The organism is Pseudomonas sp. AB6 (assembly GCF_034314105.1).
GTDB lineage: Bacteria > Pseudomonadota > Gammaproteobacteria > Pseudomonadales > Pseudomonadaceae > Aquipseudomonas.
In genome coordinates, this window is sequence record NZ_JAVIWJ010000001.1 from 4,694,204 (window position 1) to 4,807,074 (window position 112,871).

Consider the following 112,871-nt stretch of genomic DNA (forward strand, 5'->3'; position numbering starts at 1 on the left):
CGCCGAAGCCGTGCGTTTGAACAACGCCGTGCCACAGGGCCTGTCGTCGTGCATTTTCACCACCGACGTGCGTGAGGCTGAGCAGTTCATTTCAGCGCTGGGCAGTGATTGCGGGATCGCCAACGTCAACATCGGTCCAAGCGGTGCTGAAATCGGAGGCGCGTTCGGCGGTGAGAAAGAAACCGGCGGCGGCCGTGAATCAGGTTCTGATTCGTGGCGCGGCTACATGCGTCGCCAAACCGCGACCGTGAACTACTCTCTGGAGCTGCCGCTGGCGCAAGGGATTACCTTCGACTGATAGGTCAAATTGGCCAATACCGGTGGGAGCGAACTAGTTCGCTCCCACCGGATCTCGGCACGACGCCGGATCTGGCAACGCACTATTTAGGCTATGTATCTTTCCGGGGTTTTGCGATGCCGCTACGCGAAGAATGTCTGTGGGAAAAATTGACACCGCAACGGCCTGAGGCTGAGGCGCTTAATGGAGAGGTAACGGTTGATGTGTGCGTGATTGGCGCAGGCATTACCGGCTTGTCAGCGGCGATCCACCTGCTGGAACACAGCAAGACCGTCGCCGTGCTGGAAGCCCAACGCGTCGGTCAAGGTGGATCCGGGCGCAACGTCGGGCTGGTCAACGCCGGGTTGTGGATCCCGCCCGACGACATCGAAGCGGGCTTCGGCAAAGAAGTCGGTAGCCAACTGAATCAAATGCTCGGTGCCGCGCCTTCATTGGTATTTAGCCTGATCGATAAGTACGGTATCGATTGCCAACTGCGTCGCGAAGGCACGTTGCACATGGCGCACAACGCCCGTGGCGGCGCTGATCTGCGCAGCCGCGAAGAACAATGGAAGCGCCGAGGCGCGCCAGTGGAGTTGCTGACCGGCAAGGCGTGTCAAGAAGCCACCGGCACCCAGAAAATATCCTCTGCGTTGCTGGACCGTCGTGCGGGTACTTTCAATCCCATGGCTTACACCAGTGGCCTTGCCCAAGCAGTTGTTGGTCTCGGTGGTCGGGTTTTTGATCACTCGCCGGTGACACGTCTCGAACGTCAAGGCGATCGTTGGTGCGTAATCACTGAGCACGGTGCCGTACTTGCGGAGAAAGTCGTTATCGCGTCAAACGCCTACACCCTAGGTGAATGGACCGAACTGCGGCGTAATTTCTTCCCCGGTTATTACTATCAAGTCGCTTCGGCGCCGCTGACGGAAGACGCTGCGCGGCAGATTCTGCCTGGCGGCCAAGGTTCATGGGACACGCGCCAAGTGCTCAGTAGTATCCGTCGCGATGCCGATGGGCGTCTGCTGCTTGGCAGTTTGGGCAACGGCAATCAAAAACCTGCCTGGTTCCTCAAGGCGTGGGCCGACCGGGTTCAACAGCACTATTTTCCTTATTTGAAGCCGGTTGAGTGGGAGTGCACTTGGACGGGCACCATTGCCTTTACGCCAGATCACTTATTGCGTTTATTTGAACCTGCACCGGGCCTGGTTGCGGTCACGGGTTATAACGGTCGCGGCAACACGACTGGAACAGTCGTAGGCAAGGCCTTCGCGGATTACCTATGCCACGGCGATCCCAAAGCGCTACCTGTGCCTTTCGCTTCGATGAAACCTTTGGCTGGCGTTGGACTTCGCAGTGCGTTATATGAAGCAGGCTTTTCGCTGTATCACGCGGGCCAGTGCTTGCGCATAGTGATTTAATGCAATCTTTTTGTTCTTCATCAAGCGCTTTTATCGCGCACCCATTACCCTGTGATGGTGCGTCCTGTAGCGGTCGCGCACCTTAGGTGTGCAGTTCGGTGACGCATACTGTTACAGTCCGGTTGCACGCAGTCATGGAGGTGGGTTGCAATTATTATTGGTGCAGGTTGCTCTATTTTTTGAGAAGGTTGCACCTGCTGCGTTTTAGACGGTTGCACGCCCCGTAAAGTGGGACTGAGAACGTCGTGATCGAACAAAATTGCGACTTTTTTAAGAATAAAAACCCTATGGCACGCCACTTGCTCTGAGCTTGTAGCTGAATGAAAGCTTGTGCTGAAGTCGCTGTGCTAACTAAAAACCTCAGGAGCACCATCACCATGTCACAGACGTTTTACAGGAAAGGTTTTCTAGCACTCGCAGTTGCTACTGCATTGGGTGTTTCTTCGTTTGTTCAGGCCGCGGATATCAAAATTGGCGTCGCCGGTCCGATGACAGGTGCTAACGCTTCGTTCGGTCTTCAATACATGAAGGGCGCTCAGGCCGCGGCCGATGCGATCAACGCAGCTGGCGGCGTAAATGGGGATAAAATCGTTTTGGTCCAAGGCGATGATGCCTGCGAGCCGAAACAAGCGGTCGCGGTGGCCAATAAACTGGTTGACCAGGACAAAGTTGCGGGCGTCGTGGGCCACTTCTGCTCGTCATCGACTATTCCAGCTTCTGAGGTCTACGCCGACGCTGGCGTGATCGCGATCACGCCGGGTTCCACCAACCCAACTGTGACCGAGCGTGGTTTGACCGCCATGTTCCGTATGTGCGGCCGTGATGATCAACAAGGCATTGTCGCCGGTGATTACATCGTTGACGTCCTCAAAGGCAAGAAAGTTGCCGTCATCAACGACAAAGACACCTACGGTAAAGGCCTGGCTGACGCGACTGCGATGCAGTTGACCAAGCGTGGCGTGAAGCCGGTTCTTGAAGAAGGCTTGACCCGTGGCGAGAAAGATTTCAGCGCCCTGGTGACCAAGATCCGTTCGGTTGGTGCTGACGTGGTCTACTTTGGTGGCCTACACCCAGAAGCCGGTCCACTGGTGCGTCAACTGCGTGAGCAAGGTCTTAAAGACGTCAAGTTCATGTCGGATGATGGCATCGTGACTGACGAATTGGTCACCACCGCTGGCGGCGCACAGTTCGTCGACGGCGTGTACATGACCTTCGGCGCTGACCCACGCATGCTGCCAGACAGCAAGGCGGTTGTTGATCAGTTCCGCAAAGCCGGTTATGAGCCAGAAGGCTACACCCTATACGCTTACGCTTCGATTCAGGCACTGGCCGCTGGCTTCAATGGCGCCAAGTCGAACAAAGGCGAAGACGCTGCTAAATGGCTGAAAGCTCACCCGGTAAAAACTGTAATGGGCGAAAAAAACTGGGACGCTAAAGGCGACCTGAAAGTGTCCGATTACGTGGTCTACCAGTGGGACAAAAACGGCAAATACCACCAGCTTGAAAAGCAGAAGTAAGTTAAACGCATAGTCGGGCCTGTTGCTTGTAAAAGCTCCAGGCCCTTCTTGTAAGTGGGTACCTGCAATCCTGCAGCCCCGGATTTCTTCTGAGCCACATGCTTGCGGCTCGAAGCGCCTCACGAGGGCGTTTCGGTGTCGTGTCAGGGTGGCCTCTCAAGTTCGAGAGAGTGCGTGATGGACGGTATTTTCCTGCAACAAATGGTCAACGGTCTGACCCTCGGGTCAGTCTACGGTTTGATCGCCATTGGCTACACGATGGTTTACGGCATCATTGGTATGATCAATTTCGCCCATGGCGACGTATATATGATCTCGGCTTACCTGGCTGCTATCGGCCTGGCCGTCCTTTCTTTCTTCGGCGTGGAATCCTTTCCCTTCCTGATTCTGGGCACATTGGTGTTCACCATCGTGGTCACGGGCGTTTATGGATTCGTCATCGAGCGGGTCGCTTACAAACCGCTGCGCAACTCGACGCGACTTGCGCCGCTGATCAGCGCCATTGGTATATCGCTGATCCTGCAAAACTATGCGCAGATCGCTCAGGGCGCGCGGCAACAAGGCGTCCCCACCTTGCTCGAAGGCGCGTGGCGATTTAACGTCGGCACGGGCTTCGTGCAAATCACCTATACCAAGATCTTCATTCTCATTGCCGCGTTCGTCGGCATGGGCGTGCTGACCTACATCATCAAGTACACCCGGCTTGGCAGGATGTGCCGCGCGACCCAACAGGATCGCAAGATGGCCTCAATTCTCGGCATCAACACCGATCGGGTCATTTCCTACGTGTTCATCATCGGTGCCGCCATGGCCGCATTGGCGGGCGTGTTGATTACCATGAATTACGGCACGTTCGACTTCTACGCAGGCTTCATCATCGGCATCAAAGCGTTCACCGCCGCAGTACTGGGCGGTATTGGTTCATTGCCGGGTGCGATGCTGGGCGGTTTGATCCTGGGGGTTGCCGAGTCGCAGTTCTCCGGTTTGATCAACTCCGACTACAAAGACGTGTTCAGTTTCGGCCTGTTGGTATTGATCCTGATTTTCCGTCCTCAAGGCCTGCTGGGTCGCCCACTCGTGGCGAAGGTATAAGCGTATGTCCTCAACTAGTTCAGCTCCTCCTGTCAAACCAATGGATATCAAACGTAGCCTGATCGACGCGGTGGTTGCCGGGTTACTGGCTCTGATTGTGTTCGGTCCTATCGTCGGCATCGTGCTCGACGGCTACAGCTTCAACCTGCAACCCACCCGCGTGGCGTGGCTGGTCGCGGCAGTGATGCTGGGGCGTTTTGTGATCAGCCTGTTTCTGCAAACCCCCAAGGGCATAGCGGTTTCCCAAAGCTTTGAAACCAGTGGCTCCGGTGTGCATGTACTGCCCCCGGATCACAAATCCAAGCTGTATTGGATCCTGCCTATCGTGATTGCGGTGGTCATCATCTTCCCGATCTTCGCCAACAAGTACCTGCTGACGGTGGTCATCCTCGGGATGATTTACGTGCTGCTGGGCTTGGGCTTGAACATCGTGGTCGGCCTGGCTGGCTTGCTCGATTTGGGTTATGTCGCGTTCTACGCCATTGGTGCCTATGGCTTGGCGCTGGGTTATCAATACCTCGGGCTTGGCTTTTGGTCGGCGTTGCCATTGGCGGCCATCGCTGCGGCGTTAGCGGGCTGTATTCTCGGATTTCCGGTATTACGAATGCACGGCGATTACCTCGCCATCGTGACCTTGGGCTTCGGTGAAATCATCCGTTTGGTACTGACCAACTGGATAGGTTTTACCGGCGGACCAAACGGCGTACCGGTTCCTTCGCCGACGATCTTCGGCCTGGAATTTGGCCGCAAGGCTAAAGACGGCGGCATTCCAATTCACGAGTTTTTCCACTTCGATTACAACCCGAACCTTAAATACCTGTTCATCTACATCGTCCTGTTTCTGGTCGTGATGGCGGTGCTGTACATCAAACACCGTCTGACCCGCATGCCGATTGGCCGTGCGTGGGAAGCCTTGCGCGAAGATGAGATTGCCTGCCGCTCCATGGGCCTGAACCACGTGCTGGTCAAGCTCTCGGCGTTCACTATCGGGGCATCGACTGCCGGTTTAGCCGGGGTGTTTTTCGCCAGCTACCAGGGCTTCGTTAACCCGACATCGTTCAGCTTCTTTGAGTCCGCGCTGATCCTGGCCATCGTTGTACTGGGCGGCATGGGCTCTACCGTCGGTGTGGTCATCGCGGCCTTCGTACTGACGGTCGCGCCGGAGCTGTTGCGTAGCTTCTCCGAATACCGCGTGTTGCTGTTCGGTATCTTGATGGTGCTGATGATGATCTGGCGTCCACGGGGTTTGATCCGCATCAGCCGTACCGGGGTGACACCGCGTAAAGGCGTTTTGATCAATAAGAGGACGGCGCCATGAGTGACGAAATCGTTCTCTCGGTCGAGAACCTGATGATGCACTTTGGTGGCATCAAAGCACTCAGTGATGTCAGCCTTAAGGTGCGTCGTAACTCAATCTTTGCTCTGATCGGCCCTAACGGCGCTGGCAAGACTACGGTTTTCAACTGCCTGACCGGGTTTTATAAAGCCACTGGCGGCAAGATCGAACTCAATGTCCGCGGCGAACGTACCAACGTCATTAAGCTGTTGGGCGAATCGTTCAAAGCGATTGATTTTGTTTCCCCGAAAAGCTTTCTCAGCCGCGTCTACTACAAAATGTTCGGCGGCACGCACTTGGTAAACCGCTCTGGTCTGGCTCGAACCTTTCAGAACATTCGTCTGTTCAGGGAAATGTCGGTCATCGAAAACCTGTTGGTGGCCCAGCACATGTGGGTCAACCGCAACCTGCTGGCCGGTATCCTCAACACCAAGAGCTATCGAAAGGCCGAAGATGATGCCATGAGCACCGCCTTCTATTGGCTGGAAGTGGTGAATCTGGTGGACTGCGCCAACCGTTTGGCCGGCGAATTGTCGTACGGTCAACAACGCCGCCTGGAGATCGCCCGGGCCATGTGTACCAGGCCACAGGTGATTTGCCTGGATGAACCGGCTGCAGGCCTCAACCCACAGGAAACCGAAGCGCTGAGCGGCATGATCCGTCTGCTGCGCGACGAACACGACATGACCATCGTGCTGATCGAACACGATATGGGCATGGTCATGGGCATCTCGGACGATATCGTCGTGCTTGACCACGGCAACGTGATTGCCGTTGGCGGGCCGGAACAGATTCGCAATGATCCAAAAGTAATTGCGGCTTACTTGGGCGCTGATGAAGAGGAGTTGGTATGAGCGTACCCATCCTCGAATTGAAAAATATCGATGTGTTTTACGGGCCGATCCAGGCGCTGAAGAAAGTCTCGTTGCACATCGATGAGGGCGAGACCGTCAGCCTGATTGGCTCAAACGGCGCCGGTAAATCCACGTTGCTGATGTCGATTTTCGGCCAGCCACGGGCTGCCAGTGGACAGATTATTTACCAAGGCGTCGACATCACCCAGAAGTCCTCGCACTACATCGCTTCCCACGGCATTGCACAGTCGCCGGAAGGACGGCGCGTGTTTCCAGATATGAGCGTCGAGGAAAACTTGCTGATGGGCACCATCCCCATCGGTGACAAGTTCGCTTCGCAAGACATGCAGCGCATGTTTGAGCTGTTTCCCCGACTTAAAGAACGCCGCAATCAACGGGCGATGACCATGTCTGGAGGCGAGCAGCAGATGCTCGCCATTGCCCGCGCATTGATGAGCCGCCCCAAGCTGCTGTTGCTGGACGAGCCGTCGCTGGGCTTGGCGCCGATTGTGGTCAAACAGATCTTCTCAACGCTGCGCGAGCTGGCGAAGTCGGGCATGACCATCTTCCTTGTTGAACAGAACGCCAACCACGCGTTGCGGCTCTCGGATCGGGCCTATGTGATGGTCAACGGCGAGATTCGTCTGACCGGCACCGGACAAGAATTGTTGAGCAATGACGAGGTCAGAAACGCCTACCTTGGCGGTCACTGATCAGGTTTGTTTGCACCGCGAATATAACTACGCGCTTTGGGAATTTCACCCAAGGCGCGTTTTTTTTGAATTGTGGAAAACATTTTTAGCAAGCTCTTAAATTGCGGCATAAAGACGCTGCAAATAGTTGTTTTGTCACGTTTTTGACTTGTCCAAGATTGCTGTGGAGGTAACTGTGGGTAACATGGGAGTAGCTGGCTGCAACCCTTGTAATACGTGGCTTACAACGGTCTGGTTGTTTTTTGATCAGTGGCTTTTCCGTTAGCTCCGCTGCGTTCTGTCAATGATTTTTTGTCTGTTTGTTCATACAGTCTTTCGATCGGTGAAGCCTGTGGATAAGTCAGTGGACAAGCACTGGAAAGGTGGTTCCGGAGGCCGTCGTTACTGGCATGGCGCCTTCATTGTTTTTTTTGCGAGACAGATGCTTTTTTAAGGCGTCATGTGTGATGCGCAGGGTCAAGTAAAAAAACCTCCCAGGAACCGGCGCGGCTCCGATATTTTAGAATCGGCGGTCGTTTGCGGTTGCCCCCAAATATTGTGGGTTGTGCTGTGGATAAGGTGGGTAAAACTCAGTGCAGCCCATATGGAATAAGGCTCTGCACAAATAGGGTGTTTTTCGTACAGCAGCTGGGCATGTCGATGACGCATCCGGCGCTTGCTGGTCATACGCCCGTGCGGGCATTCTGCCGGTCTGTTGTCCTTATCGTAATCATGGCTGTGCTGCTTTAGCGCCGCATCAGGAGAAAGAAATGACGTCTACTGTATTCATTACCGGTGCCACTTCCGGCTTCGGCGAAGCCTGCGCCCGTAAATTTGCCGAAGCAGGCTGGTCGCTTGTGCTGACGGGTCGCCGTGAAGAGCGTCTGAATGTGTTGTGCGCTGAATTGTCGAAACAGACCAAGGTCCACGGCCTGGTAGTGGATGTGCGCGACCGTGCGGCCATGGAGAACGCTATCGCCGGTTTGCCGGCAGAGTTCTCGACCATTCGCGGATTAATCAACAATGCTGGTCTGGCCTTGGGTGTTGATCCTGCGCCGAAATGCGATCTGGACGACTGGGACACCATGGTCGATACCAACGTTAAAGGCCTGATGTACACCACCCGCTTGCTGCTGCCGCGCTTGATTGCTCACGGTCGCGGTGCGGCGATTATCAATTTGGGTTCAATCGCCGGTAACTACGCGTATCCGGGCAGCCACGTCTATGGCGCGACCAAAGCGTTCGTTAAGCAGTTCTCGTTGAACCTGCGCTGCGATTTGATTGGTACAGGCGTGCGGGTGACCAACCTTGAGCCGGGCCTGTGCGAAAGCGAGTTCTCGCTGGTGCGTTTTGCGGGCGACAAAGAGCGTTATGACGCGACGTACGCGGGTGCCGAAGCCATCCAGCCGCAAGACATCGCCGACACGATTTTCTGGCTGATGAACACCCCGGCGCACGTCAACGTCAACAGCCTGGAATTGATGCCGGTCAGCCAGACTTGGGCCGGCTTTGCGATTGACCGCACGCGCGGCTGAGTCAGCGACACCGAGTCGCCCGCTTCCCGAATAAATTCGGTCCTACAGAGTTTTGTATCCGTAAACAGCCCCCCTGTGGGAGCGAATTCATTCGCGAAGGTTTTCAGCGGTTGAAATACCCAGCCAACCCGCTATAGCAGGTCGCCAGATGGTAGGGCGTGGTCGATGGCATATCGCTGCGGCTGACGTTGCCTTGGGCGTCCAGACATTCGTTCCAGCCCGTCGCGTGCAGAAAGCGCTGTTGCAACGCGTTCAACTGCCGAGCCACTGCCGCACCACTGTCAGGGCGCAACGCCAATGCTCGCAGGTATTCCGCCTGTGCCCAAATACGTTGGGTGCCGTCGCGCACAGTGCCTTCCACATCCAGCATTGCTTTAACCGCGCCAGTCATTGGGTCGATGCCGCGTTGCTCGGTGTAGTCAAACGCTCGGGTCAATGACCTATGCAACAGACTGTCCTGCAGAAGTGGCGACGACTCCAACAAAAAGAACCATTCAAATTGATGACCGGGTTCGAACCAGTTATCCACAGCACCCAGCGGCTTTTCCAGCATCACGCCGTGTAGCGGATCAACGAAACGAATTTGCATGGCATTCACCAACTGCGTCAGGGCGGCTTGCGTGGCTGCGTCTTCACGGACCGACACGGTCGCCAGAAAGGCTTCGGCCAAGTGCATCAGTGGATTTTGCAACGGGCCGCTGTCTAGCGAGGACCAGTCCTGACCAAGACTCGCTTCATACAAGCCTGTGCCATCGGCAAAACGTTCGGCTACTACCGTCAGTGCAGCGTTGAGTACCGACTCCACCAATGGCTCGCGTACTTTGGCCCAATAGTGGGCGCAGGCAAAGATGATGAAGGCGTGGGTGTACAGGTCTTTGCGCTGATCCAGCGGCTTGCCTTGTGGGTCGATGCTGTAAAACCAGCCGCCGTGTTCGGCGTCGTGGAAATGCTGTTGCAAGGACCGAAACAGCGCGGCCGCACGCAGTTTGGCTTCGGGCACAGAAGGTTGATCAATCAGGCTGGAAAACAAATACAGCTGGCGTGCACAGGCCATCGCGCGATAGCGCTGAGGCGCCAACGGCTGATGATTAGCGTCGACCGCCTCATACGGCAACGCCAGTTGCGGATTCCAGCCAGGGCCCAGCCAAAGCGGCACGATGACCTGCTTGAAATGCAGCTGGATGGCGGCGAAAACGGCAGTCAGTTCAGACTGGGAGGCGGAGCTGGAAACATCGGGCATCGGCTGGCGTCACGGCAAGGGCGTTTGCGCGACATGGTAACGCAATGGTGAAACGGCTCGCTAACAAGTTGCTGCGGGGCCGCAGATACTTCTGTAGGACCGAATTTATTCGGGAAGCGGGCGACGCGGTTTGTCAGCAATACCGCGTCGTGGCCTTCGCGAATGAATTCGCTCCCACAGAGTGAACTGCGCCCCAAATGTTGGACAGTGATTGAATAAGCTACGCGGCCTGAGTTCTGTATGCCACTGGACTCAAGCCGTTGAGCTTCATTTTGATACGTTCGTGGTTGTAGTAATGGATGTATTCATCCAGTCCAGCCTCTAACTGAGCAACGCTGTCGAAGCGCTCCCGGTAGAAAAACTCTGATTTCAGTGTGCCGAAAAAGCTCTCCATCGTGGCATTGTCATGGCAGTTACCCTTGCGCGACATACTCTGTTCCAAGCTCATTTCTTCCAGACGATTTCGGTAGATGTGGTAGCGGTACTGCCAGCCCTGATCCGAGTGCACCATCGGTTTGGCGCCCTCTGGCAAGCGCTTCAACGCCTTTTCCAGCATGTTGCCCACCAAGGCGTAGCGAGGGCTGGTGTCTGTCTGGTACGCCACGATCTCTCCGTTGTACAAGTCCAGTATCGGCGACAGGTAGAGCTTTTCACCGGCTACCTTGAACTCGGTAACGTCGGTCACCCATTTCTCATTCGGCTGGTCGGCCTCGAATTGCCGAGCCAACGTGTTAGGTGCTACCTGCCCCTCAGGGCCTTTGTACGATTTATACTTCTTGGCTCGCACCGTGCACTTGAGGTTTAGTTCGGCCATCAGCCTGCGTACCGTTTTGCTGTTCACTATCCACCCGCCCTTGAGCAGCGTGGCGGTCATCCGGCGATAGCCATAGCGGCCCTTATGCTGGTCCTGGATAGTCTGAATAGAGGCTTTCAGCGGAGCAAATTTATCCCCGGCAGCCAGTACCTTGACCTGATAGTAGTAAGTACTGCGTGCCAAGCCGACCAGCTTGAGCAGGGCGTCGATTGGAAAATCGCTCCTCAGCTCAGTGACTACCCAGGCTTTTTCTTCGCTTCTTTGTCCCGCCTCATCGCCTCCTCGCCTAACACCTTTAACTTTTTTAGGTAGGCGTTCTCCATGCGCAGGTACTGAAGTTCGTCGAGCAACTCTTTGTGGGCGCGCTCTTCGTCGGTGAGCACTGCCGGTTTGCGGGGCTTGGCGGGGGGCTTTGGCATAACGTTACGTGGGCCTTTTTTCCCTGACGTCAGGGCTTCGATGCCGCCACTGTAATATTGCTGCTGCCATCTGCCTATCTGCGTTGAATTGCCCAGATTGAAAATCGCAGCCGTTTGCCGAAATGACAACTTCTCACGCTCCATGTGCTGGACAACGGACAGTTTGAACTCGGGACCATGTTCCTTCATACGCCCCTGCAGGCTGGCTTCCCCGTGCAGCTCGTAGGCCGCCACCCAACGACGGAGCAACGTAGGGTCCATCTGAAATTGAGCGGCTATGTGACGAAAACCTTGACCGCGCTCAAGGAAAGCATTGATGGCGGACCGCTTGAACTGCGTTGAATATTTACCCATGAAAAACACCCCGGTAGTTGGATGGGTGTCCAACATTTGGGGCGCAGTTCAGAGGCAATCAAGCCGCTTCAGTCAGCAAGCCTTGGCGCTCAATGAACGCGATGATTTGTTCCAGCCCAAGACCGGTTTTTTGATTGCTGAACACGAACGGCTTTTCACCGCGCATCTTCTTGGTGTCGCGGTCCATCATTTCCAGCGAGGCACCCACCAGGGGTGCCAAGTCGACTTTATTGATCACCAGCAAATCGGATTTACAAATGCCTGGCCCACCCTTGCGCGGTAGCTTGTCACCGGCAGACACATCGATCACATAGATCGTCAGGTCCGACAGTTCAGGGCTAAACGTCGCGGATAAGTTGTCACCGCCCGATTCAACAATGATCACATCCAGCCCCGGAAAGCGCCGGTTCAATTGGTCTACCGCTTCGAGATTGATCGAGGCGTCCTCGCGAATCGCCGTGTGCGGGCAGCCACCGGTTTCAACGCCGATAATCCGTTCCGGCGCCAAGGCTTCGTTGCGCACCAGAAAATCAGCGTCTTCACGGGTGTAGATGTCGTTGGTGACCACGGCCAGGTTGTAGCGGTCACGCAGGGCCAGGCACAGCGCGAGGGTCAGGGCTGTCTTGCCGGACCCGACCGGGCCACCGATGCCAATACGCAGAGGTTGGCTGTTCATAACGTTCTCCAGTGAGCGGTAACGGCTCTCAAGTAATTGTTGAGCAAGGCGCTGTATAAAAAAGATCAGGATCTAAACAGGCGACTGTATTGACGTTCATGGGCCATGCTCGCCAATGACAAACCAAATGCAGCGCTGCCGTAGTGTTCGGGGTCTATGTTCGTAGCCTGCTGCTGCGCCTGTTGCAGCAGCGGCAGTAACTCGCTGGTCAAGCGTTGCGCGGCTTGCTGGCCCAGCGGCAAGGTCTTCATCAACACCGCCAATTGGTTTTCCAGCCAGCTCCACAACCAGGCGGCCAAGGCGTCCTGCGGGCTAATTCCCCACGCACGGGCAGCCAGCGCCCAGCCCAAAGCGAAATGCGGCTCAGGCAATTGCTCGAAAAAGGTTCGTGCGGGGGCGTCCAGTTCTGGTAAGCCGCTGAGCAATTGGTGCAGGGAGTAACCCATCTGCCGGCTTTCCTGAAACAACTCACGGGTTTCCCGGCTGGCGCGGTGTTCCTGGCTCAGTTGCAGCAGTTGCGGCCAGTCTTCCTCGGCCGCCGCTGTGCAATGCGCTAGTAACAACGGTGCTTCAAAACGGGCCAGATTTAACAGCAGTTGATCGCCGATCCAGCGTCCGGCGCTGCGGGTGTCATTGACCAGTGCGTTCTCGACTGCCATTTCCAGACCTTGCGAGTAGCTGTAACCACCAATCGGCAATTGCGGACTGGCCAAGCGCAGCAGCGCCCACGCGTTGTTCACGTGCGCACGCCGAATTGATGCAGGCGCGGTGGGTAATTGAAATCTTCTTCACCGGGCCGAGAGTGATGATGGCCACCACCATACGCACCGTGTTCAGGGTGAAAGGGCGCTTCGATGGCTTCGGTGGTGGCACCCAGTTGATCAAGCATGGCTTTGAGCACGTAATCGTCCAGCAAGCGCAGCCAACCGTCGCCCACTTGCAACGCGACGTGTCGGTTGCCCAAGTGATACGCCGCACGGGTTAGTTCATAGGCATTCGTACAGGTGACGTGCATCAACTGTTCGGGGCGTGCGCAAACGCGAACGATACGGCCGTCCTCCGCTTGCAGGTATTCGCCATCACGCAATGGTGGTTGACCACGCTCCAGGAACAGCCCGACGTCTTCGCCTTCGGCACTGACGCAACGCAGGCGGCTTTTGCTGCGCGCCTCGAAGTTCAAATGCAGTTCGGCAGCCCAGTCAGCTTGAGAATCGATTCTTCGGTGAATCACCAGCATCAGCATGCTTCCAGCTAGATTTCGATGGAGTAGTTAGAGCAAGGGTCTTGCCAATATAGGAATGCGCCTACACACGGCGATGGCGCTTAAACACAGAGTAATGGAATGCATCAAGTGGGGGCTTTGATTATTGGGGTGCACCGGTAGGGGTCACTCGGTGCTGCCAAGCCCTTGCCAGTGGTTGGCGCCGATAAAGATAAAGCGCAATTGCTGAGTGATTTTGGCGCGAGGGGTGAGGTGATCGGCGAGGGTTTCTGCGGGAGGGTCTATCAATTCCGGGAGCATGGCAAACACGCTTTTCACCACCAGGTCAGCCATTACCGATAAATCGTCAGCGTCCAGGTGCTGTAATTTGGGCATCAATGCCAAGTCGGCGGCCAAATCAGCGCTGATACCTTCGCGCAAGGCACCCAAGGCTTGGCGCACTTGCAGCGAGCCACCATATTGTTCGCGGGCCAGAAACAGAAATTGCGAACGGTTGGCGGCCACCACCTCCAAAAATATTTTCACCGAGCCTTCGATGATGCCGCCCACAACGGATTTGTTGTGACGCACCAAACGAATGGTTTTACGAAAGGTCTGGCCCACTTCACAGACCAGCGCCAAGCCCAGTTGGTCCATGTCTTCGAAGTGACGGTAGAACCCGGTCGGTACGATACCGGCGGTTTTCGCGACTTCACGCAGGCTCAGGCTGCCAAATCCCCGGCCGCTCGCCATCAAACTATGAGCCGCGTCGAGCAAGGCATGACGGGTTTGTTGTTTCTGTTCGGCACGCGGCAGCATGGGCGGGTGATATCTGAGAGGGGACTGCGCGGCACTTTAACAAATGCGCTGTAGTTGCGTGAAGCAAAGGCTGAAAAGCACAAACCCGGCAATTAGCCGGGTTTGTGGACATGCCGTCAAATCAGCTCTGGCGGCGATGCTGTTCGAGCAAACGATCAGAACCACCTTCAGCCACACGCTGGTATTGCTGAATCAAACGACCTGTGCCGGTATCGGCGATGCGGCCACTCTGTTTGTTGGCGTGATCTGAATCGCCTTCAGCCAGTGTATTAAAGGTAGCTGCCAAGACCGGTTTGGCCTGAGCGGAGACTGCCTGTTCGCTGACGGGCATCGCAAAAGCGCAGGACGCAATCAACGAAAGGGTCAGGCTCAGCAGCAGTGGGTGTTTCATAAGAGTGCTCCACGCGAGGGCATTAAAACTTTGAGGCGCGCATCTTACTCCCGAGATGTCGATATGAAAGTTCGTAAAAATGATTCTAATAATCGATGAAATTGATTCGTCGTCACAGCCCTTGGGCGCTGAGGCCTGTGCTAATTTTTTCGCTCTGTTTTGGGGATTTTCGATTTTTTTGCCCGTACCGAGAGCGTCTATCTAATAGGTTACCGGCTCATTTCAGCTTATTTTCATCCGGGTCAAAACCTGCGGCGCTTTTTCCAGTCGAAGGACAAAGCTCTAAATAGTCGAACCGTCTACGCTTAGGGCAGATGCGCCATCGCTGGCAGGAAGTAGAAGACATCTGGAGAGTCATGTAATGACGCGTCGCCGTAAAATTGTGAACTGGACGGGCATTATCCTTGTGCTGCTGGTGGCCATTCTGGCCATTGTGATCGTCACGTTTGACTGGAATCGAATCAAACCCACGCTTAACGAGAAAGTCTCTGACGCCCTGCATCGGCCCTTTGCGATCAACGGTAACCTCGCAGTGCTGTGGCAGCGTGAACCTGATCAGGGCGGCTGGCGGGGTTGGTTGCCATGGCCGCACTTCGTCGCCGAAGACCTGACCTTGGGTAATCCCGACTGGTCGAAAAATCCGCAGATGGTCACCCTTAAACGGGTCGAATTCCGCCTGGCGCCGTTGCCACTGCTGCTACACCAAGTGGTTATCCCCAGGATTGACCTGACCGCGCCGGACGCGAAGCTTGAGCGTTTGGCCGATGGCCGCGCCAATTGGACGTTTGATTTACCTAAGGCCGACCCTAACGCCGAACCGTCGAAATGGGTGCTGGACATCGGCGCGATTAAATTCGACAAAGGGTTGGTCAGCCTCAATGACCAAAGCCTGAAAACACAGCTGGACCTAGTGATCGATCCATTAGGCAAACCCATCCCGTTTAGCGACATTGTCGGCACTAGCGAAGCGAAGAAAGCGCAGGACAAAGGCACCGCGCCGCAGGACTACGCCTTCGCCTTGACCGTTAAAGGCCAATACCACGATCAAAAACTCAGCGGCAACGGCAAAGTCGGCGGCTTGCTGGCGCTCAAAGATGCCGCACAGCCGTTTCCGGTTCAGGCTGATGTGCAAATCGCCGACACCCGAATTGTGTTGGCTGGCACGTTGACTGACCCTGAAAACCTCGGCGCGCTGGATTTACGCCTGAAGCTGGCGGGCAGCAGTTTGGGCAATCTGTACCCATTGACGGGGGTTAACTTGCCGGACTCACCGGCGTATTCAACCGACGGTCACCTGATCGCGAAGTTGCACGATGCCGCTGGAGCGTCGTTCCGCTATGAGGGCTTCAATGGCAAGATCGGCAGCAGTGATATCCACGGCGATCTTGGCTACGTTGCCAGCCAACCGCGCCCGAAGTTGACAGGTGCGCTGGTGTCCGAGCAGTTGCTGTTCACTGACCTGGCGCCCTTGATTGGTGCTGACTCCAACGCCGCGCAGAAAAAACGCGGTGGAGACAGCAAACAGCCAGAGGGCAAAGTGCTACCGGTCGAAGAGTTCCACACCGATCGTTGGCGGGTCATGGATGCCGACGTTGAGTTCACAGGCAAGAAAATCGTCCAGAGCACCAGCTTGCCATTCACCGATCTGTACACCCACGTCGTACTCGACGACGGCCGACTCAACCTGCAACCTCTGCGCTTTGGCGTAGCAGGTGGCAAGCTGGATGCCGACATCCGGCTGGACGGCCGCTCTACACCCCTTCAGGGGCGGGCAAAAATCACTGCCCGCAACTTCAAACTCAAGCAGCTATTCCCGACCTTTGAGCCAATGAAAACCAGCTTTGGTGAGTTGAATGGCGATGCGGACATTAGTGGCAAAGGCAATTCGGTCTCGGCGCTGCTAGGCGCGTCCAATGGCGAAGTGAAGATGCTGGTCAACGACGGCGCCATCAGCCGCAGCTTGATGGAAATCGCCGGACTCAACGTCGGCAACTATGTGGTCGGCAAAATGTTTGGCGATAAGGAAGTGAAGATCAATTGCGCCGCTGCTGATATGGGCATCAAGGACGGCTTGGCAACCACCAAACTGTTTGTCTTCGACACTGAAAACGCCATCGTCTACATCAACGGCACCGCAAACTTCAGCAGCGAGCAACTGGACCTCAAGATCAATCCAGAATCCAAAGGCTTCCGCGTGTTCTCCCTGCGCTCGCCGCTATACGTGCGCGGCACCTTCGGCAAACCCGACGCGGGCGTACAGTCCGGCCCATTGATCCTGCGTGGCGCGGGCATGGTGCTGCTCGGCGCGGTCATTGGACCTGCTGCCGGGTTGTTGGCTCTGGTGGCTCCGAGTGGCGGAGAACCCAACCAATGCGCACCGTTGTTGGAGCAGATGAAAGCCGGCAAAGCGCCGAAAACGGTGAAGTAGGTCAAAGCGATTCGGTCCCACGAATTTTGGCGCTGCACATTTATATTTGTTCAATGGGTTATACCTTATTTGATAAGACCGATTGATTATTAGTTGAACGACAGATTCTGACTCGTCCTAAAGATTATTCACCGCGAAAACATTAACGTCGCACCTTGATTTCAGGGAGCTTCGTCAGTGAGTGAAAGGAAATGGGTGCTGGGCATTCCCGCCCTGGAGGGCTCCCCGCAGTTAGGGGGCGTGTACGTCTTTCCAGTGGCCGAAGATGCCGAGAAAATGTACTCGCACCCGGCGCACCCACCCGATTATCAAGACGCGATTATTTGGTTCCCAAGCAGGCCGGAATTTTCGCCGATTTACCTATCATTGAATCTGCGTGGTGCGCCGGGTGTAGCCACTGGAATAGGCGAAGATGTGACTGGCATTTGGCTTGCCGGAGCAAGTGTAGGGCTGGGCGTTCCCGTACCCACCCGAATTGCAGACAAACTCAGGGATCGCGAGTTCTCCAGCTTCGATATGTTCAGGAAGGCGTTTTGGATTGAAGTGGGGAATGATTTGGAGTTGAGTGAGCAGTTCAACCCAGACAACATTAAAAGGCTTACGAGAGGCTTGGCGCCAGCAGCCCGCATTAGGGATCAGGCAGGAAAAAGATTCTCTTTCGAGCTTCACCACCAAGTGCGAGTTACTGATGGTGGTGCGGTCTATGACGCTGATAATCTACGAATCAACACTCCTAAAAACCACATAAGCATTCATAAGAAGACACAGTGATGGATCTCAAAAGCGCACTTTCTGAATACACCGAATACCAGTTCGCGAAGGTGATTCAAGCAATAAAGGACTGTGAGGGGTCCGAGGACTTTCAAGCTCAGTTGATCGTCCATCTCAACAGCTTGGCAGCAGACGCTGGAGGCTCCGACTTGATTTACTACCCTGAAGAGGGTGCAGATAGCTCCGCTGAAGGGGTCGTCCGGAGTATCCAAACGTGGTGCTTATCCAATGGGTTGCCAGGTTTTAAACCGCCTTTTTGACACCATATGAATGTTAAAAACGGACTGTCTGACTACACCGAATATCAGTTTAAAGAGCTGATAAAAGCGATTGAGGATGTTGAAACAGAAAGTTGACATGCCGAGTTGTTATTCCATTTCAACAAAATTGCTCCCTCACCCTGCCGGGTCAGACCTTTTGTATTACCCGCAGCCAGGTGCAGATGAGTCGCCGGAAGGTGTCGTTCAAGAGATTCAGACGTGGTGCCTGGCCAATGGCGTACCAGGTCTCAAGTCGGCTTTCTGATGAAAAATAGCCTCTCGGATTACACCGAGTTTCAGTTTATGAAGTTCGTGGAAACAATTTTCGAAGAGAATAATGCGGACAGAAATGACGTTCGTTTAAATGAGTTACTGCGCCAATTTGAACAACTGACCGGGCACCCCGCCGGTATGGATTTGATTTACTACCCGGAGTCTGACGAAGAATGCACACCAGTGGGTATCACTGAGACCGTAAAAAAATGGCGCGAGGAAAACGGTCTGCCCGGATTCAAACCGGCCTTTTAATCTCTTTTCGGAGGTGTGGGTGGAACTCAAGAACGTGCTTTCTGAGTATCCATACGTGGTGCTCAGCTCACGGATTACCAAGTTTTAAATCGTCTTTCTGAGTCGGCCGAAGGCACTATCCCAAACACAAAAAACGCCCAGTTATTTTCTATCAGCGAAAACCAACTGGGCGTCGCTTCAAACGACTTACATATCTTTCAAAAGATCGGCCATGTCATCGGCGTGTTCTTCTTCTTGCGCCAATATAGTTTCGAAGATCCGTCGTGATGTCGGATCTTGATCGCCGATGTATTGGATGATTTCGCGGTAGCTGTCGATGGCGATTCGCTCGGCGACCAAGTCTTCGTAGACCATCTCTTTCAGCGTGCTTCCAGCAACGTATTGCGCGTGGGAGTTTTTCGACAGCAGGTCCGGGTTAAATTCTGGTTCGCCGCCCAGTTGTACGATGCGCTCGGCGAGCAGGTCGGCGTGTTCGTTTTCTTGCCCCGCATGTTCCAGAAACTCTTCGGCGGCCACGTGCGCTTTCAGGCCGGTGGCCATGTAGTAGTGGCGTTTGTAACGCAGGACGCAGACCAGCTCAGTGGCCAACGATGCGTTGAGCAAACGAACCACTTCTTCGCGGTTAGCGCTGTAGCCCTCGGTCACGGCACCGTTTTCCACGTTCTGACGCGCGCGTTGGCGCAGGGTATTTACATCGGTTAATTGCTGCACATCGCTCATCATTCATCTCCAGGGCTGATCCGGTTTCCGTCTCGCTCTATAAGCCGCCCGTCAAGGATCAACGGTCGCTCCGGCATGATCGGTACCTAGTTGTGAGTGATGAGGCGCGAGAAAGTTTTATCGCAGGCCCGACAGAAAAACACAAAAGCCCGAGGCGCGCGGCGTCAGGCTTTTTGTTTGGAGCACCGCAGGCGCGGGTCTTACATGGCGCGTTCGTTTGCCTCGCGCTGGTCGCAGGTCATGAAGCCTTTGCTGTCGACCTTGCCATTGCCGTCGAACGCCACGTAATAGGTTTGTTTGCTGCCTTCGTGGTTAAGCACGTAATTGTTGCAGCTACCGGGATGGGCTTTGCGGTGCTGTCGGGAAGACGGTTCACCGCCAATCGTCAGAACCTGTTGTTCGTTCATGCCTTTTTCAACTTGCTTGACCAACGGCTCGTTGCGATAAGTGACGAAATCCACCGGGTTTTGGGTGGTGGTCGAACAACCCGCCAGAACGGCAAGAACGCTTAAGGTTGCCAAGGTTTGTTTGTACATGGGAAGGCTCCTGATGACTGGGCCATGGTCGGCCCGATGAAGCTTTGAGCGACGGAAGGTAGAGAGAGTTCGATTTAAAGATGGCGTTCAGGCATCAGCCGATATTGTTGGCTAAGGTTGAATCGCCACCCTCATGCAAAAGGACCGTGCCATGACGCAAAAATTTGCTACGCGCTATCCGTTGATCATGGTTCCAGGGTTGCTGGGGTTCGTTCGTTTGGTGCTGTACCCCTACTGGTACGGCATCGTGACGACCTTGCGTCGCGGCGGCGCAAAGGTGTTCCCGGTCTTGGTGTCCTCGATCAACTCCAGCGAGGTGCGCGGCGAACAATTATTGCAGCAGATCGAAAAGATTCTGCTGGAAACAGGGGCGGCCAAGGTCAATTTGATCGGCCACAGCCAGGGCGCCTTGACCATTCGTTACGCCGCCGCTAAGCGCCCGGATCTTGTGGCGTCCGTCACCAGTGTGGCGGGGCCCAATCATGGATCGGAGTTAGCCGACTATCTGGAGCGAAGTTTCCCCGCCGGTACTCCCAGGGGGCGTTTGCTCAACATTGCGCTGCGGCTGTTGGCGTGGTTGATGGCGTTGTTGGAAACCGGCTATCACGGCCCCAGGTTTCCAGTAGACATCGACGCATCGCATCAATCGCTGACCACTACCGGCGTGGCGTTGTTTAACAGCCGCTACCCACAAGGATTACCGCAAACGTGGGGCGGGCAGGGGCCGGAGTTGGTCAATGGCGTGCGTTATTACTCTTGGTCCGGCACGTTGCAACCGGGGCTCACCGACGGTGGGTTCAATCGGATCGACGGGACAAATCGCAGTTGCCGTCTGTTTGCCCGTACTTTTACCCGCGAAGTCGGGCAGTGCGACGGCATGGTCGGGCGCTTCAGCTCGCACTTGGGCACCGTCGTTGGCGACGATTACCCCCTCGACCACTTTGACATCGTCAATCAGTCGTTGGGCCTGGTGGGTAAGGGCGCAGAACCAGTGCGCCTGTTTACCGAACATGCCGAGCGCCTTAAAGCAGCGGGCCTATAACGCTTTTTGTGCCAGGCCCAGCGGTGTAGTCCAGCGTTCCGCCAGCACCACGCCGAACAAGGTTAATGCGCCGCCGATCAAGTGATAGGAGGCCAGATGCTCGCCCAGCACGGCCGAGGCGATCAGCGCCGTCGTGAGTGGCATCAGGTTGAGAAACATGGAGGTGCGACTTGGGCCCAGGCGATGAATAGAATGCATCCACAGCAGCGGAGCGAGCATTGAGGTCGGGATGCACGCGTACAAAATCAGCGGAATATTACTTGGGTTAAGCCCGGCCTTAGGCGACAACATAAACATGGGAAACAAAACCGCCACGGCGACCCAAATCTGCAAATACAACAATTGCAGAGGTGGCAGACGCATCTGCCATTTTTTCAAGAGCGTGCTGTAAACCGCGTAAGCGAACGTGGCGATCAGGATCATTGCGTCGCCCAGGTTCAGGCCCCGTTCCATCAAGGCGGTAAGGCTGCCGGCCGATACCACCACTGTTACTCCACTGAACGACAGCACTGCGCCTACCAAGGCGCCGGTTGTTAGGCGAGTGCCCAGGGTTGTAATTGACAACCCCAGAGCGATCATCGGCATCAACGACAAAATGATGCCCATGTTGGTGGCGGTGGTCATCGACGCGGCGAAGTACGCCAGGCTTTGGTAAACCGCCATGCCCAGCACGCCCAGCACGAAGATTTTTTTCAGGTTGAGTTTGATCAAGTCCCAATTCTTGATAACCGGCCTTAGCAAAAATGGGGTAAACAAAATACCCGCCAGCAACCAGCGGTAAAAGCCGATCTCGGCTGGAAAGATCACCCCCACTGTGAGTTTGTTGACCACATTGTTGGCTGACCAGATAACGATTGTCAGCAATGGAAATAGGTATTGGATGGGAGTCTCCCACGTAAATGAGGCTGAATTATCCGTCTGTCTGTCTCGATGGCTATACTCCGTTTCGGACAATTTTCACCCAGCGGCAGACAGTATGAAACCCAAACTCCTGAGCATTCCCGATTTTTCCGGCCTGCCTTGCCCTGTTTACCTAAGGCACGACGAGTTCGGGGCCGACACCCACAGCGCGCCCCATAGCCATGCTTGGGGGCAGCTCAACTTTGTAAAGCACGGGGTGATGGAAATCGAGATCGCTGGGCAGCGCTTTATGTCGCCGCCGCAATATGCTGTGTGGATTGCGCCGCGGGCTGAGCACAGCTGTTACAACCGCGAGGCCGTTACTTACCGCTCGGTCTATCTTTCCCTCGAACACAGCGCCCACATGCCGGACGAACCCTGCACCTTGGTGATCAGCGACGTTCTCAAGGCGATCCTCAACGACTTTGCTGATCGTGACGTGAAGATCCCCCAAAGCGAAGCCGACCAGCGGCTGGCGCAGGTTATCGTGGATCAGTTGCGTGTAGCGCCGGTGCAAACGCGTTACCTGCCTTATGCGCATAGCCCTGGTTTGGCGTCGGTACTTCAAGCTTTACAGGCTGAGCCGGGCAATAACCGACCCTTGGTCGAGTGGGCCAATCAAGTGCATGTCAGCGAGCGAACGCTGGCGCGGCAATGCGTGCGTGAGTTAGGCATGAGCTTTGGTGACTGGCGCCAGCGCTTGAGATTTCTGAAAGCTATTGAAGCGCTGGAGGGCCGTCGCAGCGTGCAGGAAATCGGTTATGACATGGGCTACAGCAGCGCTTCGGCGTTTATCTCGATGTTTCAGCGCCAGGCCGGTTGCTCGCCTGAACAGTATCGGCGGCAAGCCAAAAAAGCCTGAGAGCAGCCAATTACATCCCGTAACGTATCTCTCAGCCTTGGCTACACTTGAGCGAAGCCACGCTGATCGGCGTGGGTCATCAGGATATAACTCCATGAAAATGCTACGTGTTCCTTTATTGGTGATGGGTTTGTTGATGTGCGCACAAGGATTTGCCGAGACCGCGCAGCAGAGCAAAATGACTACCTGCAATGCCGATCCTCAGGCAAAAACTCTCACCGGCGATGCACGAAAAGCGTTTATGAGTAATTGCCTCAAAGCCGCGCCAGCGGCGGCCGTCAAGCCTGTAACGGCGCAGCAGCAGAAGATGAAAGACTGCAACGCCGACCCCCAGGCAAAAACCTTGAAAGGAGATGCGCGCAAAGCGTTCATGAGCACCTGCCTGAAGAAGTGATCGGTTGATCGTCGGCAGCGCCCTTTTGAGCACTGGTCCTCAACTCGGAACGCTGGCAGACTGCCCACCTTTTCGCGCCGTTCGTTTTTGAGGCTGTCATGCCAACGTTTTCCCCGCGTCATGTGTTGTTGGCCAGTTTGATCATTGTGTGTGTCGGGTTACTGGCGGCTATACCGCTCAAACTTCTGCCGAGTCTGCTGGCTGGGCTGCTGGTTTTTCAGCTGGTCAACATGCTCACCCCGAAGCTGCAATTGCTGATTGCCGGCGAGCGTGCACGTTGGTTAGCCGTGGCGCTGTTGGGTACGTTGGTGGTCAGTGTGCTGACGTTGCTGTTTGCCAGTGCCATCAGCTTTTTCCTGCATGAAGCCGAAAATCCAGGCGCGTCATTGGGTAAATTCATGACGGTAGTTGATCGCGCCCGCGGTCAGTTGCCACCCTTCATCGACAGCTATCTACCTGCTAGCGCTGACGAGTTCCGCATCTCGCTAGGCGCCTGGATGACCAAGCATGTGGGCGATTTGCAGTTGTTGGGCAAAGGCGCTGCGCATACCTTTGTCACGCTGCTGATCGGTATGGTGCTGGGTGCAATCGTCGCGTTGCAGCGAGTGGTTGTCGGACATAAACGCAAGCCCTTGTCGGCCGCGCTGTTCGAACGTCTGGACCTGCTCAACGAAGCGTTTCGCAATATTGTGTTTGCCCAGATCAAGATTGCTCTGCTCAATACTGCATTCACCTCGGTCTTCCTCGCTATCGTGTTGCCGCTGTGCGGGATTCACCTACCGCTCACCAAAACCTTGATCATCCTGACCTTCCTGCTTGGCTTGTTGCCGGTGGTGGGCAATCTGATGTCCAACACGCTGATCTTCATCGTCGGCTTGTCGTTGTCGATTTGGGTTGCCATCGCGGCGTTGGGTTATCTGATTGTCATCCACAAGTTTGAGTATTTTCTTAACGCACGGATCGTTGGCGGCCAAATCAGCGCCAAGTCATGGGAATTGTTGCTGGCGATGCTGATCTTCGAAGCAGCCTTCGGCTTGCCAGGCGTGGTGGCGGGGCCGATTTACTATGCATATTTGAAAAGTGAGTTGCGTCGGGCAGGGTTGGTTTAACACGGCCACACACACGTCACCCTGTGGGACCGAATTCATTCGGGAAGGCGTCATATCAGACGCTGATGAGTTGGATGTGAAATCCATTCCCGAATAAATTCGGTCCCACGGATCTCCAGGCAATCCACATCCAGTCTGTCACTGTGGGACCGAATCAACTTAGCCGTAACGCTTTTTGGCTTCAATCGCCAAGCCGCTGCCGATGCTGCCAAAGATGTTGCCTTCTACATGGCGGGCATGGGGCAGCATCGCCGAGACGCTGTTGCGCAACGCTGGAATCCCGCTTGAACCCCCGGTAAAAAACACCGTGTCCACCAAGTCGACACTTACGCCGGCATCGTTCAGCAACTTCGATACGCTGTTGCGTACGCGGGTCAGCAGCGCCTCAATGGCCGACTCAAACAATGCGCGGCTCAGTTCGACGCTCAAGCCCGGTTGTATGCGGTCCAGCGGTACATGGCGGCTTTCTTCATGGGTCAACTGGATCTTGGTTTCTTCCACTTCCATCGCCAACCAATGTCCGGCGCGCTGCTCGATCAGCTTGAACAGGCGATCAATACCGCCCGTGTCGACGATGTCGTAGCGCATGCTGGCCAAGGCGATTTGCGATTTCTGGGAATACACCGCGTTGATCGTGTGCCAGGTCGCCAGGTTCATGTGGTGGCTGGTCGGCATGTACGCCTGACTTTTCATCCGGCTGCCGTAGCCGAACAGGGGCATTACGCCCTGAAGGCTGAGTTGCTTGTCGAAGTCGGTCCCGCCGATGTGAACACCGCCGGTGGCGAGAATGTCGTCATGCCGATCAGCGACAAAGCGACGCTCCGGCGCCAAGCGCACCAGGGAGAAGTCCGATGTACCGCCGCCTATATCGACGATCAGCACCAGCTCTTCACGTTCGATGGTCGACTCATAGTCGAACGCCGCTGCAATAGGCTCGTACTGAAACGACACTTCCTTGAAGCCAATTTTGTGCGCGACTTCCACCAGAGTGTCTTCGGCTTCCTGATCGGCAGCGGCGTCGTCATCGACAAAGTGCACCGGGCGACCCAGCACCACTTCGTCGAAGGGACGGTCGGCGGTGATTTCTGCACGTTGTTTCAGTTGGCCAATGAACAACCCCAGCAAGTCCTTGAACGGCATGGCTGTGCCCAGCACGCTGGTGTCGTGTTTGATCAGCTTGGAACCGAGCAGGCTTTTCAGCGAGCGCATCAGGCGGCCTTCGTAGCCTTCCAAATACTCGTGCAACGCCAGGCGGCCATACACGGGACGACGCTCTTCCATATTGAAGAACACCACCGACGGCAGGGTGATTTTGCCGTCCTCCAGCGCGATGAGCGATTCCATGCCCGGCCGTAGCCAGCCAACAGTGGAATTGGACGTGCCGAAGTCGATACCGCAGGCACGGGCTGGAGATTCGTTTTTCATGTGCTTCATGTTCCAGTCAAAAAAACGGCCGCGCAGTGTATGTCAGCCCACCACAGATGCGTAGGGTGAAACGTCGTTTAGGTGCAGTTAAATCCGAAAAAGAGCATGCTACGCGCTGAGCATGGGCCTTTTGAGGCTGCGCTGGATAATTGGGGATGGTGACCGTTACATGGACTTCAAAGACTACTACAAGATTCTTGGGGTGGAACCGACTGCGGACGACAAAGCGATCAAGGTCGCGTACCGCAAGTTGGCACGCAAGTATCACCCTGACGTCAGTAAAGAAAAGGGTGCAGAGGAAAAATTCAAAGAAGCTTCCGAGGCTTATGAGGTACTCAAAAGCCCGGAGAAGCGCGCCGAATATGAAGAGCTGCGCAAGTATGGCCAGCAGGGTCGGCCGTTTCAGGGGCCGCCGGGCTGGCAGAACCGTAGCGGTGCGCCCAGTGGCGGCTACGGTGAGGACGCTGGCGATTTCTCGGATTTTTTCAGTTCGATCTTTGGTGGTCGGGCACAGCAAGGTCGCCCGCGTAGCGCGGGTCGTCGTGGACAGGATGTAGAAATGGAATTACCGATCTTTCTCGAAGAGACCCTGTCTAACGAGTCCAAACAAGTCAGTTTCAAGGTGGCCCAACATGGCGCTGATGGTCAGCGAATGGCAGATATCACCAAAACCCTGAACGTGAAAATCCCCGCCGGTGTTGCTGACGGCGAGCGTATTCGCCTCAAAGGACAGGGCGCACCGGGTGTTGGCGGCGGCGAAAATGGCGATTTATACCTGATCATCCGTTTTGCGCCGCACCCGATGTTCGATGTTGAAGGACATGACTTGATCATCACCGTGCCATTGGCACCGTGGGAAGCCGCGCTGGGTACTAAAGTGGCGGTGCCGACCCTCACCGGGAAGATCAATCTGACCATTCGTCCCGACAGCCAGAGCGGCCAACGCCTGCGCGTCAAAGGCAATGGCTTGCTCGACAAGCAAGGTCAGCGCGGCGATTTGTATGCGCAGTTAAAGGTCGTGATGCCGAAAACCACCGACGAGGCCGCCAAAGCACTTTGGCAGAGCCTGGCCGATACCGCCGCATTCGATCCGAGAGCCCAATGGAGTAACTGATCATGAGCAGCACCCTGATCGTAGAGCTGGATATGAAGGAATTCTGTCAGGTGACCGAGATGCCGGCCGCCTTCGTGATCGAAATTGTCGAACACGGCATCCTCGAACCTCAGGGGCAGCGCCCCGATGATTGGTTGTTCGACGCCCATGCCCTGGCCGTCGCCCGACAGGCCATCAAGTTGCAGCATGATCTGGAGCTTGAATGGGACGGCGTGGCCTTGGCGCTTGACCTGTTGAGTCAAGTTGAACGCTTACGGGCTGAAAACTTCATGCTCAAACAAAGGCTGGGGCGGTTTTTGCTGGATTGATTTTTAGTCCAGACATCATGCGATGTGCCGAAATCCTGTGGGAGCAGGCTTGCGTGCGAAGCCGCCAGTGTACTCACCGCTGAACCTGTGCTGTCTGTACTCACGCCTTCGTCGGCAAATCGACGCCCACAGGTTTTGGTTCTACGCGACCTAACTCTTGGGCAATACCACGGTAAACGTCGTCCCGTCATCCCGGTTCGACGTCACCGTAATACAGCCGTTGTGCGCACTGACCACTTCCTTGACGATGAACAACCCCAATCCAAGGCTGGTTGATGGATGTCCCAGCTCTTCGCTGGCGCTGCGTACCAGCGGATCGAAGAGGGTGCCCATCGCGTCCTCTGCAATCGGCTCGCCGAAATTTTGCATCACCAGCGTCACGCTGGTTTCGTCTGCGCTCAATGTCAGCCGGATCTTATGATTGTTAGAACCGTGCTGAAGTGCATTGCCGATCAGATTCTGCAACAGCTGATCGATGCGTCCACGATCCCATTCGCCATGGGTGTCACCACTGACGTCAAACGTAGGGTCGCACTCGGGCTGCCCGGCACAAGCTTCCTCAATGGCCTCGCGGCAGGCACTGGCCAACTCCATGGGTTTACGCTGAATCGGCAGGCTTGCACCCAAGCGACTGCGAACGAACTCGAGCAAATCCTTGACCATCGCTCCCATGTGTCGCGTGCCACCTTTAATGCGCGCTATGTAGGACAGTGCAGCATCGTCCAGGCCAACCTTACGGATCAGCAGCTCGGTGGACATACTGACTGCCTGCAATGGCGCGCGAAGGTCATGGCCCAGGATTGCCAGAAAGATATCCCTTGATCGTCCCACTTGCTCGGCATAGGCGGCAGTCGATTCGGCCAGCGCCTCGTCGATGGCTTCGTTAAAACGAATCATGTCCTGAAAATATGTCAGGTCCGGCGACTTCAAGCTGCTAACCCACAGGCGAATGACGCTGGCACGCAAATGACGAAACTCGGAGGTCATTTGCACCAAATCGAAGCCCACGGTATGCCGCAACTCACCGTGGCTGGCGGCGGCCTGGTCCAGCGTTGGGGATTTTTCCGGCCCTTCACCTCTGGATTTTGCCGTCTGCTCAAGGTTGGTTTGGGTGGTGTTCATGTCTCTGGCAGACGCCAGAAGGATCGCTTTGGCGTGATCACGTAGGGATTCACGGCCCATGTTGTCTGCCGCCGGTTGGATAGTTTTCGCGAATTTTTCCCACTCGTCGACTATTCGGTCCACGTTCAGGACGATGAACTGAGAAAGGCGCATGAAAGGTTACCTGCTGGCAGATACGATGAACGGGGTCGCATAGTAGCTCTTTTGCCGAGTGTGAAAAAATCTGCGTTTAGGAGCCAACCCTTGGCGAGAGGGTCGGTGGGGTGTATCAGACACGGCCCATCTCTGACTCGTTGGCTCCTTGGTCATCCGCCGATCAGAACAAAAAGTAGCGTTGCGCCATCGGTAAAACTTCAGCGGGTTCACACCACAACAATACGCCGTCGGCCTTGACCTGATAGGTCTGCGGGTCCACATCAATAGTGGGCAGGTAATGATTATGGATCAGGTCTGACTTCCGCACATTTCGACATCCCTTAACCACGCTAATGGTTTTTTTCAAACCCAGGGATTCCGGAATACCGGCATCCATTGCGGCCTGGCTGATGAATGTCAGGCTGGTGGCGTGCAGCGAGCCGCCGTAGCTGGCGAACATTGGGCGGTAGTGGACTGGTTGCGGGGTGGGGATGGACGCGTTGGCATCGCCCATCAAGCTGGCGGCGATGGCACCCCCCTTGAGTATCAAGCTCGGCTTTACTCCGAAAAACGCCGGGCGCCACAGCACCAGGTCTGCCCACTTGCCCACTTCAATGGAGCCCACTTCATGGCTAATGCCGTGAGTAATTGCAGGGTTGATGGTGTATTTGGCGATGTAGCGTTTGGCGCGGAAGTTGTCGTTGCCGGGGCCGTCTTCTGGCAATTGGCCGCGCTGCTTCTTCATTTTGTCGGCGGTCTGCCAGGTGCGCATGATCACTTCGCCGACCCGGCCCATAGCCTGACTGTCGGAACTGATCATGGAAAACGCGCCCAGATCGTGCAGGATGTCTTCGGCGGCGATGGTTTCGCGGCGGATACGACTTTCAGCGAAGGCCACGTCTTCGGCAATGCTCGGGTCCAGATGATGGCAAACCATCAACATGTCCAGGTGTTCGTCGATGGTGTTGCGGGTGAACGGTCGCGTGGGGTTGGTTGAGCTGGGAAGCACGTTCGGCAAACCGCAGGCCTTGATGATGTCTGGGGCATGCCCGCCGCCCGCACCTTCGGTGTGGTAGGTGTGAATCGTACGGCCCTTGAACGCGGCTAACGTGGTTTCGACGAAACCGGACTCGTTTAGCGTGTCGGTGTGGATCGCCACCTGCACATCGTATTGATCGGCCACGTTCAGGCAGTTGTCGATGGCGGCGGGGGTGGTGCCCCAATCTTCGTGCAACTTCAAACCAATGGCGCCGGCCTTGACCTGTTCAATCAGCGGTCCCGGCAGGCTGACGTTGCCTTTGCCGGTGAAGCCGATGTTCATGGGGAACGCATCGGCGGATTGAAGCATGCGCGCCAAATGCCAAGGGCCCGGTGTCACGGTGGTGGCGTTAGTGCCAGTGGCTGGACCGGTGCCGCCGCCGATCATGGTGGTAACGCCGCTCATCAGCGCTTCTTCGATTTGCTGCGGGCAGATGAAGTGGATGTGGGTGTCGACGCCGCCAGCGGTCAGGATCATGCCTTCCCCCGCAATGACTTCGGTGGCCGCGCCGATGGCGATGGTCACACCGGGCTGGATGTCTGGATTTCCGGCCTTGCCGATGGCGGCGATGCGGCCATTCTTCAGGCCGACATCGGCCTTGACGATACCCCAGTGATCGATGATCAACGCGTTGGTGATCAGCGTGTCGACTACCTCTGCGGCCATCATTTGGCCTTGGCCCATGCCGTCACGAATAACCTTGCCGCCGCCGAACTTCACTTCTTCGCCATAGACGGTGAAGTCTTGCTCGACCTCAATCCATAGCTCGGTGTCGGCCAACCGCACGCGGTCGCCGACGGTAGGACCGAACATGTCGGCGTAGGCGTGTCGGCTGATCTTCATTTCTCGTTCCTCGAATAGCGGGCAGAGCGGCGAGCTGTAAGCTACGAGCCGCAGGTAAAATCAAATTCAAAATCAGGCTGCTTTTGAATCTCACCACTCATAGAGCCCCCATCACCCGCCCAGCAAACCCAAATACCCGGCGATGCCCGGCCAAATCAACCAACTCCACGTCCCGCGATTGACCTGGCTCGAAGCGCACGGCGGTCCCCGCGGGAATGTTCAGGCGCATGCCGCGACTGGCGGTGCGGTCGAAGGTCAGTGCGTCGTTGGTTTCGAAAAAATGAAAATGCGAGCCGACCTGGATCGGCCGGTCACCGCTGTTGGCAACGTTCAGACGGAGCGTGCGGCGTCCGACATTGAGCTCGATGTCGCCAGGCTGGATCTGATATTCACCAGGGATCATTCGGTTTTCCTCAACAGAGTTTTGAAATAGATAGCAGTCGGCTTGTACTCCCCGTCTGGGTTGCAGGCGTAGTCAGGTAGTTTTCCGATGTTGATGTAGCCTGCTGAGCGGTAGAAGGTCTCGGCAGGTGACCCTGCCTCGGTGTCCAGGTACAGCAATCCACGTTTATGCTGTTGCGCGGCCTGTTCCAGCGCGCTGATCAGTTGCCCGCCCAAGCCCCGCCGCTGCGCCGGTTTGAGTACCAAGAGCTTTTGCACCTCGGCACGGTTCGAGCCGTTGGGCTTTTGGCACAAAGACAACTGCACGCTGGCCAGAACCTGTTCCTCCTGAACCACCACCCACAATAGTCGCTCGCCTTTTTCCAGCTCTGCCCGCACGCCATCGAAATAAACCGCCGCTTCTGTAGCGCTTAGGCTGGCCAAGAAGCCCACGGATGCGCCTTGCTTCACGGCGTCCAGCAACAGATCAACTAGACCTTGGCGATAGTGGGGGAAACTTTCGGCGTTAACACGACGTAACTGGGCGGCGTTCATGGAGTGGATCTCCTTTTTATAAGGGCGTTGAACGAGGCGCTGAAGGCGCAGCGCCGGGTGTCAGGTTCAGTTGCATGAAGGTCAGGTCCAGCCAGCGACCGAACTTGGTGCCGACTTGGGCCATTTGACCGGTGATCGAAAAACCGAGGCGTTCATGCAGGGCCACGGATGCAGCGTTACCACTTTCTATGGCCGCAACCATGATGTGCTTATCGCAGCGCCGGGCGCGTTCGATCAGTGCGTGCATCAGTTGCGGCCCCAAGCCACTGCCTCGCTGATCGGCGCGCACATACACCGAATGTTCGACGGTGTGGCGAAAACCATCGAATGGGCGCCAGTCGCCAAATGAAGCGTAGCCGAGCACTTCATTTTGAGCGTCGACGATCACTAGAATCGGATACCCCTGAACCCGCCGAGCGTCAAACCAGGCTTTACGGTTAGCCAGGTCGATGGCTTGTTCATTCCAAATGGCCGTGGTGTTGAGCACAGCGTCGTTGTAGATATCAAGAATGCCTAAAAGATCGGCTTCCAGTGCGTCACGAATGGGGTATGTCATTGAAAAACTCGCATCTTGAATTCAGGCAATCGGTTGATGGACGGTGACCAGTTTGGTCCCGTCTGGAAATGTGGCTTCAACCTGAATATCCGGGATCATTTCCGGGATACCTTCCATCACCTGCTCACGGGTCAGCAAGGTGGTTCCCAAGTGCATCAGTTCGGCAACCGTCCGGCCATCGCGGGCGCCTTCCAATAACGCGGCTGCAATGTAAGCCATGGCTTCTGGGTAGTTCAGCTTCACGCCTCGGGCCAAGCGCCGTTCGGCCACCAGCCCGGCAGTGAATATCAGCAGCTTGTCTTTTTCGCGGGGGGTCAGGTCCATGTTCGGTTCCGTGTCATATCAATTGAGAGGCGCGATTCCCCTGTGCAGGCTGTGTGGGAGCGAATTCATTCGCGAATATCGCGACGCAGTGCATCAGGTACTCCATATTCTCGGTGCAACCGCTGCACGCCCCAGCAACTCGGGGCGCAACAGCTTCCATAGTTCTATCAGCCAGGCGCGGGCGTGCAGGGCTTCGTCGGCCAGGCAGCGGGCGACCAACAGGCCGGGTAGTTGGGTCAGGTCGCCGCGAACCGGCAGGTTATCCGCCAGATTCCGGCAGGCTTCCAGCAACTCGCTGCTGGCTTCGCCCGTCACTAACAATGTGGCCAAGACCGATTTGCCATCTAAACCAATGGGTGAGTCCAACAGGCCATCGTTACCCTTGATCCTCTGACGTTCATGCCACAACAAACGTCCGTCGCGGCGGATCTCGACCCGTGATTGAAAATACCCCAGATCAAAACGCTCGCCACTGGCTGGGCGACCCAAGGCAACCACGTCCCAATACAACGCGCGGGCATCGCCTTGTAGCTCAATGTGTGTGGAGAGTTCTGCCTGGGCGGCGCTGAAGACGATGGTTTCTTGCGGCAGCCATTCCAGCGTGGCGCCCGTTTCGACGCTCAGTTCCAGTTGCTGAAATGCCGGGCCGGCTGCGCTATACCATTTGGCCGCGCCGGGGCTGGTTAATTGCGCCCAGGCATCGGCGCCGACATGCACCGAAATATCGAGCCGATCACCGCCCGCGATCCCGCCCGGCGGATGCACGATGATGTGCTGACACACCTCAGGGCCTTCGGCATACAGATGCTTTTGCACCCGCAGCGGGCCTTGATGGCGGCGCAAGGTCGGGCGCGTGCTTTCACCAAAACGGCCATAGCCCAACTCCAGCTCGGCATGCCAACTGGGGGTAAACAGCGCGGTGTGGGCAGGAAGGTTCATGGTCGTGTCATGTTAGAGAAGTCGCACCTTAGCGGATTAGCGCATCAAATTGTAACCAGACCACGCACCCCTTGCGCTTCCATGTCTTCGCCACGGCCTTGCTGAACGATCTCGCCACGGGACATCACCAGGTAATGATCGGCCAGCTCAGCGGCAAAATCATAAAACTGCTCGACCAACAGAATGGCCATGTCCCCTTGTGCCGCGAGCTTCTTGATCACCGCGCCGATTTCCTTGATCACCGAGGGTTGGATGCCTTCAGTGGGTTCATCGAGAATCAGCAGGCGAGGGCGGCTCGCCAGCGCGCGTCCGATGGCCAATTGTTGTTGCTGACCGCCAGACAAATCGCCGCCGCGTCGCTGCTTCATTTGCAGCAACACCGGGAACAGCTCGTAGATAAACGCCGGGACTTCTTTCGCTTCACAGCCAGGGAAGCGCGACAGGCCCATCAACAGGTTTTCTTCCACCGTCAGGCGGCCGAAGATTTCACGGCCTTGTGGCACGTAGGCAATCCCGGCCTGCACACGCTGGTGCGGCTTGAACCCGGTAATGGTTTGGCCTTCCCACTGCACCGCGCCTTCTTTGGACGGCAGCAGGCCCATCAAAACTTTGAGCAACGTGGTTTTACCCACGCCGTTACGCCCGAGCAGGCACGTCACTTCGCCGATGTTCACCTCAAAGGACAAACCGCGAAGAATGTGACTGCCGCCGTAATACTGATGGAGCTTGTCGACTTGGAGCATGTTCGTTCCTCACTGGCTCAAGAGCGGCAAGCTGTTAGCTGCAAGCCGCAAGTGAGATCAAAATCGGGCCGCATTCTCTTGCAGCTTGAATCTGCGTTACCTTCCCAGATAAACCTCAATAACCCGTTCATCGGCCTGCACATCTTCCAGCGAGCCTTCGGCCAATACGCTGCCTTGGTGCAAAACGGTGACGTGGTCGGCGATGGAACCAACGAAGCCCATGTCGTGTTCCACCACCATCAACGAGTGCTTGCCCGCCAGGCTTTTGAACAGCTCGGCGGTGAATTCGGTTTCGGCGTCGGTCATGCCCGCCACGGGTTCGTCGAGCAGTAGCAGTTGCGGGTCTTGAACCAGCAACATGCCGATTTCCAGAAACTGTTTTTGCCCGTGGGACAACAACCCCGCAGGCCGGTGCATCGAGCCGGTCAAACGAATGGTTTCCAGCACCTGATGAATGCTGTCTTGCTGCTCGCCAGTCAACCGTGCGCGCAGGCTGGCCCAGACGGACTTGTCAGTTTTCTGCGCCAGTTCAAGGTTCTCGAACACGCTCAAGGCTTCGAACACGGTGGGCTTCTGAAACTTGCGACCAATACCGGCTTGGGCGATATGTACTTCGCTCATTATCGTCAGGTCCAGGGTTTCACCGAACCAGGCTTTGCCGTGGCTGGGCCGCGTCTTGCCGGTGATCACGTCCATCAGCGTGGTTTTACCCGCGCCGTTAGGGCCGATGATGCAGCGCAATTCGCCCACGCCGATGTACAGGTTCAGGTTGTTCAGGGCTTTGAAGCCATCAAAACTGACGCTGATGTCTTCCAGGGTAAGAATGGTGCCGTGCCGGGTGTTTAGACCCTCGCCGGTCATTTGCCCGAAGCCAATGGCATCGCGGCTGGTGCCGGCGTCTGAATTGGGGGCCAGGATCGGTTCGAGCATGAAGACTGGGGTCGGAGTGGTTTTCATTGCTCCCCCTTTTTTTTCAACAGGCCAATCACGCCTTTAGGCAGGTACAAGGTCACGATGATGAACAGCGCGCCGAGGAAAAACAGCCAATATTCCGGGAATGCCACGGTGAACCAGCTCTTCATGCCGTTGACCACTCCAGCGCCCAGTAACGGGCCAATTAAGGTGCCCCGTCCGCCGAGCGCTACCCATACCGCCGCTTCGATGGAGTTGGTCGGCGACATTTCGCTGGGGTTGATGATGCCGACTTGCGGTACATACAACGCTCCAGCCAAACCACACATGACGGCGCTCAATACCCAGACAAACAGCTTGAAACCGCGAGGATCGTAGCCACAGAACATCAAGCGGTTTTCCGCGTCACGCAACGCAGTCAATACCCGACCGAACTTGCTCAGCGCCAGGCGCCAACCGATAAACAAACACCCGAGCAGTAACACCACGGTTAGCAGAAACAGTGTCGCCCGAGTGCCCTGCGACGTAATGCTGAAACCAAGAATGCTGCGAAAATTAGTGAAGCCGTTGTTGCCCCCGAAACCGGTTTCGTTGCGAAAGAACAGCAGCATTGCGGCGAAGGTCAGGGCTTGCGTCATGATCGAAAAGTACACACCCTTGATCCGTGAACGGAAGGCAAAGAACCCGAAGAACAACGCCAGCAATCCCGGCGCCAATACCACCAGGCACATCGCCCAGAGAAAGTGATTGGTTCCGGTCCAGTACCACGGCAGCTCGGTCCACGACAGGAAAGTCATGAATGCAGGCAACTGATCGCCCGAGGTTTCACGCATCAGGTACATGCCCATGGCATAACCGCCGAGGGCGAAGAACAAACCGTGGCCCAGCGACAGCAATCCGGCGTAACCCCAGACAAGGTCTAGTGCCAACGCAACGATGGCGTAACAGAGGATTTTGCCGACCAGCGTCAAGGTGTAGGCCGACACTTGCAGACTGTTTTCTGGCGGCAGCAACGACAGCAGCGCCAGTGCGATTAACAGCATCACAATCACGGCACCGATCGCCAGGGTGATTTTTGCGCCGGCTTTGCCTGCAGCGGTGACTAAAAGAGGCTGGTTCATCAGTCAATTACCCGCCCTTTGAGTGCGAAGAGCCCTTGCGGACGTTTTTGGATAAACAGAATGATCAGCGCTAGAATCAGGATTTTGCCGAGCACGGCGCCGATCTGGGGTTCGAGGATCTTGTTCGCAATGCCGAGGCCGAAAGCCGCCATCACGCTGCCCGCCAATTGCCCGACGCCGCCGAGTACCACCACCAGGAACGAATCAATGATGTAGCTCTGGCCCAGGTCCGGGCCGACGTTGCCGATTTGGCTCAGCGCAACTCCGCCCAATCCTGCGATGCCTGAGCCCAACCCGAAGGCCATCATGTCGATTCGACCGGTGGGCACGCCGCAGCAGGCGGCCATGTTGCGATTCTGAGTCACCGCCCGCACGTTAAGGCCCAGGCGAGTCTTGTTCAGCAGTAGCCAGGTCAGCACCACCACGAACAAGGCGAAGGCGATGATCACGATGCGGTTGTACGGCAGCACCAGATTCGGCAGCACTTGAATGCCGCCAGACAGCCATTCAGGGTTGGCGACTTCGACGTTCTGCGCCCCGAACACCAGGCGCACCAGTTGGATCAGCATTAGGCTGATACCCCAGGTGGCGAGCAGGGTTTCCAGCGGGCGGCCATACAAATGGCGAATCACCGTGCGTTCCAGCAGCATGCCGATCAACGCCGTGACAAAAAACGCCACCGGCAGAGCGAGCAATGGATAAAGCTCAATGGCACCGGGGGCGTAGCGCTGAAACATCAACTGCACGACGTAGGTGCAATAGGCGCCCAGCATCAGCATTTCGCCGTGGGCCATGTTGATCACGCCCAGCAAGCCAAAGGTGATCGCCAAGCCCAACGCTGCCAGTAATAAAATTGATCCCAAAGACAGACCGCTGAAAGCCTCGCCGAGGACTTCGCCTACCAGCAGCTTGCGTTTGACCTGCGCCAGGCTGGTTTCGGCGGCAGTGCGCACACCAGCGTCGGTCTCAACCGCAGGTTCGAGCAGGCTTTCCAGGCGCGTCTTGGCCAGCGGGTCACCGGTTTCACCGAGTAGGCGAACGGCGGCAAGTCTCACGGTGGGGTTGGTGTCCACCAACTGTAAATTGGCCAGGGCCAAGGTCAACGCGGTGCGCACCTCGGCATTGGTTTCGGCGGTGAGTTGATGGTTGAGGAAATCGAGTTGCGCCGGTTTGGCGTTTTTTTGTAGCTGTTGCGCAGCGCCCAGACGCAGTTTGGCGTCGGCAGCCAGCAGTTGATGACTGGCCAACGCGGTATCAATCAAACCCCGCAGGCGGTTGTTCAGGTGCAGCACTTGGGGTTGGCCGTTGATCGTTAGCTGGCCTTGCTCCAAGGCATTGATCAGCTCGACGCGTGCGGGGTCAGGTTGGGCAGCCCAGGCTTCCAGCAGTTTGGCTTGTTGCACCGGGCTTGCCGCAACGAAGTCAGTGGCATCGCTGGCGTGGGCTGTAAACGGCAGCAGCACGGCCAAGGCGAAGATGAAGCGGTACAGGGCATTTGGCATATCTTTGGCCTTGCGTGGACTGAAGGTCCATTCGCAGGCAAGCCTGCTCCCGCCGTTACATTGCATATCCTGCGGGAGAGGCCTGCCTGCGAAGGCAATGGATCAGGCACACACACAGCCTGATCGGTACGACTTAGTTGCTCTTCACCGCATAGTCCGGCTTCTTGTCGTTGCCAGGAATGTACGGGCTCCACGGCTGAGCGCGGATCGGCTCTTTGGTCTGCCATACAACGCTGAACTGACCGTCGGCCTGGATTTCGCCGATCATTACTGGCTTGTGCAGGTGATGATTGGTTTTATCCATGGTCAGCACAAAGCCTGATGGTGCATTAAAGGTTTGACCGGCCATGGCTTCGCGAACTTTGTCGACATTTGTAGACTTGGCTTTTTCAGCAGCCTGGGCCCACATATGGATGCCGACGTAGGTGGCTTCCATTGGGTCGTTGGTGACGGCTTTGTCAGCGCCCGGCAAGTTGTGCTTCTTGGCATAGGCTTTCCAGTCCGCGACGAACTGGGTGTTGACCGGGTTCTGTACCGACTCGAAGTAGTTCCAGGCAGCGAGGTTACCGACCAATGGCTTGGTGTCGATACCGCGCAGTTCTTCTTCGCCGACCGAGAAGGCTATAACCGGTACGTCGGTGGCTTTCAGGCCCTGATTGGCGAGTTCTTTGTAGAACGGCACGTTGGAGTCGCCGTTGACGGTGGAGATAACAGCGGTCTTGCCACCGGCAGAGAATTTTTTGATATTCGAGACGATGGTCTGGTAATCGCTGTGACCGAACGGGGTGTAAACCTCTTGGATGTCCTTGTCAGCAACCCCTTTGGATTTGAGGAACGAACGCAGGATTTTGTTAGTGGTGCGCGGGTAAACGTAGTCAGTGCCCAACAAGAAGAATCGCTTGGCGCTGCCGCCTTCTTCACTCATCAAGTACTCAACCGCAGGAATGGCCTGCTGATTAGGCGCAGCGCCGGTGTAGAAAACATTCGGCGACATCTCTTCGCCCTCGTACTGCACAGGGTAAAACAGCAAGCCGTTGAGCTCTTCAAACACGGGCAATACTGATTTACGCGACACCGAGGTCCAGCAACCGAACACCACGGCTACTTTGTCTTGGGTTAGCAGCTGTCGGCTTTTTTCAGCAAACAGCGGCCAGTTAGAGGCTGGGTCGACGACCACAGCTTCGAGCAGCTTGCCGTTCACGCCGCCTTTAGCATTGATTTCGTCGATGGTCATCAATGCCATATCTTTGAGGGACGTTTCAGAGATCGCCATGGTTCCGGACAACGAATGCAGAATGCCGACCTTGATGGTCTCTGCGGCCTGGAGTGTCCAACTCATGCCCAGTGCAGCAACAGAGGCAGACAGCGTGAACGCTTTGATCAGACTGCGACGCTTCATTTGGCGATCTCCATTCTTGGATTTTTCAGAGGGCAGGTTCGATGGGTGGAACCGAGTGTCTGAAAGATCTTTAGCAAAGGCTGGGCCAAATCTGAAAACGTCGCAAAATGGTACGAAATGGTCGTACTTTCCAATCGTCGCGCACCGCCATGGACCTCAAATAAGTGGGTGGTGCGCGACGCTGCGCCGATATGGTGCGGTCAACTGTTTAGTTAAAAAAACGCAGCCCGTCGACCGGTGAATATATTTACATAGTCCGTGGGGATCTGTTCTGGTGCAGAGAAGTAAGCGTAATTGATGTTGTTGATTTTCTTGAATGCCATTAGTTGGAGCGGTGTATTCGGGGCTATGCCTACATGGTCTCCCAAGAAGTTGGTGAACATGTTTTTCTTCGACACCGAGTCATCGAAAATCAGGAAAATCGCGTGGGTATCCGGGCCTGCGCTTTGGCGGACAAACTCATCGTTCGCCCATTGGAGGGCATTTAGCGGGCTGACAGACGCGGACTGAATTCCTGTGTCGGCAAAAATAGTCCCCACTTGGCCTTGGAGCTTCTCAAGGCTAAAAGTGGACACATAAGCCGCTCGGTAAGCCAGGCCGTGATACTCATCCAACTGATAAAACTCTCGGCTAAAGGCAATGGATTCCTCGGTTTCGATGCCCGTTCTTAATGCGCTATTTATTTCGGCAGAGCCACCTTCGCAATAGGCTGCCACCTCTGGGAATGACTCAGCATTCGATTTCGCCATCGACAGGTAATCAGTTTCAAAGCGCAGACGTTGTGCTGGCGTCAATGCCTCTGCTGAGGCAGGCCACTGAGCGATTAACTGTCCCAGCTCGTGGCTGGCTTCCTCATATATTTTCGGGCTGGTGCCTTGGCCTTGATACGGTGCTTTAGTCCAATTGCCGCTTTGGTCGGGCACCGCAAATTCCCCACGCTGCGTCTGCAACTGTGTGTTCTCGCGCAGCCGACGGTAGAGGTTCATTTCGCCGAACAGGTTGGCGTGGGGGCCGATGTAAAACGCTTCATCATGGATTTCAATACGGCGGTATTTGAGCGCATCGAACACAATGTCCGCTCCTGCGTCGCTCGATGTTGCCATTGTGCGGTTCTTTGACAGAACGCCGATGTGCACCTCGCCGTCAGCACCGGTGTAGCGGGTGAGCGGTCGAGGGGCGGGTCTGAACAGTTTGAGCGGTAGTGCCGCGCTCCGAGTAAGTTCAAGCTTGCTGATCCCACTCGACACCAGGTAGTCGAGGGCGATGAGAAGCTCCTTCGCCGCACCTTCGTAGTTGTTTTCTTCGATGTACCTGAACCCGTTCCAGGCTGTGTACATGGCCAGGCCTAACGTTATGGGGATAGAAATGGGCGGCGGTAAAAACAGCAGCATCACGTTGGTTGCCAAGTGCATGGCGGTATGGTGTTCGTCGGTCACGATTTCACGTGCATTACACAGGTTTGCTGTCCCATCCACGATCAGGTGTTTGATTTTAATACCGTGGCTTTCATCTATAAAATCCCGGGTTTGCTCAATCAGACTCAAGGGGTTCCAGATCAACTTGGGCACCGGAAGCGTCGTAGGTATCAGCTTGAACACATTTGGAAGGTGGTAGTGTTTTTGCCATTGATCCAGTTTGATGGCTCTCATTGCCAGCGGTCGCTTGGCGATTGGAAGTTGAAGCAAAAGGTAGCGGGTAAATGTGGGGTTCTCCAGGAAGCGAGTCTTTACGCTTTCCATGTCAGCGAACCAGCGAAAGACAATGCCATCTGGCGCATTAAGGGTGCACAGCACTACACCTTCCTCGCCGTCGGCTTGCGGTCCAATCTTTAGCACGTTCGACAATGGCACATCGGTAATAGCCAGAAACTGCACCAGGATTTTTTTACGACCTACCTGCCGGTCAGCTATTGCCTCGGGGGCATCTACGACGGCTTTGATCCAGCGCTGGCAGAGTTGAGGTATGTCTTGCGTAGCGCCGAACAAGCCTAAGTTAAGCTGTATTTGGCCAAGTCTTAACGCCAAATCATGCAGTGATTTTGCATACGCCGAGGTCTGAAGTCGCGTAATCAGAAATTGATCAATCGTGGAGCCGCTGTCGATTCGCGACACCAGCGCGCGTACAAATAATGCGTCGAGGCCATTGATGGACCCCCCGTTGCCGTCAGTCACAACAATGCTTTGGGCACTCGAGAGCTTGAGCATGCCGGGCTTTTCAGCGGCTAATGAACTGAGCGTATAGCGTTTAAAAATGCTGTCTTCATCCGACGGCGGTAGTGCCAAGCCTGGGGCATAGGGGGGCAGCAGAGGAGGGCGATAGGTGACGTCAATGTTGATGTCGTCAGGGTTGAGCAATACATGCTTGTCGGCCAGGGCGTCTTTGATCACGGTGGCCGTGTAATAGCCTTCGAGCGTCTGGTCCGAGAGTTGCGGGTTGACCAGGTTATCCTCCGTCAACTGATTCAGTTTGATAATCGACTGACCCAATTTTTTAGCGGCGATAAGCCAAAGGTCTTTTTTCTCGGCGCTCATTGCCCTCCACCATTTAGGCATCGAGCTGTAAAGAATGTACCTGTCGTTCCAGTTCAAGTTTAGAAAGTTGTTGAATTGATAGCCTGGGTCAAGTGAGCGCGACAGGACTTTCAGAAAGGCGTTCGATTTAAGCCTCTGCACTTTCGCCGTTTTGACGCAGTGTTCAAAATCCGTTTGCTGCTTGGCAATCTGAGCCAGAAACTGGACGTTTAAAAAATCCCCTTCGATGGGTGAGAACGTCCAGGCTTGAGCGGTGATGGTTGTCGCTTCGAGCGATGCAATGGTGTCGGGATCTTCCATTGACACATTTTTCAGCAGCCATTGTTTTTGCGCCGTATCGGTCATTCGTTTCGATAGCGACTGGATGAGTAGCGGAAACGAATCGAACCCCTCTAAACCGCTATTAGGTGAATACATCAGTACCGGCCCCAGCCGCCCGTCTCCAACAGTGGGCTTGTTGAGCGTGCAGGCGTGGCTAAGAATAAAAACCCCGGCGAAGTTCAAAGGGGGGATGTCGCCAAGCGCCAGCGCCAAGCTGAAAACGCCGTGTTTTTTTACCGAAGTCGAGCTATAGCTTTGGCGGTATTGGAGCATGGTCTCCAGCATGGAAACCTGTTGACTGGTCAAGTGCTTCTGATCCATGCCTGCCCGCGCTTCCATCCGCAACGCCAATACACGTTCTTCTATGAATAACGCCATGCGGGTTGTTTTAGCTGCCTCAATCACGCCCCAGTAACTGAGCAGAGAGTGTTGATAGAGGGTGCTCAGCGTTTCGGACAGCTCAGTGTAAATAGCATGAAGCTGCCGATAATTGAGCGCCGTAATTTGATGGGTGACGGCAACTGAATCCGCCGCGATAAACCAGCCGGTGCGGTCTTCTTTCAGCTCCAGGGCCCCTAGAAAAAAATCGATCAGGCTGTCGCGCACGGTGATTGAGTGCGTGATCTTGCGAATCCACTGTATGGGCGGCGTAGGGCGCTGTGTCGGGAATTTAGTGAATGGCGGAATGTTGCCCTGTTTATGTTCGTACGAACTCAACCACGTTGTGTGGATGTCAATCAACAGATTGGGATGATTACGGTTGAGAATTTTATGAAACTCAATTTCCACCGTGTCGAGGAGGCTGGGTGGAAATAGCTTTGGGGCAGTGGCAGTTGGCGTGTGAGTCCCCTGTAAGGTGACAGGTGAGGCGGGTTGCTGGATCGTCATGGTCTGGTCATTTTCATGGGTAATAAAAAGAGATGCCTCGGTGCAGTTGCACGCGAGTACCTGACCATGAAGTCACTGCAAACAGTTCGTGTCTGTCAGTCGGTAGACATCCGAGAGACCGAGTTTGGCGTTTTGTAGGTAGGAGCTGTCTGACGGGCTTAGCGCTTACGCATCAGCCCGATGAAAAACAAACCGCCGATGGCTGCCGTCGCGACTCCGATGGGCAGATCTTCCGGGGCGATCAAGGTGCGCGCCGCCACATCGACCCAGACCAGAAAAATGCTGCCCATCAACACGCAGACCGGAAGCAGTCGACGGTGCTCGGCACCCACCAGACGGCGGGCGACGTGAGGCACCATCAGGCCCACAAACCCGATTGAGCCGCTGATTGAAACCATCACGCCAGTCATCAGTGATGCAATCAAAAAAACCCTGATCCGCACGTTGCGTGCGTTCAGTCCTAATGTGACTGCGGTTTGCTCGCCTGCCATCAGGGCGTTGAGCGCACGCGCCATGCTCAACAGCAAGGCCAGCCCGATCAACATGCTCAACGCTGGAATCCCGAGCAGTTCCCAACGCGCCAGACCCAAACCGCCTAGCATCCAGAACATCACCGCTGAACTGGCGCGATGATCACCCATGAACAGCAGTAAATTGGCCAGCGCCATCATCACGAACGACACCGCAATGCCGCACAGCAGCAGTCGGTCACTGTCCAGTCGACCATGGCGATTGGCGATGGCAAGCACCATCAACATGCTGCACAGCGCGCCAATGAAAGCGGCGAGGGGTAGGGTCATCAGGCCGATGACCTCGCCGACGTGCACCACCACGATCACCGCGCCCAGTGTCGCGCCGGAGGTCACGCCGAGTAGATGCGGGTCGGCCAGTGGATTACGGGTCGCGGCCTGCAGCACGGCACCGGTCAGCGCCAAGCCCGCGCCAACCAACGCACCGAGCAACATCCTCGGCACGCGGATCAGCCACACAATGTGTTCCTGGCCAGCACTCCAGGTCGGCATGTCGGGGCCCCCTCCGAACAGCTTGTGCAGAAGGATCTGCCAGACGATTTGCGCAGGCACCGGTGCGGCACCAAAACCCAGCGACAACACGCAGGAGATTAACAGCGCCAAGCCCAGACCCAGCATCAGCAGGTTATAGGCGCGCGTTCCATTCATAGCGGCTTGCCGTGAAAGCCTGCGGCCAAGGTTTCGATGGCCTCGATATTGTCGATTCCCGGCGTGGCTGCTACGTATGGGATCACGATGAAGCGCTTATTGCGGATCGCGTCCATGGATTGCAACGCCGGGTTGTTCAGCAGGAAGCGTTCTTTCTGTTCGGCGGTGACTTCGCCGTAATCAACGATGACGATCACTTCGGGGTTGCGTTCCACCACGCTCTCCCAATTGACCCGCGTCCAGCTGGCGTCGATGTCGTCCAATATGTTGCGCCCGCCTGCCGCTTCGATCAGCGCTTGGGGCATTGCCAGTCGGCCCGAGGTCATGGCCCGGTCCTCGCCACTGTCGTAGAGAAATACCCGTGGGCGGTCAGCGGGCAGGCTCGCTTTGATCGTCGCGACCCGCATCTGCATCTGCCCAATCAACTGATTGGCGCGATCCTGCACGTCGAAAATTCTGCCGAGATTTCGCAGGTCGTTGTACATGTCTTCAAGGCTCGCCATCGGGCGCTTCATCACAAACGCGCAGGATTCGCTCAGCTCATACACCTTGATCCCCAGTGGGGCGAGGGTCCGCGGGGTGAGGTCACCGCCAACGCGCATGCCGTAATCCCAACCGGCAAAAAAGAAATCGACGTTGGCATTGAGCAGGGTTTCCACCGACGGGTACTTGCTCGCCAGCTCCGGCAGACCGTCGAGTATTGTCGCCATCTGCGGCGTGACTGATTTCCAGCCAGTGATTCCGCTGTAGCCGACCATGCTCGATTTCAAACCGAGGGCGATCATCATCTGCGTCATGTTGATGTCGTGGCTAAGGGCATGCTGCGGCGCTTTATCGAAGGTCACCTCACGGTTGCAGCTTTGAATGGTCAGCGGGTAGTGGGTGGTTTCGGCCCACGCGTGGGCGTTGGTCGAGAGCAGGGCGACAGCCAGGCTGATAGGCCGCAGAAAAAACAACTTCATGGGTGGGTGATCCAGGTAATTCGTGGGTAATCGCAAAGTGGGTGAGTATCGACCAGTGCTTGGACGCCAAATACTTCGCGCAATAGCGCTGTGGTGATCACTTCAGTAGGCGTGCCACTGGTGACGATGCGCCCGCGATCAATGACGTACAGCCGGTCACAAAACGCGGCGGCGAGATTGAGGTCGTGGAGGCTGGCCAGCACCCCGATGTTCAAGCGTTTGATCAATTGCAACAGCTCGATTTGAAAGCGCGGATCAAGGTGGTTGGTCGGTTCATCGAGCATCATTACGGTGGGTTGCTGCGCCAAGGCCCTAGCGAGAATCACACGCTGCTTCTCGCCGCCGGACAGCGTGGCAAATGTGTGGTTTTCGAAGCCGTGCATGCCCACCGCCAGTAGCGCTTGTTGGGTGATATGCCGGTCCAGCACGGTATCGGTCTCGAACATGCTTTTGTGCGGCGTGCGGCCCATGGCAACCACTTCATCGACGGTCAGGCCAAAGGCGTCGGGAAACTCCTGCAACACCACTGCTATTCGCTGAGCGCACCAGCGGGGTGACTGCTGCCAGACATTGCCCTGGTCCAGCAGCACCTCACCTGTGGTCGGTCGACTGAAGCGATAGGCGCAGCGCAACAAGCTGGTTTTGCCGCTGCCGTTAGGCCCGATCAAGCCCACGAATTCGCCTGCCGCCACACTCAACTGGACCTCACGCAGAAGGAATGGTTGATGGCCATGGGACGACCAAGCGATGTTTTTCAGCGTGAGAGCGGTCATGGGGTTTAGATCAGCCGAGTTTTGCTATGGGGCGCTGGAACCGTGAGAGCACCAGCCAATCCAGCGCCCAAACAGTCACCAGCGAAATGCCAACCAACGGAAACGCCAGCCCCAGAACAATCATGATCACGATGGCGGTTTTCCAACGCGGCAGGTCGTGGCGTAACGGCGGAGCACCCAGGCCACCCTGTGGGCGACGCTTCCACCAGATCACCAGTGCGCTAATCGAACTGAGCAGCACCATCAGGCAAATCAACAAAATCAGCAGTTGATTGACCCAGCCGAAGAACTTCCCTTCGTGCAGCATCACGCCCAATTCCGTGGCGCGAGAGACGTTGCTGTAATCCTTCCAGCCAACGTCGGCCAGCACCTTGCCGCTGTATTGATCGACATGCAGCGTGGCGTCGTTACGAGGGTCGTCGGCGAACACGGCGATGGTGAATACCCCGTCGGCCTTGGTGGGCGCGGTGATGCTATAGCCCGGTTCGATGTGCCGCTCGGTAGCAATGTTTACCACCTGTTGCAGCGACAGCGTCGGGTTCGCAGGCATTGACACCCCGCCCCCCTGGTTCATGTGTTCGGCATGCTCGCCGGACACCGGCATTGGCGTGTTTTCCAGCGCCCACGGCACGGTTTGGCGCGTAGGCGTATTGAGGGCACCGGCCAGTTGGTCCGATTTAGGAACGTCGTTCCACATGACCGCCGGGAAGGTGTTCCAGACATCAGCGAATTGCTTGCCCCACACACCGGTCCATGTCATGCCGCTCAATAGCATAAACAGCAGAAACACTGCGCCCCAGAAACCGGTCACCGCATGCACATCACGCCATAACAGGCGTCCCCGCTTGCTCAAGCGTGGCCATAGCACCCCGGCCATCGAGGCGCCGCGTGGCCACCACAAGTACAACCCCGAAACCACCAGCACAATCGCCCAGCCGGCGGCTAACTCAACGATCCGGTCACCGACTTTGCCCAGCAGTAATTTGCCGTGCAGTGAACGGGCGAGGGCTTGCAGGTTGTTTTTGCCCTCTTGAGTACCCAGGATCTCGCCGCGATAGGGGTCGATAAACACATTCAGCTCTCGGCCCCCCTGCAGGATCACGAACTGCGCACTGCCTTGCGCGTTCAGCGGTGGCAGGTATTTGCTGACAGGCGCCTGTGGAAAAGCGGCTTGCACCCGCTGTTGTTGCGCGTCGGCACTGAGCAATTGTTGGCCCGGCGTGACGTATAGCAAGTCGCTGTACATCACGTTGTCCAACTGGGGTTTGAACAGGTAAATAATCCCGGTCAACGACAGCAGAATCATGAACGGCGCAACGAACAGCCCGGCATAGAAGTGCCAGCGCCAGGCGAGGTTGTAGAAAGAAACCTTTGTTTGAGTCATGTGCAACGCTCCCGGCAGGGATAAACACGTATCGACCGGTACGGTCACCTTTGCGGTGAGGACCGGTTCGTTTTATTGAGGGTTTACCGTGTGGTCGAGAGCGGCGGAGCGCGGCTGCGGGCATTGGGGAAGGTGGTCTGCCGTGCATGGCCTTGTTGCGATGCCACGTTGAAAAAGCCGGTCGGCTTGGGAGGATTGGACGCAACGAACGCCAACGCTTGAGGTAGCGCGGGGCAACTGAACAGTAGCGTGCAATACCCACATTTGGCCCAGATCACATGATCGGTCGCCACCGACGCGTGTTCGGCACTGTGGCATGAAGGCGCCTCAATTGCCTTGTCCACTGATGCAGGCATCGACATGGAGGCCGACATCGACATTCCGGCGTGCTGGTCCATCGGCATCGCTTGAGAAATCAGCGGACCGATAAAGATCATCAACATGGCGAACAGACTCAGCCATGCGCCTCGGGGTTTACCGGGGCGCAGGACGAAGCTGGCGTGGGGCGAAGCGCGGTTCACTTCAATCGCTCAGGGTATTTAATGGTCGTGCATGGCGTCTGCGTCGGGCGCCTGCTTTTGGACGGCAACCTCAACGGTGACAGCGCCTGATTGCTCGAAGTGCAGCGTCAGCGGGAAATGCTGGCCGTCGATCAGCTTCGATTTGTCCTTCAGGTCCATCAGCATGACGTGATAGCCCATGGGTTGAAATTTCACTTCGCCACCGGCCGGGACGTCAACGGTTTGCACCTGTTGCATCTTCATCAAACCGTCTTGCATCAGGTGTTGATGCAGATCGGCCATACCGGCGATAGGGCTGTCGACACTGAGCAGGCGATCGGCGGTTTTACCAGTGTTGTGAATCACAAAATACGCCGCAACGGTGGGTGCATTGGGCGGTAACTCCAAGGACCACGGGTGGGCGATGTGCAACTCGCCGACCATGGAATCATGGGCATTGGCAAAGCAGGCCGGCAGACATAAAGCGGCCAGGATGAGGATCTTCTTGATCATGGTGATTCTCCAGCGTGAACGATTCCGGTGCGCCGGACTTTGCGGTCAGCAGCGCTTTTTTTTGCTTCGGATCAGGCGCGGGGAGACGCTCGGGGGTTGAGGCTCGGCCATTGCTGGCGTGGGGACAATGCGGTTGGGGATTGGACGTCGCGCGCTAGCTTCGTTTCGACTTGCACCGCATACCACGGGGTGAAGCCGGATGGCACAGACACCAGCGGCGCCGAACCTGCGCAGCACCAGCAATGCTGCATGGCGGCATGATCGTCTTTCTGCGCAGGGCTTTGTTCAGTTTTGCCCAGTGAAATCGCCACCAGTCGAGTGCCGCTTGCCGAACAAAAACTGCCCCACAACAACGCTTCATCAACGGTTTTCGGTGCGGCGCTGGTCATCGGCATGGCGAGCATGTTGAACAGCACTGCAAAGCAGGCAATCCAGGCAAATGCCAACCGGCGTCGAGACATGGGGTGCTTTCCGTTTCATTAAGCCGTCAAAGGCGCTATTTAGCCTGAATGGCCGGAATAAGTAAAAAAAGTGCCCGTGGCGAGATGCCGCGGCACGTTGGCGCAGATCCCCAGTAAAGCCCGCTTGTAGGCGAAGAATTCCCTGTGTCGTATCAGGGCCCGCCACTTCGCGACAGGTTTAGGTAGAAAAGCAGCCAGTAAAAGTGAATCCACTGAGCACAACGTCTGGTGGTGGGTCGCTCTATTGTCTCCAATGAGCCCCCACACCTACCCGCCATCAACTCAAAAACCGCCGCGTTCTCGAAGGCGGTTTTTTTATAAATAGCGTTTGGGAAATTTCCTAGGGCGGTCGCGGATGCATCCTACATACGACGTGGGTCGGCCTGCGTGAGCATGTGTGCCAAAGAATTTTGGCACTACAAAAAGAGGGTCCATCCATGCCGATCTTAAACATTCAGAACGCATTTACCCTGACAGTCGCCTACCCAAAAAGGCGGCGAAACCTAGGGGTGTTCAACTTTTCCGAAATCGTAGCGGCTCCAGATCACGTCAACGAACCCTTTAACGTTCCGTCCCAAATAGAAGTGCCCTCTGTATGTCTAGCTTCTTGAACCCCGGCTCGGCTCACCGCGTATTGGTGATATTGGTCGCTGCGGTACTCGCTTGCATCGCCCTGCAAGCGTGCAGCAAAGCACCGCCCGACCGACTCGGCATTCCCATCGAGGGCTACAACCACACCTCGGCGGCGATCAATCATTTCGACGTCAACGGCAACGGCGGTCCGAACATCGGCCCGTTTGGCGGTGGCGGCAGCCAGATGTGCTGCGTGGCCATGCCGCGCAAATGGCATCCCGGCCTGACCGTGGTGGTGGAGTGGGAGAAGGACCCAACACCACACGACTACGCAGATTGGCCAGAGCGCAGATTTTCTGATGCCTGGAATGCTCGGATGAAGAAAGCAAAAACCAACAACACCCGCCACCGCGCCGTCGTGGAGGTCGCGCCCTATGAAGAACTCGGGGTCATTGACGTCCATTTTTTGCCCTGCGACCAAATCGCGGTCTCCGCCGTTGCCGAGCTGCCGGGTAAACCCGGCTACCCCTTCTCTTATCCCCGCAAAATGGAAGTACCTCCCGTATGCCCAGCTTCATGAACACCGGTTTAGTTCGTCGCGTGCCGGTGTTTTTAGCCGCTGCGGTGCTTGCCTGCGTTGCGCTGCAAGCGTGCAGCAAAGCGCCGCCAGACCGACTCGGCATTCCCATCGAGGGCTACAACCACACCTCGGCGGCGATCAATCATTTCGACGTCAACGGCAACGGCGGTCCGAACATCGGCCCGTTTGGCGGTGGCGGCAGCCAGATGTGCTGCGTGTCCATGCCGCGCAAATGGCATCCCGGCCTGACCGTGGTGGTGGAGTGGGAGAAGGATCCAAACACCGGTGATTCGGTGAACTGGCCGAAGCCTCGCTATTCAGACGCGTGGAGTGAAGCAGCAAGAGTGCATCAGTCCAAATACACCCGCCATCGCGTGGTCGTTGAAGTCGCGCCTTACGAGCGATTGGGCGCAATCACCCTGCATTTCCTTCCCTGCGACCAAGTAAAGGTCTCTGCCGATCAGACCTACCCCGGCATCGCAAATCACCCCTATGACTACCCGCGCAAAATGGAAGAGCCCTCTGTATGTCCAGCTTCTTGAACCCCGGCTCGGCTCGTCGCGTGCCCGTATTTTTAGCCGCTGCGGTACTTGCTTGCATCGCCCTGCAAGCGTGCAGCAAAGCGCCGCCCGACCGACTGGGCGCGCCCATTGAGGGTTACAACCACACCTCGGCGGCGATCAATCATTTCGACGTCAACGGCAACGGCGGTCCGAATATCGGCCCGTTCGGTGGCGGCGGCAGCCAGATGTGCTGCGTGTCCATGCCGCGCAAATGGCATCCCGGCCTGACCATGGTGGTGGAGTGGGAGAAGGACCCAACACCACACGACTACGCAGATTGGCCAGAGCGCAGATTTTCTGATGCCTGGAATGCTCGGATGAAGAAAGCAAAAACCAACAACACCCGCCATCGCGCCGTCGTTGAAGTCGCGCCTTACGAGCGATTGGGCGCGATCACCCTGCATTTCCTTCCCTGCGACCAAGTAAAGGTCTCTGCCGATCAGACCTACCCCGGCATCGCAAATCATCCTTATAACTACCCACGCAAAATGGAAGTACCTCCCGTATGTCCAGCTTCATGAACCCCGGTTTGGTTCGTCGCGTGCCCGTGTTTTTAGGCGCTGCGGTGCTCGCCGGTATCGCCCTGCAAGCGTGCAGCAAAGCGCCGCCCGACCGGCTTGGCGCGCCTATCGAGGGTTACAACCACACCTCGGCGGCGATCAATCATTTCGACGTCAACGGCAATGGCGGTCCGAACATCGGCCCGTTTGGCGGTGGCGGAAGCCAGATGTGCTGCGTGTCCATGCCGCGCAAATCGCATCCCGGCCTGACCGTGGTGGTGGAGTGGGAGAAGGATCCTAATGTTGGAGCCTCACGATATTGGCCTGAACCCCGTTATTCAGATGCATGGTTCAGAGCCGGAAGAGAGCATCAGTCCAAATATACCCGCCACCGCGCCGTCGTGGAGGTCGCGCCCTATGAAGAACTCGGGGTGATTGACGTCCATTTTTTGCCCTGCGACCAAATCGCCGTTGCAGCCGTTGCCGAGCTGCCGGGTAAACCCGGCTACCCCTTTTCCTACCCGCGCAAAATGGAAGTGCCCCCCGTATGTCCAGCTCCTTGAATTCCAAATCGCAACGCCCCCAGCCGTCGCCGTTAACACCTACGCCACGGTTCAAGAAAGAAGGCCTGCTGCCTCTTAATTCCGACGACGTCGGGCTCAATTACCGTAAGCAATATCGCCCCAAACTTATGTTTTCCGATGCGGTTGAGCGGGCTACCCGAGCCAGAGGCCATACCTATTTAGTTTCCTCATGCATGGACGTGTTGAACATCACTCTGTGTTTTGACGGCACCAATAACCACGAGCCCTCGGACAAGCGGGCTCAACCGCCGACCACCACCAACGTGGCGCGGCTGTTCCATGCCAGTTTGGGCGGGGAAGATAACGGCGCCAAGAACCGGGACAACCAAGAAGGTTTTTACCGCTACTACATCCAGGGCGTCGGCACCGAATTCAAGGAAATTGGTGAGTTCGAGCCTCGATTGCTGGGCTTGACCGGGGCTGCGGGAGGCGAGAATCGGATCGATTGGGCGTTCACCCGCTTGCTGGATACTCTCCACAGAGCCTGCGGTGAAAAGCGTCTAGAGCCCGTAGAGGCTTACGCACTGGTTCAGCAGATGAGCGCTTCATTAACCGGCGGGCTGTTTAGTAACGGAAACGCCTTGCGCCGCCAAGTGCTGCAAGCGCCGATGCTGGCGCTGCAAAAAAAGATCGAGAACCTGCACGCCCGCAGTGCGATCCCCCGGATCATCGGCATGCGCCTGTGGATCTACGGTTTCTCTCGAGGGGCTGCCGAGGCTCGGGCGTTTGCCAACTGGCTGGAAGCGCTGACCAAGATCGAGGTGGACGGTGAGACCTGTTATTTGTTTGCCGGAATCCCCATCAGTATTGCTTTCATGGGCCTGTTCGACACCGTGGCCTCCACCGGCATGGCCTATGCAATGCCCTTCGCCGACGGCCACATGGGCTGGGCGGATGACACCCTGCGGCTGCCGGAATCAGAGAAGTTTCTTGAGCGTTGCGTGCACTTGGTGGCGGCTCATGAACAACGCAACTGCTTCCCGGTGGATTCTATCCGGCGCAAAACCAACCCTAAGGATCCCAACTGCCCCTCGACTTACCGCGCCGGAACCTTTGAATACCTCTACCCCGGCATGCACTCTGACGTCGGCGGGGGGTATCCGCCGGGTGAGCAGGGTAAATCGCTGGCCGGACCTCAGGATGTGCTGTCGCAAATACCGCTGCAGCATATGTATGCGGAGGCCTATGCCGTCGGTGCGCCATTACAAGCACCAAAAGATGCGTTAAATGAAGAGCAAAAAGGAATGTGGCCATGGCTGGAAATGGACAGAGCAACTTTTGAGGCCTTCTCAGTCTCCGACACCCTAACCCACCGCTTCAACACCTGGCTCGACGCCCACCAAACCGGCCCGCTAGAAGATGCCATGGAGCATCAAGCCGCCCTGATCACTGCCTGGCGAATCAATCGGTACGCGTCCTTCCGCCTGCGGGAGACGTCGGCTTATCACCACGTTCAGGGCAAGGACATGACGGACGAAGAAAAAAACGCCTTCGAAGCGCTGTACGCCCGGCAGTCCGAAGAAAATCTGGCGCAGCACAACGGGACAGAGCCGTCGGCCCTGTCAGACAAGGAACAGGCAAAACGCGACAGCCATCTAGCGATCAAGCAGGCCTACGAACAGCGCACCGGGGCTACACAGCCCATGACCTTCAATACGCACAAGTCCTTTGAACCCATCCTCGACCAGAATCAGCTGGAAATGGCGATGAGCGAGTTTCGCCGTGACTATACGGGGAAGTGGGCGTTCGCCGACTCCAACGAGGCGACGTCGGCTGGCACGGTGATCAACACGCTGTTCGGAGGGCTGGTGTACCTCATCAACGAACAAGACGAAGCCGAGGAATACGTCAAAATGCGCCGAACGGCCAATATAGCTTTCAACAAGCTCTACGCCCCCGGCAGGTTTGAACCCCTCAGTGATAAAGCGCAGACCCTTACCGATTTTTTTGACGAGCAAGTCCACGACTCACGCGCCTGGTTCATGAACGCGATGCTCAATGAGCGTGAAGTGTTCGGCGATTATTTCCGTTTTCGCGCAGTGTTCTTCGATGATCAATCCAACAAGTCGTTATCGCTGATCGCCAGGTCCGGGCAGGTGATCGGGGTCGGCATCGCGCTTGCCAGCGTTGGCCTGAGCATCAAGCGCAACGACCCGCGTTACCTGATTGGGCTGATTATTCCGTCGCTGGGGATTCCGGCGTTTCGCGGCAAGCTCAACGCGCTGGCCATGCCGCAAGTGCGCGCCTTTGACCCGGTTACGAACATCGACCTGCCGATGCAAGACGTCGGCGCCCTCAGGACCTTTACCAAAAACACCGGCGACGTGCTGAAACTGGCCAAGGCCTTGCCTCTGCCTGAAGCCCTCAGCGACGAAACCGCCACCACGCCTGAGCTTAAAGCCCTGCTCAAAGCCCAAAAAACGGCGAGGGTCGCAGAAATGGCCAAAGAGCTGTTCGACAGCCTGCCCGCCGAAGAAAAATCGGGATGGCTGGACCAAATCAAAGGCGTGGTGGGTAAATCCACCCGAGTCTGTAGTAGCCAACGTGTTGGTGCAGGGGTTTGAAGCGTATGCCTGACACGCCGCCTCGTGAGCACGTTGGCTTCTAAAGAAATCCAACCTGAGCTAACCGTTCCAGCAGCTCACTGACTTCCGTAAATTCCAGGTCCACGTTCGGCAACACCGGCCGACGCAAAATCAACACCGGCACCCCACGCTCTCGCGCCACCTCAAGCTTTGCCTCGGTTGCGCTGCCGCCGCTGTTTTTGCTGATCAGCACGTCGATGTCTCGACTCGCAAACAACTCACGTTCGCCCTCCAGCAAAAACGGCCCGCGTGCGGCGATGACGTCGCAGCGATCATTGCCGGGGGTATCGGTGACGGTGTTCTCCAATGCGCGCAAGGTCCAGAACTGCTGGGCGGGTATTTCATGAAGGTGCTGCAAGGGCTCGCGGCCAAGGGTGAACAGCGGTCGCTTGAACCGGGCGAGGGCGGTGATCAGTTCGGGCCAATCAGCGACTTCACGCCAGTCATCGGTGACTTGCGCTTGCCACCCCGGTCGGCGCAAGGCCCAACACGCGGTAGCGCTGAGCTGCGCGGCTCGCGCAGCGTTGTGGCTGATCTGGGCGGCGTAAGGGTGGGTGGCGTCCAGCAGCAAATCGATGCCTTGATCGCGAATAAACTGCGCTAATCCTTCGGCACCGCCGTAGCCGCCGACACGCACCTGGCAGGTCAAGTCAGTCGGCACCCGGCCTACACCGGCCAGGCTGTAGATATGCTGCGGCCCCAATCGACGGGCGATGGCCAGTGCGTCGGTCACGCCGCCCAGTAATAACAGGCGCTTCATGCCGAGACCCCGGCATGCCCGACAATGCCGCCTTGGCGGTCGATGGCGAACACTTCCACTTCCACTTCTCTGGGCACCACGCTTTGGGCAAACCGCAGCGCGTGACGACACACTTCATCACCCAGCGCGATGCCGACGGCGCTGGCCATGGCCAACGCTTGCTGGCTGGTGTTGGCGCCACGGATAGCCTGTTGCAGCGCGTCGTTGGCACCGAGGGAGGCGGCCCAATGGGCCAGTTGCGGCGGGTCGATGCTGGAGTGGCGGCTGTGCAAGTCCATATGGCCCGCCGCCAGTTTGCTGATTTTGCCGAAGCCGCCGCAGATGCTGAGTTTGGCCACCGGCACTTTGCGCAGGTGCTTGAGCACGGCGCCGATAAAGTCGCCCATTTCGATCAAGGCAATTTCCGGCAGGTCGTAGACCCGGCGCATGGTGTCTTCGCTGGCGTTGCCGGTACAGGCGGCAATGTGCAGATAACCGTTGGTTTTTGCGACGTCGATGCCTTGATGAATCGACGCGATGTACGCCGCGCAGGAAAACGGTCGAACGATGCCGCTGGTGCCGAGGATCGACAGCCCACCGAGAATGCCCAAGCGCGGGTTCATGGTTTTCAAGGCCAGGGTCTCGCCGCCCTCGACACACAGGGTCACCTCGAAACCACCGGTGTAGTTCGATGCCTGGGCCAGTTGCAGCAAATGCTCGGTGATCATTTTGCGCGGCACCGGGTTGATCGCCGGCTCGCCCACGGCAAGTACCAGACCCGGACGCGTCACCGTGCCCACGCCTGGACCCGCTTTGAACCGCACGCCGGGTTCCGCGATCAGCCGCACCCGAGAAAATACCAGGGCGCCATGAGTGACGTCAGGGTCGTCGCCTGCATCCTTGATCGTCCCGGCTTCGGCACCGTCGGCAAACGCCCGGCAAAACTCCAGGCGCATGTGCACCTGCTTGCCCTTGGGCAGCACGATTTCTACCGCGTCGTTGATTTCGCCATTTAACAGTAATCGCGCCGCCGCCAGACAGGTCGCCGTCGCGCAACTGCCGGTGGTGTAACCGGAGCGCAGGGGCGCGGGTTGTTCGGCGGTCTCGGCGCGCATCAGGGTTTGATCGCTTCGAGCAGGGTGATGGGCAAGGCTTGGCGCCAGGTGTCGAACTCACCCAGGGGCTTGGCCTGGGCCACATGCAGGCGGGTCAGTTCGCCGCCGAACTGCTCGCGCCAGACCACCAGCGTGGCTTCGCTTTGCAGGGTGACGGCGTTCGCGACCAGACGCCCGCCTGAGCGCAGCTTTTGCCAGCACACGTCGAGTACGCCGGGGCGAGTGACGCCGCCGCCGATGAAAATCGCATCTGGGGTTTCCAGATCAAACAACACCTTGGGAGCTTGACCGCGAATCAATTGCAAGCCGGGCACGCCTAGCGCATCGCGGTTGTGTTCGATCAATAGCTGACGGCCTTCATCGGCTTCGATAGCCAGCGTGCGGCAGCTTGGGTGCGCGCGCATCCATTCAATGCCTATAGAACCGCAGCCCGCGCCGACGTCCCAGAGCAATTCACCCGGCGTAGGTGCAAGGCGCGCCAAGGTGATGGCCCTTATATCGCGCTTGGTCAGTTGGCCGTCGTGTTTGAAGGCGCTGTCGGGTAGGCCGGCCAGCATCGACAAACGCGGTGTGTCGACGTCGGCGCGGCATTCGATGGCAACCACATTCAGCGCGGCAATGGGCAGGTTTCTCCATTGGCTGGCGATCTCTTCGACTCGACGCTCATCCGTGCCGCCTAAATGCTCCAGCACCGTCATGCGGCTGGGGCCGTAACCTCGGGCACGTAATAGCTCCGCGATCGCCGCCGGACTGCTGCCGTCGTTGCTCAAAACCAACAGGCGCACACCGTTATGAAATTGAGCATTCAACGCCGCCAATGGCCGGGCGACCACCGATAACGTGACCACATCTTGCAGCGGCCAACCCAAGCGGGCAGCTGCCAGGGAATAGGACGACGGCGAGGCCAGCACGCGCATTTCCTCGGCATCGACCTGCCGTGCAAGGCTGGCGCCGACCCCAAACAGCATCGGATCGCCACTCGCCAACACGCAAATCGGCGTGCCGCGTTGGTCTAGAACCGGGATTAGAGAAAACGGGCTGGGCCAGAGCGTGCGTTCGGCACGAATACAGGCAGGCAGTAAATCCAGCTGACGCTGACCGCCAAACACCTGAGTAGCGCCCAGCAGCGCGTGGCGAGCCGTCTTGCCCAGGCCTTTGAAGCCCTCTTCACCGATTCCCACGACTGTCAGCCAGGGCGCCATGTATGTTCCTCAACCGACTTAAATAAGCAGTTCCGACAGAGCGGCTTTTCATGCCTGCGGACAAAGCAGGCATAATACCGCGCCCACAGGGCTGTAGCGTTTTTCAAATTCAGTTTGGGTGACCCTTTGAACCAGCCGACGTCCGCATCGCCTTTACGCCCCTCGGCTTGCCCGGGGTTGTTGCGTATCGTCCCGGCGCTGGACGGCGGTATCTGCCGTATCAAGTTGGCCGGCGGTTCTATCACTTCGATTCAGGCCGCCGCCGTGGCTGAAGCGGCGCAGCGTTACGCTGGGGGGGTGATTGAGGCGACAAATCGGGCCAACCTGCAGATTCGCGGCATTGGTGCCGAACAGGACGCTTTGATTGCGATTCTGTTGAGCGCCGGTCTTGGGCCGAATAACCCGGCGAGCGACGACGTGCGTAACCTGATGCTGAGCCCGACGGCCGGAATTGACCCGCAGCAGTTGTTCGACAGCCGACCGTTGGCTGCGCAGATTCTCGGTACCTTGGAGAACGAGCCTCGTTTTCATGACCTGTCGCCCAAATTCGCCCTCTCCCTGGACGCAGGCGAAGCGCTGGTGATGCGTGAACACCCCCATGATCTGTGGTTGTCGGCGCTGGAAGTCGACGGGGAAGTCCTGTTGGCGTTCGGGTTGGCGGGGTGTCCTGGGCATGATGCACCGCTTGCTGCGGTGGCGTTAGCCGAGGGGCATGCGCTGGTGATTGCGGTGCTGGACGCGTTTCTTGAATCGGCGCGGCCGGAGCAAACACGGATGCGCCATCTGCTGGCAGCGATGCCGATTGAGGAATTTCTTCAAGCCGTAGGGCGGCGGTTAATCGGTCCTCTTCGCAGGCAAGCCTGCTCCCACAGAGCCTTGGAACTCCCAAACCCTGTGGGACCAGGTTTGCCTGCGAACGCGTTGGGTGTGTATCAGCAATCGGTGGCTGGGCGTGTTGCGGTCGGCGCCGCTGTGCCATTGGGACGGCTCGATGCCTCGATGCTGCGCGCCGTTGCCCAATTGGCCGCGCAATGGGGCGACGGGACGTTGCGTCTGACGCCGTGGCAAAGCGTTTTGCTGCCCAATGTGTGCGGCGAACACGCTTCAACGGTCATGGCCGGCCTGCACGCGGCGGGCTTGATCTGCAACCGCGAACAGCCGTTGGCAAACATCATCGCCTGCACCGGCTCAGCTGGCTGCGTCAAAGGCTTGGCCGACACCAAAACCGACGCCTTTAAGCTGGCGGTTTTGTTGGAGCATCATGGCTTGAACCTGCCGGTACACCTGACGGCCTGCTCACGCAGCTGCGCCGCCGCGCATATCGCCCCGATGACCTTGCTGGCGACCCGCGCCGGACATTACGACCTTTATTTTCGCGACACGCAGCAGCCGGGTTTCGGCGCATTGCGGGCGCGTGACCTCACTATAGAAGCAGTCGGCGCGTTATTCGCTGCCGACTCACGGAGCAGTACTGATGATTGATTACATCCGCGACGGCCAGGAGATTTATCGCAACTCCTTCGCGATCATTCGTGCCGAGGCCCGGCTCGACAAGATCCCGGCCGACCTGGAAAAACTCGCCGTGCGGGTGATTCATGCCTGTGGAATGGTTGAGGTTATCGAAGACCTGCGCTATTCCCCCGGCGCCGGTACTGCTGGCCGCAATGCCTTGGCCGCTGGCGCGCCGATTCTCTGTGACGCCCGTATGGTGTCCGAAGGCGTAACCCGCACGCGCCTGCCTGCCAACAATCAGGTGATCTGCACCCTCAAGGACGACGGCGTCCCGGAGCTGGCTCGCGAATTGGGTAATACCCGCTCTGCCGCCGCACTGGAGCTGTGGCGTCCGTATCTGGAAGGCGCGGTGGTGGTGATTGGCAACGCACCGACTGCGTTGTTCTACCTGCTGGAAATGCTCGATGCCGGTGCGCCAAAACCGGCGTTGATCCTCGGTTTTCCGGTAGGTTTCGTTGGCGCGGCCGAGTCCAAGGCGATGCTCGCGGCCAACAGCCGGGGCGTGCCGTTTGTGATCATGCAGGGTCGTCGCGGAGGTAGCGCGATGGCGGCCGCTGCGGTCAACGCCTTGGCCACGGAGATCGAATGATGCAGCAACCCGGTCGTTTGATTGGTCTGGGAGTCGGCCCAGGTGATCCCGAGCTGATAACCGTTAAGGCCCTGCGTCTGCTTCGCGAATCCCCTGTGGTTGCCTACTTCGTCGCCAAGGGTAAGAAAGGCAACGCGTTCGGCATCATCGAGGCGCACCTGCAACACGCGCAAACCTTGATGCCGTTGGTCTACCCAGTCACCACCGAAGCATTGCCAGCGCCGTTGTCCTATGAGCAAGTCATCAGCGACTTCTACGACGAGGCCAGCGAAGCCTTGGCGGCGCATCTGGATGCCGGACGCGATGTGGCGGTGATCTGCGAAGGCGATCCGTTTTTCTATGGTTCTTATATGTACCTGCACGACCGTCTTGCTGAACGCTATGAAGCCGAAGTGGTGCCCGGTGTTTGCTCGATGCTGGGCGGCGCTTCGGTGCTGGGCGCGCCGCTGGTCTATCGCAACCAAAGCTTGTCGGTGTTATCCGGCGTGCTGCCCCACGATGAACTCAAGCGGCGTCTGGCGGATGCCGATGCGGCGGTGATCATGAAGCTGGGCCGCAACTTCACTAAGGTCCGCCAGGTTTTGGAAGAGCTGGGCATGGCCGAGCGCGCTTTGTATGTTGAGCGCGCGACCATGTCCAACCAGAAAATCGTTCCGTTGGATCAGGTCGAACCCATGTCGTCGCCGTACTTTTCGCTGATTATTGTTCCCGGCGAACGGTGGCAAGGCTGATGACTGCTCATGCACCGGCCATTGTGATTCTGGGCAACGGCAGCCTCGACACCGCGCGCCGCATTCAACGGCTGTACCCGAATTCGTTGATTCATGGTCTTGCAAGCCGGGTCGATGGCGCGGACCTCACCTACATCGAATTTGGCAGCACCCTGCGCCAGCTCTATCAACAGGGCACGCCGATCATTGCTTTGTGCGCCGCCGGGATCGTGATTCGTACCTTGGCGCCGCTGTTGCTGGAAAAGGGCGCCGAGCCGCCGGTGTTGGCCGTGGCCGAAGACGGCAGCGCGGTCGTGCCTTTATTGGGCGGTCTGGGCGGCGTGAACATCATGGCTCGGGAGATTGCAAAAGGGCTGAACGTGGCTGCGGCGATTACTACCAGCGGCGAACTGCGTTTTGGCACCTGCCTGCTGAATCCGCCCAGTGGCTATGCCTTGGCTGATCTTGAGTTGGGTAAGCGCTTTGTCTCGGATTTGCTTTGCGGCGAACGCGTGCGTATCGAGGGTTCTGCACCGTGGTTGGCTGACGCGCAGTTGCCCGAAGACGCCCAAGCGCGACTGGCTATTCATGTGAGTAGCGCTGAGCGTGAACCGTCGGCCAATGAATTATTGATTTACCCACGCAGCGTGTTGGTGGCGGTAAGTGCATCGCTGCCCGAATTAGCGTCCAGCGTTCGCGCTGCCTTGCATCAGGCTGGCCTCGCCCTTCAGTCGTTGGCCTGTTTGCTGGCTAGCGATACGGAGATGGCCAATCCTCAATTACATCAAGCCGCGACTGAGCTGAATGTGCCGTTGCGATTTGTCGCTGCGCAGGCATCGGTTTGCGCGTTGGCAGAACACGCGGTGCCGCAGGTGTTGGCGCCGATTTGCGTCGGTGACAGCATCGCTATCGCGGCGGCTGCGAAGCCGTTAGGCGTGCTAAACATCGGTCGTGGGCGCGGTCGTTTGGCGGTGATCGGCCTCGGTCCCGGTGCGGCAGAATTGATGGTGCCAGCGGTTAAGGCTGAACTGGCGCGGGCCACCGATATTCTCGGTTATGAAACTTACGTGCGCATGGCCGGGCCATTTCGCGCCGATCAGGTGCAGCACTGCACGGACAACCGCGAAGAAATGCAACGCGCCCGGCATGCTTTTGAACTGGCCGCGCAAGGGCGTTCGGTTGTCGTGGTGTCGTCCGGCGATCCAGGCGTATTTGCCATGGCGTCAGCGGTGCTTGAAGCGCTGCATGAGTCAACCAACCCCGAGTGGCACAGGGTTGATCTGGAAATTTTGCCGGGGGTTTCCGCATCCTTGGCGACCGCCGCGCAAGCCGGTGCGCCGCTGGGGCATGACTTCTGCGTGATGTCGCTGTCGGACAACCTCAAACCGTGGGACGTGATTGAAAAACGTCTGGAGCTGGCTTCCCAAGCTGACTTGGCTTTGGCGTTCTACAACCCGATATCTCGATCCCGACCTTGGCAACTCGGCCGCGCACTGGAAATCGTCCGCCAACATCGCACGCCGGACACCCCCGTGACCTTGGGCCGCGACATTGGGCGGCCAGGGCAAACGCTGCGGGTGATTGCATTGGGTGAGCTGACGCCAGATCAGGTAGACATGCGCACCATGGTGTTGATCGGCTCATCCACAACCTGCATCTTTCCCCGCGCAGATGGCGGTAAGTGGGTGTACACGCCGCGCTGGTATGGGAAAAAGCCGGTGGCATGAGTTGCTGGTAGAAGTTATGTGCGCAGTACAAATGAGTTGTGCAAGCGCGCTCCTACAGTAAGTCGGTGTGGGTGCCTGTTATTTCGGGTATTTTTCTTGTAAGAAAAATCTTTGGTTTGATGGGAAAACTCAGGCAGATGTTAGGTGGATATCTTCAAGACGGTGCTGAATAGTCGCCAGTCTTTGTATTTAGGTGCTCTGCGACGGCAGAGTGGATTTAACTAAATGTGTATTCAGTTATGGGGAATGAAAAAGATCAGCAAGATGCGCTAGTTTATTGGCTGCCCAAGAAGGGTAACTCTTAAATTAAAAGGAAGTTGCGCATGAATGAGTACGATAAAGTCCCGAGCAGTGTTGAAGATCGTCTGAATTATATTGCAAGTTGTCAGTTGCCTGAGGGTGATTCACGCGTGGCGGAGGTCATTAACCCCACCCATCGCCGGTCCCGCCGTTCGTTGGCGGTGGATGAAAAAGCCGAAGGTGCCGCGGTTGTTGCCAATAGCATTGTTTCGTTCGTGGCGGGTATGTCGAAGCAGAGCAAGGAAGATATCAAGAACGCGGTATTGTTCGCGACCTTGGTGGCCAACAAGGCGCACCCGAACATGAGCGGGCCGCTATGGTACGAGCAGTTCGTGAACGTCATGATCCGCGCGTGTGGATGGGTGCCCACTCGCCGGGAATATTCCAAATACACGGCTTCCGAACACATGTTCACCATGGATCAGGTAGGCCTTAAAATTCTTGCGTCGGCGGTTGCGGCGGTAACGGTCCCAGGTGCTACCGCTGCGGTACTGGTGGGCGTTGCGCAGCAAGCGCTTGAAGCACTTCAGGCCAGTGATAAACCGCTCAAGCTCTTTGAAGGAAAAAGTCGCCGTCACAACGGCGGAGCCTTCAGTATCGCTTCTTGTGTTGAATCAGCGGATGGTGAAGTCGCGATGGCCATGGGGTCAGTAGATTTTTCATCCGTCTTAAGCGCCAAAAATGTACTGTTCTGGGACTGGAACAGTAACTCAGTCAGTATTTCTCGGGCGGAGTCGTGTCTGGTATTGAATCAGAATATCTACGCTGAAGTCCGAGACAGCATTCTTCGCAAGCTCGGAACTAACGCCAAACAGGCTATTGAAGAGTACGAAATTTAAAAAGCTTTCTCCCGCCGCAGGTTCCTGCGGCGGACTTCCCGTGTAGAGACACTAAGGAGAGCGTGATGCGCAATGGAATGCCAACAAACTATATCAATGCCGGCGCGTTGATGTTTTTTGATGAGTCGGTAGGAGAGTTGAATAAGCGAGATATTCTCGACGCCAGCTTATATATCCAACTGGCTGCTTCGAAAAAAAAACCTAAGTTCTCCGAGTTTGACGCTTGGTATCAAACCTATTTGAGGGCAATGGCGACGTTTGGTTGGGTCGTGTCTGCGCGCGAATACGACAGTGATCCGATACAGAACCATGGGCAATTCGATGTGTGGTCGCTCTTTAAACATGAGCTTGAGAGACGAGTGCCGGGTTCACTTATTCAAACCGCTGAGTGCCTGGTAATGGATTCACCCCAACGCTTCTTCAGCCCTGCCGCACATTCTCTGCTTGGAGAATACGCGTTCCGGTGTGAAGGAGCCGAAGGCGGTGATCCACTCTCCAGGGTGGTACTTCAGCTAAGTTTTGTGCATGGGGCCTCTTCGATGACCTCAATGTTTGTCGCGTTCAAAACGTTGGCGTCAGGGGTGGAGCATGCGTTTTTCAAGCCGTTAGATCGTAATCAAATTGTGGGCAATCTTGAGCTTGCGTCGTTTTCGGCGCAACTGTCTGATTTGCGCTATGCGCAGTTTAGAGATCAATTCATTGCCGCTCTCGGTGCCAGAAGGTCGACATTGATTCTGGCGCTTGAGGAGCATCAATAATGATCAAGGAGCACACTCGCATCGCGATAGCAGGCAATAACTTGGTCTCGTTCGTGGCGGGTATGTCTACGCAGGAAAAGGAGGACGTGTTGGACATGTTGTTGTACGCGGACTTTTTTGCCAGCCAGGCATATGACCGACGGGTGCACTGGAAAAGTTGGCTGGATTACTATCGCAACAGATTGGTCAGACACGGCTGTGCGTTGAAAAGTCTCATCGTGAGGGATCCTGTGGTAATCACCGATCCCTACGAATTGGACCGCCTGACTTTTAAAGTCGTGGGCGCCGAGGGCTCGGCCGAGCTTGCCGGTTTGGTTCAAGCATCGTTTAGCGCCATACGAGTCAACGACTACGCCCGAGCGTTTTTTCAACGGGGCACAGGGGCGGGCCGCATCGGAAGTTTTCAAATCGTACCGTGCGATAGAACCCGCGATGGTCAGATCAGAATTTTCCTGTGCGCCTTGCAGATCAACGCACTTGAAATAGTCGATGAAGGATGGTTCTGGAATAACAATACGCGGGATTTGGTGTTGCGCTTGGTGGGCGGTGTATATGAGTTTAGTCGTGATAATTACGCCTCATCTCGCGATCAAATACGCACCAAGCTGATTCAGAATTCAACGCGCTTTATTCAAGACATTGAGCTCTAAGGGCCCTAAGGCAATAAATATCCTCTGACCCCGGTAAAGATAATTTGCGCTGCCAACGCACACACAAACAATCCCATCAGCCGACTGACGATCTGCAGGCCCTGATCGCCCAGAATGTTCTCGATGCGATTCGATAGATACAGCACGATGCCGACGGTCAAACTGGCGAGGGCAATGCTGAGGATGGCCGTGAGTTTGTCATCCCAGTGGGGTTGGCTGACGCCCATGACCAACAATGCGCCGATGGTGCCCGGTCCGACGGTCAGCGGAATGGTCAGCGGGACAATAGTGACGTCCTGCTGAACATTGTCAGTTTGCACAGCAGATTTACCTTGAGCCATTCCGAGCGCCGAAATGAACAAGACACTGCCTGCACCGATGCGGAAGGCATCGACGGTGATACCGAATACCGAGAAAATCAATCGTCCGAACAGGTACAGCAGCACGCTTGACATCAAGGTGGCCAGCGCGACTTTCCACGCAAGGCGACGACGCTCCTTGCTGGAGTAACCACGCGTGAGGCTGATGAAGCACGACAGAACGAAGAACGGGCTATAGAGCACTAACATCTTCAGATAAACGCTGAACAACACGTGAAGCATGGCTTGAGCTCGCGCGACTGGGAAAGGACGACAGGAAGTCTATCAGGCGGGGCGGCTTATCTCGCTGAGGAATATGAGCTTAAGGGGAGTAAAGGAACAATGAGCGTCTGATGGCGGTCAATGTGTCTTGGAATACCGCTGACTCTGTACGCGCTTCGCAACCCAGTGCTCAATAAGCTCGCGCAGCTGCGATAGCTCTACGGGCTTGGCCATGTGCCCATCCATGCCTGCCTGACGCGCCCGTTCCTTGTGCTCCGTCAGGATATGCGCGGTCAATGCAACCACGGGTGTACGAACTCGTTGATTGGCGACCTCCCAGATACGTAATTGTTGGGTGGCAGAAAAACCGTCAAGGATTGGCATTTCACAGTCCATCAGCACAAGGTCATAGCGCTGGGTTTTCATGGCAAGCAGAGCTTCTTCGCCATTGCTGGCGGTATCCGGTTGCAGGTTGAGCTTGCCGAGCATGCCGCGAATGACTTTAGTCGAGATGCTGTTGTCTTCGGCGACCAGTATGCGGAAATCACTCGGTACGTTAATTGGGCTGATCAGAGGATTGCTGGAAGCGTATGGCGTACCCGTCAGGGCACCCCGGCTACGTTGATTGAGTTCGTCCGCCAACGTGGTCTTGAGTGTGTAGCCTGCGACCGGTTTTGCCAAAATGCGTTTGATCCCTGCATTACGCGCAATGATTTTGCTCGGTGCATTGCTGATGCCGGTGAGCATGATCAGCAAGATGTCGTGATTCAGGCTCGGGTCTTCCTTGATCTTCGCTGCAAGCTGCATGCCTGTCATACCTGGCATGTTCTGGTCGAGCAACACCACATCGAAATAGTCGCGCAGGTGGGCTTTGGTCCGCAGCAGCGCCAGCGCTTCCTTTCCCGACGGCACGGCGCTGACATTCAAGCCCCAAGCGCTGCATTGCTGCACCAACACTTTGCGGCACGTGTCGTTGTCGTCCACCACCAATACCCGAGCGCCCTGGAGGGGGCCATCGAGATCGGTAGTCGGTTGCTCCAGCCGATCCGGGTCCAGGGGCAATGTCAGCCAAAGGGTGCTGCCATGGGTATTGCTGGTCTGAATGCCAAACTCGCCATGCATCAGCATGATCAATTGGCGCGCGATCACTAGCCCCAGATGACCGCCTAATTTGGTTGTGGCGAGGAAATTCTTGCTATGCAGTTCGGCGTGTAGAAGGGTGTCGCGTTCATGGGGAGCCAAGGGTTCGCCACTGTCCTGAACGGCTATACGTAAACGTGGCTTGCCGCTACGCGAATCCAGAGCAACCACGAGCAGGATCTCGCCTTCGTCGGCCTTTTTCATCGCGTTTTCGAGCAGGCTGAGCAGGGCCTGACGCAAACGTGTTGGATCGCCGCTGATGACCCGTGGGACTTGGGGCTGAATGAAGCTGATCAGCTCGACATTCTGCTGCTCGGCTTTGGCTCGGAAGATATTCAGGCAGTCTTCGATCAATGCGTTGAGATCGAATTGCACGTCGTCGAGTTCGATCTGTCCAGATTCGAGTTTGGTGATGTCTAGAATTTCATTGATCAGTGTCAGCAGCTCGTTGCCTGCGCTATGGATAGTTTGAACATAGTCACGTTGTTTGACCGAGAGCGGCGTACCCAGAAGTAACTCGGTCATGCCCAACACACCGTTCATCGGGGTGCGAATTTCGTGGCTGATTTTAGCCAGAAACTCAGCCTTGGCTTTAATTTCAGCCGTGCTAGCGGCGAGATCGCGGCTAGCACTGAACTCATCTTCGGTGATGCTGCGATGGCGCTCACTCAGGGCCACGCTCATCAATAGGCCCGAAGCACAGAACACACCCAGCAGAGTAATGATTAGCCATTGTGGCGCGATCATTGTCAGGCCCAGCAAGGCCGGCAGAATCACCAGGCAGCCCAGGTTGAAGATGACCATTCCCAATACAAAAAGGCGGGCCGGGTTGTAGCCCTTTTGCCAGTGATATACCGCGACAAACAGGATGCTCAGGCTGGCTAACGCCACTAAACCATAGGTAATTAGGTTCAGCGGCAAGCTGTTGACGAATAACTCCAAAAGGCCCGCTAATGCAATGATTAGCATGTCGGCTAATAGCAGTCGATTCAAAACAACCGAGCCACAGGGTGCGAAAAAGCGATAGGCAAACATTAAGCCGCTGAGTGCTGCCATAACCAACGCCCAATATGCGTTGGGGGTCTGGGCCACGTGCCAGTTCGGCACCCAGGATGCCAGAAGATTAAACAATAACATCGCGCTTAGCGTCAGCATCGCTTCGCACGCTGCCAGCCACAAGCTGGCGTGGGAGCGGGTATGGGTGAACCGGGTAATGTTCTGCAGGATCAGCATCGCCAGACAACCTAAAAATAGGCCGAGCAACAAAGGTTGACGCTCATCCGCCGCGATTGAAATGGCTGACTGCAGGGTAATGTTTGGTCGCAGTTGTTGTTCTGAAACCAAGCGCAGATAAATGTCCAGCATGCCAATGCTCTGCGGCATCGGCATCAGAAAATCAGTGGAATGCAATGACTGGATATCGCGAGGAATGTTGTTGCCGGTGCGCGAATGAGTAATCACCTTGTCGCCATCAAGCACGTAAAGGTCAAGACTGGCCAAGTCGGGAGCAAAAACTCTAAGCAATTGCTCGTGCTCATTGGGAAGCAGCCGATAGTGCAACCAGACAGCGCTATTACGGTCTCCTGCGGAGACTTGATCAAGGTTAATAGGGCTAAATTGATTAACGTACCGAGGCGAACGTACGTCGCTCAATTGCAGGCTGGCCTGATCATCGACCAGCGTCGACCATCCACCACGTTGCTCGGCATAGCCGGGAAGCATGCAGAGAAGTGTCAGCAGACCAATGGTGAAACCTATGGCAATCCTGAGCCAGCGCACGGCGAAATCCCTTCGTAGGTGAATGCCAGATAACTATGCGCGGGGCTGGAATTGACAGGCAGTCCCCTTTGAGAGTTCTGCCTGAGAGGCTGCATGCCTTATTCCAGATCTTCACCACGCTCGCGAGCAATGGCCCGATAGCCAATGTCCTTGCGATAGAAACAACCGTCCCAACTAATTTCAGCCGCCAGTCTGTAAGCCTGTTCCTGCGCGGCGCCCACGGTGTCGCCCAGTGCTGTCGCACACAGGACACGCCCGCCTGACGTTACTACCTGGCCATCCTGCAACGTTGTTCCGGCATGGAATACTTTGCCGGTCATACCCGCTACGACATCCAAGCCTTTGATCGCAGCGCCTTTAACGTAATCACCTGGATAACCGCCAGCGGCCAGCACGACGCCCAGACTTGGACGAGGATCCCACTGCGCTTCAACTTTATCCAAAGCCTTGGCTAGCGCGGCTTCGATCAACAACACCAGGCTAGACTGCAAGCGCAACATCACTGGCTGGGTTTCTGGATCGCCGAAACGGCAGTTGAATTCAATGACCTTCGGATTTCCAGCCTTATCGATCATCAAACCAGCATAGAGGAAGCCGGTGTAAATGTTCCCTTCCTCGGCCATCCCGCGGACAGTCGGCCATATCACCGAATCCATGACGCGCTGGTGAACGTCGGCGGTCACTACCGGAGCTGGGGAGTAGGCGCCCATGCCTCCGGTATTGGGGCCAGTGTCGGCGTCGCCGACACGTTTGTGGTCTTGGCTGGTGGCCATAGGCAAAACGTTCTTACCGTCGACCATGACAATGAAGCTGGCTTCTTCGCCATCAAGAAACTCTTCAATCACCACCCGCGAACCTGCTTCGCCAAACGCGTTGCCTGCGAGCATATCGCGTACAGCGTCTTCAGCTTCAGCCAGGGTCATGGCGACAATCACGCCTTTGCCCGCAGCGAGGCCGTCGGCTTTGATCACGATAGGAGCGCCGACTTTCTGCAAGTACGCCAATGCGGGCTCGACTTCGGTGAAGTTCTGGTAATCAGCTGTCGGAATCTTGTGGCGCGCCAGGAAGTCTTTGGTAAAAGCTTTCGAACCTTCCAGCTGCGCAGCAGCAGCGGTGGGGCCAAAGCAATCCAGGCCACGAGAGCGGAATAGATCGACCACGCCTGCCACTAGTGGCACTTCAGGGCCGACGATAGTCAGGGATACATTTTTTTCTGCAAAATTTGCCAGCTCAGCGAGGGCAAGTACGTCGATATCGACGTTTTCGCATTTGGCCTCTGTCGCGGTCCCGGCATTGCCCGGTGCGACGAAAACTTTCACAACACGTGGGTCCTGCGCGACTTTCCACGCCAGCGCGTGTTCACGTCCACCGGCGCCAATGATTAGAACGTTCAAATAAAAGCTCCTTCGGAAAGCTGCAAGCTACAAGCGGCAAGTAAAGGCAGGTTGCACGTGCTCTACCACCTGTTGCTTTGAATAAGTGAGGCTGCAAACTACAGGCAAGAGCGAACAAGTTGGCTCTTATAGGATAGAAATCAGTGCCTGAAGTGACGCATGCCGGTGAAGACCATGGCGATGCCTGCTTCATCGGCTGCAGCGATCACTTCGTTGTCACGCATCGAGCCGCCTGGTTGGATGACAGCGGTAATTCCAACCTTGGCTGCATTGTCGATACCGTCGCGGAACGGGAAGAACGCGTCCGATGCCATAACAGCGCCTTGCACTGACAAACCTGCGTGCTCAGCTTTGATTGCGGCGATGCGCGCGGAGTTGACGCGGCTCATCTGGCCCGCGCCGACGCCGATAGTCTGGCGATTTTTTGCGTAGACGATGGCGTTGGACTTCACATACTTGGCGACTTTCCACGCGAAGATCAGGTCATGAATTTCCTGTTCGCTCGGGGCACGTTGGGTGACGACTTTCAGGTCGTCGCTGCCAATCATGCCGATGTCACGGCTCTGAACCAGCAAGCCGCCGTTAACGCGCTTGAAATCCCAGGCTGGGCTGCGCTCGGTCGCCCATTGACCGCTAATCAGCAAGCGAACATTGATCTTCGTGGCAATAATGGCTTGGGCTTCAGCAGTAACGCTCGGCGCGATAATCACTTCAACAAACTGGCGCTCGACGATGGCCTGAGCGGTCTTGGCGTCAAGTTCACGGTTGAAGGCTATGATGCCGCCAAATGCTGACTCGCTATCGGTAGCGTAGGCCAACTCGTAGGCCTGACGAATGCCGCCTTCGTCATCCGGGCTCACTGCCACGCCACAAGGGTTGGCATGTTTGACAATGACGCAGGCCGGCTTGACGAAGCTTTTTACGCATTCCAGTGCCGCATCGGTGTCCGCCACGTTGTTGTACGACAATTCTTTGCCTTGCAACTGGGTGGCGGTGGCAATGCCGACCTCGGCAGGATGGGCTTCTACATAGAACGCCGCGCTTTGATGCGGGTTCTCGCCGTAGCGCATTTCCTGAGCCTTGATGAATTGGCTATTGAAGGTCCGCGGGAATGCGCTGCGGCCTTGGGTACTGAGGGTTTCGGTGGTCTGATCTATGCTGCCCAAATAGTTCGCGATCATGCCGTCGTAAGCGGCGGTGTGTTCAAACGCCTTGAGCATCAGGTCAAATCGTTGGGCGTACGTCAGGCCACCAGCCTTGAGGCTTTCCAGAACGTGGGAGTAGTCGCTGGCATTGACCACTATCGCTACGTCTTTGTGGTTTTTTGCTGCCGAGCGAACCATGGTTGGGCCGCCGATATCGATGTTTTCGATGGCGGTTGGGAGGTCGCACCCTGGTTTGGCAATCGTTGCTTCAAAAGGGTAAAGGTTGACCGCGACCAGGTCGATTGGCTTGATCCCATGCTCGGCCATGATGGCGTCGTCGATGCCACGGCGACCAAGGATGCCACCGTGGACTTTCGGGTGCAGGGTCTTGACCCGGCCGTCCATCATTTCTGCGAAGCCGGTGTAGTCCGCGACTTCGACCGCCGCAATGCCGTTCTCTTGCAGCAGTTTAAACGTGCCGCCTGTGGAGAGAATCTCGACGCCCAAGGCTCCGAGTTCACGGGCGAAATCGACGATGCCGGTCTTATCGGAGACGCTGATCAGCGCACGGCGGATCGGCAGGCGGGTAGTCTGGTCGGTCATTTCAATTTCCATCTAAAGCAAAAGGGTCAGCAAAAAAGGCGACCCGCTGAGGTGGGTCGCCTTTTTGATTAATGCTTACAGCAGATCGTACTGCTTGAGTTTTTTGCGCAAGGTGCCGCGATTAAGGCCCAGTAATTCAGAGGCTTTGGTCTGGTTTCCCTTGACGTAGTTCATCACACATTCGAGCAGCGGCGCCTCGACCTCCGACAGCACGAGGTTGTACACATCCGTGACGGCAGCGCCTTCAAGGTGGGCGAAATAATTATGCAGCGCTTTCTCGACACTGCCACGCAGGGTCTGACCCTCCTCGCTGGGCGTGTTGAGGTGCTGTTTCAAATTTACGTTTTCGCTCACGGGTGTTGTTCCACTCACTAAATTCTCGGTCATCATCGTCATGCGGCCACCTCTTTTTCGTCCCCTGTTTCCGGGCTCTCATAACGCTCGCTGAAGAACTCACGAACGTCGGCGCACTGTGTTTCCGTATCTTCCAAACGATTGAAACGGGCACGAAACTCCCTGGCGCCCGGCAGGGTTGCGAGATACCAGCCGACATGCTTGCGTGCAATTCGCACACCCAACACATCGCCATAGAAAATGTGCAGCGCAGCCAAGTGCTCAAGCAGGATGCGTTCCACTTCACTCACCTGTAACGCGGGCAATATTTCGCCGGTACGCAGGTAGTGTTCTATCTCGCGAAAAATCCAGGGCCGCCCTTGGGCGGCTCTGCCAATCAATAATCCGTCTGCCCCGGTGGCGTGCAGCACATACCGGGCTTTGGCCGGTGAATCAATGTCACCATTGGCAAACACTGGGATCGACACCGCCTGCTTGATCTCGGCAATGGTGTCGTACTCGGCTTCGCCGGTGTATAGATCAGCACGGGTTCGGCCGTGCACGGCCAATGCCACAATCCCGGCTTGTTCGGCGATCTTGGCTACGGTCAGGCCGTTTTTGTTCAACCGGTCCCAGCCGGTGCGTATCTTCAAGGTGACCGGTACATCAACTGCCGCCACCACGGCTTGCAGGATCTCGGTGACCAGTTGTTCGTCTTTCAATAACGCGGAACCTGCGGCCTTGTTGCAAACTTTTTTTGCCGGGCAACCCATGTTGATGTCGATGATCTGTGCGCCCAGTTCAACATTGGCGCGTGCTGCGTTTGCCAGCATTTGCGGGTCCCCACCGGCGATCTGGACCGAACGGGGTTCAGGATCACCTTCATGGATCATGCGCAGGCGCGATTTGCGACTGTTCCACAGGCTCATGTCGCTGGTCACCATTTCCGATACCACTAGCCCCGCGCCGAGTTGGCGGCAAAGCTGGCGAAAGGGCTGGTCAGTAACTCCAGCCATCGGGGCAAGAATCAAGCCGTTTTGCAATGTATAAGGGCCGATGCGTAGCGCCGACATAGGTGTGCCTGTTAGGGGGCCGATCATCGCTGCTCTTGCGAAAACCATTGCATTCGTCGCTGCGTGTTCACGCTGCCCGAAGGTCCGTTTTCAGGTGCAGAAGCGAGTTTTCAGTCGGAACCCAGAGTATGAAAAAGGGTTGGCATGATACCCGCTCTCGATGACTGGATAAAGGCTGAATTGGATAAAATCTGAGCAGTTATTTTCTTATCGCCGCAAGTTTGGCTCAAACACTGGATGTCATAAAAGTGTCGCCAATAGCGGGTCGGGAATTGTCGCTCGGGTTAGCTTTAATCTATCGATCTTTCGCCGACCTGTGATCGCCCATCGACCGGCTGGCAAACGCCTGTGAGGGCTATCCGAGGTCTACTCAGGTGATCGAAAGCTTAGGCTGTAATTGACGGCTTTGGTACCGGGATCAAGGATGTCCAACGCGATATGAATGGGTGTCTGTGGTGGCATTTCAGCCTTGCCCGCCATTTCGCCACTCAAGTATTCGCTTGGCTTAAACCGACGACTGGCAATGAGCTGACCATTGGGGTCGGCAAAACGCAGTTCCAATAATGGGAAGGGCTGTGAAAACGACGCTCGGTTATAGATGATTGCATCGACTACCAGCGCACCTTTGAAGTCAGGATGGCTGCGTACGATCAAGTTGCTGCTCTTGAGCAGGTCTATGTTCACCTTGGATGGCACGTTGCAGCCGACTTGAGGGCAGGCGAGTTGAAACCAGGGGCGGTATTGATCCTGTCGCGCCATCTCGTCGAAGTGATACCAAACGTATTGTCCGGCCAACGCTGCGACAGCCAGCAGAATCAGAAGTCCCCAGGCAAAGCGACGACCCCAGCGAGGCTTGGGTTTTTGCCAGTCGAGCTGCAATGGGTCATCCGTGAGGTCGAGGATAGGTTTGTTGCGCAGCACATTTTCATGCAGGCCAGGCTCGGTGCGACTGCGCTTGAGTCGAGGCCCAGGACGCTGAGGCGGTTCGTTCAGCGGTTGAAGCTCTTCGTCATCAACAGCCGAAAATCGCTCGCCCGACTCATCGTAAACGGCTTCCCCGTGGTGAGTGATGGTCCCGGAATTTCCAGGCACCGCATTGAGAGGCTTGGGTTCGTGTTCCGAATCACCGGGCGCGTAGGACAACGACGGTTCGGTGCGCTCGTTACGTGTAGAGGGCTCGTGGGTAAGTTTCGCCTCGTGTGAGGTATCCACCGCCGACTCCCGCTCAGGGTCGCGGTCGGCGGCGTCATCGTTTAGCAAGCTGGCGTATTGTTCACTCTCGCCTTCTGTGTTGTCGCGATGAGCGCTCATCGCTGAATCACCCTTGCGGGAATGATCGGCTTGACCAAAGGTTTCCGGAAGCTGGATTTCTCGCTGTTCAAGCTTGGCCAATGCTTCGTCGAGATCAAGGTTATCCAGGTCAAGGCTGGCGAAATCGTGCGACGGAGTCTTCCACTCTTTGATGGGTGTATCGGATGGCCGTTCAACCGGTTGCTCGGTCGGCTTTTCGTCAAGCGCAATAACGGGTGGCAGCGCCCTGGGTGTCGTCGGTGGCGCAGGAGAGGGGGTCTGACTCTCTTCGACCAGTTTGCCAGCACGCTGTCCGAGCAGCTGTTTCGCAGCGTTGAAAACTTGCAGGCACGCTCCGCACCGGACGACGCCACGGGCCACGCTCAATTGAGCATGGCTCACGCGGAAACTGGTCTGGCAGTGCGGGCACTGGGTTACAAAACTGTCGGTCATGCGGCGATCCGGTTCATGCAGGCGCTGATTCTAGCCCGCGGCTTCAAGCAACGGTTAACGGCGACGGCCAGTGATGCGAACCCAGCCATCACGGTCAGCAATCGGGTCAAGGGCAAACGTTTCGGCGTAAGCGGCGGCCACTTCCTTGCCCTGTTCAGCGAGAATCCCGGACAACGCAAGGCGGCCACCAGCTTTGACCAGACTGGCGAGCGTTGGTGCCAATGACACCAGTGGACCGGCGAGGATGTTGGCCACCAGTACGTCCGCTTTTTCTTGAGGCAGGTCTTCGGGCAGGAACAGCGTAAAGCGTTCGGGTGCTATGTGGTTGCGCCCGGCGTTATCTCGCGATGCATCCAGCGCCTGGAAGTCGATGTCGGTACCGACCGCTTGTTTCGCCCCCAGCAGCAGGGCAGCGATGGCTAAAATTCCCGAGCCACAGCCGAAGTCCAATACGTCGCAGTCTTTAAGATCCTGATCGTCGAGCCATTCAAGGCACAGCGCCGTCGTTGGATGAGTGCCGGTGCCGAAGGCCAAGCCTGGATCAAGTAGCAAATTTACCGCGTCAGGCTCCGGCGCGACGTGCCAGCTTGGCACAATCCACAGGCGCTGACCGAAACGCATTGGCTGGAAATTGTCCATCCAGCTGCGTTCCCAGTCTTGGTCTTCGATGACTTCGCTCATGTGCTCCGGCAGCTCGACGCCGGTGAGCAGTTGCAGGTGGGCCAGCACTTGATCGGCGTCGGTATCGGCTTCGAACAGCGCCAGCAAATGGGTGTGTGACCACAACGGCGTGGTGTTCAGCTCAGGTTCGAAAATTGGCTGATCTTCGGCATCCATGAACGTGACGGAAACGGCGCCCACTTCAAGAAAAGCGTCTTCGTAGGTTTCGGCTTGTTCTGGGCTGATGGCGAGACGGACTTGCAGCCAAGGCATGGCGGGCACCTATGAAAAATGACATGTGCAGCGCTTGGCTGCGAGAAGCGCGCAAGTTTACTTGAGCGCGAAGGTGAAGGGCAAAAAACAACAACGCCGTTGTTGGCAGTAATGGGCCAACCAGAGCGCAGATTTTTTAGATGGCGCTAAGGAAAACTGACTTGTAAACACAATAACTTTAACGTTTCGCTGCTTGGCATGAATCAAATCCTCCACCCCGTGACCCTATTACAAGGGTTTGTTCAGCCTATTCGCCCACATTAACAGGCTTAGAGACAAGAAAACCTGGCTGCGAGGCCAGGTTTTCTTTGGGTACCAACTGCGCAAGCAATAGAGACCGTTATTCGTTAGCCAGTTTGTGTTCCAAGTAATGAATGTTGACACCGCCTTCGCAGAAGCCTTCATCACGGGTCAGGTCGCGGTGCAGTGGGATGTTGGTCTTGATCCCGTCGACTACGATTTCATCCAGGGCATTACGCATGCGTGCCATGGCTTCGTCGCGGGTTGCGCCCCACGTGATCAGTTTGCCAATCAATGAATCGTAGTTCGGCGGAACCTTGTAGCCACTGTAGAGGTGCGAATCGACCCTTACTCCATTTCCGCCCGGCGCATGGAAATGCTTGACCATGCCAGGGCTTGGCAGGAAGGTTTTTGGGTCTTCAGCGTTGATCCGGCATTCAATCGCATGCCCACGAATGACGACGTCATCTTGGGTGTACGACAGTTTGTTGCCAGCGGCGATGCTGAGCATCTCCTTAACGATGTCGATCCCGGTGACCATTTCCGAAACCGGGTGTTCTACTTGAACGCGAGTGTTCATCTCGATGAAGTAGAAGTTGCCGTTTTCATACAGGAACTCAAAGGTCCCGGCGCCACGGTAGCCGATGTCGATGCAGGCCTTGACGCAGCGAGCAAACACTTCTTGCCGTGCTTTTTCGTCGATACCCGGCGCTGGTGCCTCTTCCAATACCTTCTGATGACGACGTTGCAGCGAGCAGTCACGGTCGCCCAAGTGGATCGCATGGCCCTGGCCATCGGACAACACCTGAACTTCCACGTGACGTGGGTTGGTCAGAAATTTTTCCAGATAGACCATCGGGTTGCTGAACCAGGCGGCCGCTTCGGCTCGGGTCTGTTTGGCGGCCTCGATCAAGTCTTCTTCTTGATGCACTTCACGCATGCCCCGACCACCACCGCCGCCAGCGGCTTTGATGATTACGGGGTAGCCGACCTGACGGCCGATGTGCAGCGCTATTTCCTCGTCTTCCGGCAGCGGGCCGTCAGAGCCTGGGACCGTCGGTACACCTGCGCGCTTCATGGCGTCTTTGGCAGAAACCTTGTCGCCCATCAGGCGGATGGTTTCGGCGGTTGGGCCAATGAATGCAAAACCGGATTTTTCCACCTGTTCAGCGAAATCAGCATTTTCCGCCAGGAAGCCGTAGCCGGGGTGAATCGCTGTGGCCCCCGTTACTTCGGCGGCTGCAATGATTGCCGGGATGTGCAGGTAGGACAGGTTGGCCGGAGCCGGGCCGATGCAAACGCTTTCGTCTGCCAGGCCCAAATGCATCAAATCCTTGTCCGCAGTTGAGTAAACCGCGACGGTCTTGATGCCCATTTCCTTGCAGGCGCGCAAGATCCGCAGGGCAATTTCACCACGGTTGGCGATCAGAACTTTTTGCAACTTCGCAGGTTTCAACATCGTTGTTTCTCCGCGGCTCAAACGACGGTGAACAGCGGCTGGTCGTACTCAACCGGCTGACCGTTTTCTACCAGAATGGATTCAATCACTCCGCTCGTTTCAGCCTGGATGTGGTTCATCATTTTCATGGCTTCGACGATGCAGATGGTGTCGCCTTTCTTGATGGTCTGGCCCACTTCAACGAACGCAGGGGAGGTCGGTGCAGGGGTGCGGTAGAACGTACCCACCATAGGCGACTTGACCACGGTGCCATTCAATTTCGGCGCAGCCGGTGCTTCTGCAACAACGGGAGCAGCGACTGGCGCGGCAACCGGAGCGGCCATTGGTGCAGGCGCGTAATACTGCTGAGCAGGGGTCTTGCTGTGGCGGCTGATACGTACAGACTCTTCGCCTTCACGAATTTCAAGCTCATCGATGCCGGACTCTTCCAGCAATTCGATCAATTTTTTAACTTTACGGATATCCATGAATCGTCAACTCCCAAGGATCGGTCAGGGGCGCATAGCTTGTTGTTCAAGCTGTTCCAGGGCGGCCTCCAGGGCCAGTCGATAACCGCTGGCGCCAAGGCCGCAGATCACTCCCACCGCTACATCGGAGAAGTAAGAGTGATGGCGGAAAGGTTCGCGTTTGTGCACGTTAGAGAGATGCACTTCGATGAATGGGATGCTCACTGCCAGCAACGCGTCACGTAATGCGACGCTTGTGTGCGTAAAAGCTGCAGGATTGATCAAAATGTAGTCCACGCCTTCATCGCGGGCCGCGTGGATACGGTCAATCAATTCGTATTCGGCGTTGCTTTGTAAATACAGCAGATGATGGCCACCATCACGAGCTCGTTGTTCCAGATCCTGGTTGATCTGCGCCAGGGTTACCGAGCCATAAACGCCCGGCTCACGAGTGCCGAGCAGGTTCAGATTAGGTCCGTGGAGAACCAGTAGCGTCGCCATCTGTTGTTCCTTGTTATGTGAGCGAGCATGATGCGCAGCGACTATGCCGCAATCTGCCGTGGACTGTCCAGTTAACCGCAATAGCCAGCACGATGACCGATGTTCGCGCGAAGTTTATGACTCGACCTTTAGGTTTGGTCATTTGCCTTGTTAATGCGCTTTACCAGGTCGGCGGCGTTGATCTCACCCACTACCCGAGCCTCGGCCTGCTCTGCGCCGTTTTTACCGAAGAACAGCAAGGCGGGCGGTCCAAACAGGCGGTAGCGGTCAAGTAAGGCGCGCTGCTCGGCGTTGCTTTCAGTCATATCAAAACGGATCAATCGATAACCGGCCAACTGACGCTTGACCTCCGGGTCGGGCAGTACGTCGTGTTCGATCACTTTGCAGCTGATGCACCAGTCCGCGTACCAATCCAGCAACAGCGGTTGACCGGCGGCTTTCGCTTCGCTGAGTGCCCGGTCCAGCTCCGTCGCGGAACTGATGGTTTGCCAGGCGTCAGCGGCGGGTGGCGCGCCATTGGCCATCAATGCCGGTTGCGTTCCTCCCAGCGGCCGGAACGGGTCGGTTTGCCCGCTGAACGCGCCGTACCAGCACGCCAGCGCGTAAACCAGCAGGAACACGCCCAATAACTGCGCTAACCGCTCGGCGGGCGTTTTCGGTGAAAACTCCAACGCCCCAAGAAATAAGGCCACCCCCGCCCCCAGCAGACCCAGCAGCAGTAAGGTGATTTCGCCGGGAATAACGCGGCTGAGTAAGCCGATAGCGACTGCCAGCAGCAGCACGCCAATGATGTTCTTAACGGTGACCAGCCACGGTCCGCTTTTGGGTAACCAAGCGGCCCCACCGGTGGCGACGATCACTAGCGGGGCGCCCATGCCGAGGCCGAGGGCAAACAATTTCATGGCGCCACCCAAGGCATCGCCGCTGGCGCTTATATAAAGCAGCGCTCCCGCCAATGGCGCGGAAACGCAGGGCGAAACGAGCAAGCTGGAAACCACGCCTAGAACAGCCGCGCCCCACAACGATCCGCCTTCCGTGCGACCTGCGACGCGGTGCAGATGGCTGCTGATGAAGTGCGGCAAACGCACCTGAAACAGGTCAAACATCGCCAGGGCAAACACCACGAAGAACAGCGCAAAGGGCACCAGAACCCAGGCCGATTGCAGGCGCGCCTGTAGATTCAAACTCGCGCCGAACATGCCCATCAACGCGCCCAACACCGCGAAGCAGACCGCCATCGGCAACACGTAAGCCAGCGAAAGGCTAAACCCGCGCACGCCTCCAATCTGACCGCGCAATACCACGCCGGATAGAATCGGCAGCATCGGCAGTACGCACGGCGTAAAGGTCAGACCGATGCCAGCGAGGAAAAACAGGGCCAGTTCTTTCCAGTTCCATGCGTTTTTGCTGGGGAGGGAGGCAGGCAAAGCGGAGGTTGTTGCTGCAACATCGCCAATGGCCAGTCGTTCGGTTTCAGGCGGATAGCACAGGCCTTTGTCGGCGCAGCCTTGATAGGTTACCGCGAGGGTGAACGGGCGGTTGTCGCCAGGTTTGCGTGGGATGTCGACGTCCAGAATGCCGTGATAGACCTCGACGTCGCCGAAATACTCATCGTGTTTCTTTTCGCCGGGGGGCAGTTGTGCCTGGCCCAAACCAATGTCGGCGGGCTCTGCGCGGAACTGAAAGCGATGGCGGTAGAGGTAATAGCCTTCGGTGGGGACGAAGCGCAGCTTGATCGATTTATCGGTGACTTCGATCAGGTTCAGGCGAAAAGCTTCATGCACTGGCAGAAAATCACTGCTGTTGTTCAGTAATGAACCACCCAGCGTGGTGCTCGGGCGACTGTCCAACAAACTCGCGCCGACGGCGGGCAGGGCGAGGATCAACAGCATCAGGCAAAGCAGGCGGCGCATAGCAGTCTCGCATGTCGAAAGTTCGCGCATGATAGCGGACTGTTTCCCGTCGTGCTGTGCCGTGAGTTGTAAGGGCAAGTTTCTAAATCTACCCGTATTCTCAAGATCGTCGTTGCAAAAAAGCTGCAATCAGCCGGGAACCGGTCGAGGTGGTTTTATATTCATGAAGGCCGTTACGGCGCAATCACTGCGTCGGCCAACTCTTCAAGAAAGCTGGCGTTGGGCTTGAGATGACCGGCGTGCACTTGATTGCGCCCCGCATCTTTAGCGCGGTATAGCGCGTCGTCTGCCAAGGTCGCGAGCATCAGGCTGTCGGCACCGTCGCAAAATTCTACGACGCCAGCACTGAACGTGCAGGATAAATCCAAAGGTTGCGCCGGGTAATGGATTTCGGCGAAGCGCTGGCGAATCTCATCAAGCACCCGGTGAGCGTTATGCAGATCAGTGTCCGGCATGACGACGGCAAATTCTTCGCCGCCGTAGCGGCCGATGAAGTCAGTTTTGCGCAATCTCTGCTTGAGAAACAGTGCCAGGCTTTTAATAACGCGATCACCCATGGGATGGCCGTGGGTGTCGTTGACGCGCTTGAAGTGATCGATATCAATCATGGCAAAACTCAGCGGCCTGCCTTCGCGTCGCGCGCGAAAGCTACAATCTTCGAGCAGTTGCAAAATATGCGTGTGGTTATACAAGCCGGTCAGACTGTCGCGGACCATGCGTGACTTGAGGTTGCGCGCCCGCGCCGCGCGATTGCGCACGGTGGTGATCAGGTGGCGCGGCTTGATTGGCTTGGTCAGGAAGTCATCACCGCCCTCGCTCATTGCATCTAGTTGCTTGTCCAGATCGTCTTCAGCCGACAGATAAATGATTGGTACGCTGACATAACGGTCGTTATGGCGGATCACTTTGGCCAATTCCGGTCCGGTGCAGCCCGGCATGTACATGTCGAGAATGATCAGATCCGGCTGGAACTCTGCGAGCTCGGCCATGGCTTGGATGGGGTCAAGCAATGTGCGAGTAACAATGCCAGCGCTATTGAGTAGCCGCTCGGTGTGAGTGGCTTGGGCGCGTGAGTCATCAATGATCAGCACTTTATAGGGTTCGTATTGCGCCACGCAGGTGAGCACTTCGATTTTCTCCAGCAGGCTTGAAGCTTCAAGCGTGCCGGTCAAAAATTCTTGGCCACCTGCGCGAACCGCCGCAAGTCGCGTGGGCGTGTCGGTTTCAAGGTGACTGAAAAACAACAGCGGCAGCTTGAACTCCAACCCTTCCTGGACCTGTGCCGCCAGTTTCAAACCTTGGCCGGGGCCGCCGAAATCCACGTCCATCACAATCGCGGCGGGATGGCGCTCGGCCATGCTGGCGTGAAAAGAGGCTATGTTTTCCAATGCAACAGCGCTAAGCCCAAAAAACTCGAGCTGCTTGGCCAATCGATCGGCACGCTCATGCTCTTGTAGCATCACATAGATCGGCTTGCGCAACGGCGGCAGAGAGGTTTGCTCCAGCCGATCGCCGTGCCGCAGGCCTGTACGGGAGAGACGTTGCATCAATTGATTGAGTTCAGTAATCAGGCCGCTGCTCAAGCGCCCGCGGTTGGCTTCAACCGCCGCGAGAGCCAGATTGATACTGCGCGCCAGTTGAACATGTTCGAGTTGTTCAAATCGTTCGGCAAAACGTAGTAAGCGAAGCGTTGACTCAGCAAGTTCAGCCATGTCGGCCGCCGACCATTCACTTTGTTGCAAGCGTTGCCAGACCTCAAGAATTTGACGTGCCTGATGCGTTACCCGCTGGGCAAAGTGATGTTTGAGTCGATCACGACTCGGGTCTTCTGGCTCGGTCATATCCTGGCTACTGATTATGGTGTGCGCTGAGGTTGACTGGTGGCGGTATGCTAGCACTTCTTCACGCTATCTAGTGTGTCGCAGGTCAATTAACTGCTAACTGTAGGTAAAATTGGCGCCAAAAATTTGGTGGGTATATACGATCGTATAGCTTCTCTTAAACTGATCGAGTTTTCTGTCCGAGCAACGGCATCTGTAAGTTTTTTCAAATTATTAGTGTGTATTAAACGAAAATTCCGGCTAACAAACATATCTCAGAGGTCACACTCCCCGGCGTTTTAGAGAGGCATGAGTAATATAAAGATTACTAACAGGGACGATAAAACTGTTTGAGCAGAAGAGAGGCGTCGGAGAATTATAAATTGAGTAAAATTCGTATTTTTAAATCATGCTCAGAAAGCCTCTGCGGTAGCGCAGCGTTAGAGGCGAAGTGCCATCGCCTGTGAGTGCGCTTGGCCATGAGATCGCTAGTCTCACTCCCACACCAAGGCACCTTGCTGTAAGGTTGCGGTCGAACCATTGAATTTCGTGATTGAAGGGACATAGCCATGCTGGACTGGAAGAAGCGTGCTGGCAGCGTAGGGGATCGTGTTGACGAGCCCGCGGTTGGGACTCGCTCCCGTGGTTACTGGGGGGGCGTTTTTTTTAGCCGTGCGTTAGGCATCGTACTCGCTGTTTATCTGCTGGTGGCGGTGCTGATCGGGTGCTATTGGAGCAGCGAACCGAAGTTGTTCCCGGTTCAACAGAACGCCCAAGCGGCCGCTCAGCGTGATGGCAAGCAGATGGTGGTGGGCTACACCACCGTCGAAACGCTTAAGACCGTTGCGACGACATTGCTCGACAAGCCCGGCGGTTATCTATCTAACGATCGTTTCCCGCCGGGATTGTGGTTGGACAACATCCCGAGCTGGGAATATGGCGTATTAATTCAGGTGCGCGACATGAGTCGAGCGCTGCGTAAGGATTTCGCCCGCTCACAATCGCAGTCGGCTGAAGACAGCGACTTGGCCAAAGCCGAGCCATTGTTCAACTTCGATAACAAAAGCTGGATTCTGCCCTCTACCGAGTCGCAGTATCGAGACGGTATAAATGCGCTGAGCCGTTATCAAGCGCGGCTGTCGGACCCGAATCAAAAGGGTGCATTGTTCTATACCCGCGCTGACAATCTGAATAACTGGCTGGGCGACGTAGGCACCCGACTGGGATCACTGTCGCAGCGGTTGTCGGCCAGCGTCGGTCGGGTCAAGCTCAACAGCACGTTGAAGACCGAAACGCAGTCGACTATGACTCTCCAACCAGGCGAAGTGCCACAGGTTGACGAGGAAATTGTCGAAACCCCATGGATGCAAATCGACAACGTGTTCTACGAAGCGCGTGGGCAAGCCTGGGCGTTATCACTGTTATTACGTGCCGTCGAAGTTGACTTCGCCGATGTGCTGGCGAAGAAGAATGCGACTGTCAGCGTCCGCCAGATCATCCGTGAGCTGGAGGCATCGCAAGAGCCTCTGTGGAGTCCGATGATTCTTAATGGTAGTCCGTTCGGTGTTTTGGCCAACCACTCGCTGGTGATGGCCAACTATCTTTCCCGGGCTAACGCTGCAGTGATCGACCTGCGCCAATTACTGTCACAGGGGTAAATGATGCAGGTCTCCCCTCGAGAGGCGGCTCACCGTGCCGCTTCTGATGCAGAACAAATTGCTTGGGTTGATGAGCAGGACCTGCCGCTGGGTTCCATCAAGCGGGCCCATTTGCGCAAAAAAGGTCTGATCGGGCGAGGCACCTATATTTTGTTGTTCAATTCGGCCGGTGAGCTTTGTGTTAATCGGCGCACTCTGAGTAAAGCGATTTATCCAGGTTACTGGGACGTGGCGGCAGGTGGGATGGTGCTCTTCGATGAAACCTATGCGCAATCAGCTGCGCGAGAACTGGAAGAAGAATTGGGCGTGAGCGGCGTGCCACTGCTTGCCCATGAGCGTTTCTTTTTTGACCAGCCGGGCAACCGTTTGTGGTGCGCAGTGTTCAGTGCGGTATGGGACGGTCCGCTGATCTTGCAGCCTGAAGAGGTGCTTGAAGCGCGATTTATTCCGGTTAACGAGGTCTTGCAGGAAACTGAGCACAAACCTTATTGCCCGGACTCCCTGGCTGCGTTAAAGCGCTATTTAGGCCGGTCTATGCGTAACGCATAAAAGATGATGATCGGTGCATATTTGCGCTTAGCATCTGCACTTTTTGCCGTTACACTGCGCGACCTTTTCAAGCTGAGCCATTGATTGGTTCAGTAGCGCTGCCCCTGCCTGAGTGGGGCTTCGCGGTCGGTCTACCGCAACGCCGGAGCCGACCCGTCTTTGTCCTCCAATAGAGGATTGCCGGTGGCCAAAAAAGCCGCATCCTTCGCCGCCCTTGGCGGTTTGGTATTTTCTACGGACGCAGGACGGCATTGCCCCGACTGTAGTCAGCCCGTGAATGCCTGTGCATGCAAACAAACCACTATTCCCGAAGGGGACGGAATTGCCCGCGTACGCCGCGAAAGCAAGGGCCGTGGCGGCAAGACGGTGACCACTATCACCGGTGTGCCGCTGGCCGAAGACCCACTCAAGGACTTGGCCACTACGCTCAAGCGTCGCTGCGGAACTGGCGGTGCGATCAAGGAAGGGGTGATCGAGATTCAAGGTGATCACGTCGAGCTGTTGCTGGCGGAGTTGGCGAAGCTTGGGTTCAAAGCCAAGAAGTCAGGCGGCTAGATCCGTTTTCTAAACTCTGCGTTTCAAAGCGGGTCTATTCCTCAGCCTCCGCCAAGGCGTTTCAACGCTGACACGCGTCAGCGCCAAATCGTCATTTCCACTCTTTACACTGCGCCAGCCCATCGTGGCTGATGCCATTTGACTTCTTATAGGGGACTTCGATGTCCGTACGACGCACACGCAAAGACGATGGCAGCCAATGGACAGTTGCGGACAGCCGCAGTGTTTATGGGATTCGTCATTGGGGGGCTGGTTATTTTGCAATCAACGAAGCCGGCCGTGTTGAAGTTCGCCCGAAGGGTCCGAGCAGTTCTCCCATTGATTTGTATGAGCAGGTCGACGCACTGCGTAAAAGTGGCCTGTCCTTGCCGTTGCTGGTGCGCTTTCCTGACATCCTGCAGGACCGGGTTCGTCAACTGACAGGTGCATTCGATTCCAACATCGAGCGCTTGGGTTACCAGAGCAAATACACCGCGTTGTACCCGATCAAAGTCAACCAGCAAGAAGCTGTGGTTGAAAATATTATCGCCACTCAGGATGTGTCCATCGGCTTGGAAGCGGGTTCCAAGCCCGAGCTAATGGCCGTGCTGGCGCTGGCGCCTAAAGGTGGGACGATTGTCTGCAACGGTTATAAAGACCGTGAATTCATTCGCCTGGCATTGATGGGGCAGAAGCTGGGTCACAACGTTTTTATCGTGATCGAGAAAGAGTCCGAGGTCGCGTTGGTGATTGAAGAGGCCGCCGAACTCAAGGTCGCCCCTCAGATCGGTTTGCGTGTGCGTTTGTCTTCCTTGGCTTCTAGCAAATGGGCTGATACGGGCGGCGAGAAATCCAAATTCGGTTTGTCGGCGGCGCAGCTGTTGTCAGTTGTCGAGCGTTTCCGCAAGGCGGGTCTGGATCAAGGCATACGTCTGCTGCACTTCCACATGGGTTCGCAGATTGCCAACCTGGCTGACTATCAACACGGCTTCAAAGAAGCGATTCGTTATTACGGCGAGCTGCGCAACCTCGGGTTACCGGTCGATCATATTGACGTCGGCGGCGGTCTCGGTGTGGATTACGACGGCACTCACTCGCGCAACGCCAGTTCAATCAACTACGACATGGACGATTACGCCGGCGTTGTGGTTGGCATGCTCAAGGAATTCTGCGACGAGCAGGCGCTTCCGCACCCGAATATTTTCTCTGAGAGCGGTCGGTCGTTGACCGCACACCACGCAATGTTGGTGGTTCAGGTGACAGACGTCGAAAGCCACAACGACGAAGTGCCAAAGATCGCGGACAAAGAAGGCCTGCCTGAAACTGTGCAGTGGCTAGTCGACTTGCTGGGACCAACTGATATCGAGATGGTTACTGAGACTTATTGGCGTGCTACGCACTACATGAGCGACATTGCCACTCAATACGCCGATGGCAAAATCACCTTGGCACAAAAAGCCCTGGCCGAGCAGTGCTACTTTGCGGTGTGCCGTCGCCTGCATAACTCGTTAAAAGCCCGCCAGCGTTCCCATCGTCAAGTACTGGACGAACTCAACGACAAGCTCGCCGACAAGTACATCTGTAATTTCTCAGTGTTCCAGAGCCTGCCAGATACTTGGGCGATTGGTCAGGTGTTGCCGATCCTGCCATTGCACCGTCTCGATGAAGAGCCAATGCGTCGTGCGGTGTTGCAGGATTTGACCTGTGATTCCGACGGTAAAATCAAACAGTACGTTGACGAGCAGAGCATCGAAACCAGCTTGCCGGTTCATGCACTCAACGAAGGCGAAGACTATTTGTTAGGCATTTTTCTGGTGGGCGCCTATCAGGAAATTCTTGGGGACATGCACAATCTGTTCGGTGATACCGATTCAGTGAACATTTACCAAAAGCCAGATGGTAGCGTTTATCACGGCGGGATCGAGACGCACGATACCATCGAAGACATGCTGCGGTACGTTCACTTGTCGCCTGAAGGGTTGATGAACCAATATCGCGACAAAGTCGCCAGCGCTAAAATTACCCCTCGTGAACGCACCCAATATTTGGATGCGCTGCGCTTGGGGCTGACGCGCTCGTCGTACTTGTCTTCTTGATTCGCAAATACATAACATTGGTTAAAAATAAAGTTGTAGGGGCTGCCGCTGGCTGCGATTGGACCTGGACCGGTCGCTTTTTAGACCGTTAAAAGTCGTACGGACCTAAAGCCTTCGGCAGCTCTTATAGGTGTTGTGTTTGCTGCGCGGCGGGGAGGAATATCCATCACATGTGAGCCTGCTCCCCAGGCAGCACGCTCAGGTGTGATGGATGCCTGTCCGTCTTGTCCTGTTTTTTTGTAGGAGGTTTCCTATTCTGCAATATGGCCCTCTACTCCGATGGTTCTCTCGGCGAGAATCCTCGGCCGTTCCCTCGTAGAGCAATAGCCGATGTTCGATCCAGTCAACGCACCTTTTTTTCGTCTGGATATCCCGAACCTGAATAACCCACTCACTGTGCTTTCGTTTACCGGTACGGAAGCGATCAGCCAGCCTTTTGCGTTTGAACTAGACGTGGTCATCGAATCTTCCGTTCTGAACGTAAAAAGCTTGATGTATCGCTCGGCGTGGCTGAGCTTCGCCGGGACCCAAACCGGTATCAATGGGCAAATTCAACGTGTGGTTAATATCCACCGAGACTCGAGCTCCGATCACTACCGATTATGCTTGGGACCACGGTTGGGCTGTCTTGCGCATCGCTACAATCAGCGCATTTTTCAAGACCTGTCAGTCCCGCAAATTATTGCCCGGGTTATCAAGGAGCACGGTATTCATGCTAACGCGCATCGCTTCGAACTAAAGCATGCCTACCGTGAGCGGAGTTACTGCGCACAGCATCATGAGTCTGATTTGCAGTTCGTTCAGCGGCTATGTGATGAAGAGGGTATTCATTACCATTTTCAGCACTCCAAGCAGCGTCACGTACTGGTATTTGCGGATACTCAAGGTGGATTTCGTCGAGGCCCGACGTGTTTTTTTGAAACCGTTCCCCGGCGCCTGATACCGGGTAAGGCTGAGCCTACAAGGCATCAGATTGATCGGTTTTCCGTGGGCAGCATCGACGCCGAGCCTTTCGGCCAGCGCTCCTTGGAGCGGGCTGAGGGTGAAAGTACCTCACCTTACCTGGGCGCGGGTTTGTTGCTGCCATTAACTGGACATCCGCGCAAAGAATGGAATCATCTCTGGCTGCTGACTGAAGTCCAGCACCAAGGCAACCAGGTTCACATGCTTGATCAGCTGTTGGCTGCCGACGTCAGCGCGTTGCCCTATCGCAATCGTTTCGTGGCGACACCCTGGGAGATCGGTTTTCGTCCAGCTCCGCCAGAACCTAGGCCAAAGATGTTGGGCGTGCAGCGCGCCCGGGTGATGGGGCCGGTCGTTGGTCAAGAACATTGCGACGCGTCAGGCCGTATTTGCGTGCAGTTTGATTGGGGGTGGCAAGGTCAGGGCGCCCACTACGCCAGTTGCTGGATACCCATGTCATCTACTTTGGGCGGCGAATTCAGCACTCGGCCGCGGGTAGGAATGGACGTGGTGGTGAGTTTCGTCGATGGCGACCCTGATTTGCCCATGGTCACGGCCTATCTGGAGGACTATGACGCGACACCTCCTATTGACGCCTGCGTAGATGCGCCCATCAGTGAGGGCGCCGAACAGCCCTCCCTTGAACTGTGCCTTGACCTGGACAGCTTTGCCGGCGCTGGTCAGAAAATCGCCATCACAGGCGGAATCACGCTGACGTTTGAAAACGATACACAATTGACGTTCGCGGTGGGAGACAGCTCGCTGCGCTTTGAAAACGATTGCTTGATGCTTCATAGTCGACAAATAAACCTGCAAATGCTCGGAGCGGCGACGGTCACTGATGCTACCGACGTCCTACCTGCGAGCGCATTGAACACCAATACCCAGCATTTGCTGGAACTCATAAAGGGCAGTCATCCGTTGATCGTGCTCTGCTGGCAACCGTCTGGAGGGAGTTTCGCTCATTGCCAATTACAACCATGCGACTGTCGGATGCGAACCGGTATTGATGGACGGGGCTTGTCATGATTCGCACCCATCAGGGTTCTTCTTCCGATCCTCAGCACGATTGGCTTTTGCTCGATACGCCTGGCGTACCGGGGCTGGCTGATCGATTCAAACAGCAATTTGGCGATAGCCACGGGTGGGACGAATTGCTCGCAGACACCGACCTGCACGTGATTCGTGATCAGGGACCGTTGTTGGTGCACCTGCCATTGGGCGACCCATTGAACAATGTACTCCCGCAAGAGACGGCACCATGGCCAGGTCTACGTATTGTTTGCGCGGCGCCCAAGCAGCAATTGCTCGACCATTTGCGCCGTATGCTGACTGTACGTTTCGGTGGCCACTACAAAAGTTTGCTGACCTATTACAACGTCCAAACTGCGAGTTATTTTTTCGACGAAATGGATGCGTTGGAGTTAAGTCGTTGGCTGGGGCCCATTGAGTCGCTGATGTGGTACGGCGGTCCTTGGGTGACAAAGGTAGAAGACACCCAAGGAGTCCAGTCGGTCATTAACCCAGCGCTTGAAGTAACGCCGCTGACCATCGAGCCTGAACTCGGTTTGAAGCAGGAAAAAAAGCTGCAGCAGTGCCTGATCGAGCGTCACGCGTATGTGTGGAGTCGCGCCACCGGCAGTAATTACCGTAAGACCCTTGACCATATTCATGAAGGGCTGCGCCACGGTTTCTGCGACAGTGCAGTGCTCGACAATTGGCTAACGTTGCGTGCAAGGTTTGCGTCAGCCGCTGTTCCGCCCATACTTCCGGGCGATAATCCGCATCAGCGTTTCGCGAACCTTGCCAACTATTGGCTGGGTGGGTGGTCGTAGTTTTACTGGCTTTTACGGAACCGCCGATTTCGGCCCATACGTGACGGGTCCTTCGTTAATGAGCATGAGGCAGTGTAATGACACCCTACGTATTCAAAGCGGTGCTGACTGGGTTGTTGGCCGCCTTACTGGCGGCGTGTTCACCGATCAATGTGCTCAATGCCCTAACCCCTGAAAGCACTTTTACTCGAGTTTCCGATATCGCTTATGGCAGCGATCCGCGTAACAAGCTGGACGTATATACCCCTGTAAAGGCACCGGCTAATGCGCCGGTGGTTGTATTTTTTTATGGCGGAAGTTGGAACAGCGGCTCAAAAACCGATTACACGTTTGTCGGTGAAGCGCTGGCTTCGCGGGGGATCGTGGTCGTTATTGCCGATTACCGGTTGTACCCTCAAGTGCGCTATCCGGCCTTCTTAGAGGATTCTGCTCAGGCAGTGGCTTGGGCATATAAGCACGTGCATGAGTATGGTGGCGACCCTGAGAACCTCTACGTAATGGGCCACAGTTCGGGCGCTTACAACGCCGCGATGATTGCCCTCGATCCGGTGTTTCTCGCAAAAGTCGGACTCAAGCCGTCGATGCTCAGCGGTTGGATCGGCCTAGCCGGGCCTTATGACTTCTTGCCTATCGACAACGAGGACGTCAAGCCGGTGTTTTTCTTTCCAAATTCGCCACCTGACTCTCAGCCGATCAATCACGTCAGTCCAGAATCACCGCCTGCGCTATTGATCGCTTCGAAAGGTGACAAGGTGGTAAATCCGACCCGCAATACCGGTGGCCTGGCGGCGCGTTTGCGAGCCGATGGTGTACCTGTACGCGAGTTGTACTTCTCTCGAACCGGGCACGCTACTCTAGTCGCCGCCATGTCCCGACCGTTGCGCGCACTGGCGCCAGTGCTGGATGACGTAATCGATTTCATTCACGCCGACTTGCGTACCCAGCCTCTAGCCACTCAGTGACCTGAAGCGGCAAACCAGCCGTCGCTGCGATTCAGGCCCCTGGCTACCACGCCCAGGGTTATGCCGCGCAATAGCATGAACAAAATGAACGTCAGCCACAGCCCATGATTGCCCAAGTCTTTGGCGAACCAGGCGAAGGGCGCTATAAGTGCCACGCTCAGGAGCATGGCATTGCGCATTTCCCGCGCCCGGGTAGCACCGATGAATAAACCATCGAGCAGGTAGCTCCACACGGCAACCACCGGCAGCGCGGCCAGGTACGGCAGGTATTCGAATGCCGTTTCGCGGACTTCGGGAATGTTGGTCTGCATCTCGATGAACAAATGCCCCGCAAACAAAAACAAAATCGCGAACGCCAAGCTTGCGAGCAACGACCAGCCGGCCGCAACCGTCAATGAACGGCGCAACGAAGTGCGGTCATGGGCGCCAATGGCGTGACCACACAATGCCTCGACTGCGTGGGCCAGCCCGTCTAATGCGTGGGCGGTCAGCAGCAGACCGTTGAGCAATAAAGCATTGGCAGCGACCGTTGCATCGCCCAACCGAGCGCCCTGTACCGTGATCAGGAAAAATACCGACTGCAGCGCCAGGCTGCGGATGAAGATGTCGCGATTGACCGCCAGCAGGGGGCGCCAATTTTCCCAGTGTTTGAGCGCCGCCCACGCTACTTGGCCGGGAAACGCGCGCAGGCCTTTGTGCGTCAACGCCAGACCGAGCAGAGCACCGATCCATTCAGCCAACACCGAGGCTCGGGCCGAACCGACAACTCCCCAATCCAGGCCCATGACGAACCACAGATTCAGCGCGATGTTCACCAGATTGGTTGTCAGCAGGATCGCCAGTGGCGCTCGGGCATTCTGGGTGCCGAGGAACCAACCGACTAATGCATAACTAGCCAGCGCGGCGGGCAGGCCGAATAAACGGGTATGGAAGAAGTCCAGGGTCAGCGCTTTGAGATCGGCTGAGGGCTGCATCATGTCCAGGGCCATGTGGCTGAACGGAAGCGCAAAGATGCCCAATACCACCGACAGGATCATTGCCAGCAGCAATCCTTGCAACAGGATTTGCCTGAGCGCTGCACCATCATTGCGTCCGGCGGCCTGTGCGGCAAACCCGGTAGTGCCCATTCGCAGAAAGCCCATCGCCCATGCGAGGAAGGTATACAGAGTAGCGCCGACTGCCACCGCACCCAGTTGGTGGGCGTAAGGTAAATGGCCGATAACGGCGCTGTCGACCAACGCCACCAAGGGAACGGAAATATTCGAGAGAATCATCGGTGCGGCCAACGCCCAAACTCGTCGATGGGTTGTGCGGTCGCGCCAATCGGTCATCAAGCTGGACATGGAAGCTCCTTGGAAGGCGCGCAGTGTAACAACCTGCACTCATCGTGAGCCCCACCTAACTCGATGCTAGCTAATCCATTGGCGATGGATCAACGGGGGTTGGCCGCTGATCAATGAATAATCCAGCTCAACAACCACAAGCCGAGAACCATCCAGATGATGCCGGAGATAATTGAGGCGCGCATGAAGGCGCGAATGGCGGAGTACAGCAACATCAAGCCGATGATCAGCGCGATGATGCTGATCAGTGAGGTGTTCATGCCCAGCGTGCGAGACAGGCCCTCGACAAAGTTGCCTCCGGCATGCCCCAGTATTTTGAATAGCCAATCCAATCCATCAACCACAAACCGAATGATGGCGCCCAGCATCTGACCGAGCCATTCGAAAAAGCTTTCTGTCCGCATATGCATGCCCTGAAGAAAAAAGAAGTCTGTCGCTTGGGCTACTTTAGAGGCCAGCGAGTTCCGTGGAGGATAGAGGCTATTTGCCTTAAGTTTTTAAAAACGTGCGGCAGGGCTTAGGGTCGTGCGTGTTCGACAACTTTCAATGTGCCGTAACACAGTGCTGCGCGTTATTCGGCAACAGGGCCAGGGCCAATTGAGTACGGTTATGCATGCGGTCAGGCGCAGTACTTGAGAAACATATAACTTCACGGTGTTTTCAGTAATGCCCAGTTCATCCAAGATCAACGGTTGTTTGGCTGGAATTAACCACTTGTTCGGTGCTGCCGCGCCTGACCAGCTTGCCGTCCCTGGCATCGAGCAAATCGATTTGCAGGGTTGAGACTTTGTAATCGACATTTCGGGTTTCAGTGATTCCGCCACCCCATCCGCCCCAACCACCGCCCCATAGGCTGCCGCCGTAGTTGGTGCTGACCATTTGCTGGCGATTCTCAACGATCAAATAGGTTTGTACTTTAATGTCCGCTTGGCTCCCTGGTGCGGCCATGCGCAGTCCTCGCTGATCCAGCTGGCCACTTACCGATTGACGAATACGTTGTTCAGTCAAGTCGCTCTTTATTCGCGGATCGTCGGGACGATATTGCACGCTGGGCTCTTTCCAGGTCCAGCTGCGGTAGGCGCCAAAATCGCGTGTAACGTCAAAGTCACGGTTGACCTGATTGGCGACGCAGGCGCTCAGCGACAGTGCAATAGATAATATGGACAGGCGCCGTAACATGACGTTTCTCCTTTTGCATCACGAAGGCGGATAGGTCGTCAGTGCTTGATTGACCGCTTGGCGCAAAGCTTTGGCGCGGCCTGACTCATCGCCACCGGTAGCAGTTTCAGCGCTAGCACTCCATACCGGTTGATGGCTTCGGTTGTCAAACAGGCTGATGCGCACTACCAATACTTGAACCTGATACGTGCGCACAATTGGCACCGTGGTATACCCGCCAAAACCGCCGCTGTTGTAGCCGCCATAACGGCCATAGCCCACTCCGGCTCCATTATCGTAGGCGTCGTCACGGACCTGGCGCACGCGCGTTTCCACATGCACGTCTGCCACTACACCGAGGTCTGCGGGAAGATTATTCATTGCTGGACGCAGACCGCGTTGATCAAGCCCGTTGCTCACTGCATCGGCCAGTTGTTCCGAGCTGGCAAAGGGTGATCCACTGGGCCGCTGGCCGTTAACCCAGGACCAATTGCGGTATCGACCAAAATCAATCGTTGGCGCTGGATAAGCGCTCATGTCCACTGCCGTGTTAGCAAGCCGCGGCGCAGGAGGCAGAGGGTTGGAACTGGCAACGTAGGGGTTGTTGCTTTGGCAAGCGCTAATGCTCAAGCACAGCAAAAGGGTGGCGATCCGGCGATTCATGATGGTCTCCGCAATAAACCGTGTGGGTTAAAAGCTCACAATGGCCTGCATAACCAATGCAGATAACGGCCCAGGCCAGCAAAGCTCGGGTGGCGACGGTGAGCTAATTCCATTTCCAGCAACGCTGCGAGTTCAACCTTGGCCTGAAACTCAACCGGCATGTAATCATGGAAAACCCTTACGCCACTTTGAGCTTCGACTCGCCACGTCCCTTCAAGTTGCGCTGACAATTCGCGCGGGTCCAGGGGGCGTTGCGGAGTCAGACTTTGTTTTTCTCCGGCCATGTCATTCTTGCGCATTTTGCGAAAGTGGCCCTTGAGCAGATTTCGATAGATCAACGCATCGCGGTTATAAAATGCCAACGACAACCAGCCATTGGCTTGGGTCAGTTGATGTAGCACTGGCAAAATCGCATGAGGTTCTGCCAACCATTCCAAGACTGCGTGACACAGTACCAAGTCATACGGTTGATGCTGCTGGCCGAGGAGATCCTGCCACGGTATCTGGATAAAGGTTGCCGTCTGGCCGGCGTCGGCAAAGCGCTGACGTGCGCCGTCGAGCATTGGCAGTGCCGGTTCTGCCAGCGTCACGGCATGACCGCGTTCCGCCAACCATAACGACATGTGGCCGAGTCCAGCGCCGATGTCCAACACCCGTAGTGGCCGATCGGGCGGCAGCACTTCAAGCAAGTCAGCCTGTAGTACCGCCAGACGGATAGCGCCTTTTGCGCCGCCATAGATTTTTTCGGCGAAGCGCGTCGCCAGCAGATCGAAATGTCGATCACTCATGTGTAAAACGCCGCTCGTTATCGGCTAGCTTACTGCGTACTACCTGTTCCATATCCAACCCTAATTCACTGCACAGCATCAGCAGGTACATCACAATATCGCCCACTTCTTGACCGGCATGTTCTAGCTGATCAGGCGGTAGTTGGCGTGACTGGTCTTCGCCGAGCCATTGGAAAATTTCCACCAGTTCAGCCATTTCCACGCTGGCAGCCATTGCCAGGTTTTTCGGGCTATGAAATTGCCGCCAATTATTTTGATCTCGAATCTTATGCAGGCGTTGGGTAAGGTCGTCGAGGTTCATCGGGTTCTCCTGAGGACGTGTAGCTTAAACGCAGTCCCCATTACGGAGCCACCGTGTTGGCGAGAAGGGTGATGCGATGCCGCAGTCTAACAATCGGCCTTCTTTGGTTGTCACGGCACGGCATCGTCTACCGAAGAGCCTAGGTCAATGGCTGCCAACTGCCGATCATGTGCACCAGATCAGGGTTCGACCCCGTCAATCGAAACTGCCCACTGGAGCCGGCCGCGCTGGCTGACAACGTAACATCGCTGGGCAGCCGCACCGGCTTTTGAAACTCTGCGCTGATGTGAACATTCGCTGCGGGGAGGTGGTCGTCCAAGGCGGCGAGAGTTCGCGCTTTTAGCCACAGGCCGTGGGCAATGGCGGTGGGGAAACCGAACATTTTGGCGCTGGTGGCGCTCAGGTGAATCGGGTTGTAGTCGCCGGACACTTTTGCGTAGTGGCGACCGATGTCCGCAGGCGCCTGCCAACGCGTTACCTCGCTGAGCGGCAACGGCGCAGATTCGAAGTCGCTTGGTGGCTCACCAGGCAATTGCATCCCTCTGCAAAGCAGGGTGCAGTCCTCTTCCCAAAGTGACCCCAGTGCATCTTCAACTTCGGTGATCAGGCTAAATGTTGCGCCCTTGGCATGGGGTTGCAGGTTGCCGACGTGAACGCTCACTCGCACTTGGCCGATACCGCCTAGCGGTCGATGAACGCTGATGCTGTTGCGCAGGTGAATAAGGCCTAGCAACGGAAATGGAAAGTTTTTGCCGGTCATTATTTGCATTTGCAGTGCAAAGGCCAGCACGTGTAGGTAGGTAGGTGGCATCAAACTACTGTCCGGAAATCCGCATACTTTGCGATAGGCTTCCACCTGTTGGCGATTGACCGACACCCAACAGCGCAAGCCTTCTTCTGGCAACACCGTTCCAGTGACTTTACGTCGCAGCGCCGCTTGCAAGAACAGCCTGGGCAATGCCGGTGATGCGGTGAGGTAGCTCCATTGTGAAGCCATAAGTCATCTCCTTTTATTCCAAAATCGAACAGGCAAGCATCAGGCCCCTACAACGCTCTGGCCACACACGCGCACCACCTGACCACTTACGGCGCCTGTCCCTGGTTGGCTGAGCCAGGCCACGGTTTCGGCAACGTCTTGAGGTAAACCACCCTGGCCGAGGGAGCTCATGCGCCGACCAGCTTCACGCAGGGTGAAGGGCATATTTTCGGTCATTCTGGTTTCAATAAAACCAGGTGCGACAGCATTGATGCTGATGCCGCGCTGCTGCAATAGAGGCGCCCAGGACTTGGCCATGCCAATCAGCCCGGCCTTGCTCGCTGCGTAGTTGGTTTGCCCGCGATTGCCCGCGATGCCATTGATCGAGGCCATCAAGATGACCCGGCCGTTGTCGCGCAACGCGCCGCTGTCCAGCAGGGCTTGGGTCAGCACTTGTGGGGCGTTGAGGTTCACCGCCAGTACGGAGTCCCAAAATTCGGCCGTCATGTTTGCCAGGGTTTTATCGCGTGTGATCCCGGCGTTGTGGACCACGATGTCGATGCCAGTCGGCAGGGCTTCGGTCAACTCCAGTGCGGCGCTCTCGGCGCAAATATCCAAGGTCACACTTTGCCCACCCAGACGTGCAGCCAGTGCTTCGAGGTCGGCCTTGGCCTGAGGGACGTCCAGTAACACCACTTCTGCGCCGTCTCTTGCCAGAGTTTCGGCGATTGATGCCCCAATGCCGCGTGCGGCGCCGGTGATCAGCGCTCGTTTCCCGCGAAGCGGTCGGCTCCAGTCCTGCACATGAGTTGCGCATGGGCTCAGGCGGATGACTTGACCTGAAATGAATGCGCTTTTGGGTGATAGGAAAAACCGAAGAGCACCTTCGAGTTGGTTTTCCGCGCCTTCGTCGATATGCAGCAATTGCACTGTGCCGCCATCACGCATTTCTTTGGCGAGGGAACGGCTGAACCCTTCAATGGCCTGTTGAGTGCTGGCCGCTAAGGGATCTTCGGTCAGGGCAACCGGTGCCCGGCCGAGTATTACGACATGGGCGCTATGATCGAAACTTTTCATGACCGGCTGAAAGAATTCACGCAGCTGTTTGAGCTGGCCAGTGTGAGTCATGGTACTGGCGTCGAACAGCACAGCCTTGAGTTTCGGGCCTTGGTCGGCAGTCCAGGCGGTGGCATCCGGTTGATCGCTGCCAAAGCTGTACAGTGAGTCGGTAAGGCGCTGGGCGAAAATTCTGACGTGATCGGCCAGCGGCCCCGCGCTGATCAACAATGTGCCCTCAATCGGACGCAAACGCCCCGCTTGCCAGCGTTCCAATCGCGCCGGAGTGGGCAGGCCCACTGCGCCAATCAAGCGACGGCCGATGTCAGAGTTGGCGAATTCGATATAGCGGTCGGACGACATGGAACACTCTCCTTGAGTCGGGGTTCAAACAATTGACCACTTGGGCCCAACGGCGTTCGCTGCAACCGGACCTAAGCTGTGCTCTATTAGGCTCAATAAAAAGTATTCAACAACAAGGAAGCTTTATGAATCTGCCACGTCGCGTCGCTATTGTTGGCGGCAATCGCATCCCATTCGCCCGCTCCAACGGTGCGTATGCCACCGCGAGTAATCAGGACATGCTGACCGCCACACTCGAAGGCTTGATTGAACGATTCAATCTGCACGGTCTTCGCATTGGAGAAGTAGCCGCTGGTGCGGTGCTCAAGCATTCGCGAGATTTCAACCTGACCCGCGAATGCGTACTGGGCTCGCGACTGTCGCCCCAAACACCTGCGTACGACGTGCAACAGGCCTGTGGTACTGGGCTGGAAGCCGCGTTGCTGGTGGCGAACAAGATTGCGTTGGGGCAGATCGACTGTGGGATCGCGGGTGGCGTAGACACTACTTCGGATGCGCCGATTGGAGTCAACGAAGATCTGCGGCGCATTTTGTTGCAGCTCAATCGCAGCAAAACCGGCGCGGATAAACTCAAAGCATTGCTGCGACTTCGTCCGCACAACCTCAAGCCTGAACTGCCACGTAATGGTGAGCCGCGCACGGGATTGTCCATGGGGCAGCATTGCGAACTGATGGCGCAAACCTGGAATGTCGGCCGTGATACCCAAGACAAACTGGCGCTGGAAAGCCATGTGAAAATGGCGGCCGCCTATGCCGAAGGCTGGCAAAACGACCTGCTGACGCCGTATATGGGGTTGACCCGTGATCATAACCTGCGGCCAGATCTGACGCTGGACACGCTTGCCAGCCTAAAACCAGTTTTTGAGCGCGGTCCTAAAGGCACGCTGACAGCCGGAAATTCGACGCCGCTGACCGATGGTGCCTCCCTAGTGCTGTTGGCCAGTGAGGAGTGGGCCAAAGAACGCGGGCTACCGGTATTGGCATTTTTACGTGATGGCGAGGCTGCGGCGGTCGATTTTGCCAACGGCGCTGAAGGGTTATTGATGGCGCCGGTGTATGCCGTTCCACGCCTTTTGGCACGTAACGACCTTCGTTTGCAGGATTTTGATTATTACGAAATTCATGAAGCGTTCGCTGCGCAGGTGCTCTGCACGTTAAAAGCCTGGGAAGACGAGGATTACTGCAAAACCCGCTTGGGTCTGGACTGCGCGTTAGGGTCGATTGATCGCGGCAAGCTTAACGTTAAAGGCAGCTCGTTGGCGGCAGGCCATCCCTTCGCCGCCACTGGCGCAAGAATCGTCGCCAACTTGGCGAAACTGTTGGCGGTTGCCGGGCAGGGGCGTGGGTTAATTTCTATCTGCGCAGCGGGCGGACAAGGTGTTACGGCGATTATTGAGCGGTAATGCATCGGAATATACGCGTGGACTATCTGGCCAGCACAGCCTCACTTTCTTGCACCTTCAGCAACCGATGCTGCGCTGCATAGCGCTCAGCTAAAACCGAACAGACGATCAGCTGCATCGGGTGATAAATCATGATTGGCAGCAAAATCAGGCCCAGCCCTGGGTCAGCACCGAAGATTAACGCGGCCATCGGCGCACCGGCGGCCAACGATTTCTTGCTTGCACAAAACACCGCCGCCACCTCATCTGCATGGTTGAACTTGAGCGCGCGAGCGGTGCGGGTGGTCATGAATAAAACGACAGCCAGCAGCAGCGCGCTACCGATGAACGCACTGAAAATTACCGCACCGCCTTGTTTTTGCCACATGCCTGAAACCATGGAATTGCAGAACGCCGAGTACACCAGCAGCAGGATCACAACCTTGTCGACAATGTTGGTGTAACGCCTGTGTCGGGTAAAAAATTTACCCAAAAATGGTCGCACCAATTGGCCCAGTACCAGTGGCAGCAACAACATTGCGCAGAGATCGAGCAAAGTTGCGCCGAGGTCGATCCCGCCAGCGCCGGAACCCACCACCAAACTCACCAGCCACGGGGTCATGAAAATCCCGAACACGCTGGACATGCTGGCATTGAGAATCGCTGCCGGAACATTACCGTTTGCGCTACCGGTCAGCGCCACGGATGAAGAAATGGTCGAGGGCAGAGCGCACAGGTAGAAGAATCCCAGCATCAGCAGCGCGGGCAGGTGCGAGCCAAACAGTTTGCTACAAGCCAGCCAGAGCAGTGGAAACACTATGAACGTAAAGCTCTGAACCATTACGTGCAGCTTCCAGTTCTTCAGGCCGTGACTAATCTGTTCGCTGGACAAATTCACGCCGTGCAAGAAAAACACCAGAAATACGCCGATATTGATCACGTATTCGGAATGCATTGCGCCGCCGGCGCTGCCGAAGGCAGGGAAAAAATAAGCCAGCAGCGTGGCAAGTAGCATTCCGCACAGGAACCAGTCGGTCACAACGCGCTTAAGGTGCATGAATATGTGCATATGAGTGGCCGGCCTGGATTCTAAAAAGAGTTTTTGTAAAAAATGATGTCGGCAGGGTAACGTAAGGGTTCTGTAGCCGTCTTGCGACACAAGGTCAATCGATGCCGACTAACGGACAATATGGGGCCGAACGCCAGGTTCCGGTGCTGGATGCTTTGCCGCGACCGTTGTATGCCCGTGTCGAAAGTTTGGGCGCGGGCTCATGGACGCCGCCGCATCGGCACGATTGGGTACAGTTTGCGTATGCCATTAGCGGCGTCCTTGGCGTGCACACTGCCGAAGGTAGTTTTTTCGCGCCGCCGCAGTGGGGTGTCTGGATTCCTGCGGGGCTTGAGCATGATGTAGTTACCTCGACGTGTGCCGAAATGCGCAGCCTGTATGTGCGTCCAGAAGACTGTAAATGGGCGCCAGAACGTTGCCGGGTTTTGGAGGTGACCTCGCTGGCTCGCGAGCTAATTAAGTCGTTTTGCTTGCTGCCTTCACGGTATCCCCAGGGTGATAGCAGCGAAGAGCGTCTGGTCAAGGTGCTGCTCGATCAACTATCGGAGCTGCCGGAGGTCGAATTCTCGCTGCCATTGCCGCGCCATCCGCGATTGCTCGGGTTGTGCAACGAGTTGATCGCTGATCCCAGCCAAGTCATTACTTTGTATGATTGGGCTGGACGGTTGGGAATGTCGGAAAAAACACTGATGCGTTTGTTTCAGCGCGAGACCGGTTTAAGTTTCCGTGGTTGGCGCCAGCGGGCACGATTGCTGTCGTCGCTGAGTGTGCTGGAGGGCGGTGAGAGCGTGACAAATACGGCATTGTCTTGCGGTTATGATTCGACTTCAGCCTTTATCGCTGCCTTCAAAAGCCTATTTGGCTTCACTCCTGGGGAGCTGTTCAAAAACTGAGACTTGCGCAGGCCTGCCGGTTGATGGTTGGCTATACATTGCTCGGCATAAAAACTGTTAAATAATTGAAGCCTTTCCCACATCCGTGAAGGTCAAAGGTCGGCATCTACTACTCGCTGTGCGAGGATTGCCGTATAACGAGCATCCATTGCGTATTTGGCCACGAAGGACCCACAAAAAAAGCTGATGAAGACTCCAAAACGCATTGAACCCCTGATCGAGGACGGTCTGGTCGACGAGGTGCTGCGCCCACTCATGAGTGGTAAAGAGGCAGCTGTTTATGTGGTGCGCTGTGGCGAAGAGCTGCGGTGCGCCAAGGTTTACAAGGAGGCGAATAAACGTAGTTTCCGGCAGGCCGCGGAATATCAGGAGGGTCGTAAGGTTCGCAATAGCCGGCAAGCCCGAGCAATGGCCAAGGGCTCCAAGTTTGGTCGCAAAGAGACCGAAGATGCTTGGCAGAATGCCGAAGTGGCAGCGTTGTTTCGTTTGGCCGCTGCGGGTGTGCGGGTTCCCAAGCCTTACGACTTCCTGGAGGGCGTATTGCTGATGGAGTTGGTCGCTGATGAGTTTGGCGATGCGGCACCGCGTCTGAACGACGTGACCCTTGACCCGGATCAAGCACGTGAATATCACGCGTTTCTGATCAGCCAAATCGTGCTGATGCTGTGTACCGGCTTGGTGCACGGTGACTTGTCTGAGTTCAACGTGTTGTTGACTCCAAACGGTCCAGTGATTATCGATCTGCCACAGGCGGTCGACGCGGCGGGTAACAATCACGCGTTCAGCATGCTGGAGCGTGATGTTGGCAACATGGCCTCTTATTTCGGGCGTTTTGCGCCAGAGCTGAGACTCACCAAGTATGCGAAAGAAATGTGGTCGTTTTACGAGGCGGGCACGTTGTCACCTGCGACGGTATTGACGGGCGAATTCGACGAGCCAGAAGAAGAAGCTGATGTTGGCGGAATTCTTCGAGAAATCGAAGCAGCACGTATGGATGAGGACCGTCGTCAAGCCGGTCGGGCTGCCGATGAGGCGCCGCCTAATAAAGCCGAAGAACCGCCGCCACCCTGGATGCAATGATAGGCTAATAAAAATCCGGCTTCGGCCGGATTTTTTATGGCTAACATTCGGCTTCAGATGTGTTGGCTCCGGTATCAGTCGCAACACCCACCGGACTCAAGATCCTTGAGGATTGGGCAATCGGGACGATGATCACCGTGGCAGTGTTCGACCAGCTCTTGCAGGGTGTCGCGCAAGCTAGCCATTTCGGAGATTTTTTGATTTAGCTCGGTGATGTGTTTACGCGCCAAATTCTTCACGTCGCCGCTTTCCCGGCCTTTGTCTTGCCAGAGCGTCAGCAACCTTGAAACTTCTTCCAGCGAAAACCCTAAATCTCGCGAACGCTTGATAAACGCCAGCGTGTGCAGATCGTCTGGCCCATAAACGCGATAGCCGCTGTCAGTGCGATGCGCGGCTTTGAGCAAGCCTGTGGACTCGTAATAACGAATCATTTTGGCACTCAGACCACTGTTTTTCGCCGCTTGACCGATGTTCATCGGGTCCCCTGGTTTAATAATGGGCTCAATATCCCAAAGAGGCAGGTTTCAGGTACATGCCACTTGGGCTATTGGCTATTTGGTATTTAACGATGTCACCGGCGTGTAGCTGTATAACGGTGATTTTTGGGATGGTCATGCCCGGCTCGCAACCGGATGCTTGTCCCGGCAGCAAGCGCAGACGCACATCAGTTTTGCCGGGTGCCAGATTGAAAGAGGTGGACTCTTCCTGAAACAGGCGGCCTACCAACTGATCCTGGATGTATATACCTATTTCGCATGACGTGGACACTTCCAGCCGCTCACGAGAGATGATCAGTACGCTATAGTCCTGAGATTCGGCTTGCGCCCAAGGTGCTGAAGCCATAAGGCCAAGTATGCTGAAAAGACTCCATGCTGCCCGGCGCATTGCAAATACTCCTGCGTGAAAATACGGTGATGACGCAGCTTGGCCGAGCGGCGCGATGAATACCAGCCCGGGAGATAAAACATACGCTTGACCTTACCGCTATGGAAAGGTTGAAGATGCTCGCTATCTTACGAGGAGTAGCGCTATGCAACTATTTAATGTTCAAGGCATGACATGTGGTCACTGCGTCCGAGCTGTTACACAGGCCATTCATCGCGTCGATCCCACCGCTGAGGTGAAGGTGGATCTCGCCACGGGGGTGGTGCAAGTACAAAGTACAGTTGCCACTCAAGCGCTTGTCAGTTTGATCAGTAGCGAAGGGTACGTGGCTACCGCTCAAGCGGTCTAAACGATGGGCTGAGAAAAAGATTTAATAATTTGGTGTTGAGGACGCTCTGAGGTTTCAGGACGGTTAGACTAGCCCGTTGCGCGGGGCATAGTTTTGGAAAACCGATGAACCTCAGAATGATCTTGATACTGGGCGCATTGAGCGCTTTTGGTCCATTGGCCATCGATTTTTACCTGCCCGGTTTTCCGGCCATTGCGTTGGCATTTGCAACTGACGAAAAACACGTGCAGATGACCTTGGCCGCCTACTTTCTAGGCCTGTCTATTGGTCAGTTGGCTTATGGCCCGGTTGCCGACCGCTTTGGTCGGCGAACGCCTCTGTTAGTGGGCGTAGGGCTATTCACTCTAGCCTCGTTGGCGTGTTCGTTTGCACCTAGCCTGGAATGGCTGATCGCAGCGCGATTTGTGCAAGCGTTAGGTGGATGCGCGGGTATGGTCTTATCTCGTGCCATCGTCAGCGACAAATGCAATCCGATTGAATCGGCAAAGGTTTTTTCCCAGTTGATGCTGGTGATGGGCTTGGCACCCATACTCGCGCCAATGCTCGGTGGGCTATTGGTCAATCTTTACGGCTGGCACTCGATTTTTCTGGTGTTGAGCATTTTTAGTGCCTTGTGCTGGCTAGCGGTTTTTCGTGGCTTACCTGAAAGCATGCCGGCAGAACATCCGCGCCACCCGTTAACAGGCGCTCTCACACAGTACCGTCGGTTGTTGGGTGACAAGATTTTCATCGGCCACGCTATGACCGGTGGTATCGCCATTGCGGGGATGTTTGCATATGTGTCGGGCTCACCGTTTGTTTTTATTAAGCTTTATGGCGTGCCACCAGAACATTACGGCTGGTTGTTTGGCTCCAACGCCGCGGGCTTCATTTTAACAGCGCAGATTAATGCCCGAATATTGAGCCGACGAGGTCCTGCATTTTTGCTGGCGCGAGCGGTGTGGGTGTACTTGACCGCCGCGTTGGTCATGTTGGGCGTAGCGGCGTTGCGCCCCGAAGCCCTCTGGCCATTGCTTATTCCGTTGTTCATTTGTATTGCCAGCCTTGGCTGCATCATCCCTAACGCCTCGGCGTGTGCGATGAGCGGCCAGTGGAAGCGGGCGGGCAGCGCGTCGGCCCTGCTCGGGTGCCTACAATTCAGCGTTGCTGCCGCCGCTTCAGCCTTGGTAGGTATCCTGCACGACGGCACTGCAATGCCTATGGCGACGGTGATTAGCTTGTGCGGAATATTGGCGGTCACCGCAGCCTTATTGACCCATCGACTGCAACGAAACCGTGACAAATCTGCCACAGAGGCAGCACGCGTTTAGAGGGGACAACAGACAACGAACCGATCTAGCTCGCTGCTTGCTGCCGTAAGGTCGGAAATGTGTGTGGTGCCTGAAGCCGAGACTCAAGCGTGCGAACAAAGGCACGAGCTTCGGCCTCACTGCGGAAGCTAACGACATGTTGGTCCAAACGGACCTGCCATTGGTTTCCTTCCAGGGATCTTGCTGATTCACTCATCAGAACTTTCATTGCTGACTTCCTCGAGGGTTGGCAAACTCAGCAAGTGTAATCCGGCTTCTGAACAACGTATTGATCCCGGTCAAGCGTCTGACTGACGGCGCTGTCTGTATGAACAGTATGCCGCCTCGTTCAATTAGAAGCCTTCTAGTACTATCTTGCCTTTGGCTTTACCACTCTCTAATACAGCATGAGCTCGACGTAAATTCGCTGCGTTGATGGTGCCGAAATGCTCACCAAAAGTGGTCTTCAACGTACCAGCGTCAACCAACTCTGCAACGCGATTGAGCAGCTTGTGTTGCTCGATCATATCGGGCGTTTCGAACAATGATCGCGTGTACATGAACTCCCAGTGCAGCGAGATGCTCTTGCGTTTGAGCAGGCCAACATCGAGCGACTTCGGGTCGTCGATCAACGCCAGACGTCCTTGCGGCGCCAAGGCATCAACCAGTTGATTCAAATGTTTATCGGTATGGGTCAGGCTAGCAACATGAGTCACCTGAGAAAGTCTCGCGCGGCTCAGCTCTTCGTTCAGCGGCTTGCTGTGATCGAGGATATGGTGCGCGCCTAGCTCACGCACCCATGCTTGTGTCTCAGGCCGGGAGGCAGTGCCGACTACCTTCAGTCCGGTCAATTGGCGAGCCAATTGGGTGAGTATCGAACCGACGCCGCCCGCCGCTCCGACAATTATTAAACTTTGCCCTTTATCTGCTTGGCCTTCGCCTATCTGCAGACGCTCGAAGAGCAATTCCCATGCGGTGATCGCAGTCAGCGGCAAGGCGGCCGCGTGGGCAAAACTCAGAGATTTGGGCATGTGCCCGACAATACGCTCATCGACTACGTGCCATTCACTGTTAGCCCCGGCGCGCGCGATTGAACCGGCGTAAAACACTTTGTCCCCGGGCTTGAACAGCGTGACGTGCGCGCCCACCGATTTGACGATGCCCGCAACGTCCCAGCCCAATACCTTAGCGGCGCCGTCTTCCGGCTGCGCGTTTTGCCGAACCTTGGTATCGACCGGGTTGACTGAGATGGCTTTGACTTCAACCAGCAGGTCGCGAAGGCCAGCGACCGGGGTTTCCAATTCGATGTCTTGCAATGACGCGGGATCGGTAATGGGTAAGCAATGGTAATAAGCGACAGCTTTCATGAAGGCTCCAGAAAAAGGGACAGTAAGACGACAACTGACGAATCGATCGTCAGGCCAGATGTTGAACTCGCTTAAGAATGAACGCTTCCAGGTGCTTGCCCACTTCGACCCTGAACGCTTGGATATGCGCACTGGCGGAATGGGCTTGGAGGGCAGCATCGTCGGTCCAGCGCTCGATCATATAAAAAGATGCGCTGTGCTCCAGGTCTTGGTGCAAGTCGTAACTAAGGCAGCCGGTCTCGGCGCGGGTCGGTTCCAGAATCGTGCGCAGGCATTTTTCCAAGTCTGCTTCGTGACCCGATTTAGCGATAAGCGTGGCGATGACGATTAACGGCGGGGACATGGTGATTCCTTAGAGGGCGCTCGGGCCGCTGAAAAGTGCAATGACGCAGATGATTGGCTATTTCCTCAAAAGATAAAACCCGCTAAAACAGCAGTCTCTTTCAATTTTTAATTGATAATCCGAGTTTTTATGCTTCGTTTTGATGATTTGCAATTGTTTGTTCGCGCTGCTGACTTGGGCAGCTTGTCCGCGGCCGCGCGAGTTATGGACATGTCGGCTGCCGTCGCCAGTGCGGCGCTTAAGCGTATCGAGCAGCAACTGGGCGCACGATTGATGGCGCGTTCGACCCGTAGTCTTCGTCTGACGGCTGAAGGTGACGGGTTTCTGGAATACGCACGGGCAGCCTTGAGTAGTCTTGAGGAAGGGCGTCGGTTATTGGCCAGCAGCCAAGATCAAGTGAGCGGCGTTTTGCAGTTGTCTGCACCTTCTGATTTTGGTCGTAATGTTCTATTACCTTGGCTCGATGAATTTCAGCGTCAACATCCTCAGCTAACCTTGCGCCTATTATTGGGTGATCGGATCGCCGATCTGTTTCGTCAGCCGGTAGATATAGCTCTGCGGTATGGCGAGCCAGAAGACTCCAGCCTCGTCGCTTTGCCTATAGCACCTGACAACCGGCGCGTGCTGTGTGCGGCACCGTCTTATCTGGCGCGCCAGGGTGAGCCGCAGCACCTGGAGCAGTTGGCGCAGCATAATTGCTTGCTTTTTATGCTGGGCAATAGAGTGCATGACCATTGGCGCTTCCATGATGGCAAACGAGAAATGAGCCTGACGGTGCACGGGGATCGTTTCAGTGATGATGCCGACGTTGTTCGGTTGTGGGCGGTGGCGGGCGCCGGCGTCGCGTATAAATCCTGGCTGGATGTCGCCGCTGACGTTCATGCCGGGCGCTTGAAAGTGTTAATGCCAGAGCTGCAAGGCGAGTGGGCACCGCTCAACTTGCTGTGCGCCCATCGGTTGCAATTGAGTAAACCGGTTAATCTTTTACGTGAAATGCTCAAGTTGCGCTGCTCGGCATTAGCGGCACGAAGCCCCTCTATCCCGTAACACTATGACTAATGTTCCATAGACTACTTGCTGTAAGGAAATGTCTGACGGGACATGCAAAGAGTTGCATCACTAAAAAGCATAGATCACAGGTGCAGGTGCTAAAGGTTCCGTTAAGTCGTCGTATTTTCTTGCGCGTTTTGTGTGTTTCTTTTGTAGGCAATTCCCTTGGGTCTATCAGGTAAGTTTTTTCATACGGCCCTAAAGTGTCCGGCCGGCAGTGCTTTCAAAGCAGATAGCCTGTTCGGAAGCTCTTTTCTTCAGGCGTGACAGTGACCGACTTTGGCTGCAGGATGCCAGCGTCGAGCTAAAGACGAGTTTAATCACCGTTTCGTGAAAGAGCGCTGGGCTTATACTTGACGTGCTCGGCCAAGTCCGTCAGCTATCAAGCAGGACGTATCTATACGACAAATTCCGGCAGGCTAGATTAATGAGTAGGTGATCGGTGCCAGAGATTTAAATATTGCGTCATATAGGTTTTACAACATGACGTTTTCGCTACTCCGGTGAAATATAGCCCTCGTTTTGGCGGCTTAGCGTCTTGGCTGGATCCAATTTGCTGTTCACTATGTCAGTGCGATTGATGAATGTTTCAACAGGGAGTGAATACATGGAATATGCACCTTGCATTAGCCAGATTGCCACGTTGTTGGCTGACCCAAAACGCAGCGCAATGATTTGGGCTTTGATGGATGGGACCGCCCGTGCGGCGGATGAGCTGGCCCTGCTGGCGGGTCTATCCACGTCTTCGGCAGGTGCCCACTTGGCGCGCTTGGCTACTGGCGGTTTATTAAAGCAGGAGGCGCGAGGCCGAAAGCGGTTCTTCCGGTTGGCTGGACCCGAGGTTGGGGCTGCGGTCGAGGCATTGGCCAGCGCATCTTTGGTCAGTATCGACCGCGTGAGCAAAAGTGTGTCGCAACCTGTTTTATCCACGCCGCCCTTGCCGCTTCGACGCGCAAGGATTTGTGCGGATCATTTAGGTGGTGAGTTAGCTGCTGAGCTGTATCAACGCCTCTTGGGAGCCGGGTGGATCGAGCAGCAGGAGCAGCGTATCGAAGTCACCAGCAAGGGCGTCGCCCAGTTTGCCCAGCGTGGGATTTATGTTCCCGCTCTGGCCCATCGAAAGCGCCAGACCGTGTGCGCATGTCCGGATTGGAGTGAACGTACACCGCACTTGGGCGGCGCCCTGGGTGCGGGCTTGCTGCAATTGTTTATTCAATTGGGGTGGTTGCGCACTACCGAAGAATCCACCGCCTTGCAGGTCTCTTCCAGCGGGCAACGTGAAATCAGCAAAATCGCGTCCGCTGCCTGATGCTACCTCGGGATGTGTTCCCTTTTTCACGGGAACACATCCGTCGCTATCAAGGTTTGACCAGTCGCGAGTCCAGGCTATTTTGCGCCATGCGCTTGGCCTGGTCCTGGGTCATGCCGAGATGGGTATGCAGCGCATGGAAATTCTCCGTCACATACCCCCCGAAGTAAGCAGGGTCGTCTGAGTTGACTGTCACCTTCACGCCTCGCTCTAGCATTTCGAGAATATTGTGTTGAGCCATATCGTCAAACACGCATAGTTTGGTGTTGGACAGAGGGCATACCGTCAGCGGAATCTGTTCGTCGATGATGCGTTGCATTAGTAGGTCGTCTTCCATAGCCCGGACGCCGTGGTCAATGCGTTCAATCTTCAACAGGTCCAGCGCTTGCCAAATATATTCGGGTGGCCCTTCTTCGCCTGCATGGGCAACCGTCAAAAAACCTTCGCTTCGCGCACGGTCGAATACTCTTTGGAACTTGCTAGGCGGGTGACCCATTTCCGAGCTGTCGAGCCCGACGGCGACAAAAGCGTCACGGAACGGCAGTGCTTGATCCAGGGTTTTTTCGGCCTCTTCTTCGCTCAAGTGGCGCAGGAAGCTAAGAATCAGACCACTGCTAATACCGAGCTTCTCCTGACCGTCTTTTAAAGCACTGGCAATACCATTTGCCACTACTTCGAACGCAATGCCTCGGTCGGTATGGGTCTGGGGATCAAAAAACGGTTCGGTATGAATGACGTTCTGTGCTTTGCACCGTTGTAAATAAGCCCAAGTCAGGTCATAGAAATCTTGTTCGGTACGCAGTACGTCGGCCCCGCGATAGTACAGATCCAGAAACTCTTGCAGATTATTGAACGCATACGCCTTGCGCAAGGTTTCGACGTCTGCCCAGGGTAAGGCGATTTTATTGCGATCGGCCAAGGCGAACAGCAATTCAGGTTCCAACGACCCTTCGAGGTGTAAGTGCAGTTCTGCCTTGGGCAGCGCGTTCAGCCAATCGTACATGTGCGTTTTCTCATCAGGAGCAGATGCAGGCATTCTACAGAGGATGCCCTACAAGAAAGCAAAACCTGACCAGCCGGTTAAATGTTCACCCTCCGATCATTACTGCTACCGTTAGCACCAAACATTTAGTAACCCCGAGCAGTCTGTACTGCACATCACCTTTCTCTCGCTGCGCGCTTTCAAAAGCCAAGGGCACCAATGCCGACCTATTTAAAAGACGAAAAATTTCTGCTCCTGGCAGTCTTTGCTGCATGTGTTGCGTTCCCTTTCGAATATTGGTTGCTGAGTCACGGCCAGGGCATTGCGTTGGCGGGTGCAATCGCGTTGGTCGTCGCTATCGTTTGCGCTTCTATGCGTGTGGCCCATCATGCGGAGCTACTAGCCCACAAGGTGGGTGATCCCTACGGCACGATGATTTTGACGTTAGCGGCGGTATTGGTCGAAGTGGTGATCTTGGCAATCATGATGAGCAACGAGCCTTCGCCCACGCTTGTGCGCGACACCATTTATTCGGCGGTGATGCTTGATATCAATGGCATTCTTGGTCTGGCAGCACTGATGGGTGGCCTAAAGCATGGCGAGCAATCGTACAACGACGATTCAGCGCGCACGTACAGCGTGATGATTCTCACTGCAATGGGCGTTTCGATGGTGGTACCTGAGTTTATTCCCGCAGGAGACTGGAAAGTTTATTCGGGGTTTACCATTGGTGCGATGGTAGTGCTCTACGCGTTGTTTTTGCGCATGCAGGTGGGGCCGCATAGTTATTTTTTCAGTTATAGCTATCCGCAGAAAAAGCGTAAAAATCAACCTGCCGACGATGAACCAATTATCAATTTGACCCGCTCTGTCGGCACGTTAGTCTTCGGCGTTGTGGTAATTGGCGCGCTGGCGGAAGTGATGTCGAAAACGGTCAACCTGGGGCTCCAAGGGACAGGTGCACCTCCCGTGATGACAGCCATTTTGGTTGCAGCGATTTCCGCCGCGCCGGAGATACTTACCGCGCTGCGCGCAGCTTTGGCTAACCGCATGCAATCAGTGGTCAACATCGCATTGGGGGCGTCGTTGTCGACGGTGATCCTGACCGTTCCGGTCATGGAGGCGATGGCGCTTTACAGTGGTCAGCCGTTCCAGATGGCAATGACGCCGGTGCAAACGGTCATGGTATTTATTACCTTGCTGGTGAGCGCAATCAACCTGAACGATGGCGAAACCAATGCTATCGAAGGCATGACCCATTTTGTGTTGTTCGCGACCTTCATCATGCTGTCGCTGCTGGGGGTTTAAGGCGCCTCGCTGAAAGCGCGGTCGAGGTCTACCCGGGATTTGTTTCACCCTTTTAGTTAATAAGATGTTGCCCAGCGTCTCGACCCGGTCGCTGGGTGGCTTTGCTGGAAACTTTGCCAGTGAAAAAACAGGGTTGACCGCGGGCTGCCCGAGCTGATTTTCCGATTTTTGATCGTAGGGGGTGGTCCCTACTTAGCCAATTCATGGTCCTTGTTAGAGCCCAAAAAATTATCTGTGAAATCGGAATGTTAAGAACGCTTATTAACGAACAAGGTGAAGGTGCTTTACTTGATATCAAGTAGGCTGGGGTTCAATCTTGCGTATACAGAATTTTACGCTAGCCTTAAGATCACATGGCGTGCAGTCATGGCTTTCAGCGTAGTGTAATTTTTGCTGTTAGCGGAGCACTAAATTGTATCTTGTTAAACTAGGAGCAATAGTCATGACTATGGATTTCAAGAAAATTTCGGCAGGCGTTATTACTATGATGGTGTTGATGGGCAACGCTCATGCGGTTACTACCTCATGTCCAGCGGTCAGCGATATTAAACAGACTGCCGAGGGACAGGGTTTTACTTATACAGCTACTGCCCCAAATGGTCAGAAGTGGACGGGTGAAAACCCGATGGCTGATGAATCGGATCTGCAAAACGTTACGTTCAAAATGGCTGCGATCCGTAGCACAAGTAGTAGTGGAGACTTTGTGGCATGTGACTACGAAGGTAAGAAGAACGAAGCCGTTAGAATGACCCTTAAAACCCAGGCAGCTGCGAAGCCTGTGGGTATTGCATGGAAAGAAAAAGAATGTAAAGAAACCAATCCGGCTCTTTGTACTTTCGAATAAGTACCATTTCGTCGATAGCACATTGAACTACCCATGACTTATCGTTTTTTCAAAAACTATCTTGCTTTTCATTAGATAAACAATTCATGATTATTCATATGGAAAGCAAGTTCCACTTTTAAAGATTCAGTTTGGTGTCGACAGTACTACCAATTCCACAGCACGATGTTCACTATCAAGCCTAAGGCACCGAGTTGATCTTACTCACCTTCACGTTAACGTTGGCAAAGCTTGCCGCGCTTGCCATGGAGCACGGCGAGGGCACAGCTGGGCTGACATTTGCCTCGGTTCAGTAGGGCTAGCATGCACAGTGTGTTTACGAACTTAGTGGCCAAGCCTACTGCTTGTTGCGCACGGTAAGCTGTTCGCCGTTTGTACGAGTTGTGCAAAAATCGAACACCGAGGCGCACACCATGAAGGGTCTGTGTTTTCGGCACTCTTGCACGGGTTATCCACAGATTGGTCCACAGTAATTGTGCGCAAGCTCGAAATGAGGGGATAAGCACCCGCCGCATTGGATCGTGTTGTCATAAGTCGCGCTAACAGACTGTTTTAAGAAGATTTTTCCTGTTACTTAGATAATTGGTTAATAAGTGATCAATTGGCGCAGAGCTATGCGTACCGGGGGGTGCGAGCGGGTGTACTCAGGTTATCCACAGCCGGGTGCACAACAGATGTGGGCAACTCTATGTCACTCCTCTGCGCGCTGGACAACAATGCGCCCGCGACTAAGATCCGCTAATTGACGCTGAAGGGTTTCAATGTATTCAGGGCCAAGCGAGAGAGTGATTTCCACGCCATTGGCGGTAAATGCTTCGTTCAGCATCAGACCATTTAACTCAGCCAAGCGTACTTTAACCATCGCAAGCTCGCTGAAACTGCAATCAAAACTCAGCCCCACCCTATGAATGAGCGGTACGCGTTCAGCCTGTTGAAGGCATTTGTTTGCACCGCCGCCGTAGGCCCTGGCCAAGCCACCAGTACCTAACTGAATTCCGCCGTACCAGCGAATCACCAGTACAACGACCTGGTCGAAATCTTGCGCTTCAATAGCGGCCAGGATCGGGCGACCTGCAGTGCCTCCGGGCTCACCGTCGTCACTGCTACGGTATTGATCGGCCAGTTTCCACGCCCAGCAATTGTGAGTGGCATTCAAATCGCTGTGTTGCTCAATATAAGTTTGAGCGTCTGCAGCGCTAGTGATGGGCGCGGCCAAGGTGATGAAGCGGCTTTTGCGAATTTCTTCCCGGTATTCGCAAGCGCCGATTAGGGTAAAAGGCATGACAGATTCCAGCTATCGACGAGACAAAGCGTCGCTTAAGAGCGTGCGTGCTCAGGCAGCTGAAGGCGTAAGCCCGCAGCCTTTGAGAATGATCCGAATCAGGTTGTCGCCGGCGTCTTCCATATCCTGCTTGGTCAGGCGCGTGCGACCGGTTACGCGACAAATTTGCGTGGCGAAGTCTGCATAATGCTGAGTGCTTCCCCACAGCAAAAAGATCAAATGTACGGGGTCGATGGAGTCCATTTTTCCTGCATCAATCCAGGTCTGAAACACGGCGGCTCGACTCTGGAACCATGCGCGATAATCTTGGCTGAAGTATTCGTTCAAGCACTCCCCGCCGCTGATGATTTCCATCGCAAAAATCCGCGAGGCTTGTGGCTGCCGCCGAGAAAACTCCATTTTCGCGCGAATGTAGCGGGTCAAGGCCTCGGCAGGATCGTCTTCCCCGCTAAGTGAGTTAAAGGTGCTGTCCCACAATTCAAGGATGTTGCTCAATACGGCAATATACAGCCCGAGTTTGTTGGTGAAGTAGTAGTGCAGGTTGGCTTTGGGCAACCCCGCATTTTGCGCAATGGTGTTCATGCTGGTGCCTTTGAAGCCGTGACGTGCGAACTCGTCTTCAGCGGCTTTAATAATCGCCTCTTCGTTTTTCTGACGGATACGGCTGGCAGGTTTAGCGACGGCGTGAGCGCAGTGCGCTGGGACTTCAAAGGTCATTGGGCGATTCCGAACGGAGTATGGGCTGCGTCATGTGAACAGATAACGCACCCGCGACGTTCCGACAAGTGGTTAGAGTGCAAATTTATTGCTTCAAGGCATCGACTTCCGGTACTGGATGGTTCGCCTGAGTCGGCAGATGACGTTCAGGCAACAGTATGCACATCACAATGGCGGTAATGCCGCCGCTGGTGATAGCAGAGTCGAACAAGGTCTGAATTATTTTTGGCAGATGGCTTAGCAGTGTCGGTTGCGCTGCGATACCCATGCATAATCCCAGTGCCGAGGCAATGATCAGCGGCGGGGTAATAATCCCAACGAAGCTGGCGAGGACTTGTTGCAAAGCCTTCATGAGGACATGCATCAGCGTGTTGCGGCGAGACTGTTTAAAAAACTTTCCAGCACCAGATGAGGGCGCCGGCCTTTGCGGGTGACCGAGGCCAGTGTCAGGTCATAGAAGCGTGTGCCAGATTTTAAGGCTCGGAGTCGGCCTTGCTGCACCCATAAGCTTGCGTAGTGATCCGGTAAGTAGCCAATGTAGCGTCCAGTAAGAATCAGGAAGGCCATACCCTCGCGATCAGAGGCGCTGGCGGTGCAGTTCAGCACCTGGTAATGCGCTTGAATGTCGGCTGGCAATCGAAAGGTCGGCGCGATGGCGTCTTGCTCATCCAATCGGGCGTCGGTGAGTGCCGCATCGTCCATATAGAAGAGCGGATGACCTACCGCGCAAT

113 protein-coding genes and 1 pseudogene (2 of these 114 running past the window's edge) are annotated in these 112,871 nt (G+C 56.0%); 47 read left to right on the plus strand and 67 right to left on the minus strand.

Translation table 11 applies throughout. The features are described 5' to 3' along the window. The 8 genes from RGW60_RS21870 to RGW60_RS21905 form a co-directional block, all read left to right on the plus strand. Positions 1 to 298, plus strand: the end of a protein-coding gene (locus RGW60_RS21870) for an aldehyde dehydrogenase family protein (protein WP_322206571.1). The gene continues 1,193 nt to the left of window position 1, outside the view; the window shows 298 of its 1,491 coding nt (coding positions 1,194-1,491); its start codon lies off the left edge, out of view; it ends in the stop codon at positions 296 to 298. 116 nt (positions 299 to 414) lie between these two features. Beyond that, entirely contained in the window at positions 415 to 1,698 is a 1,284-nt protein-coding gene (locus RGW60_RS21875) for an FAD-binding oxidoreductase (protein WP_322206572.1), read from the plus strand. 377 nt (positions 1,699 to 2,075) lie between these two features. Next, a complete protein-coding gene (locus RGW60_RS21880) occupies positions 2,076 to 3,215 on the plus strand; it encodes an ABC transporter substrate-binding protein (protein ID WP_322206573.1) in 1,140 nt (379 codons plus the stop codon). 177 nt (positions 3,216 to 3,392) lie between these two features. Further along, positions 3,393 to 4,307, plus strand: a complete 915-nt coding sequence (locus RGW60_RS21885) for an ABC transporter permease subunit (RefSeq protein WP_322206574.1) — start codon at positions 3,393 to 3,395, stop codon at positions 4,305 to 4,307. 40 nt (positions 4,308 to 4,347) lie between these two features. After that, positions 4,348 to 5,625 (plus strand): high-affinity branched-chain amino acid ABC transporter permease LivM, encoded by a 1,278-nt coding sequence (gene livM, locus RGW60_RS21890; RefSeq protein WP_407074086.1) that lies wholly within the window; start codon positions 4,348 to 4,350, stop codon positions 5,623 to 5,625. Continuing rightward, positions 5,622 to 6,497, plus strand: coding sequence for an ABC transporter ATP-binding protein (locus RGW60_RS21895; protein WP_322206576.1), 876 nt, complete (start codon positions 5,622 to 5,624; stop codon positions 6,495 to 6,497). Before livM ends, RGW60_RS21895 begins: the two co-directional genes overlap by 4 nt. Next, a complete protein-coding gene (locus tag RGW60_RS21900; protein WP_322206578.1) occupies positions 6,494 to 7,210 on the plus strand; it encodes an ABC transporter ATP-binding protein in 717 nt (238 codons plus the stop codon). Before RGW60_RS21895 ends, RGW60_RS21900 begins: the two co-directional genes overlap by 4 nt. 749 nt (positions 7,211 to 7,959) lie before the next feature. Beyond that, positions 7,960 to 8,724 carry an SDR family oxidoreductase gene (locus RGW60_RS21905; protein WP_322206579.1) on the plus strand — a complete coding sequence of 255 codons (765 nt, stop codon included), beginning with the start codon at positions 7,960 to 7,962 and terminating at the stop codon, positions 8,722 to 8,724. Positions 8,725 to 8,827: 103 nt separating this feature from the next. On the opposite strand, the gene RGW60_RS21910 is transcribed toward RGW60_RS21905, so the two are convergent. The 7 genes from RGW60_RS21910 to RGW60_RS21940 all read right to left on the minus strand — a co-directional run bounded on the left by RGW60_RS21910 (position 8,828) and on the right by RGW60_RS21940 (position 14,638). Next, on the minus strand, positions 8,828 to 9,964 hold the full coding sequence (locus RGW60_RS21910; protein WP_322206580.1) for an AGE family epimerase/isomerase: 1,137 nt from the start codon (positions 9,962 to 9,964) through the stop codon (positions 8,828 to 8,830). Positions 9,965 to 10,184: 220 nt separating this feature from the next. Further along, positions 10,185 to 11,551, minus strand: a protein-coding gene (locus RGW60_RS21915) for an IS3 family transposase (RefSeq protein WP_416194835.1) whose coding sequence is annotated in 2 segments (ribosomal slippage) — positions 10,185 to 11,072 and positions 11,075 to 11,551 — 1,365 coding nt in all. Because the reading frame shifts where the segments join, the coding sequence is not laid out codon by codon here. 58 nt (positions 11,552 to 11,609) lie between these two features. Continuing rightward, positions 11,610 to 12,227 carry an urease accessory protein UreG gene (ureG, locus tag RGW60_RS21920; RefSeq protein WP_322167416.1) on the minus strand — a complete coding sequence of 206 codons (618 nt, stop codon included), beginning with the start codon at positions 12,225 to 12,227 and terminating at the stop codon, positions 11,610 to 11,612. 65 nt (positions 12,228 to 12,292) lie between these two features. Next, on the minus strand, positions 12,293 to 12,967 hold the full coding sequence (locus tag RGW60_RS21925) for an urease accessory protein UreF (protein ID WP_322206581.1): 675 nt from the start codon (positions 12,965 to 12,967) through the stop codon (positions 12,293 to 12,295). Continuing rightward, positions 12,964 to 13,464, minus strand: coding sequence for an urease accessory protein UreE (gene ureE, locus RGW60_RS21930; RefSeq protein ID WP_322206582.1), 501 nt, complete (start codon positions 13,462 to 13,464; stop codon positions 12,964 to 12,966). Before ureE ends, RGW60_RS21925 begins: the two co-directional genes overlap by 4 nt. A gap of 150 nt (positions 13,465 to 13,614) precedes the next feature. Beyond that, complete coding sequence (locus RGW60_RS21935) at positions 13,615 to 14,247, minus strand: TetR family transcriptional regulator (protein WP_322206583.1); 633 nt, start codon at positions 14,245 to 14,247, stop codon at positions 13,615 to 13,617. 121 nt (positions 14,248 to 14,368) lie between these two features. Then, positions 14,369 to 14,638, minus strand: coding sequence for a hypothetical protein (locus RGW60_RS21940; RefSeq protein ID WP_322206584.1), 270 nt, complete (start codon positions 14,636 to 14,638; stop codon positions 14,369 to 14,371). Positions 14,639 to 14,999: 361 nt separating this feature from the next. On the opposite strand from RGW60_RS21940, the gene RGW60_RS21945 reads away from it, so the two are divergent. The 5 genes from RGW60_RS21945 (at position 15,000) to RGW60_RS21965 (ending at position 18,625) form a co-directional block, all read left to right on the plus strand. Beyond that, positions 15,000 to 17,066 (plus strand): AsmA family protein, encoded by a 2,067-nt coding sequence (locus tag RGW60_RS21945; RefSeq protein ID WP_322206585.1) that lies wholly within the window; start codon positions 15,000 to 15,002, stop codon positions 17,064 to 17,066. 177 nt (positions 17,067 to 17,243) lie between these two features. Further along, a complete protein-coding gene (locus RGW60_RS21950; protein ID WP_322206586.1) occupies positions 17,244 to 17,837 on the plus strand; it encodes a colicin in 594 nt (197 codons plus the stop codon). Then, a complete protein-coding gene (locus RGW60_RS21955) occupies positions 17,837 to 18,097 on the plus strand; it encodes a bacteriocin immunity protein (RefSeq protein WP_322206587.1) in 261 nt (86 codons plus the stop codon). Before RGW60_RS21950 ends, RGW60_RS21955 begins: the two co-directional genes overlap by 1 nt. Before the next feature lie 97 nt (positions 18,098 to 18,194). Further along, positions 18,195 to 18,362 (plus strand): bacteriocin immunity protein, encoded by a 168-nt coding sequence (locus RGW60_RS21960; RefSeq protein WP_322206994.1) that lies wholly within the window; start codon positions 18,195 to 18,197, stop codon positions 18,360 to 18,362. Then, the gene (locus tag RGW60_RS21965) at positions 18,362 to 18,625 is read left to right on the plus strand and encodes a bacteriocin immunity protein (RefSeq protein ID WP_322206588.1); all 264 of its coding nucleotides are present in this window, start codon (positions 18,362 to 18,364) and stop codon (positions 18,623 to 18,625) included. Before RGW60_RS21960 ends, RGW60_RS21965 begins: the two co-directional genes overlap by 1 nt. Positions 18,626 to 18,811: 186 nt before the next feature. On the opposite strand, the gene RGW60_RS21970 is transcribed toward RGW60_RS21965, so the two are convergent. Both RGW60_RS21970 and osmE read right to left on the minus strand, forming a co-directional pair. Next, entirely contained in the window at positions 18,812 to 19,345 is a 534-nt protein-coding gene (locus tag RGW60_RS21970; protein WP_322206589.1) for a ferritin-like domain-containing protein, read from the minus strand. A gap of 200 nt (positions 19,346 to 19,545) precedes the next feature. Then, positions 19,546 to 19,881, minus strand: coding sequence for an osmotically-inducible lipoprotein OsmE (gene osmE / locus RGW60_RS21975; RefSeq protein ID WP_322206590.1), 336 nt, complete (start codon positions 19,879 to 19,881; stop codon positions 19,546 to 19,548). Between the two features lie 151 nt (positions 19,882 to 20,032). Between osmE and RGW60_RS21980 the strand changes: the two genes are divergently transcribed. Continuing rightward, the gene (locus RGW60_RS21980; RefSeq protein ID WP_322206591.1) at positions 20,033 to 20,923 is read left to right on the plus strand and encodes a triacylglycerol lipase; all 891 of its coding nucleotides are present in this window, start codon (positions 20,033 to 20,035) and stop codon (positions 20,921 to 20,923) included. Here RGW60_RS21980 and RGW60_RS21985 read toward each other — a convergent pair. Next, positions 20,918 to 21,805 (minus strand): DMT family transporter, encoded by an 888-nt coding sequence (locus tag RGW60_RS21985; RefSeq protein WP_322206995.1) that lies wholly within the window; start codon positions 21,803 to 21,805, stop codon positions 20,918 to 20,920. The two genes, RGW60_RS21980 and RGW60_RS21985, sit on opposite strands and share 6 nt — an antisense overlap. 94 nt (positions 21,806 to 21,899) lie before the next feature. Here RGW60_RS21985 and RGW60_RS21990 point away from each other — a divergent pair, with 94 nt between their 5' ends. From RGW60_RS21990 to RGW60_RS22000, 3 genes are all read left to right on the plus strand, one after another. Then, positions 21,900 to 22,685, plus strand: a complete 786-nt coding sequence (locus tag RGW60_RS21990) for a helix-turn-helix transcriptional regulator (protein WP_322206592.1) — start codon at positions 21,900 to 21,902, stop codon at positions 22,683 to 22,685. 94 nt (positions 22,686 to 22,779) lie between these two features. After that, on the plus strand, positions 22,780 to 23,079 hold the full coding sequence (locus RGW60_RS21995; RefSeq protein WP_322206593.1) for a PsiF family protein: 300 nt from the start codon (positions 22,780 to 22,782) through the stop codon (positions 23,077 to 23,079). 98 nt (positions 23,080 to 23,177) lie between these two features. Then, entirely contained in the window at positions 23,178 to 24,188 is a 1,011-nt protein-coding gene (locus RGW60_RS22000; RefSeq protein ID WP_322206594.1) for a hypothetical protein, read from the plus strand. Positions 24,189 to 24,347: 159 nt separating this feature from the next. Here RGW60_RS22000 and RGW60_RS22005 read toward each other — a convergent pair whose 3' ends face one another. Continuing rightward, the gene (locus tag RGW60_RS22005) at positions 24,348 to 25,613 is read right to left on the minus strand and encodes an Hsp70 family protein (RefSeq protein WP_322206595.1); all 1,266 of its coding nucleotides are present in this window, start codon (positions 25,611 to 25,613) and stop codon (positions 24,348 to 24,350) included. 169 nt (positions 25,614 to 25,782) lie between these two features. On the opposite strand from RGW60_RS22005, the gene cbpA reads away from it, so the two are divergent. Next, positions 25,783 to 26,727 carry a curved DNA-binding protein gene (cbpA, locus tag RGW60_RS22010; protein WP_322206596.1) on the plus strand — a complete coding sequence of 315 codons (945 nt, stop codon included), beginning with the start codon at positions 25,783 to 25,785 and terminating at the stop codon, positions 26,725 to 26,727. Between the two features lie 2 nt (positions 26,728 to 26,729). Then, positions 26,730 to 27,035, plus strand: coding sequence for a chaperone modulator CbpM (locus tag RGW60_RS22015; RefSeq protein ID WP_322206597.1), 306 nt, complete (start codon positions 26,730 to 26,732; stop codon positions 27,033 to 27,035). A 150-nt stretch (positions 27,036 to 27,185) separates the two neighbouring features. Here the strand turns inward: RGW60_RS22015 and RGW60_RS22020 are convergent, their stop codons facing one another. From RGW60_RS22020 to RGW60_RS22115, 20 genes are all read right to left on the minus strand, one after another. After that, positions 27,186 to 28,310 carry a HAMP domain-containing sensor histidine kinase gene (locus tag RGW60_RS22020; RefSeq protein WP_322206598.1) on the minus strand — a complete coding sequence of 375 codons (1,125 nt, stop codon included), beginning with the start codon at positions 28,308 to 28,310 and terminating at the stop codon, positions 27,186 to 27,188. A gap of 163 nt (positions 28,311 to 28,473) precedes the next feature. Further along, positions 28,474 to 30,174, minus strand: a complete 1,701-nt coding sequence (gene ureC / locus RGW60_RS22025) for an urease subunit alpha (protein WP_322206599.1) — start codon at positions 30,172 to 30,174, stop codon at positions 28,474 to 28,476. 97 nt (positions 30,175 to 30,271) lie between these two features. Next, positions 30,272 to 30,577: an urease subunit beta gene (locus RGW60_RS22030; RefSeq protein ID WP_322206600.1), complete on the minus strand. Its 306-nt coding sequence runs from the start codon at positions 30,575 to 30,577 to the stop codon at positions 30,272 to 30,274. After that, positions 30,574 to 31,110: a GNAT family N-acetyltransferase gene (locus tag RGW60_RS22035; protein WP_322206601.1), complete on the minus strand. Its 537-nt coding sequence runs from the start codon at positions 31,108 to 31,110 to the stop codon at positions 30,574 to 30,576. Before RGW60_RS22035 ends, RGW60_RS22030 begins: the two co-directional genes overlap by 4 nt. 16 nt (positions 31,111 to 31,126) lie before the next feature. Then, positions 31,127 to 31,666 carry an N-acetyltransferase family protein gene (locus tag RGW60_RS22040; protein ID WP_322206602.1) on the minus strand — a complete coding sequence of 180 codons (540 nt, stop codon included), beginning with the start codon at positions 31,664 to 31,666 and terminating at the stop codon, positions 31,127 to 31,129. 21 nt (positions 31,667 to 31,687) lie between these two features. After that, complete coding sequence (locus RGW60_RS22045) at positions 31,688 to 31,990, minus strand: urease subunit gamma (protein ID WP_322167456.1); 303 nt, start codon at positions 31,988 to 31,990, stop codon at positions 31,688 to 31,690. 93 nt (positions 31,991 to 32,083) lie between these two features. Beyond that, positions 32,084 to 32,929, minus strand: coding sequence for an urease accessory protein UreD (locus tag RGW60_RS22050; RefSeq protein ID WP_322206603.1), 846 nt, complete (start codon positions 32,927 to 32,929; stop codon positions 32,084 to 32,086). Positions 32,930 to 32,973: 44 nt separating this feature from the next. After that, positions 32,974 to 33,672: an urea ABC transporter ATP-binding subunit UrtE gene (gene urtE / locus RGW60_RS22055; protein ID WP_322206604.1), complete on the minus strand. Its 699-nt coding sequence runs from the start codon at positions 33,670 to 33,672 to the stop codon at positions 32,974 to 32,976. A 96-nt stretch (positions 33,673 to 33,768) separates the two neighbouring features. Further along, a complete protein-coding gene (urtD, locus tag RGW60_RS22060) occupies positions 33,769 to 34,629 on the minus strand; it encodes an urea ABC transporter ATP-binding protein UrtD (protein WP_322206605.1) in 861 nt (286 codons plus the stop codon). Next, positions 34,626 to 35,705 carry an urea ABC transporter permease subunit UrtC gene (gene urtC / locus RGW60_RS22065; protein WP_322206606.1) on the minus strand — a complete coding sequence of 360 codons (1,080 nt, stop codon included), beginning with the start codon at positions 35,703 to 35,705 and terminating at the stop codon, positions 34,626 to 34,628. Before urtC ends, urtD begins: the two co-directional genes overlap by 4 nt. Then, a complete protein-coding gene (gene urtB, locus RGW60_RS22070; protein WP_322206607.1) occupies positions 35,705 to 37,207 on the minus strand; it encodes an urea ABC transporter permease subunit UrtB in 1,503 nt (500 codons plus the stop codon). Before urtB ends, urtC begins: the two co-directional genes overlap by 1 nt. A 133-nt stretch (positions 37,208 to 37,340) precedes the next feature. Continuing rightward, the gene (gene urtA, locus RGW60_RS22075; RefSeq protein WP_322206608.1) at positions 37,341 to 38,606 is read right to left on the minus strand and encodes an urea ABC transporter substrate-binding protein; all 1,266 of its coding nucleotides are present in this window, start codon (positions 38,604 to 38,606) and stop codon (positions 37,341 to 37,343) included. A 212-nt stretch (positions 38,607 to 38,818) separates the two neighbouring features. Beyond that, positions 38,819 to 42,346, minus strand: a complete 3,528-nt coding sequence (locus RGW60_RS22080) for a dermonecrotic toxin domain-containing protein (protein WP_322206609.1) — start codon at positions 42,344 to 42,346, stop codon at positions 38,819 to 38,821. A 158-nt stretch (positions 42,347 to 42,504) separates the two neighbouring features. Beyond that, positions 42,505 to 43,524: an iron ABC transporter permease gene (locus RGW60_RS22085; RefSeq protein WP_322206610.1), complete on the minus strand. Its 1,020-nt coding sequence runs from the start codon at positions 43,522 to 43,524 to the stop codon at positions 42,505 to 42,507. Then, positions 43,521 to 44,486 carry an ABC transporter substrate-binding protein gene (locus tag RGW60_RS22090; RefSeq protein ID WP_322206611.1) on the minus strand — a complete coding sequence of 322 codons (966 nt, stop codon included), beginning with the start codon at positions 44,484 to 44,486 and terminating at the stop codon, positions 43,521 to 43,523. Before RGW60_RS22090 ends, RGW60_RS22085 begins: the two co-directional genes overlap by 4 nt. Then, positions 44,483 to 45,259 (minus strand): ABC transporter ATP-binding protein, encoded by a 777-nt coding sequence (locus tag RGW60_RS22095; protein WP_322206612.1) that lies wholly within the window; start codon positions 45,257 to 45,259, stop codon positions 44,483 to 44,485. Before RGW60_RS22095 ends, RGW60_RS22090 begins: the two co-directional genes overlap by 4 nt. 10 nt (positions 45,260 to 45,269) lie before the next feature. Then, on the minus strand, positions 45,270 to 46,643 hold the full coding sequence (locus tag RGW60_RS22100) for a PepSY domain-containing protein (RefSeq protein WP_322206613.1): 1,374 nt from the start codon (positions 46,641 to 46,643) through the stop codon (positions 45,270 to 45,272). Positions 46,644 to 46,726: 83 nt separating this feature from the next. Beyond that, positions 46,727 to 47,131 (minus strand): DUF2946 domain-containing protein, encoded by a 405-nt coding sequence (locus RGW60_RS22105; RefSeq protein WP_322206996.1) that lies wholly within the window; start codon positions 47,129 to 47,131, stop codon positions 46,727 to 46,729. Between the two features lie 51 nt (positions 47,132 to 47,182). Then, positions 47,183 to 47,656, minus strand: coding sequence for a copper chaperone PCu(A)C (locus tag RGW60_RS22110; protein ID WP_322206614.1), 474 nt, complete (start codon positions 47,654 to 47,656; stop codon positions 47,183 to 47,185). Between the two features lie 71 nt (positions 47,657 to 47,727). Beyond that, on the minus strand, positions 47,728 to 48,117 hold the full coding sequence (locus tag RGW60_RS22115) for a DUF2946 domain-containing protein (RefSeq protein WP_322206615.1): 390 nt from the start codon (positions 48,115 to 48,117) through the stop codon (positions 47,728 to 47,730). Positions 48,118 to 48,712: 595 nt separating this feature from the next. Between RGW60_RS22115 and RGW60_RS22120 the strand changes: the two genes are divergently transcribed. The 5 genes from RGW60_RS22120 to RGW60_RS22140 are packed head-to-tail and all read left to right on the plus strand — an operon-like array spanning position 48,713 to position 53,481. Further along, entirely contained in the window at positions 48,713 to 49,270 is a 558-nt protein-coding gene (locus RGW60_RS22120) for a DUF3304 domain-containing protein (RefSeq protein ID WP_322206616.1), read from the plus strand. Next, positions 49,255 to 49,812, plus strand: coding sequence for a DUF3304 domain-containing protein (locus RGW60_RS22125; RefSeq protein ID WP_322206617.1), 558 nt, complete (start codon positions 49,255 to 49,257; stop codon positions 49,810 to 49,812). Before RGW60_RS22120 ends, RGW60_RS22125 begins: the two co-directional genes overlap by 16 nt. Beyond that, positions 49,797 to 50,354 (plus strand): DUF3304 domain-containing protein, encoded by a 558-nt coding sequence (locus RGW60_RS22130; RefSeq protein WP_322206618.1) that lies wholly within the window; start codon positions 49,797 to 49,799, stop codon positions 50,352 to 50,354. Before RGW60_RS22125 ends, RGW60_RS22130 begins: the two co-directional genes overlap by 16 nt. Beyond that, positions 50,339 to 50,896 (plus strand): DUF3304 domain-containing protein, encoded by a 558-nt coding sequence (locus RGW60_RS22135; protein ID WP_322206619.1) that lies wholly within the window; start codon positions 50,339 to 50,341, stop codon positions 50,894 to 50,896. Before RGW60_RS22130 ends, RGW60_RS22135 begins: the two co-directional genes overlap by 16 nt. Further along, positions 50,881 to 53,481 (plus strand): DUF2235 domain-containing protein, encoded by a 2,601-nt coding sequence (locus RGW60_RS22140; protein ID WP_322206620.1) that lies wholly within the window; start codon positions 50,881 to 50,883, stop codon positions 53,479 to 53,481. Before RGW60_RS22135 ends, RGW60_RS22140 begins: the two co-directional genes overlap by 16 nt. Positions 53,482 to 53,521: 40 nt before the next feature. Here the strand turns inward: RGW60_RS22140 and RGW60_RS22145 are convergent, their stop codons facing one another. The 3 genes from RGW60_RS22145 to cbiE are packed head-to-tail and all read right to left on the minus strand — an operon-like array spanning position 53,522 to position 56,558. Then, positions 53,522 to 54,262: a cobalt-precorrin-6A reductase gene (locus RGW60_RS22145; RefSeq protein WP_322206621.1), complete on the minus strand. Its 741-nt coding sequence runs from the start codon at positions 54,260 to 54,262 to the stop codon at positions 53,522 to 53,524. Then, on the minus strand, positions 54,259 to 55,356 hold the full coding sequence (locus RGW60_RS22150; protein ID WP_322206622.1) for a cobalt-precorrin-5B (C(1))-methyltransferase: 1,098 nt from the start codon (positions 55,354 to 55,356) through the stop codon (positions 54,259 to 54,261). Before RGW60_RS22150 ends, RGW60_RS22145 begins: the two co-directional genes overlap by 4 nt. After that, positions 55,356 to 56,558, minus strand: a complete 1,203-nt coding sequence (gene cbiE / locus RGW60_RS22155; RefSeq protein WP_322206623.1) for a precorrin-6y C5,15-methyltransferase (decarboxylating) subunit CbiE — start codon at positions 56,556 to 56,558, stop codon at positions 55,356 to 55,358. Before cbiE ends, RGW60_RS22150 begins: the two co-directional genes overlap by 1 nt. Positions 56,559 to 56,684: 126 nt before the next feature. Between cbiE and cobG the strand changes: the two genes are divergently transcribed. The 7 genes from cobG to RGW60_RS22190 all read left to right on the plus strand — a co-directional run bounded on the left by cobG (position 56,685) and on the right by RGW60_RS22190 (position 63,643). Beyond that, complete coding sequence (gene cobG, locus RGW60_RS22160) at positions 56,685 to 58,040, plus strand: precorrin-3B synthase (protein WP_322206624.1); 1,356 nt, start codon at positions 56,685 to 56,687, stop codon at positions 58,038 to 58,040. Further along, positions 58,033 to 58,659 carry a precorrin-8X methylmutase gene (locus tag RGW60_RS22165; RefSeq protein ID WP_322206625.1) on the plus strand — a complete coding sequence of 209 codons (627 nt, stop codon included), beginning with the start codon at positions 58,033 to 58,035 and terminating at the stop codon, positions 58,657 to 58,659. The genes cobG and RGW60_RS22165 overlap by 8 nt, the downstream gene beginning before the upstream one ends. Beyond that, entirely contained in the window at positions 58,659 to 59,390 is a 732-nt protein-coding gene (locus tag RGW60_RS22170; RefSeq protein ID WP_322206997.1) for a precorrin-2 C(20)-methyltransferase, read from the plus strand. Before RGW60_RS22165 ends, RGW60_RS22170 begins: the two co-directional genes overlap by 1 nt. Then, entirely contained in the window at positions 59,390 to 61,096 is a 1,707-nt protein-coding gene (gene cobJ / locus RGW60_RS22175; protein WP_322206626.1) for a precorrin-3B C(17)-methyltransferase, read from the plus strand. The genes RGW60_RS22170 and cobJ overlap by 1 nt, the downstream gene beginning before the upstream one ends. Positions 61,097 to 61,419: 323 nt before the next feature. Then, positions 61,420 to 62,235 carry a hypothetical protein gene (locus RGW60_RS22180; RefSeq protein WP_322206627.1) on the plus strand — a complete coding sequence of 272 codons (816 nt, stop codon included), beginning with the start codon at positions 61,420 to 61,422 and terminating at the stop codon, positions 62,233 to 62,235. A gap of 65 nt (positions 62,236 to 62,300) precedes the next feature. Continuing rightward, entirely contained in the window at positions 62,301 to 62,993 is a 693-nt protein-coding gene (locus RGW60_RS22185; protein ID WP_322206628.1) for a hypothetical protein, read from the plus strand. Continuing rightward, positions 62,993 to 63,643, plus strand: coding sequence for a hypothetical protein (locus tag RGW60_RS22190; protein ID WP_322206629.1), 651 nt, complete (start codon positions 62,993 to 62,995; stop codon positions 63,641 to 63,643). The genes RGW60_RS22185 and RGW60_RS22190 overlap by 1 nt, the downstream gene beginning before the upstream one ends. Positions 63,644 to 63,648: 5 nt before the next feature. On the opposite strand, the gene RGW60_RS22195 is transcribed toward RGW60_RS22190, so the two are convergent. The 13 genes from RGW60_RS22195 to RGW60_RS22255 all read right to left on the minus strand — a co-directional run bounded on the left by RGW60_RS22195 (position 63,649) and on the right by RGW60_RS22255 (position 80,767). Next, positions 63,649 to 64,245, minus strand: coding sequence for a MarC family protein (locus RGW60_RS22195; RefSeq protein WP_322206630.1), 597 nt, complete (start codon positions 64,243 to 64,245; stop codon positions 63,649 to 63,651). Positions 64,246 to 64,362: 117 nt separating this feature from the next. Continuing rightward, positions 64,363 to 67,143: a hybrid sensor histidine kinase/response regulator gene (locus tag RGW60_RS22200; RefSeq protein WP_322206631.1), complete on the minus strand. Its 2,781-nt coding sequence runs from the start codon at positions 67,141 to 67,143 to the stop codon at positions 64,363 to 64,365. 98 nt (positions 67,144 to 67,241) lie between these two features. Beyond that, on the minus strand, positions 67,242 to 68,537 hold the full coding sequence (gene purD / locus RGW60_RS22205) for a phosphoribosylamine--glycine ligase (RefSeq protein ID WP_322206632.1): 1,296 nt from the start codon (positions 68,535 to 68,537) through the stop codon (positions 67,242 to 67,244). 140 nt (positions 68,538 to 68,677) lie between these two features. After that, entirely contained in the window at positions 68,678 to 70,285 is a 1,608-nt protein-coding gene (purH, locus tag RGW60_RS22210) for a bifunctional phosphoribosylaminoimidazolecarboxamide formyltransferase/IMP cyclohydrolase (RefSeq protein ID WP_322206633.1), read from the minus strand. 75 nt (positions 70,286 to 70,360) lie between these two features. After that, the gene (gene fis, locus RGW60_RS22215; protein ID WP_322206634.1) at positions 70,361 to 70,681 is read right to left on the minus strand and encodes a DNA-binding transcriptional regulator Fis; all 321 of its coding nucleotides are present in this window, start codon (positions 70,679 to 70,681) and stop codon (positions 70,361 to 70,363) included. Further along, positions 70,678 to 71,691, minus strand: a complete 1,014-nt coding sequence (dusB, locus tag RGW60_RS22220; RefSeq protein WP_322206998.1) for a tRNA dihydrouridine synthase DusB — start codon at positions 71,689 to 71,691, stop codon at positions 70,678 to 70,680. Before dusB ends, fis begins: the two co-directional genes overlap by 4 nt. Before the next feature lie 366 nt (positions 71,692 to 72,057). Then, complete coding sequence (locus RGW60_RS22225) at positions 72,058 to 73,434, minus strand: DUF3426 domain-containing protein (protein WP_322206635.1); 1,377 nt, start codon at positions 73,432 to 73,434, stop codon at positions 72,058 to 72,060. A 54-nt stretch (positions 73,435 to 73,488) separates the two neighbouring features. Continuing rightward, the gene (gene prmA / locus RGW60_RS22230; RefSeq protein ID WP_322206636.1) at positions 73,489 to 74,367 is read right to left on the minus strand and encodes a 50S ribosomal protein L11 methyltransferase; all 879 of its coding nucleotides are present in this window, start codon (positions 74,365 to 74,367) and stop codon (positions 73,489 to 73,491) included. Between the two features lie 340 nt (positions 74,368 to 74,707). After that, positions 74,708 to 76,066 (minus strand): acetyl-CoA carboxylase biotin carboxylase subunit, encoded by a 1,359-nt coding sequence (gene accC, locus RGW60_RS22235; protein WP_322206637.1) that lies wholly within the window; start codon positions 76,064 to 76,066, stop codon positions 74,708 to 74,710. A 17-nt stretch (positions 76,067 to 76,083) separates the two neighbouring features. Then, the gene (gene accB, locus RGW60_RS22240; protein ID WP_322206638.1) at positions 76,084 to 76,533 is read right to left on the minus strand and encodes an acetyl-CoA carboxylase biotin carboxyl carrier protein; all 450 of its coding nucleotides are present in this window, start codon (positions 76,531 to 76,533) and stop codon (positions 76,084 to 76,086) included. A 24-nt stretch (positions 76,534 to 76,557) separates the two neighbouring features. After that, positions 76,558 to 77,013 (minus strand): type II 3-dehydroquinate dehydratase, encoded by a 456-nt coding sequence (gene aroQ, locus RGW60_RS22245; protein WP_322206639.1) that lies wholly within the window; start codon positions 77,011 to 77,013, stop codon positions 76,558 to 76,560. Positions 77,014 to 77,141: 128 nt separating this feature from the next. Further along, positions 77,142 to 78,926: a protein-disulfide reductase DsbD gene (locus RGW60_RS22250; RefSeq protein WP_322206640.1), complete on the minus strand. Its 1,785-nt coding sequence runs from the start codon at positions 78,924 to 78,926 to the stop codon at positions 77,142 to 77,144. A 173-nt stretch (positions 78,927 to 79,099) separates the two neighbouring features. After that, positions 79,100 to 80,767, minus strand: coding sequence for a PleD family two-component system response regulator (locus tag RGW60_RS22255; RefSeq protein ID WP_322206641.1), 1,668 nt, complete (start codon positions 80,765 to 80,767; stop codon positions 79,100 to 79,102). Positions 80,768 to 81,315: 548 nt separating this feature from the next. Here RGW60_RS22255 and RGW60_RS22260 point away from each other — a divergent pair. The 7 genes from RGW60_RS22260 (at position 81,316) to RGW60_RS22290 (ending at position 89,343) form a co-directional block, all read left to right on the plus strand. Then, complete coding sequence (locus RGW60_RS22260) at positions 81,316 to 82,404, plus strand: DUF2333 family protein (RefSeq protein ID WP_322206642.1); 1,089 nt, start codon at positions 81,316 to 81,318, stop codon at positions 82,402 to 82,404. Between the two features lie 3 nt (positions 82,405 to 82,407). After that, positions 82,408 to 82,953: an NUDIX hydrolase gene (locus tag RGW60_RS22265; protein WP_322206643.1), complete on the plus strand. Its 546-nt coding sequence runs from the start codon at positions 82,408 to 82,410 to the stop codon at positions 82,951 to 82,953. A gap of 183 nt (positions 82,954 to 83,136) precedes the next feature. Next, positions 83,137 to 83,508 (plus strand): translation initiation factor Sui1, encoded by a 372-nt coding sequence (locus RGW60_RS22270; RefSeq protein ID WP_322206644.1) that lies wholly within the window; start codon positions 83,137 to 83,139, stop codon positions 83,506 to 83,508. 161 nt (positions 83,509 to 83,669) lie between these two features. Then, positions 83,670 to 85,583, plus strand: a complete 1,914-nt coding sequence (gene speA / locus RGW60_RS22275; protein ID WP_322206645.1) for an arginine decarboxylase — start codon at positions 83,670 to 83,672, stop codon at positions 85,581 to 85,583. A gap of 330 nt (positions 85,584 to 85,913) precedes the next feature. Then, on the plus strand, positions 85,914 to 87,575 hold the full coding sequence (locus RGW60_RS22280; protein WP_322206646.1) for a contractile injection system protein, VgrG/Pvc8 family: 1,662 nt from the start codon (positions 85,914 to 85,916) through the stop codon (positions 87,573 to 87,575). After that, entirely contained in the window at positions 87,572 to 88,381 is an 810-nt protein-coding gene (locus RGW60_RS22285; protein ID WP_322206647.1) for a DUF4123 domain-containing protein, read from the plus strand. Before RGW60_RS22280 ends, RGW60_RS22285 begins: the two co-directional genes overlap by 4 nt. 77 nt (positions 88,382 to 88,458) lie before the next feature. Beyond that, on the plus strand, positions 88,459 to 89,343 hold the full coding sequence (locus RGW60_RS22290) for an alpha/beta hydrolase (RefSeq protein ID WP_322206648.1): 885 nt from the start codon (positions 88,459 to 88,461) through the stop codon (positions 89,341 to 89,343). On the opposite strand, the gene RGW60_RS22295 is transcribed toward RGW60_RS22290, so the two are convergent. The 9 genes and pseudogenes from RGW60_RS22295 to RGW60_RS22330 all read right to left on the minus strand — a co-directional run bounded on the left by RGW60_RS22295 (position 89,337) and on the right by RGW60_RS22330 (position 95,991). Beyond that, the gene (locus tag RGW60_RS22295; RefSeq protein ID WP_322206649.1) at positions 89,337 to 90,686 is read right to left on the minus strand and encodes an MATE family efflux transporter; all 1,350 of its coding nucleotides are present in this window, start codon (positions 90,684 to 90,686) and stop codon (positions 89,337 to 89,339) included. The two genes, RGW60_RS22290 and RGW60_RS22295, sit on opposite strands and share 7 nt — an antisense overlap. A gap of 110 nt (positions 90,687 to 90,796) precedes the next feature. Then, positions 90,797 to 91,090: a hypothetical protein gene (locus RGW60_RS22300; protein WP_322206650.1), complete on the minus strand. Its 294-nt coding sequence runs from the start codon at positions 91,088 to 91,090 to the stop codon at positions 90,797 to 90,799. A gap of 139 nt (positions 91,091 to 91,229) precedes the next feature. Continuing rightward, positions 91,230 to 91,363, minus strand: a pseudogene (locus RGW60_RS23895) (DNA-binding response regulator); the annotation flags it as partial. Next, on the minus strand, positions 91,362 to 91,865 hold the full coding sequence (locus RGW60_RS22305; protein ID WP_322206651.1) for a DUF4136 domain-containing protein: 504 nt from the start codon (positions 91,863 to 91,865) through the stop codon (positions 91,362 to 91,364). The gene RGW60_RS22305 and the pseudogene RGW60_RS23895, both read right to left, overlap by 2 nt. A gap of 18 nt (positions 91,866 to 91,883) precedes the next feature. Continuing rightward, positions 91,884 to 92,507: a DUF4136 domain-containing protein gene (locus RGW60_RS22310; RefSeq protein ID WP_322206652.1), complete on the minus strand. Its 624-nt coding sequence runs from the start codon at positions 92,505 to 92,507 to the stop codon at positions 91,884 to 91,886. Between the two features lie 35 nt (positions 92,508 to 92,542). Beyond that, positions 92,543 to 93,295: a methyltransferase gene (locus tag RGW60_RS22315; RefSeq protein WP_322206653.1), complete on the minus strand. Its 753-nt coding sequence runs from the start codon at positions 93,293 to 93,295 to the stop codon at positions 92,543 to 92,545. Beyond that, entirely contained in the window at positions 93,288 to 93,596 is a 309-nt protein-coding gene (locus RGW60_RS22320) for a nucleotide pyrophosphohydrolase (protein WP_322206654.1), read from the minus strand. The genes RGW60_RS22315 and RGW60_RS22320 overlap by 8 nt, the downstream gene beginning before the upstream one ends. A gap of 139 nt (positions 93,597 to 93,735) precedes the next feature. Then, on the minus strand, positions 93,736 to 94,593 hold the full coding sequence (locus RGW60_RS22325; RefSeq protein ID WP_322206656.1) for a MaoC family dehydratase: 858 nt from the start codon (positions 94,591 to 94,593) through the stop codon (positions 93,736 to 93,738). A 39-nt stretch (positions 94,594 to 94,632) separates the two neighbouring features. Further along, on the minus strand, positions 94,633 to 95,991 hold the full coding sequence (locus tag RGW60_RS22330) for a 3-oxoacyl-ACP reductase (protein WP_322206657.1): 1,359 nt from the start codon (positions 95,989 to 95,991) through the stop codon (positions 94,633 to 94,635). 125 nt (positions 95,992 to 96,116) lie between these two features. Here RGW60_RS22330 and RGW60_RS22335 point away from each other — a divergent pair, with 125 nt between their 5' ends. Further along, positions 96,117 to 97,394: an acetyl-CoA C-acetyltransferase gene (locus RGW60_RS22335; RefSeq protein WP_322206658.1), complete on the plus strand. Its 1,278-nt coding sequence runs from the start codon at positions 96,117 to 96,119 to the stop codon at positions 97,392 to 97,394. A 22-nt stretch (positions 97,395 to 97,416) separates the two neighbouring features. On the opposite strand, the gene RGW60_RS22340 is transcribed toward RGW60_RS22335, so the two are convergent. Next, positions 97,417 to 98,442: a bile acid:sodium symporter family protein gene (locus RGW60_RS22340; protein WP_322206659.1), complete on the minus strand. Its 1,026-nt coding sequence runs from the start codon at positions 98,440 to 98,442 to the stop codon at positions 97,417 to 97,419. Positions 98,443 to 98,543: 101 nt separating this feature from the next. Here RGW60_RS22340 and RGW60_RS22345 point away from each other — a divergent pair, with 101 nt between their 5' ends. Next, positions 98,544 to 99,335: a helix-turn-helix transcriptional regulator gene (locus RGW60_RS22345; RefSeq protein ID WP_322206661.1), complete on the plus strand. Its 792-nt coding sequence runs from the start codon at positions 98,544 to 98,546 to the stop codon at positions 99,333 to 99,335. Between the two features lie 186 nt (positions 99,336 to 99,521). Then, positions 99,522 to 100,415 (plus strand): PA4780 family RIO1-like protein kinase, encoded by an 894-nt coding sequence (locus RGW60_RS22350; RefSeq protein ID WP_322206663.1) that lies wholly within the window; start codon positions 99,522 to 99,524, stop codon positions 100,413 to 100,415. Positions 100,416 to 100,489: 74 nt separating this feature from the next. Here RGW60_RS22350 and cueR read toward each other — a convergent pair whose 3' ends face one another. Beyond that, positions 100,490 to 100,891 (minus strand): Cu(I)-responsive transcriptional regulator, encoded by a 402-nt coding sequence (gene cueR / locus RGW60_RS22355; protein WP_322206664.1) that lies wholly within the window; start codon positions 100,889 to 100,891, stop codon positions 100,490 to 100,492. Positions 100,892 to 100,916: 25 nt separating this feature from the next. Then, on the minus strand, positions 100,917 to 101,300 hold the full coding sequence (locus RGW60_RS22360) for a hypothetical protein (RefSeq protein WP_322206665.1): 384 nt from the start codon (positions 101,298 to 101,300) through the stop codon (positions 100,917 to 100,919). 145 nt (positions 101,301 to 101,445) lie between these two features. Between RGW60_RS22360 and RGW60_RS22365 the strand changes: the two genes are divergently transcribed. After that, positions 101,446 to 101,649, plus strand: a complete 204-nt coding sequence (locus RGW60_RS22365) for a heavy-metal-associated domain-containing protein (protein ID WP_322206667.1) — start codon at positions 101,446 to 101,448, stop codon at positions 101,647 to 101,649. A gap of 104 nt (positions 101,650 to 101,753) precedes the next feature. Continuing rightward, a complete protein-coding gene (locus RGW60_RS22370; protein ID WP_322206668.1) occupies positions 101,754 to 102,959 on the plus strand; it encodes a Bcr/CflA family multidrug efflux MFS transporter in 1,206 nt (401 codons plus the stop codon). A 25-nt stretch (positions 102,960 to 102,984) separates the two neighbouring features. Here the strand turns inward: RGW60_RS22370 and RGW60_RS22375 are convergent, their stop codons facing one another. From RGW60_RS22375 to RGW60_RS22385, 3 genes are all read right to left on the minus strand, one after another. Continuing rightward, positions 102,985 to 103,167: a hypothetical protein gene (locus RGW60_RS22375; RefSeq protein WP_322206669.1), complete on the minus strand. Its 183-nt coding sequence runs from the start codon at positions 103,165 to 103,167 to the stop codon at positions 102,985 to 102,987. Positions 103,168 to 103,291: 124 nt separating this feature from the next. Then, positions 103,292 to 104,305, minus strand: a complete 1,014-nt coding sequence (locus RGW60_RS22380; protein WP_322206670.1) for a zinc-binding alcohol dehydrogenase family protein — start codon at positions 104,303 to 104,305, stop codon at positions 103,292 to 103,294. 49 nt (positions 104,306 to 104,354) lie between these two features. Further along, complete coding sequence (locus RGW60_RS22385) at positions 104,355 to 104,648, minus strand: putative quinol monooxygenase (RefSeq protein ID WP_322206671.1); 294 nt, start codon at positions 104,646 to 104,648, stop codon at positions 104,355 to 104,357. Positions 104,649 to 104,777: 129 nt separating this feature from the next. Between RGW60_RS22385 and RGW60_RS22390 the strand changes: the two genes are divergently transcribed. Both RGW60_RS22390 and RGW60_RS22395 read left to right on the plus strand, forming a co-directional pair. After that, complete coding sequence (locus RGW60_RS22390; protein ID WP_322206672.1) at positions 104,778 to 105,695, plus strand: LysR family transcriptional regulator; 918 nt, start codon at positions 104,778 to 104,780, stop codon at positions 105,693 to 105,695. A gap of 610 nt (positions 105,696 to 106,305) precedes the next feature. Then, a complete protein-coding gene (locus RGW60_RS22395) occupies positions 106,306 to 107,007 on the plus strand; it encodes a helix-turn-helix transcriptional regulator (RefSeq protein ID WP_322206673.1) in 702 nt (233 codons plus the stop codon). Positions 107,008 to 107,056: 49 nt separating this feature from the next. Here RGW60_RS22395 and RGW60_RS22400 read toward each other — a convergent pair whose 3' ends face one another. Continuing rightward, positions 107,057 to 108,010 carry an adenosine deaminase gene (locus RGW60_RS22400; protein WP_322206674.1) on the minus strand — a complete coding sequence of 318 codons (954 nt, stop codon included), beginning with the start codon at positions 108,008 to 108,010 and terminating at the stop codon, positions 107,057 to 107,059. A 198-nt stretch (positions 108,011 to 108,208) separates the two neighbouring features. On the opposite strand from RGW60_RS22400, the gene RGW60_RS22405 reads away from it, so the two are divergent. Together RGW60_RS22405 and RGW60_RS22410 are read left to right on the plus strand one after the other, a co-directional pair. After that, complete coding sequence (locus RGW60_RS22405) at positions 108,209 to 109,297, plus strand: calcium:proton antiporter (RefSeq protein WP_322206675.1); 1,089 nt, start codon at positions 108,209 to 108,211, stop codon at positions 109,295 to 109,297. 442 nt (positions 109,298 to 109,739) lie between these two features. Then, positions 109,740 to 110,141, plus strand: a complete 402-nt coding sequence (locus RGW60_RS22410; RefSeq protein WP_322206676.1) for a DUF3757 domain-containing protein — start codon at positions 109,740 to 109,742, stop codon at positions 110,139 to 110,141. Positions 110,142 to 110,832: 691 nt separating this feature from the next. On the opposite strand, the gene RGW60_RS22415 is transcribed toward RGW60_RS22410, so the two are convergent. The 4 genes from RGW60_RS22415 to RGW60_RS22430 all read right to left on the minus strand — a co-directional run. Then, complete coding sequence (locus RGW60_RS22415) at positions 110,833 to 111,423, minus strand: YigZ family protein (RefSeq protein WP_322206677.1); 591 nt, start codon at positions 111,421 to 111,423, stop codon at positions 110,833 to 110,835. A gap of 51 nt (positions 111,424 to 111,474) precedes the next feature. Further along, on the minus strand, positions 111,475 to 112,140 hold the full coding sequence (locus RGW60_RS22420; RefSeq protein WP_322206678.1) for a TetR/AcrR family transcriptional regulator: 666 nt from the start codon (positions 112,138 to 112,140) through the stop codon (positions 111,475 to 111,477). Positions 112,141 to 112,225: 85 nt separating this feature from the next. After that, positions 112,226 to 112,492 (minus strand): hypothetical protein, encoded by a 267-nt coding sequence (locus RGW60_RS22425; RefSeq protein WP_407074094.1) that lies wholly within the window; start codon positions 112,490 to 112,492, stop codon positions 112,226 to 112,228. An 11-nt stretch (positions 112,493 to 112,503) separates the two neighbouring features. After that, positions 112,504 to 112,871: the end of a LysR family transcriptional regulator gene (locus RGW60_RS22430; protein WP_322206679.1), read on the minus strand. The gene runs 553 nt beyond the window's last position; 368 of the gene's 921 nt are visible here — the last part of the coding sequence; its start codon lies beyond the right edge, outside the window — the gene reads right to left on this strand; it ends in the stop codon at positions 112,504 to 112,506.

Coding starts and splice junctions, on each gene's coding strand:
- urtE (WP_322206604.1), bottom strand. CDS start 33,672: ATGCTCCAAGTCGACAAGCTCCATCAGTATTACGGCGGCAGTCACATT.
- RGW60_RS21960 (WP_322206994.1), top strand. CDS start 18,195: ATGCCGAGTTGTTATTCCATTTCAACAAAATTGCTCCCTCACCCTGCC.
- RGW60_RS22130 (WP_322206618.1), top strand. CDS start 49,797: ATGTCCAGCTTCTTGAACCCCGGCTCGGCTCGTCGCGTGCCCGTATTT.
- RGW60_RS22285 (WP_322206647.1), top strand. CDS start 87,572: ATGATTCGCACCCATCAGGGTTCTTCTTCCGATCCTCAGCACGATTGG.
- cueR (WP_322206664.1), bottom strand. CDS start 100,891: ATGAACATCGGTCAAGCGGCGAAAAACAGTGGTCTGAGTGCCAAAATG.
- RGW60_RS21880 (WP_322206573.1), top strand. CDS start 2,076: ATGTCACAGACGTTTTACAGGAAAGGTTTTCTAGCACTCGCAGTTGCT.
- RGW60_RS22385 (WP_322206671.1), bottom strand. CDS start 104,648: ATGTCCCCGCCGTTAATCGTCATCGCCACGCTTATCGCTAAATCGGGT.
- purH (WP_322206633.1), bottom strand. CDS start 70,285: ATGACCGACCAGACTACCCGCCTGCCGATCCGCCGTGCGCTGATCAGC.
- RGW60_RS22145 (WP_322206621.1), bottom strand. CDS start 54,262: ATGAAGCGCCTGTTATTACTGGGCGGCGTGACCGACGCACTGGCCATC.
- RGW60_RS22350 (WP_322206663.1), top strand. CDS start 99,522: ATGAAGACTCCAAAACGCATTGAACCCCTGATCGAGGACGGTCTGGTC.
- RGW60_RS22330 (WP_322206657.1), bottom strand. CDS start 95,991: ATGTCGTCCGACCGCTATATCGAATTCGCCAACTCTGACATCGGCCGT.
- RGW60_RS22390 (WP_322206672.1), top strand. CDS start 104,778: ATGCTTCGTTTTGATGATTTGCAATTGTTTGTTCGCGCTGCTGACTTG.
- RGW60_RS22120 (WP_322206616.1), top strand. CDS start 48,713: ATGTCTAGCTTCTTGAACCCCGGCTCGGCTCACCGCGTATTGGTGATA.
- osmE (WP_322206590.1), bottom strand. CDS start 19,881: ATGTACAAACAAACCTTGGCAACCTTAAGCGTTCTTGCCGTTCTGGCG.
- RGW60_RS22410 (WP_322206676.1), top strand. CDS start 109,740: ATGACTATGGATTTCAAGAAAATTTCGGCAGGCGTTATTACTATGATG.
- RGW60_RS22125 (WP_322206617.1), top strand. CDS start 49,255: ATGCCCAGCTTCATGAACACCGGTTTAGTTCGTCGCGTGCCGGTGTTT.
- RGW60_RS21990 (WP_322206592.1), top strand. CDS start 21,900: ATGAAACCCAAACTCCTGAGCATTCCCGATTTTTCCGGCCTGCCTTGC.
- RGW60_RS22395 (WP_322206673.1), top strand. CDS start 106,306: ATGGAATATGCACCTTGCATTAGCCAGATTGCCACGTTGTTGGCTGAC.
- RGW60_RS22015 (WP_322206597.1), top strand. CDS start 26,730: ATGAGCAGCACCCTGATCGTAGAGCTGGATATGAAGGAATTCTGTCAG.
- RGW60_RS22250 (WP_322206640.1), bottom strand. CDS start 78,926: ATGCGCCGCCTGCTTTGCCTGATGCTGTTGATCCTCGCCCTGCCCGCC.
- RGW60_RS22315 (WP_322206653.1), bottom strand. CDS start 93,295: ATGAGTGATCGACATTTCGATCTGCTGGCGACGCGCTTCGCCGAAAAA.
- RGW60_RS22005 (WP_322206595.1), bottom strand. CDS start 25,613: ATGAAAAACGAATCTCCAGCCCGTGCCTGCGGTATCGACTTCGGCACG.
- cbpA (WP_322206596.1), top strand. CDS start 25,783: ATGGACTTCAAAGACTACTACAAGATTCTTGGGGTGGAACCGACTGCG.
- RGW60_RS22310 (WP_322206652.1), bottom strand. CDS start 92,507: ATGAATCGCCGGATCGCCACCCTTTTGCTGTGCTTGAGCATTAGCGCT.
- RGW60_RS22405 (WP_322206675.1), top strand. CDS start 108,209: ATGCCGACCTATTTAAAAGACGAAAAATTTCTGCTCCTGGCAGTCTTT.
- ureE (WP_322206582.1), bottom strand. CDS start 13,464: ATGCTGGTGATTCACCGAAGAATCGATTCTCAAGCTGACTGGGCTGCC.
- speA (WP_322206645.1), top strand. CDS start 83,670: ATGTCCGTACGACGCACACGCAAAGACGATGGCAGCCAATGGACAGTT.
- RGW60_RS22190 (WP_322206629.1), top strand. CDS start 62,993: ATGATCAAGGAGCACACTCGCATCGCGATAGCAGGCAATAACTTGGTC.
- RGW60_RS22295 (WP_322206649.1), bottom strand. CDS start 90,686: ATGTCCAGCTTGATGACCGATTGGCGCGACCGCACAACCCATCGACGA.
- RGW60_RS22185 (WP_322206628.1), top strand. CDS start 62,301: ATGCGCAATGGAATGCCAACAAACTATATCAATGCCGGCGCGTTGATG.
- RGW60_RS21905 (WP_322206579.1), top strand. CDS start 7,960: ATGACGTCTACTGTATTCATTACCGGTGCCACTTCCGGCTTCGGCGAA.
- RGW60_RS22135 (WP_322206619.1), top strand. CDS start 50,339: ATGTCCAGCTTCATGAACCCCGGTTTGGTTCGTCGCGTGCCCGTGTTT.
- RGW60_RS22325 (WP_322206656.1), bottom strand. CDS start 94,593: ATGGCTTCACAATGGAGCTACCTCACCGCATCACCGGCATTGCCCAGG.
- RGW60_RS22030 (WP_322206600.1), bottom strand. CDS start 30,577: ATGATCCCTGGTGAATATCAGATCCAGCCTGGCGACATCGAGCTCAAT.
- RGW60_RS22090 (WP_322206611.1), bottom strand. CDS start 44,486: ATGAAGTTGTTTTTTCTGCGGCCTATCAGCCTGGCTGTCGCCCTGCTC.
- RGW60_RS22255 (WP_322206641.1), bottom strand. CDS start 80,767: ATGACCGAGCCAGAAGACCCGAGTCGTGATCGACTCAAACATCACTTT.
- RGW60_RS22050 (WP_322206603.1), bottom strand. CDS start 32,929: ATGAACCTTCCTGCCCACACCGCGCTGTTTACCCCCAGTTGGCATGCC.
- RGW60_RS21940 (WP_322206584.1), bottom strand. CDS start 14,638: ATGAAACACCCACTGCTGCTGAGCCTGACCCTTTCGTTGATTGCGTCC.
- RGW60_RS22290 (WP_322206648.1), top strand. CDS start 88,459: ATGACACCCTACGTATTCAAAGCGGTGCTGACTGGGTTGTTGGCCGCC.
- RGW60_RS21965 (WP_322206588.1), top strand. CDS start 18,362: ATGAAAAATAGCCTCTCGGATTACACCGAGTTTCAGTTTATGAAGTTC.
- RGW60_RS22040 (WP_322206602.1), bottom strand. CDS start 31,666: ATGACATACCCCATTCGTGACGCACTGGAAGCCGATCTTTTAGGCATT.
- RGW60_RS22300 (WP_322206650.1), bottom strand. CDS start 91,090: ATGCGGACAGAAAGCTTTTTCGAATGGCTCGGTCAGATGCTGGGCGCC.
- RGW60_RS22095 (WP_322206612.1), bottom strand. CDS start 45,259: ATGACCGCTCTCACGCTGAAAAACATCGCTTGGTCGTCCCATGGCCAT.
- RGW60_RS22180 (WP_322206627.1), top strand. CDS start 61,420: ATGAATGAGTACGATAAAGTCCCGAGCAGTGTTGAAGATCGTCTGAAT.
- RGW60_RS21955 (WP_322206587.1), top strand. CDS start 17,837: ATGGATCTCAAAAGCGCACTTTCTGAATACACCGAATACCAGTTCGCG.
- cbiE (WP_322206623.1), bottom strand. CDS start 56,558: ATGGCGCCCTGGCTGACAGTCGTGGGAATCGGTGAAGAGGGCTTCAAA.
- RGW60_RS22370 (WP_322206668.1), top strand. CDS start 101,754: ATGAACCTCAGAATGATCTTGATACTGGGCGCATTGAGCGCTTTTGGT.
- RGW60_RS21885 (WP_322206574.1), top strand. CDS start 3,393: ATGGACGGTATTTTCCTGCAACAAATGGTCAACGGTCTGACCCTCGGG.
- RGW60_RS22420 (WP_322206678.1), bottom strand. CDS start 112,140: ATGACCTTTGAAGTCCCAGCGCACTGCGCTCACGCCGTCGCTAAACCT.
- RGW60_RS21945 (WP_322206585.1), top strand. CDS start 15,000: ATGACGCGTCGCCGTAAAATTGTGAACTGGACGGGCATTATCCTTGTG.
- RGW60_RS22360 (WP_322206665.1), bottom strand. CDS start 101,300: ATGCGCCGGGCAGCATGGAGTCTTTTCAGCATACTTGGCCTTATGGCT.
- urtC (WP_322206606.1), bottom strand. CDS start 35,705: ATGAACCAGCCTCTTTTAGTCACCGCTGCAGGCAAAGCCGGCGCAAAA.
- prmA (WP_322206636.1), bottom strand. CDS start 74,367: ATGCCTTGGCTGCAAGTCCGTCTCGCCATCAGCCCAGAACAAGCCGAA.
- urtA (WP_322206608.1), bottom strand. CDS start 38,606: ATGAAGCGTCGCAGTCTGATCAAAGCGTTCACGCTGTCTGCCTCTGTT.
- RGW60_RS22320 (WP_322206654.1), bottom strand. CDS start 93,596: ATGAACCTCGACGACCTTACCCAACGCCTGCATAAGATTCGAGATCAA.
- aroQ (WP_322206639.1), bottom strand. CDS start 77,013: ATGGCGACGCTACTGGTTCTCCACGGACCTAATCTGAACCTGCTCGGC.
- RGW60_RS22170 (WP_322206997.1), top strand. CDS start 58,659: ATGCAGCAACCCGGTCGTTTGATTGGTCTGGGAGTCGGCCCAGGTGAT.
- RGW60_RS21910 (WP_322206580.1), bottom strand. CDS start 9,964: ATGCCCGATGTTTCCAGCTCCGCCTCCCAGTCTGAACTGACTGCCGTT.
- RGW60_RS22400 (WP_322206674.1), bottom strand. CDS start 108,010: ATGTACGATTGGCTGAACGCGCTGCCCAAGGCAGAACTGCACTTACAC.
- RGW60_RS22335 (WP_322206658.1), top strand. CDS start 96,117: ATGAATCTGCCACGTCGCGTCGCTATTGTTGGCGGCAATCGCATCCCA.
- RGW60_RS22280 (WP_322206646.1), top strand. CDS start 85,914: ATGTTCGATCCAGTCAACGCACCTTTTTTTCGTCTGGATATCCCGAAC.
- urtD (WP_322206605.1), bottom strand. CDS start 34,629: ATGAAAACCACTCCGACCCCAGTCTTCATGCTCGAACCGATCCTGGCC.
- RGW60_RS22305 (WP_322206651.1), bottom strand. CDS start 91,865: ATGTTACGGCGCCTGTCCATATTATCTATTGCACTGTCGCTGAGCGCC.
- RGW60_RS22265 (WP_322206643.1), top strand. CDS start 82,408: ATGCAGGTCTCCCCTCGAGAGGCGGCTCACCGTGCCGCTTCTGATGCA.
- RGW60_RS21900 (WP_322206578.1), top strand. CDS start 6,494: ATGAGCGTACCCATCCTCGAATTGAAAAATATCGATGTGTTTTACGGG.
- RGW60_RS21875 (WP_322206572.1), top strand. CDS start 415: ATGCCGCTACGCGAAGAATGTCTGTGGGAAAAATTGACACCGCAACGG.
- RGW60_RS22080 (WP_322206609.1), bottom strand. CDS start 42,346: ATGACGATCCAGCAACCCGCCTCACCTGTCACCTTACAGGGGACTCAC.
- RGW60_RS21895 (WP_322206576.1), top strand. CDS start 5,622: ATGAGTGACGAAATCGTTCTCTCGGTCGAGAACCTGATGATGCACTTT.
- RGW60_RS22085 (WP_322206610.1), bottom strand. CDS start 43,524: ATGAATGGAACGCGCGCCTATAACCTGCTGATGCTGGGTCTGGGCTTG.
- RGW60_RS22375 (WP_322206669.1), bottom strand. CDS start 103,167: ATGAAAGTTCTGATGAGTGAATCAGCAAGATCCCTGGAAGGAAACCAA.
- urtB (WP_322206607.1), bottom strand. CDS start 37,207: ATGCCAAATGCCCTGTACCGCTTCATCTTCGCCTTGGCCGTGCTGCTG.
- RGW60_RS22150 (WP_322206622.1), bottom strand. CDS start 55,356: ATGCGCGCCGAGACCGCCGAACAACCCGCGCCCCTGCGCTCCGGTTAC.
- cobJ (WP_322206626.1), top strand. CDS start 59,390: ATGACTGCTCATGCACCGGCCATTGTGATTCTGGGCAACGGCAGCCTC.
- RGW60_RS22100 (WP_322206613.1), bottom strand. CDS start 46,643: ATGACTCAAACAAAGGTTTCTTTCTACAACCTCGCCTGGCGCTGGCAC.
- RGW60_RS22380 (WP_322206670.1), bottom strand. CDS start 104,305: ATGAAAGCTGTCGCTTATTACCATTGCTTACCCATTACCGATCCCGCG.
- RGW60_RS22045 (WP_322167456.1), bottom strand. CDS start 31,990: ATGGACCTGACCCCCCGCGAAAAAGACAAGCTGCTGATATTCACTGCC.
- RGW60_RS22035 (WP_322206601.1), bottom strand. CDS start 31,110: ATGAACGCCGCCCAGTTACGTCGTGTTAACGCCGAAAGTTTCCCCCAC.
- RGW60_RS22345 (WP_322206661.1), top strand. CDS start 98,544: ATGCCGACTAACGGACAATATGGGGCCGAACGCCAGGTTCCGGTGCTG.
- RGW60_RS22425 (WP_407074094.1), bottom strand. CDS start 112,492: ATGAAGGCTTTGCAACAAGTCCTCGCCAGCTTCGTTGGGATTATTACC.
- RGW60_RS22340 (WP_322206659.1), bottom strand. CDS start 98,442: ATGCACATATTCATGCACCTTAAGCGCGTTGTGACCGACTGGTTCCTG.
- RGW60_RS22115 (WP_322206615.1), bottom strand. CDS start 48,117: ATGTCTCGACGCCGGTTGGCATTTGCCTGGATTGCCTGCTTTGCAGTG.
- RGW60_RS21970 (WP_322206589.1), bottom strand. CDS start 19,345: ATGAGCGATGTGCAGCAATTAACCGATGTAAATACCCTGCGCCAACGC.
- fis (WP_322206634.1), bottom strand. CDS start 70,681: ATGACGATGATGACCGAGAATTTAGTGAGTGGAACAACACCCGTGAGC.
- RGW60_RS22000 (WP_322206594.1), top strand. CDS start 23,178: ATGCCAACGTTTTCCCCGCGTCATGTGTTGTTGGCCAGTTTGATCATT.
- RGW60_RS22225 (WP_322206635.1), bottom strand. CDS start 73,434: ATGACCGACAGTTTTGTAACCCAGTGCCCGCACTGCCAGACCAGTTTC.
- RGW60_RS22165 (WP_322206625.1), top strand. CDS start 58,033: ATGATTGATTACATCCGCGACGGCCAGGAGATTTATCGCAACTCCTTC.
- accB (WP_322206638.1), bottom strand. CDS start 76,533: ATGGATATCCGTAAAGTTAAAAAATTGATCGAATTGCTGGAAGAGTCC.
- RGW60_RS21980 (WP_322206591.1), top strand. CDS start 20,033: ATGACGCAAAAATTTGCTACGCGCTATCCGTTGATCATGGTTCCAGGG.
- livM (WP_407074086.1), top strand. CDS start 4,348: ATGGATATCAAACGTAGCCTGATCGACGCGGTGGTTGCCGGGTTACTG.
- ureG (WP_322167416.1), bottom strand. CDS start 12,227: ATGAACAGCCAACCTCTGCGTATTGGCATCGGTGGCCCGGTCGGGTCC.
- RGW60_RS21995 (WP_322206593.1), top strand. CDS start 22,780: ATGAAAATGCTACGTGTTCCTTTATTGGTGATGGGTTTGTTGATGTGC.
- RGW60_RS22140 (WP_322206620.1), top strand. CDS start 50,881: ATGTCCAGCTCCTTGAATTCCAAATCGCAACGCCCCCAGCCGTCGCCG.
- RGW60_RS22020 (WP_322206598.1), bottom strand. CDS start 28,310: ATGCGCCTTTCTCAGTTCATCGTCCTGAACGTGGACCGAATAGTCGAC.
- RGW60_RS22365 (WP_322206667.1), top strand. CDS start 101,446: ATGCAACTATTTAATGTTCAAGGCATGACATGTGGTCACTGCGTCCGA.
- RGW60_RS22415 (WP_322206677.1), bottom strand. CDS start 111,423: ATGCCTTTTACCCTAATCGGCGCTTGCGAATACCGGGAAGAAATTCGC.
- ureC (WP_322206599.1), bottom strand. CDS start 30,174: ATGAAGATCAGCCGACACGCCTACGCCGACATGTTCGGTCCTACCGTC.
- dusB (WP_322206998.1), bottom strand. CDS start 71,691: ATGTCGGCGCTACGCATCGGCCCTTATACATTGCAAAACGGCTTGATT.
- RGW60_RS22195 (WP_322206630.1), bottom strand. CDS start 64,245: ATGCTTCACGTGTTGTTCAGCGTTTATCTGAAGATGTTAGTGCTCTAT.
- accC (WP_322206637.1), bottom strand. CDS start 76,066: ATGTTGAAACCTGCGAAGTTGCAAAAAGTTCTGATCGCCAACCGTGGT.
- RGW60_RS22260 (WP_322206642.1), top strand. CDS start 81,316: ATGCTGGACTGGAAGAAGCGTGCTGGCAGCGTAGGGGATCGTGTTGAC.
- RGW60_RS22110 (WP_322206614.1), bottom strand. CDS start 47,656: ATGATCAAGAAGATCCTCATCCTGGCCGCTTTATGTCTGCCGGCCTGC.
- RGW60_RS21935 (WP_322206583.1), bottom strand. CDS start 14,247: ATGCTGCCGCGTGCCGAACAGAAACAACAAACCCGTCATGCCTTGCTC.